The following is a 115,343-nucleotide window of genomic DNA, read 5'->3' on the forward strand; positions in this document are numbered from 1 at the left end:
TTAAAGGGCGCGTATTCTAGAGCCTTTCTATTCCCTAAGCAAGCATAAAACATCAGTAAACACGTAAAAAAGCGCAAATTGGGTGTGTGGACAAACAAACAAGAAACCCACGCCTTGTGAACAACTTATACAAAAGTTATCCACAGAAAGAATATAAAATATTTGTCTTGATTTCTTTGAAATTGAACTAAGCCTATGTTTATTATAAAAAAAATAAAAACTTTAAAAGGGTTGTGGATAAATCAGTTAAAACACATTATGATTTGCCCACAGTGATAAGAAGCATAGGTGACATATGACATTGGAACGGCGTGATGGCCGTCCCGAAGCGGGGGCAGATGTGATTCAAATACGTTGGCAAGATTGTTTGGCGAGGTTGTCCGAGCAGATACCTGACCAACAATTTAGAACGTGGATTGCGCCTCTCCAGTTAGAGCAACAAGATGCTACCTGTCATATATTGGCGCCCAATCGCTTCATAAAAGACTTCGTAAAAGAAAAGTTTAATGATCGCATCCAGGAAGTCCTTCGATCTGAGCTTGGCGATCAGCGCCTAGATTTACAGTTCGGTATTGCGAATCAAGGCTCAACACCTCGAGCGTTTGTGCGAACAACCACGTCAGTTAAGCAAGATGCCCCTAATTTGTCGGTTGTGGGGAAGACCGATGCGCCCACGACAATGACAACGCGTAATACCGGAGTACAAGTAGAGGGTGGTTTATCGCATCAAAACAACTTGGTCGAACATTACTCTTTTGAATCGTTTGTAGAGGGTAAGTCTAATCAGTTGGCGTTAGCGGCGGCGCGGCAGGTCAAAGATAATCCTGGTTTCGCATACAATCCTTTGTTTATCTATGGCGGCGTCGGTTTGGGAAAAACCCATTTGATGCATGCGGTAGGTAATGCTTTAAGACAAGACAACCCGAATGCGAATATCATTTACTTGCACAGCGAGCGTTTTGTAGCGGATATGGTTAAGGCGCTCCAATTAAATGCGATATCTGACTTTAAAAGGTACTATCGATCTGTAGATGCTTTGTTAATTGACGATATACAATTTTTTGCGGGTAAAGAACGATCGCAAGAAGAGTTTTTCCATACCTTCAATGCGTTGCTTGAAGGTGGCCACCAAATGATATTAACCTGTGACAGGTATCCAAAGGAAATAGACGGTTTAGAAGAGCGGTTGAAATCTCGTTTTGGCTGGGGTTTAACGGTTGCTGTCGAGCCACCAGAGCTAGAAACGCGCGTGGCAATATTAATGAAAAAGGCGCACCAGATAGGTGTATTCCTACCAGAGGATGCCGCTTTTTTTATCGCTCAACGTATACGGTCAAATGTCCGTGAGCTCGAGGGTGCATTAAAACGTGTGATAGCAAGTGCTCACTTTCATCAGAAGCCCATTGATATTGCGATGGTGAAGGATAGCTTAAAAGATTTGTTGGCGCTTCAAGACAAACAGGTGAGTTTAGATAATATACAAAGAATTGTGGCCGAATATTATCGAATAAAAGTTGCCGATTTGATGTCTAAACGACGTAGTCGTTCAGTGGCTCGGCCAAGACAAGTAGCAATGGCGCTAGCTAAAGAATTAACGAATCACAGTTTGCCGGAGATAGGCGATAGTTTTGGTGGTAGAGATCACACGACAGTACTGCATGCATGCCGTAAAATAGAAGAGCTAAAAGGTACAAATAACGATATCAGAGAAGATGTAAAGAACCTTCTCAGGGCCCTAACAACATAAATGAGACTACGAACAAAAGTAGAAAGAATAGTTAAGGATTTTCGATGAAGTTTTCAATTGAAAGAGAAGCTCTGGTCAAGCCCTTGAGTCTGGTGGCAGGCGTTGTAGAGCGTCGCCAAACACTGCCAATATTGGCCAATGTGCTCGTTAATGTTGAAGGGTCTCAATTATCATTGGTTGGTACCGATTTGGAAGTCGAACTCACTGGCCGAGTGACCTTGGAAGATAGTGATTCAGTAAGTGGTTCGGTGACAGTGCCGGGCCGAAAGCTGTTTGATATTTGTAAGTCGTTGCCCGATGGCAGCGTCATTGAGTTAGCCCAAGACGGGGCAAAGCTTGTGGTGAAATCGGGACGATCGCGATTTAGCTTGGCGACCTTACCAGCGACGGAATTTCCTCTGGTCGATTCGCTCAATGTTAGAGGATCTATGACCGTTGATCAGCAAGCCTTAAAAGCGTTGATTGAGCAAACAGGGTTTGCTATGGCTCAGCAAGACGTTCGTTATTATCTTAATGGGATGTTATGGGAGTTAAACGCCAATCAATTCCGCGTTGTCGCGACTGACGGGCACAGACTGGCAACCAGTCATATCGTATTAAGTGAAGGAGTAGTCCAAGGTTTATCTGGACCAGATGCCACACAAATTATTCTACCCAGGAAGGGTGTGCTGGAGTTGTCCCGTTTGTTACAGCCCGGTGACGCGCCCGCAGAGGTTGCTTTGGGCGATAATCACTTAAAAGTAGAAACGGCATCGTTTACGTTTATCAGCAAGTTGGTTGATGGCAAATTTCCTGATTATCAGCGGGTGTTGCCAAAAAACTCGACCAAGACTGTTGTTGGAGAGCGCGATGTGTTGAAGAGCGCGTTATCGCGAGCGGCGATCTTAAGTAATGAAAAGTATCGGGGTATTCGCTTACATTTATCATCAGATCAGTTGCAGGTGGTTGCTAATAACCCCGAGCAAGAAGAGGCGGAAGAGATTATATCGGTGGATTACCAAGGTGAGCCGCTCGAGATCGGTTTCAACGTCAGTTACTTGCTGGATGTGCTGGGTGTGATCCATGAAGACAGCGTCAAAGTAAGTCTGTCAGATCCGAGCGGCAGTGCACTACTTGAAGCGGCAGACGAACACGCGAACGCGATGTACGTCGTTATGCCTATGAGGTTATAAGTCGCCTTTCTGGTAGGTTTCATTCATAACGAAGGCTCTTTTCAAAGGGCCTTTTTTGTATATCAGTGTCGATGAAACAAACAGTGCAAACCCTGAAAAACGAGAACTAGGCTTTCATTATAAATGTTAACGCGCATTCAGATAGCAAATCTTCGCAATATAGCGATGCAGGAGATCGGCGACTTGTCGCCCGTGAATGTGTTTCTGGGTGACAACGGAGTAGGGAAAACCTCGGTACTAGAGGCAATACACACGTTAGGTTACGGCAGATCTTTCCGTAAGCAGGGTGGTCAAAAAGATGCTTTGGTACGTTACGGGTGCGAGCGCCTGGTGGTTTTTGGCGAAAGCGTCATGGGTGGTTCCGGAAGTGTGCGCGGCGATGGGCAAGCTCTTGGCGTGGAAAGGATGGGTTTGTCGCGAGCGGCAAATGGCGACATACAGATAAAGATTAATGGGGAGAAACTACAAAGGCTGTCAGAGATGGCGTTTCGGCTCCCAACGATTGCCGTGAATTCCGACACCTTTGATCTGTTGACAGGTGGTGCCGCTGAGCGGCGGCGCTACCTGGACTGGGCTGTGTTCCACGTGGAACATGGCTTTCGAGATGTGTCAAAACGATACGCTAATGCGCTGCAGCAGAGAAACTCCATACTGCGTCGAATCGCCAATCAGATGCGATTGGCGAACCCAAAAAACTCGAGCATCGATCATGACCCACACGAGCTTTCTACTTGGACTCAGGCCGTATCGGCCCTTGGCGCTCAAGTCGGCGAGTATCGCGAGGCTCAGTTTTTGGTTCTGAGAGACTTATTTGAGGACATGTTACGAGAGTTGGGCGGTGGAGCTCTGGGTGTGAAGTTGGGCTACCGCAGTGGTTGGGGCCAGGGTGTGGCATTGGCGGAAGCCCTAGAGCAAGGTCAGATTAGCGATATGAGCCGCGGCTTTACGCAGTTTGGTCCACATCGAGCCGACATTCAGGTTGTTGTTGGGAAAGACGTCGCCGGACAAGCCCGACTTGCGAGAGACGTTCTCTCTCGAGGGCAGCTTAAGCTCGTTGTTCTGGCAATGAAGCTCGCGCAAGTGCGGTTCTTCCTCCATGCGGGCAGTGCTGGCACGCTCGCCTCGAAAGGGGCGCGCACAGAAGCTGGCCGTGATCCGCAAGTGCAGGCACTCGCGCCCGCCGCTGGAAATACATTGTCGGTACTCTTAGATGATATTGCGGCGGAGTTTGATAGACCAAGAGTTGTCGCTTTGGGTCGACTGCTGGCAGAGATGATAATGCAAGGCGGTGTTCAGGTGTTTGCGACGTCAACGGCGATAGAGCCATTAAAGCCCCTATTGGATGCGATATCGATAGATGACTTCAAGGTGTTCCACGTGGAACACGGTCGGATCTGGGCTGCCGAATAGCACCCAATCGGGCCCACACGTGCTATAATCGCAGTTGTTTTCAACTAGGGTTATCTCTTTTATGTCGAATCAAAATTACGATTCCTCAAGTATTACCGTGTTAAAGGGCTTGGACGCTGTACGAAAGCGCCCAGGAATGTATATCGGTGACACGGATGATGGCACCGGTTTGCATCATATGGTGTTTGAGGTCGTTGACAACAGTATTGATGAGGCACTAGCCGGATTTTGTTCGACCATCGAGATTGTTGTACACCCTGATGAATCGATTACTGTCTCTGATGATGGTCGCGGAATACCGACGGAAATGCATGAAGAGGGTGTCTCAGCGGCCGAAGTGATTATGACCGTACTGCATGCGGGCGGTAAGTTTGATGATAATACCTACAAGGTTTCTGGCGGGCTTCATGGTGTTGGTGTGTCAGTCGTTAACGCACTGTCGTCTTCACTAACGCTTACCGTGCGTCGGCAAGGCAAAGTGTTTGAGCAGCACTACCAACATGGCGTGCCACAAGCACCCCTTGCAGTCGTTGGTGAAACTCAAAACACGGGAACAACCGTTCGCTTTTCACCGTCGCCGGAGACCTTCAGCAATATTGAATTCCATTTTGATATTTTAGCGAAGCGTCTTCGCGAGTTAGCGTTTTTGAACTCTGGTGTGAACATTAAATTAACGGACGAACGGTCTGGCGAGAGTGAAACATATAATTATGATGGTGGCTTAGGCGCTTTCGTTGACTACCTCAACCGCAACAAAACACCTATTAATAAGTTGTTTCATTTTGCGAACGAAGCAGATGAAGAAACAGGCGTGGCTGTTGAGGTTGCGTTGCAGTGGAATGACTCTTTTCAAGAAAATCTTTTGTGCTACACGAATAACATTCCGCAAAAAGATGGTGGCACGCATTTGGCTGGCTTTAGAGCCGCGCTAACCCGCGGACTGAACTCTTACATCGAGCGCGAAGGCTTGGGTAAAAAAGCTAAGATTGGCACAACAGGCGACGATGCGCGTGAAGGCCTAACAGCCATTATTTCAGTTAAAGTCCCAGATCCTAAGTTTTCGTCGCAGACTAAAGAAAAACTGGTGTCTTCTGAAGTCAAAACCGCCGTTGAACAAGCTATGTCGGCGCGTTTGAACGATTACCTTCTTGAGAACCCAGGTGACGCGAAAACTATTGTCGGCAAAATGCTCGATGCTGCTCGAGCACGGGAAGCAGCACGTAAGGCGCGAGAGATGACGCGTCGTAAAGGCGCATTGGATATTGCTGGTCTGCCAGGAAAGCTGGCGGATTGCCAAGAAAAAGATCCTGCATTGTCAGAGATTTATCTTGTAGAAGGGGATTCTGCTGGCGGATCCGCGAAGCAGGGCCGAAATCGTAAGTTTCAAGCCATTTTGCCACTTAAGGGTAAGATTCTTAATGTCGAGAAAGCCCGCTTCGATAAGATGCTCGGCTCCGCAGAAGTCGGAACTATCGTAACAGCCTTGGGTTGTGGGATCGGTAAAGAAGAGTTCGATGCTGAAAAGCTTAGATATCACTCCATTATCATTATGACGGACGCCGATGTCGACGGTTCGCATATTCGAACCTTGCTTCTGACGTTCTTCTTTAGGCATATGCGTGAGCTTATTGAGCGCGGCCACATTTATATTGCGCAGCCACCACTGTATAAAATCAGCAAAGGAAAGCAGTCACAATATTTAAAAGATGATGATGCACTGAATGCGTTCTTAACTCAATCTGCGTTAGAAGACGCGGCCTTGATCACGGATCCAGAAGCTCCTCCAATTGCGGGTGCAGCTCTTGAAGCGCTAGTCGAGCAGTACCGAGCTGTCGATAAAACCATTTCACGATTGGCGCGCTTGTATACCCATGACGTACTGTGGCGTTTGGTTTATAGCGAAGTACTTACTGTTGATGCTATGGCAAATGAACAAAGCGTACAAAAGTTTGGTGCAGACTTGAGCGATCGCTTACAGCGATACTCCGTAAATGGAAGTGAGTACTCCGTTTACGTCCGCAAAGACCAAGAGCGCAACCTTTATCTGCCGGTGGTGAAGTTTTACAACCATGGTGTTGAGTACGAAACGGTGTTGGGCCGAGACTTTTTTGGTTCGGCAGAATATCGGCAGCTCACGGCGTTGGGTGCAACCTTAGGCGACTTGATCGGCCCCGAGGGCGCAATTCGTAGAGGCGATAAATCGCAGCCTGTTCGCGAATTTACCGAGGCTCTTGCTTGGTTAATGACCGAAGCCGCAAAAGGCTACAGCATCCAACGTTATAAGGGTCTGGGTGAAATGAACCCTGAGCAGTTATGGGAAACCACGATGGATCCGGAAACTCGCCGTATGCTGCAGGTTACAATTGAAGATGCGATTATGGCCGACCAAATGTTCACTACATTGATGGGTGATCAAGTGGAGCCGCGTCGCGAATTCATCGAACAAAATGCCTTGAATGTGGCGAATCTGGACGTTTAACCAATCTAAGAAATAGGTTTTTGTAAACCCCGCTTCAGTAGCGGGGTTTTTTTATGGCGTCACAGAATCGTTTTCTAGTTCGCCGTGATTGCTTAGGAAATAGCCAGCTCTTTTAGATCTGCGACAGCGCCAAACAAGGCGGCTAAAGTCGCGAGCAAACCCAAGCGATTTTGTCTTAATTTGTCGTCTTCCGCATTGACCATGACTTCGTTAAAAAAGACATCAACGGGTTCCCGCAAAGACGCTAAGTGTGTCAAATACCCAGAATAATCTTTAGCGTTGATCGCTTTGTCTAGTGCTGGTTTGAGTGCCTGAAGCGCCTTGGCCAGAGCGTGTTCGGCGGTTTCAACTAGCAGTTCGTCGCTGTAGATTGGTTTGCTTGCGTCCGCCTTTGCAAGAATATTACCCACGCGTTTGTAAGCGCTCGCTAACGCCAAAGCCTCTGGCATGTCTGAAAAAACCACAAGCGCATTGAGCCGGCGTTGGAAATCAAGCGGTTCATTGACCCCCTGATTGATCACCGCACGAACAGTCGTAATGGGGATCCCTTGAGCTTCGTAACGAGCGTAATATCGTTCGTTAAGGTATGCGATCAGGCTTTCAAGACTGTTCGGTGGTACGTCAAAGGGCAATCGACGAAGTGCTTCAGAAAACAGTTCCGCTAAGTCTAGGTTGAGGTTGTTATCAATAATTAACCTCAACACCGCCAATGACGCTCGGCGGAGTGCGAAGGGGTCTTTAGAGCCTGATGGAATTTCTCCGATCGCGAATATGCCCGCCAAGGTATCACAGCGGTCTGCTATGGCGACGGCGGTGGCTTCAAGGTTATCTGGCAGGTCGTCTGTTGCGAATCGGGGGAGATAGTGCTGTTCGATGACGTCTGCAATTTCATCACCCAGACCTTCTGCTCGAGCGTAGTAAGCGCCAGCGATACCCTGCAGTTCCGGAAATTCGTTGACGAGTTCTGATGCTAGGTCTGATTTTGCTAACTCGGCACCACGGGCTGCAATGCTGGCGTCGGCGCCAATTTTTGTTGCGATGAATGACGCCAAAGAGGCTACGCGGACGACCTTATCGTATACGGACCCAAGCTTGTGCTGGAATGTCATCTTTTCTAAAACGATTCGTCTGTCGGCTAGCCGGGTTTTTAAATCGGTATCGTAAAAGAAAGCAGCATCAGCAAGTCGTGGGCGAATGACGCGTTCATTGCCGTGTACGATTCGCTCGGGCTCAGGGCTTTCGATGTTGGCAACCGTGATAAAGCGAGGTAAAAGCTCGCCCTCTGCGTCTTGCAGGTGAAAGTATTTTTGGTGCTCTTTCATTGATGCAATGAGTGCTTCTGACGGGACTCGCAAAAAGTCGCGATCAAATTCACCAGATAAGGCGACGGGCCATTCGACTAAGGCGGTGACCTCATCGAGTAAATCGTCGTCAATTTGTGCATCAGCCGAATACGTGGCGGCCAGGTTTTTTACTTGTTTTAGGATCATTGCTTTGCGTTTTTCATAATTAGCAATGACTTTCGCGGCCAGTAAATCCTCTTCATATGTTGCAGCAGAGCGGATTTTGATGGGTTCTGGCGCCATAAAGCGGTGGCCGTGTGACACCCTAGATGCGGTGAGTCCAAAAATAGTTCCAAGGTCGTCGTTGTCGCCATACAAACAGACTACCCAATGCACTGGGCGGACGAACTCTGTACGTGATGAACCCCAGCGCATGCGTTTAGCGATGGGCAGCTTGGCGAGGGCTTCATTGACGACATGGGCTGCAACAAGTTCGGTTTGTGCACCCGGCACGGTCTTCGTAAACCCAAGTCGAGGGCCTTTGTCGGAATCGATCAATTCGAGCGCGTCAGCACTAACCCCCTGTTTTTTTGCGAACCCAATCGCTGCAGGTGTCCATTCACCGGCATCGTTTTTGGCGGCGGCAGCAGGCGGCCCGAGAACGATTTCTTGTGTATCTGGGCTTCTGCTGGGGAGTTGGTTAATTCTGACGGCGAGACGGCGTGGCGTTGCAAACCACTTGCTATCCACAGGTGCAAGATTTAAGTGCGAAAAGCCGGCGACCACTTCATCATGAAACGATTGGGCTAGAGCACGAAGTGATTTTGGTGGTAACTCTTCGGTTCCAATTTCAATTAAAAACGCGTCGCTCATGCTTAAACCTCTTTGTTCCATTTTGCCAGTGCCTCATCGCGCATCTCAGCGCTGGCTTGAGGAAAGCCCAGCCTTGCTCGGGCATCGTAATAGGCGAGTGCGGCGGCTCTTGCAAGTGTCCGAACGCGAAGGATGAAGCGTTGTCGCTCCGTCACAGAGATTGCATGGCGAGCATCGAGTAGGTTAAATGTATGCGAGGCCTTCATCACCATTTCATAGGCGGGTAGTGGCAGGCCTTTATCCGCGAGACGTTTTGCCTCGGTTTCTAGGTGATCAAACTGGGTGAATAGAAAGTCAACAGGCGCTTCTTCGAAGTTGTAGGTCGACATCTCAACTTCGTTCTGGTGATATACATCACCGTAGGTAATGTCTCCATCAGGCCCTCGAGCCCAAACAAGATCGTAGCAAGAGTCAACGCCCTGAATATACATGGCAATACGCTCAAGCCCATAGGTGATTTCGCCAGTCACAGGGAAGCATTCGATGCCGCCAGCTTGCTGGAAATAGGTAAACTGGGTGACTTCCATGCCGTTGAGCCAAACTTCCCAACCCAATCCCCAGGCACCTAGGGTTGGTGACTCCCAATTATCCTCGACGAAACGCACGTCATGCACTTTGGAATCAATGCCGAGAGCCGCTAGGCTGTCGAGATATAGGTCGAGGATATTATCGGGTGAAGGCTTTAGCGCAACTTGAAACTGGTAATAGTGCTGCAAGCGATTTGGGTTTTCCCCATAGCGCCCGTCGGTAGGGCGCCGACTGGGTTGAACATAGGCCGCTCGCCAGTTTTCCGGGCCGATGGCGCGTAGAAAGGTTGCTGGGTGAAAGGTTCCTGCGCCAACTTCCATATCTAGCGGTTGAATAATGACGCAGCCGTGATCCCCCCAAAATTTTTGCAGGGTGAGAATAATTTCTTGGAAAGACATCACTGGATTGTCTGCAGACACGCCAACCTCGCTACACAAGCTGTACAAAGCGCCGTATTATACAGACTTATGGGTGGACGATATACGGGCTTGGGTCCAAGGGGCCGACTTAGTAGGGTTGAATGACAACATCTTTAATCAAAGCGGGCCTTTCTTTACTCAGAATGATGCCTTTATCTTGGGCGCGCCGCACAGGGCGTTGGCTTGGCAAATTGGTTTGGGCCTTGCACTTACGTGAAAGGCATATCGCCCAAGTGAATATTCAGCTTGCCTTTCCACACTTGAGTGAACGAGAGCAGACTGCTCTCGCGAAGCGTTCCGTAGAGGCTGCGGGTGAGTGGTTTTCTGAGCTTGGTCGGGTGTGGCAAGGCTCTCGAAGCGAACTCGATAAACTCGTGGTACAGGTGCGTGGTGCGGATTATTTGGCCCAGGCCCAAGCGGAAGGCCAAGGGGTCGTGTTTCTAGCGCCGCACATGGGCAACTGGGAATTTGTAGGGCTTTACATCAATACGCTGATACCGCTGTCTTGTCTTTACGAACCACCCGAGCAGCCTGGGCTCGAGGAATTTATTGTGAAAGCTCGTGGTCGTTTCGGTATGACAACGTTCCCGACCACGCCAAAGGGCGTTGTGGGTTTAACACGTGCCTTGAAATCGGGCAGGGCGGTTGGTGTCCTACCAGATCAAGTACCAAGGGATGTTTCGGCCGGGTGTAACGCACCTTTTATGGGTCAGATGTGTTTTACCCCCACATTGGCAGTGAAGCTTGCTCAGCGAACCGGTGCTCGGCTGTTTTATTTAATCGCGTATCGAGTAGATCAAGGTTTTGAAGTGCTTATCCAGCCCGCCGATGACGCAATATATACTGAAGACCTGACGGTAGCGATGACCGTTATGAATCGAGGTATAGCCGAATTGTTAGCACCCTATCCTGAGCAGTATCAATGGACGTATAAGCGCTTTAGAGTTCGACCACAACAGGGTCCAAATCCCTACCATCGAGGTAACTAAATGAAAAACCAGTATATGGGAAAGTTGGTAGGGGGCCTTATTGGCTTTTTAACCTTGGGCCCCTTGGGTTTGTTATTAGGGCTTTGGGTGGGTCATGCGTTTGACAAAGGTCTGGGTGGTCTAGCGCAATTTGCTTCGCCTGAGTTTCGAGCAAAAATTCAAGAAAGCTTTTTTACGACCACGTTTCGACTGCTGGGTTGCCTGGCGAAGGCCGATGGGCGGGTCAGTGAATCCGAAATAGCTCATGCCGAGGCGCTAATCTCTCAAATGGGTTTAGACACGAGAGGTCGGCAGCGGGCAATTGCGTTATTTAAAGAGGGGTCAAGTAAAGACTTTGAGTTAGAGGTGGTTGTTAATGATTTCTTAGGTCTCGCTGGTCGCCATCCGCAGTTGAAGCAAACGCTACTGCTTTTCTTAATTTCAATGGCGCTTGCCGATGGCACGATGGATCCCGCCGAGCGCAATGTTCTTGATCATATTGGCCGATTGCTCGGATTTAGTGAAGCTCAGGTCGCTCACTTATTACGAATGGCGCAAGCGCAAGGCCGTTTCCATGAAACCCCGGGGTCCCAGGGTCCTGTTAATGACATTCAAGTAGCTTACGACGCCTTAGGCGTGCAACAAACCGCCAGCGATGCTGAGGTCAAGCGCGCCTACCGGAAGCTGATGAGTGAGAATCACCCAGACAAACTGATCGCTAAAGGCGTGCCAGACTCCATGGTCAAACTCGCGACGGAGAAGTCGCAAGAAATCCAAGCGGCTTATGAGTTGATTAAAAAGCAGCGCGCAAAAGTATAGAGCGCTTAACGGCGCCAAAACATGGGTGTAAACAAGACTAACAACGTAAATACTTCCAGGCGACCTAGTAGCATAGTGAATGCCAGCACTAACTTCGTGTGGTCCGATACGGTAGAGTAGTTCGCAGACACATCACCCAAGCCTGGGCCTAGGTTGTTTAATGACGCCGCTACGGCAGAGAAAGCGCTTAAAAAATCTAAGCCCATTGCCATTAAAAGTAACAAGATCATCAAAAATGCGATGACATAAACGGCGAAAAAGCTCCACACCGCGCTTACTATCGCTGCATCTACTCGACGTCCGCCGACTCGCAGTGGAATGATGGCTTGAGGGTGGATGAGCTGGCGCATCTCGCGCAAGCCCTGTTTCACGATTAATAAAACCCGCATCACTTTTAGGCCACCCCCCGTAGAGCCCACGCAGCCGCCGATAAACGAAAACAATATCAGCATCATAGGAAGAAAGGTTGGCCAAGACGAAAAGTCTGTTGTCGTGAAGCCGGTCGTAGTTGCCATAGATACTGCTTGGAAGACGCCGTGCACCACACTTTCTTGCGGATCTAGCGTTTTTGTGGCGAGTAATATTAGGCAAGTTACAACGATACTCGCTGTAAGACAAAGCAAAAAGAAACCCGTTTCAGGATCGGAAGCATAACCTTTCAGGCTTTTGTGTTTCCAAGCAAAAAAGTGTAGACCAAAGTTAATGGCGGCAATCCCCATAAACAAGCTGCTGATCCACAAAATGCTATCGTTGTTAAAGTAGCCCATGCTTGCGTCGTGGGTGGAAAAGCCACCAATGGCAACCGTTGAAAACGCGTGTCCAATGGCATCGAAGCTATTCATACCGGCCAAGTAATAAGCCAAAGCACACGCCAAGGTGAGGGTAATATAGACGTAAAACAGGGCGAGAGCGGTGCCGCTGATACGAGGCGTCAGCTTGTTGTCCTTAGACGGGCCTGGCGTTTCGGCCCGATACAATGCCATACCTCCGACCCCGAGCATGGGCAAGATCGCCATGGCGACTACGATAATTCCGATACCGCCTAACCACTGCAGTAACTGACGATAGAGTAACAGTGATCTTGGTAGCTCATCCAGTCCGACCAGGACCGTCGCCCCCGTAGTCGTCAACCCCGAGATCGACTCAAAAATGGCCGCGGGCAAGGTCAAACCAAGGTCGGGTGCTAACCACAAAGGCGCCGCTCCAAAGGTCCCAAGAACTAACCAAAATAAAGACGTTACGAAAAAGCCATCGCGAATACGGAGTTCTGAATGCGCACCTGCGCAGGGAGCCCACAGTAAGAACCCACCCAATAGGGTAATTAAAAAACCATCAATAAACGCCGTTATCGTGTTGTCCTGATCAAGCCACGCAAGCGCAAGCGAGGGCAGCATAGCGGTCGAAAACAACATAAGCAGTATGCCAAGAATTCTAAAGGAGGTTGCTAACGACATAACCTAAAAGAAAAATCCAAAGCCCGGATTGAACAGCTTCTCGACTTCCCCTATTCGGGCTTTGTCGGTTACAAAAAGAATGACGTGATCCTCGTGTTCAACCGCGACATGTCCGTGCGCGATAATGACGTCGTTGCCGCGCACAATTGCTCCGATCGTGACGCCCGCAGGCAACTTAATCTCATCGAGTCGGCGGCCCACGACCTTGGATGATTTTTTATCACCTCTTGCGACGATTTCAAGAGATTCTGCCGCTCCTCGTCGAAGTGAGTGCACACTACTGACATCACCTTTCCGGACATGAGTGAGCAATGTGCCAATCGTGATTTGTTGGGGTGAAATTGAGATATCGATTTCATCACCAATAAGCTCGGAGTAAGCTGGATTGGTAATGAGTGTGATGACTTTTTTGGCCCCCATTCGTTTGGCTAACATCGACATCATAATGTTGGACTCGTCGTTGTTGGTCAAAGCGCAAAACACATCGGTGGTTTCAATATTTTCGTTACGCAAAAGCTGAGGATCTGCGGCACTCCCGTGCAGCACTAGCGCGGACTTCATTTTTTCCGAAAGTGTTCGGCATCGCTGGTAGTTCTGCTCGATGATTTTGACGTCATACTGGTCCTCGAGCGCCAACGCTAGAGTGCTACCAATGTTACCGCCGCCAGCGACGATCACTTTGCGATAGTCCTTATCGATTCGTCGAAGTTCTGACATAACGTTGCGAATGTGCTTTCGGTCTGCCAAGAAAAAGACCTCGTCTCCGGCCTCGACGATGGTATCGCCCTCGGGAATCAGCGGACGATCTTGGCGGAAAATAGCGGCGACACGAGTATCAACTTTTGGCATATGCTCGCGTATTTCTTTGAGCTGATGCCCAACAATAGGCCCGCCTGCCACCGCGCGGACGGCGACTAGCTGCACGCGCCCGTCTGCAAAATCCAACACCTGCAGCGCACCGGGATTGACGATAAGTTGTTTGATGTTTTGGGTAACCAATTGCTCGGGCCCAATAATGACGTCAATAGGTATGTGGGCTTCTTCGAACAGGCGGGAGTGGTAGTTCAAGTAATCTTGGTCCCGAATTCGAGCAATTTTTTTAGGGCTATTGAACACACTGTGCGCGACCTGGCAGGCAACGATGTTAATTTCGTCACTGTTGGTCACTGCAATAATGAGCTCGGCGTCTGCCGCTCCGGCGCGTTCCAGGGTCGAGGGCAAGGATGCAGGCCCTTCAACTGTGCGAATATCGAGGCGGTCCTGCAGTCCTCTCAGGATAGCGGCGTCAGTGTCTACTACGGTAATGTCGTTTTGTTCGCTGGCCAGCTGTTCGGCGAGCGTTCCGCCTACTTGACCTGCACCTAGTATGATGATTTTCATCGTGATTCGGTGCCTACTAAGGTTTTACGTACCATACTGAATCCTGCTTTAGAATCCCAGTGTTTTTGTTTGTGGCTTCAAGCTTTTTGTACGCGACAAAAGTACAACCCATCCGAGCCGTCTCTTTGGGGAATAAGCTGACGCCCAAACTCTGTGGCGTACCCCCATGATTTGTTAATTGCCTGTATTGAAGCTTGCGTTTCTTGTTGCAGAAACAGCCGGATGGTTTGATCGTTTTCTTGCTCGAAGATCGAGCAAGTGACGTACAAAAGCGTTCCACCCGGTTTGAGTTTGGGCCATAGGTTCTGCAGAATCTGAAGTTGCTGCGCGTGAAATTGTGCTAAATCTGACGCCAATCGCAAGGTCTTAATGTCGGGGTGCCGACGAACAACGCCAGAGCCCGAGCATGGCACATCGGCAAGAATATGATCAAAGCACTCCCGTTCGTTGTCCTGCGCTTGAGAGAGTTCTTGTATGTCGATATTTAACCCAAGCCGTTCGGCGCTTTCTCTCACTTTAAGTAAGCGCTCACTATTTATGTCGCGAGCTACAAAGTAGGCGTCAGGATATAACTCCGCTAAGTGGCAGGTTTTTCCTCCAGGTGCGGAGCACGCGTCTAACACTTTTTGCTTGGGTTCGATCGCGAAGAGTTGAGCGGCTACCTGGGCCGCTTCGTCTTGGATTGACACCCAACCTTTCTCAAAGCCTGGAAGTTTTTCTACGGAGCAAGCTTGATGTAAACGGATACACTCGGGTGCGAGTTCGGACAGTGTGCCATCAATATCCATAGATCGGAGTGTCTGTAGGTAGTCGCCAGCAGAGTGATGCCGAGGGTTAACTCGCAGACACAACGGCCCAGCATGATTATTGGCGTCAATAATCTCTGCTGCGCGTTCTGGCCATTGTGCGACGACCATTTGGTACATCCACTCAGAATGCGCTGCTTCCGCCGCGGTGGTTAGATTTGCGCGCAGCGTATCTTGCTCTCGGAGAAAGCGACGTAAACAACCGTTGATGAGTTTAATCGCCCATGTTTTTTTAAGTTTTTTCGCCAGATTCACGCTTTCGTTGACTGCCGCATGGTCCGGGGTCCGCATGTACTCAATTTGATATAGGCCGGTCAGCAAAATGGCATGAACTTCGGCTTCTTTGGGTTTGATGGGTTTCGATAGCAATTGGTTGAGCAACCCACTGAGTCTTGGTAGCGCATTGATGGTGCCCTGCGCTAGTTGGTGAGCAAATGCTTTTTGTTGAGGATCCAGACCCTGATCAAAATCCGAGACCCGAATCGCGTGACCTGTCAGGACTTGGCTTACAGCTCGAACCGCGCTGAGTCTGGCAATAGAGGGGTTCATGCCAGAGGTCTACCCAGTATTGCACCTACGGCGAAGGGGTTCTTATTGCTGTTGAGCACATCTTTCACTGCTAAGGCCTTACCACCGGGCAGTTGCACTTGAGTAAGGCTTAAAATGCCTGCGCCGCACTGCACCTGAATGCCTTTGCCGTCGGCTTCGAGAATAGTCCCCGCGGGGTGCTCTGATTGGCTTGTGTCATCAAGGACAGCTGCTTCAAGAATTCTTAGGCGCTCGTTATTGGCGCTGGTAAAAGCACCCGGGAATGGGTAAAAAGCCCGAATCTTGCGATCCACGGTAAGGGCTGATTGGCTAAAATCGATAAAGGCTTCAGCTTTGACAATTTTGTGGGCGTAAGTTGATTTGTCGTGATCTTGCGGTTCAGCTTGGCCTTGCAGGTTTTTTAGGTCTTGAAGCGTGGTAATAAGTGTTTTCGCCCCGAGTGTTTCGAGTTCGCTGAATAAAGACCCTGCCGTTGTCCTTGATGTTATAGGGCAGGTCTGCACCGCAAGAACAGGACCCGTGTCCAAGCCCGCCTCCATTTGCATTATGCAAACACCAGTTTCGGTATCGCCTGCTTCAACCGCTCGTTGCACCGGTGCTGCGCCGCGCCAGCGTGGGAGCAAGGATGCGTGCACATTCAAACAACCATACCTCGGAATATCTAACACCGCTTGAGGTAACAACATGCCGTAAGCAACAACAACAAGTACATCGAGGTTTTGATCCGCCAGGTTTTTTTGGATAGGGTCATCTTTTAGGCTGGTGGGTTGCCAAACCGGGATGTTGGCCGCTTCTGCCACGATTTTCGTTGGGCTTGGCATGAGCTTTTTGCCGCGCCCCGCGGGTCGGTCGGGTTGCGTGAGTACGAGAGGTACATCGAATCCATGTTGCAGTAGCGCTTGCAGGTGCTTGGCAGCAAATTCTGGCGTTCCAGCAAAGCCTACGCGAAGAGTCTGTGCCGCCATTAGGCTTTTGCTCGGTGGGCTTTTTCAAGCTTTTTGCGGATGCGATTGCGTTTTAAGGGAGACAGGTAATCGACGAACAGCTTGCCGTCCAAATGGTCAATTTCGTGTTGCAAGCAAATTGCTAATAAGCCACCCAGTTCTTCTTCGTAGGCTTCACCTTGTTCGTTGAGAGCTCGAACCTTGATTCGCTGAGGTCTGCATACGGTGTCGTAAAAGCCAGGAACGGATAAGCACCCCTCATCGTATTCTCCCAGCTCCGGGTCAAGTACCTCTACTTCGGGGTTAATAAATACACGCGGTTCTGATTTGTCTTCGCTGACGTCGATCACGAGGATGCGCTCGTGCACATTCACTTGTGTTGCTGCAAGACCAATGCCCGGCGCCTGGTACATGGTTTCGAACATGTCTTTAATAAGAGCGCGATGCTGGTCTGTGACCTCTGCCACAGGTTTGGCGATGGTGCGCAGGCGAGGATCAGGGAATTCTAGAATTTGCAGTAAAGCCATAATCGTAAAGTCGTTAAGTTCACCACGCATTATACCGCAATGGCTAAGTGCAGGTTAACGTTTCATCGAAATCGCTCAGGGGCTGTGAATTTTGCCCACAAAGAGTATCATGCTGTCATATCCAAAAGTTTGAAATAACAGGTTGCCTAGTTATGTTGTGTCGAGTCAGTCGTCTGTGGTGGGCTCTGTTCATGTCCTTAGTTATCGCAAGCACCGCTAACGCTGAAGATTTGCTTGAGGTAAATCCGGGTGCGCCGACAGAATACCGCGTCCAGTCAGGCGATACCTTGTGGGATATTGCCGATATGTACTTGTCTGAGCCCTGGCGCTGGCAGGAATTGTGGGCAGGTAATCCTCACATCGATAACCCAGACTTGATCTACCCCGGAGATGTCCTGAGTTTACGTGTGCCTAAGGGTGGTAGACCACAATTACGTATTTCACGCGGTGGCGAGGTAAAACTCAAACCTGGAATGCGTGTCACGCCTTTAGATTTAGCCATTCCATTAATCGGGCTAGACGAAATAGGTGCATTTTTGCGCCGTAATCGTGTGTTAGACAAAGAACAAGCCGAAAATGCGCCCTACATCCTGGCCTCCAACAAACAGAACCTATTAAGTGCACCTGGCGATGTTGTGGTTGCTCGGGGTGCCATTCATGCCAGAACCCAATCAAAGCAAGACACCATGTATGGAGTGTATCGCGTAGGTCAGCAGTTCAAAGATCCCGTTACTGGCGAAGCCTTGGGTCTTGAGGCGCGCTTAATTGGGTCCGCCCAAAAACTTGAGAGCTCTTCTAACAGCTCGGATTTAACCGAGTTCGAAGTTAAAACGGTAAAAGAAGAAATTCGTCAAGGGGATCGTTTACTGCCGCTGCGGGAACGAATTTTAGACGCGGCGTATCAACCCCGCGCCCCAGAATTTGAGGTGAGCGACGGCTACATGATCGCCGTTGAGGGTGGGGTCAATCAAATAGGTTCATTGAATACGGTCATACTGAATAAAGGCGCTCGCGACGGCCTAGAAGTGGGCCACATGCTGCACATTTATCAAACTGGCGCGCGCGTGCGTGATGAACTTGAGGGCGACATGGTGCGTTTGCCGGATGTGCGCGCCGGCTTGCTCATGGTCTTTGAAGTGTTCGACAAGTCCAGCTTGGCGGTCGTACTCAAAGCGAGTCGACCCTTGTCTGTCATGGATAAAGTGAAAACCCCGTAACAAACAACATTTACATCGGTCGATCAAGGATGATCTATGGACCTCTCAGAACAGGAAGTTATGGCGCTGTTGCACAGCGCCACCCGCGGCAATGATCCGTCGCTTGCAGCTGCCTTTACGCACTTTGGCAGTGTGTCTGCACTTTTGGCCGGCTCAGCTCAAGCGTGGGCTGCATTTGAATCGGACACTGGAGCGTCCTCCGTCATTTATAAAGCCGTGTTGCAGCGAATTTGCTCTGGACGATTACGCCCAGAGGAGCGGCAGGTTGTCGATTTGCTTCGTGATCTTGATGTTCAGGTTTTAATTCCCAGTGATGCCGCCTATCCGACACTGCTGCGGCAAATTCCCGACCCCCCGCCCGTATTGTATCGGCGAGGGATTTGGCAGGACTTGAATACCCCGCAGATAGCGATGGTGGGTGCGCGCAAAGCATCTCCGCAAGCGCAGAAATTGGCGCAAACCTACGCCCGCGAGCTCGCTGCTAATGGCTTAGTCGTTACCAGTGGTATGGCGATTGGAATTGATGCTTTTGCGCACATAGGCGCCTTGGAATCGGGGCACACTATTGCGGTGCTCGGTACGGGTATCGATCAGGTCTACCCGAAGCGACATCATCGATTGGCACAACAGATCCTTGAGCGCGGCTGTTTGCTGTCTGACCACCCCATTGGCACGGGCCCTACTCCTTATACCTTTCCCAAACGTAATCGGATTGTCAGCGGACTGTCTCGTATCGTCATAGTCGTTGAAGCCGCGCGTAACAGTGGCTCCTTGATAACGGCCCGCCATGCCTTGGACCAAAATAAAGAACTGATGGTTTTCCCATGGTCGGTGTTACACCATCAGGGTCTGGGGTGTTTGGATCTTGTGGTTGATGGCGCCGGTGTAATTCGAGATCTTCAAGACGTTTGGTTGGCGTTGGCAAAAACAGATTTGAGACTCGAGCTACAGTCGATGCCCGAAGATCAAACTGTTCTTACTGCAGTGTTAAGTCCCGATTGCAAGCGCCTACTCCGTTTAATGGGCGATACCCCGGTCAGCAGTGTCGATTTATCGGCGCGGGTTAAAAAGCCTGTTACTTGGGTGCAAGAACACTTGCTGGAACTGGAGTTGGCTAACTGCATCACCGTGTCGGGTTTTGGCTACGTTCGACTTTAAATTTACCTTACTGGGTTTCATTGTTAATATGCGCGCCCTATCTTTGCAATAAGCAACCAGAGGAAAGTGATTATGAGCGCACCATTTGTTGCGATCGTTATGGGTTCTGATTCCGATTTACCCGTTATGGAAGCCAGCTTCGAGGTTCTGAAAAAATTCGGCATTCCCTTTGAAGTTCGAATTACCTCAGCACATCGTACGCCAGCCGCTGCCAAGGCTTTTGTTGAGGACGCTGATAAACGCGGGTGCGCTGCTTTTATCGCAGCGGCGGGCATGGCTGCGCATTTGGCTGGCGCAGTATCGGCGACGACGGTAAAACCCGTCATCGGTGTGCCCATGAATGCGTCTCTGGACGGTTTAGACGCCTTGCTTTCTACCGTGCAAATGCCAGCGGGTATTCCGGTGGCGACAGTTGCGATTGGTAAAGCGGGCGCCAAAAATGCGGCTTATTTAGCGGCGCAAATCATTGCAGTATCCGACCCCGCATTAGCCGAGGCTTTGCGCGAAGAGCGTGCAGATAACGCTCGCGCAATCGAAGATAAAAACGCAGCATTACAGGCTCAACTCAAAGGTTAGGACGATGCGTTACCCCTTTCACTGCCTGCGAGCGCGAGCGGTGTTAGCGCGTGGCGGCGTCATTGCCTATCCCACGGAAGGTGTGTGGGGTTTGGGCTGTGATCCCCTTAACAAAAGAGCGGTCGAGCGCCTGCTGGCGTTAAAAGAACGGCCATGGCAAAAAGGGCTGATTGTTGCCTTGGCGAACGAGGGTGTGGCAGACACACTATTACGAACTCTGCCACAGGACCGCAAAAACGCCATTAAAGCGACTTGGCCCGGCCCAAATACTTGGTTAGTGCCGCATGATGATTTGTGGCCTAGCTGGGTCACTGGCGAATCAGACTTTATCGCGTGCCGTTTAAGTGCGTACGCTGTGGTTCGTGACTTGGCCCGAGCGGCTGGCGGTGCCATTATCTCCACGTCTGCTAACCCGGCAGGACAGGTTCCTGCGATGACGGCGCAGGCGGTCAGGCAATATTTTGGTCGTTCAGTGGATTTTATTATGCCCGGCCGGGTCCAAGGTTTACAGAAGCCCAGTGTAATTCGGCACGGTCTAACGGGTGAAACTCTGCGGGAGTGATAGGTCAATACTATGGATATTCGGGCGGTAAAGAACTATCTACTGGGCTTGCAAGAAGCGATTTGCCATGAATTAAGCGACCTTGATGGCGCCGAGTTCGCGTCCGATGCGTGGGAGCGTCCCGAGGGGGGAGGTGGTCGCTCGAGGGTACTCTCTGAGGGTGCGTTGATCGAAAAAGGCGGTGTTAATTTCTCGCACGTGCAAGGTGCATCAATGCCCGGATCGGCCACGGCCCATCGACCAGAACTTGCGGGTCGAAGCTTTCAGGCCATGGGTGTGTCTTTGGTTATTCATCCCAGAAACCCCTACGTACCGACCTCGCATGCCAATGTCCGAATGTTTGTGGCCGAAAAAGAGGGCGAAGAGCCTATTTGGTGGTTTGGTGGCGGTTACGATTTGACCCCTTACTACGGGTTTGAAGAAGATTGTGTTGAATGGCATCGAACCGCAAAGTCGGCGTGTGAGCCCTTTGGTGAGGCGCTGTACCCAAAATATAAGCGCTGGTGTGACGATTACTTTTACTTACCCCATAGGCAAGAGCCCCGCGGTGTCGGCGGTTTGTTTTATGATGATTTGAATGAAGGTGGGTTTGAGCGTTGTTTTGATTTTATGCGCTCGGTCGGTGATTCTTATCTGCGAGCGTATCGACCCATTGTCGAGCGTCGTCGTGACATAGCGTATGGCGAGCGCGAGCGTAATTGGCAGCTCTATCGTCGGGGGCGTTATGTTGAATTCAATCTGGTATTCGATCGCGGCACTTTGTTTGGGCTGCAATCTAATGGGCGTACAGAGTCTATTTTGATGTCTTTGCCCCCTTTGGTTCGATGGGAATACGCGTATGAGCCGGACGCGGGGTCACCGGAAGCAGATTTATTGTCCAAGTACTTGATCTCGAAAGAGTGGGTATAGCTATGAGCGATGACACGAAGATGGTGGTTGGTCAGCGAAAGTATGCGGTGTTTGGTAATCCGATCAAACAAAGCCGCTCGCCATTTATCCACGCAGAATTTGCGAAACAAACTGGCATATCACTTCAGTATCGGGCTATTCGCGTAGAACTGGACGATTTCGATCGCTCAGTGACGGATTTTTTTAAAGCGGGTGGTTCAGGGCTCAATGTCACCGTGCCGTTTAAGGAGCAGGCTTACCAGCTGGCTTCGCGTCACAGCGCCAGAGCTGTGAGAGCAAAGGCCTGTAACACATTGAAACCCGATGGTGATGGCGTTTATGGCGATAACACTGACGGCATCGGTTTAATACGAGATATGGTCGCAAATCACGGTTGGAATTTGCGAGGCGCACGGGTTTTATTGCTCGGCGCAGGTGGCGCCGCACGCGGTGTTATGGAGCCTTTACTCCGGGAGAGCCCTGAATGTTTGGTGGTGGCCAATCGAACACTTGCTAAAGCAGAGACCTTGGCGCAAGAATTTGCCGACTTAGGTAAGGTGTGGGCGAGAGGTTTAACGGATCTCAGTGCTGAGCTGGCGTTTGACGTGATCATCAACGCGACCAGCGCAGGCCTAAAAGGCGAAACGCCTGACTTGCCAGACTCGCTATTGGGCGACCGCTGTTGTTGCTACGACATGGTGTATGGTGCTGAGCCTACCGCCTTCATGCGTTGGGCCGCAGAGAACGCGGCATGGGCGGTGTCTGATGGTCTGGGCATGCTGGTCGAACAGGCGGCGGAGAGTTTTTATATATGGCACCAAGAGCGGCCCGATACTGCGAGTGTGATTAATCACCTTCGGGGCTCTTTAGCCGCAGCTTAACCGGCTACCAATCGTAACCGCAGCCGTACTCTTCGATATGCTCGTCTTTAAGCCGCACGTAATTACCCGCGCTGTAGGTGAAAAAGTCGCGTTCTTTTTGTTTTAAGGGGCGAATTTGTTTGGCGGGTGAACCCGCATACATGTAGCCGCTTTCGAGCGTTTTCCCGGGTGTCACCAATGCGCCTGCGGCCACGACGACCTCGTCTTCAACGATAGCGCCGTCCATCACGATTGCCCCCATCCCAATTAACACGCGATTACCGATCGTGCACCCATGTAAGGTGACGCTATGACCAATAGTTACATCTTCACCGATGATGAGCGGCCACCCGTCGGGATTGAAGGGGCCGGCGTGGGTGATATGTAACACGCTGTTGTCTTGTACGCTGGTCCTAGCGCCAATCCGAATTCGGTGCATATCGCCGCGAACTGATACTTGTGGCCAAACACTGACGTCATCGCCGAGCTCTACGTCTCCGAGGACCACGGCACTTTTATCGACAAACACTCGCTTACCAAGCTTTGGTGTCCACTGTTTAAATTTTCGAACGGCCGCCATATACCTCACACCTCTCAGAAACGCTACACTGTGCAAAATAGGAGGATACTATGAGTCGACGTCGTTTTATAGCGGGAGCCGTGTGCCCACGATGTGCAAAAATGGATACGATTGTGGTCGATATGGATGCGGATTTACGAGAGTGCGTCGACTGCGGTTTTCAAGAAGCGCGGCCTCAAGCCCCAGGACCCTCAGAATTGCCGACTCGTGTCAGTCGGGGTCTGTCGCGTCGAACCGAAACCCCGGCCGAACCCGTTCGCTTGATGGATCCCTCTCTTGGTGCAAAAAAAGATTCTTAACACGATTTGTACAACTTCTTGCCCATAAAAACATTGTAATGTTTTAAACAACCATATGTGGTGTTTTTTTGAGCCAGGTCTGGCTAGATGTAGGGATTTTTCGACTCAACTCGCTGCTTTTAGAAAAGTTGATTTGAATCAGGCTCTTAGTGTTTTTCGTTGAAACATCGTCTATAATCTCGCCGCTGCGCGATCGATCAGTTTCCACAGGCTATCGTCGTGTACCGTGTTTGATGTCGCGAGGCGCTTCAGGTGTCGTGTTGGGGAGCGGGGTCAACGCCAAACAAAATTAATTTACGGAGACACAGCATAATGGGTTTCATTAGTGAGCGACTGCGCGCGATAGTAGTTTACGGCGCCGCCTTGATTGCTACCGCGCTAAGCGGTGCTGCTTTGGCCTCGGGGTCAAAAGTCAATCAAATGGATATGTCACCGGGGGTGACTGCCACAGGGCAGGCAATTTACGATCTACACACCGCAATTCTTTGGATTTGTATCGTAATTGGTGTGGTGGTATTCGGGGTGATGTTCTACTCAATTATTTACCATCGCAAATCAAAAGGCTACAAAGCGTCGAATTTCCACGAGAGCACGAGCGTCGAGATCGCTTGGACCGTCGTGCCCTTCCTGATTTTGATCGGTATGGCGGTACCTGCCACATCGACGCTGATTCAGGTGTATGACACTGACGAAGCTGAGATGGATATTTTAATCACAGGGTACCAATGGAAGTGGAAGTACGAGTACCTGAATGAAAATGGTGAAAACGTATCGTTTTTCAGCAATTTACGTACCGCTCAAGACGAAATTTACAACACCGAAGACAAAGGTGAGCATTACTTGCTAGAAGTCGACGAGCCTGTTGTCATCCCTGTGGATACCAAAGTGCGCTTCCTGGTTACTGCGAATGATGTTATTCACTCTTGGTGGGTACCCGAGTTGGCAGTCAAGCGTGATGCAATTCCAGGGTTTGTGAATGAAACGTGGACTCGCGCTGACGAGGTCGGTATTTATCGCGGCCAGTGCGCTGAGTTGTGTGGCAAGGATCACGGGTTCATGCCTATCGTGGTGAATGTCGTATCGAAAGAAGATTATGCAGCATGGTTAGAGACTAAGCAGGCGGAAGCCGCTGAAATCAAAGCTTTAATGGCACAGACATTCACCATGGATGAGTTGGTTGCTCGAGGCAAGAACGTCTATCAAGGCTACTGCGCCGCATGCCACGGCATGAACGGAGAAGGCGGCTTGGGTAAAGCAATCGCAGGCAGCGCCATCGCAACCGGCGACCTAACCAAGCATCTCGATATTGGTGTTAACGGTGTTCCCGGAACAGCAATGCAGGCCTTTGGTGGCCAGATGAATGACGTTGATATGGCGGCAGTTATCACGTATCAGCGTAACGCATTCGGAAATAACATGGGCGATATGGTTCAGCCCATTGATGTTTTTAATCACAAGAAAGGCTAAGCGGAGAGGTTACTCAAATGGGAGATCATCATCACGGCCCAGCTAAAGGGCTCTCTCGGTGGCTGTTTACCACCAACCATAAAGATATCGGAACCATGTATTTGTGGTTTTCGTTTGCGATGTTCATTTTAGGTGGCGCTTTTGCCATGATCATTCGTGCTGAGCTTTTTCAGCCCGGTATGCAATTGGTGGAGCCAGCCTTTTTCAATCAGATGACGACCCTGCACGGGCTCATCATGGTGTTTGGGGCGATTATGCCCTCATTCGTAGGTTTGGCTAACTGGATGATTCCGATGATGATCGGTGCGCCAGATATGGCCCTGCCACGCATGAACAACTGGTCATTTTGGATTTTGCCGCCGGCATTCCTAATTTTGGCTAGCACCCTGTTCATGGAAGGTGGTGCGCCCGCTTTTGGCTGGACTTTCTACGCGCCCTTATCAACCACCTACGCGCCGCCATCGGTTACATACTTCATTTTCTCGATCCACGTATTGGGTCTGTCATCGATCATGGGTTCGATCAACATCATCGCGACTGTGATGAATATGCGCGCGCCCGGAATGACCTACATGAAGATGCCTCTGTTCGTGTGGACGTGGTTAATCACTGCGTTTTTGTTGGTCGCGGTAATGCCGGTACTGGCTGGTGCGGTGACCATGATGCTAATGGATATCCACTTTGGCACCAGCTTCTTCTCTGCCGCAGGCGGCGGTGATCCGGTCTTGTTCCAGCACGTTTTCTGGTTCTTTGGTCATCCAGAAGTGTACATCATTATTTTGCCAGCCTTTGGTGTGGTATCGCAGATTATTCCTGCGTTTTCTCGCAAGCCTTTGTTTGGCTATGCCTCTATGGTGTACGCAACAGCAGCCATTGCCTTCTTGTCGTTCATCGTTTGGGCACACCACATGTACACCGTGGGCATGCCAATCGCGGGTGAGCTGTTCTTCATGTACGCCACTATGCTAATTGCCGTACCTACCGGCGTAAAAGTCTTCAACTGGATCACGACCATGTGGCGCGGTTCGATGACTTTCGAAACGCCCATGCTGTTCTGTATCGGTTTCTTGATACTGTTCACTATCGGTGGATTTACAGGTTTGATGCTTTCAATTGCGCCTGCTGATTTCCAGTACCACGACAGCTACTTTGTTGTCGCTCATTTCCACTATGTGATGGTGGCTGGTGCGGTATTCAGCATGACAGCAGCGGTTTACTACTGGTTGCCCAAATGGTGTGGGCGTATGTACAACGAGACTATGGGTAAGACGCATTTCTGGATTTCGTTCGTCGGCTTCAACATTACCTTCTTCCCGCAGCATTTCGTGGGCCTTGCTGGTATGCCACGCCGAATTCCTGACTACGCGTTGCAATTCGCTGACTTCAACATGATGTCGAGTATCGGCGCGTTTATCTACGGTGCGTCACAGATCCTATTCTTATACAACGTTATTGCTACGATTGTCGCCGGTAAGCCAACCAGCGAAGAAAAAGTATGGGATGGCGCGGAAGGTCTGGAGTGGACAGTGGCAACACCCGCGCCCTACCACACCTTTGAGACACCGCCTGCAGTTCGATAAGACAGGTAGTTGATCAATGATACGAGTAAGTAACAATCCAACTATTGATACCACCGCCAAATTAGTGGCGGTGGCTATCGCAATGTTTGCGTTTGTGTTTGTCGTAATGGTGCCTCTGTATAATGTATTGTGTGACGCTCTAGGCATTAACGGTAAAACCGATGGGTCGCAATATACCTCGGTGCCGGTTGCGGTCGATGAGTCGCGCACAATTACGGTACAATTTGTTGCCACCAACAACGAAGGCATGCCATGGGAGTTTGGCCCAAGTGTTACTGCTATGAAAGTACACCCAGGTGCGGTAAATGATACGGTCTTTTTTGCTCGTAACCCTTTGCCGAAAGATATGGTGGCGCAAGCCATTCCCAGTATTTCACCTTCACGAGCGGTTAAGTATTTTCATAAAACGGAATGCTTTTGCTTTAATCAGCAACCACTGCAGGCGAACGCGAATGCTGAGATGCCCTTACAATTTATTGTTGATCAAGATTTACCCAAAGACATACAGACAATAACCTTGTCGTATACCATTTTTGATGTAACCGATGCTGTTAACGGGAGTGTGGCGGCTCGGTAGTGCGCTAGCCCGGGGGGTGGAGCGCGTTTGGTTTCAGGGAGAAACACAATGAGTGATCAGGCAACAACGCACGAAAAGTATTACGTGCCCGAGAAAAGCTCGATGGCGGTGTTAGCCACTATCGGCCTTATTACGAGCACATTCGGTGCTGCTACCGCGATGAACCAATCAACATTCGGTGATGGAGAGGCTTCTTTCACCACGATGTACGTCGGTTTATGTATTTTTGCGGCGGTGCTGTTCAGCTGGTTTAGAACAACGATCAAAGAAAACCTAGCTGGGATGAATAGCGCTCAGCTCAAAAAATCCTACGTTATCGGTATGTTCTGGTTCATCTTCTCGGAGGTGATGTTCTTCGCAGCGTTTTTTGGCGCACTGTTCTATGTGCGAACGCTTGCAGGCCCCTGGTTGGCTGGTGAAGGCGAGGGAGGTGCTTGGAACCACTTGTTATGGGAAGGTTTTCAATACAGCTGGCCCATGATGCAGACACCCCAAGAAGCGGTTGGCGGTGTATCGAATCAGGTCATGGCGAATATGGGCACCTTTACCAGCGCGCACAAATCGATGGCGTTTGCCGAAGTAGAAGCGTGGTACCAGTGGTTGCCGATGTGGAACACCATTATCCTGTTAACTTCAAGTGGCACAGTGCACATCGCCCACGAGGGTTTGTTGTCGGGTAACCGTGGTCGTTTTAACTTGTGGCTGGGCATTACCGTTGCGTTAGGCGCGATTTTCTTGGCACTGCAAGTTTTGGAATACTACGAGGCTTACGCGCACTTTGGTTTGACCTTGAACTCGGGTATTTACGGGTCGACCTTCTTCATGCTGACAGGCTTCCATGGGTTCCACGTTGCCATGGGTACGGTGATGCTAGCCATTCAGTTGATTCGCTCACTAAAAGCCGGCCACTTCACCACGGACGACCACTTCGGTTTTGAAGCGTCGTCTTGGTACTGGCACTTTGTCGATGTGGTTTGGGTTGGTTTGTTCCTGTTCGTCTACATTTTATAAGCTATTCAGTCTGGCCCGCTTGCGGGCCAGCATCCCACGGGTTTCTGTGACCCAATTGGCCGGTCGCGACTCCATAAACAATGACACAAATCAGCGCGATGGCGAGAGACAGTCGGGCGCCTAGCGAATGGAAGGTTCTTCGGCTGTTTTTGTCGCCTTGGTCCGTCATTAAAAAGTAAAATCCACTGCCAAGACTGGCCACAAGCGCTACCATTAGCACCGCGATGATTATTTTGAGCATAACGAGTACCCTTGACGAATTTGGTTACCAGTATAGCGGACTCTGTGCTTATGCGCTCAGCTTCTGAACTGCAGGGCTAAGACGATGCCTAGACTACGTTTTGACTTCGAGTGGCGACTGACCTTATTCGTGGTAGTGGCATTGCCTATTTTTTTGGCTCTAGGTTTTTGGCAGCTAGGACGTGCAGATGAGAAACGCACTCTCGCAGCTAATGCTGCAGTGAAGGATGCAGCACCTGCACTCGCGCCAGAGGAACTTACCGGCTTAGACACAGATGACCTGTCAGGTCGGAAGATCAGGGTATCAGGTTCGTATTTGCCGCGCGTATTTTTGCTGGATAACCAAATCAAAAGTGGTCGATTTGGTAATGATGTTGTTCAGTTATTTCGGGCTGAAAATAACCAAGTTTACTTCGTTAATCGAGGCTGGGTGCCGGCAGACCCTGCGCGCCAACGACCCACCCAGATACCCCAGCGCCCAACGGTGACAGCAATCGAGGGCCGTATTTATGTCCCTCCGGGCAAACCTTATCTGTTAGAGCCTGATACCCTCGATGCGAGTTCGCCTTTGGTAACCATTCAATCAGTTGATATTGAGTCGCTAAGCACTCTAGTCATCGGCGGCTCTGAGGTGTTTCCTCATCTAGTACGCTTATTGTCGGACGACCCCACTGCCTTTGATGCCTCTTGGCCAGTCGTCAATATTTCCGATGCCAAGCACCTAGGCTATGCCATACAATGGTTCAGTATGGCCTTTGTGTTGGCTCTTCTATTTATCCATCGGTCGAGTAACGTTTGGGCCTTACTTCGTGGTAACAACGAGGATTGATATGTCACAGCAGGGATTAACAGGTAACCGCATAGTATTGCTGAGTATTATTGGCTTGCCCGTCACCATGATTTTGGCGGCCACTTGGCTTTGGTATTTTGTTGCACGTGGTGACATTGATATTGTCGATATGTTGGGTACTTCAAATCACGGTACCTTATTGAACCCACCAATCCAGTTAGTCGATCAGCCATTTGAAAACCAGTTTGGTGCCAAGGCGAAGTTCTTGAGCGACAAACATCAGTGGACTCTCGTAATTCCCGTGCCGGCGCAATGCGACGCACAATGTGTGTCCACGCTATACACAACGCGACAAATTCATGTGGGCCTAGGAAAAGAGTTTGGTCGCGTCCGTCGAGTGTTCGTCAGCGCTGAGGTAGTCGATGTGGATGCTCCCGTCCCACAGATTCAGGGAGAGACTGAGTCTGCAACCGCGGCAACCTTAGGCTCCTATCTTGAAGTGCAACATAAAGGCATGCCTTTACTGGTCTTAAACACGGATTCTTTTCATACGTTGTTTGGTGATGTTCGCGCTGGGACGTGGTTTCTGGCAGATCCTGCAGGCTGGATGATGATGTCTTTCGATCTTGGCACGCACTACAAAGATGTAACCTCCGATTTAAAATTTTTGTTGAAGAACTCAGGTGATTAAAATGGCCACTAGCTCCGCCACAGTGGCGACCCGCCCAAGGTTTAAAGATTTTTACACGCTGACCAAACCGAACGTCGTGGCTCTAATGATTGTAACGTCTGTCATTGGAATGTTTATGGCGGTCGACGGCTGGGTACCTTGGCAACCCCTCGTTCTCGGTAACCTAGGTATCGCACTGTGCGCGGGCGCCGCCGCTGCCGTGAACCATGTTATTGACCACCGCATCGATACGAAGATGGCGCGCACAGCGAATCGACCCGTTGCCACGGGCGTGGTCTCGAGCACACAAGCGGTGATCTTCGCGGCCGCTCTGGGTGCCATCGGGATGGCAATCCTTTTATTGTGGGTAAATGCGCTGACGGCGTGGCTCACCTTAGCCTCGTTAGTGGGATATGCCTTCATTTACACCATGTTTTTGAAGCGGGCGACGCCACAAAACATCGTGATAGGTGGTCTAGCCGGCGCTGCGCCACCATTGCTGGGCTGGACCGCTGTTACCGGTGAGGTACATGGCCATGGCTTGTTGCTGGCCCTGATTATTTTTGCGTGGACCCCCCCCCACTTTTGGGCGTTAGCTATTCACCGCAAAGAAGAATATGCCCTAGTTGATATTCCTATGCTACCTGTGACACATGGCGATGCGTTCACTCGTTTACACATCCTTCTCTACACCATCGTCATGTTCATCATTACGGTTTTACCCTTTGTCACGCGATTGAGCGGGCCGATTTATCTGGCAGGTGCGGTTATTTTGGGTTTGGTCTTTTTGTACTGGGCTCTCGCTATGATGTTTCACTGGCGAGAAGATGCGCCCATCCAGACATTTAAATATTCGATTTTGTATTTGTTATTACTGTTTGTGGTTATGTTGGTAGACCACTATATCTACCCGACAGCGACTTTGTGAGGTTGATATGACAACGGCAGCTCAAGCATCCGGAATAAAGAGGACGGTAATCGTCGTATTGGCCTTCATCGTGCTTATTGTGGTGGGCTTTATATCGCGTATTTTCCAGCCCACCATTCTGTCTCCCGCAGAGATGCAAGCCAACGGCACGATGGTATTTCAGCAGCCGCGCCAAGTCACCGATTTTTCGCTGGTAGATCATACCGGCGCTCCATTTACGCGAGAGTCTGTGACGGGGCAATGGACCTTGGTTTTTTTCGGGTTCACGTTCTGCCCTGATATCTGCCCTACCACTATGGTTGAGTTGAACGAGTTTATGCAGCTTATCGAGGGCACTGAGGTTGAAGATCAGTTCCAGGTTGTGATGGTTACCGTCGATCCTGGTCGAGATTCGGTTGAGCAGCTCGCCTCCTATGTCCCCTTTTTTAATCCCGACTTTTTGGGCGTCACCGGCGAATTCTTAGATATTCACCGATTTGCAACGGAGCTCAATACCCCTTTTCGGCGTGTGCCGGGAGGTGGGGAAAACTATCAGATGGATCATAGCGCCAATATTGTGCTGATCAACCCTCGAGGCGACTATCACGGTTTCGTTAAAGCACCGCTTGATTTACCAAAAATGAAACTGACACTGCGCTCTATGGTCGCAGATTGGGACAGGCAGGGTTTTTAACCCTGCCGGGATTCGCGAGTTACTTTTTCTCAAGTGACTGATTGCGCTGCTCCAAGCTGGCGTCGAGTTGCGCTTGCAGTTTGCGCTCGAGCGAGGACGATACGTCGGTTGCTTTCACGGCCGTGTGTTTCTTGTTGTCTAGGCTGACTGCGCTTTTCTCGATCATGACATCCGTGCTTACCATTGCTAGCGCCGGGATATTTGCCTGTGCGCTTACGCTTAGCATCAAACCAAAAACACTGAAAACCACTTTTTTTGTTACTTTCATCTCATTTTCCTCCAATTTGTTACCTTGGGTAACACGAGGCGCATTATAGCGATAATTTGAGGGTTTAAAAGGGTTTTCTGGCTTTGTTGTCACCTTTTTTGGCGTTTTCGAATGTAATTAGTACACAATTGGCTTTTTAAGGTAACACTCGGGTTTTGGCTGGCGAGTTCCTCACGTTTGAAACGTGGCAAATTCAAAGTTGATGCGGTTTAATGAACCACTGATTTGATGAGATGAAAAGGAAGCGACCTTGCAAAATTTAGCGCCATTGGTCTTAGTGGACGGCTCCTCGTATCTGTACCGAGCGTTTCACGCGTTACCGCCTTTGACGACCACTAAGGGTCAGCCAACGGGTGCGATCAAGGGCGTGGTGAGCATGTTAAAACGCTTGCACCAAGACTATGCCTCGAGCCCCATTGTGGTGGTATTTGACGCGAAAGGGCCCACGTTTCGTGACGAGATGTTTCCTGATTACAAGGCGCAGCGACCTCCAATGCCAGACGAATTGCGCACTCAGATCGAGCCATTACACGCTATCGTAAAAGCTCTGGGTTATCCGCTCATTTGCGAGCCAGGCGTTGAAGCAGATGATGTCATAGGAACGTTAGCAAAGCAGGCCTCAGAACAGGGCATGGACGTCATTGTGTCTACTGGCGATAAGGATATGGCGCAGCTCGTGGATCAGCATGTCACGCTTGTAAACACGATGAGCGATACGCGCCTAGACCCTGCCGGAGTGATGGAGAAATACGGTTTTGGTCCCGACAAGATGATCGACTACTTGGCGCTTATGGGCGACAAAGTCGACAACATCCCGGGTGTTGCGGGTGTTGGTGAGAAAACGGCGCTCGGGTTAATACAGGGGTTGGGGGGATTGGATGATATTTACGCCAATCTAGATCGGGTTGCCGATTTGCCTATACGCGGCGCAAAATCATTAGCGGCCAAACTCGAGGCAGAGCGCGACGCTGCTTATATGTCATATACCTTAGCCACCATAAAGCTTGACGTCGAGTTAGCCTTTGCGCCCGCAGATTTACGCAACGATCAGCCCGACACGGCGGCGCTGTCTCATTGGTATCAAGAGCTCGAGTTTCGGTCATGGCTCGCTGAAATCGACGCTTCTGCAACGGTGACAAGGGCAGAGCCCGCGCCGATAGCGCCCGCACAAACTCAATACGATTGCGTGACTACCGAGCAAGCTTTAGCACAATGGATCTCGGTGCTAAAGGAGGCGGGTACATTCGCGTTTGATACCGAAACCAATAGCTTAGATTATATGGAAGCTGAACTCGTTGGGCTGAGTTTTTGTGCAGAGCCTGGGGTCGCTTGCTATGTACCGGTCGCACACGATTATCCCGGCGCGCCTGACCAGCTGTCACGCGACTATGTGTTAAATCAATTAAAAGATCTGCTTGAAGACCCGCAATACCAAAAGGTCGGACAGCACCTGAAATATGACATGCACGTATTAGCTAATTACGGGATCGCTTTGCGAGGCTTTGCCGGTGACACGATGCTGGAATCTTATGTACTTGACTCGGTCGGCGGCCGTCATGACATGGATAGTCTGGCTGAGCGATATTTGGGTCGAAGAACAATATCGTTTGAGGATGTCGCGGGTAAAGGTGCTAAGCAGTTAACCTTTAATCAAGTCAGTCTTGAGCAGGCGGTACCCTATGCGTGTGAAGACGCCGATATTACTTGGCAACTCTACGAATATCTCACTAATCAACTCACGGCCACTGAGTCTTTGCATACGGTTTACACAGATATTGAGCTCCCATTAGCGCCCGTGCTGCAGAGCATCGAGCGCAACGGCGCTTTGGTATCACGTGAGATATTGCAACAACAGAGCTCTGTTATCGGTGCCAGACTGATTGAATTGGAAGCCGAGGCCCACGATTTGGCGGGTCGCCCTTTTAATTTAGGATCGACAAAACAACTCGGCGAAATCCTGTTCGATGAGCTTAAGCTACCGATTATTAAAAAAACCCCTAAGGGGGCGCCTTCTACCGGTGAGGAGGTGTTAGTTGAGCTTGCTTTAGACTACCCACTGCCGAAGGTGTTGCTGGAATATCGGGGTTTGGCGAAGCTAAAGTCAACTTATACCGATAAGCTACCGACCTTGATTAACCCGCGTACTGGGCGGATACATACATCCTATCATCAAGCAGTTACCGCCACGGGGCGACTTTCGTCGTCAGATCCTAATCTTCAAAATATCCCTATTCGAAGCGTTGAAGGCCGAGCCATACGCAAAGCCTTTATTGCGCCAGAAAATCACGTCATTGTGGCGGCAGACTACTCTCAAATTGAGCTCCGGATTATGGCGCATTTGTCGGGTGATGCGGGCTTGTTGACTGCATTCAACGAGGGTTTGGATGTTCACGCTGCGACGGCGGCCGAGGTGTTTGGTGTTGCGCTTGACGAGGTCACAAGTGACCAGCGCCGTAGTGCAAAAGCCATCAATTTTGGTTTGATCTATGGCATGTCGGCCTTTGGGCTAGCTAAGCAGTTGCACATAGGGCGCGCCGAATCTCAGGCGTATATCGACACTTATTTTCAACGTTATCCCGGGGTGTTGGACTACATGGATCGCACGCGACAAGGTGCGCATGAAAGGGGATACGTCGAGACCATCTTCGGACGCAGACTCTACCTGCCCGAAATCAATGCGCGCAATAAAATGCGTGTGCAAGCGGCCGAGCGCACTGCCATTAACGCACCAATGCAGGGCAGCGCGGCCGATATCATCAAGAAGGCTATGCTAGCGGTTGATCGGTTTTTGCGCGATTCGAGCCTGGAGTCCAAGATGATCATGCAGGTTCACGATGAATTGGTTTTTGAAGTGCCCAAGCACGAGCTTGATGCGCTACGAGCTGGGGTCATTACTGCTATGGAATCTGCCGCGCAACTGGCCGTACCTTTACTGGTCGAAGTGGGCCTTGGTGATAACTGGGAGGAGGCGCACTAAGCCAAATCCTGGGTAAGCCATTCGTCCAGCTTTGCGATCAAGGCTTCGTGGCCTTGGTGCTTTAGTGACGAAAACGTTTGTACTGTTATTTTTCCGCCGCGGGGTTTTAGTACCTTTTCTACTTGAAGCTTGGTGGATTGCTGAGGGCCACGTTTTAGCTTGTCGGCCTTCGTCAGAAGGATATGACAGGGCATGTCTGCCGATAATGCCCAGTTAATCAACTGTTCGTCAAAAGGTTGTAACGGATGGCGAATATCCATTAACAAGATCAGTCCTTTCAGCGAGGCGCGCTCCTGTAGATAGGTCTCTAATTGCTCCGTCCACGCCTTCTTCATCGCCACGGGCACTTTCGCAAAACCGTATCCGGGTAAATCCACCAGTCGCTGCTGTTCGCTTAAGCTGAAGAAGTTCAGTAATTGCGTACGCCCTGGGGTTTTAGACGTTCGCGCAAGCTTTTTATTTTTCGTCAGACTGTTGATCGCACTCGATTTGCCAGCATTTGAGCGTCCGGCAAAAGCGACTTCCCACCCTAAATCGGCAGGGCATTGATGGAACTTGGCCGCGCTTGCCAGAAACTCCGCCTGCTCGTAGCGGGGCTTTTCAGGTGCGACTAGATCAATATTTGTGTCCATAAAGCCCTTTCAACTTTGTTGTGATAGCAGTTTTGTATATAATGCCACAGCTTTGCTTACGGGGCTCGATCTAAGCAAAAAGATTCCACAGCAGTCAGTGTTCTGCAATTAATCTACGATCTGGAGGTCGCAGTATGAAGAAGATGCTCTTGGTATTGTCGTTTTTGGCTGCCGGTTTCGCAAATGCGGAAATCGATACGGCCGCAGTAAAAGAGATTTACGGTAAAAGCTGTGTTTTTTGTCACGCCGCCAATATGCCTAACATGCCAAAAGCGGGTGATGTTGCCGCATGGGAAGCTCGCTTAGCAAACGGTATCGACGCCTTAGTTGTGTCAGTTAAGAACGGAAAAGGCGCGATGCCTCCGAAAGGCATGTGTATGACCTGCACAGATGAGCAATACGCGGCTCTAATCACCTACATGGCTTCGCCGCAATAACATTACGATAGTTGTAACGAGATCCTTATGAAAAATTTAGTTTTAGTTGCCCTTTTGTCGATCAGCGGCTTTGCCAACGCAGCAACCCTTATGCCTGAAGGCGACGCAAATCGGGGCAAAGCTCAGCTTATGATGTGCTCAGCTTGCCACGGTCCGGACGGCAACAGTGCAGCCCCTAACTTTCCCAAACTTGCAGGTCAGGGTGCCAAATATCTCTATAAGCAGTTGCTCGACGTTCGTGACGGCAATCGTAATATTGTCCAAATGACAGGAATGCTCAACGGTAAATCAGACCAAGATTTGGCCGATATAGCCGCTTTCTACGCATCGCAAGCGATAACGGGTGCAAAAGCGGATCCAGCGCTCGTCGAGCTTGGTAAAAAGATCTACAACGGTGGTAACGCCAGTACGGGTGTTGCTGCATGTATCGCGTGCCATGGGCCCAATGGTAAAGGATTGGCGCCTGCGGGATATCCTCGTTTGGCTGGTCAGCACGCCGACTACATCGCTGCACAGCTGACTATGTACCGTACGGGCTACGATGACCCCGCGGGCCGAACAAACGACGGTGACACGAAAATCATGCGCGCTACGGCTCGCGGTTTATCGGACGCTCAGATCAAAGCGGTGGCAAGCTACGCTTCGGGCTTGATCGCTGAGTAAGCAGTGCGTTAGGTGAAAAGGCGGCGTGTAAGCCGCCTTTTTTTTGCCAAAATTGTTATTATGCCGTCCAGAACGTGAAGACTTTACTAGGAGTCCATTATGAAATTGCAGAAACTCATCGGCATTGCGCTCGTCTCGATCTTATTCACCGCCTGTGCGTCAGACGACGCGCCGCCAGCCCCCGCAACAGAATCCGTGGCCGCGCAAGAACAAGCCCAGCAAGCGCCTGTTGAAACACAAGTCAAAGCGCCCCAAAACGAGTTAGCTCAGGCCGAAGCGAGTGCTGAACAAATTGCTGTGGAAGTGACAGAAATAGCGCAAGAGGTGAGCCAGAAAGTCGAGTCAACGGTGCAAGCAAAGGTTGAAGAAGTAAAAACCGAGCTAGCGAGTGCTGTGGCGTCCAACGTTAAACCGCAAGCGCCTGCCATCGACGACAACTATAAAGAGGGTGAGCATTACGATTTAGTTGTGCCTCCTTTCCGAACCGCCAACCCTGATAAAATTGAGGTTCGTGAATTTTTCTGGTACGGCTGCGGTCACTGCTACAGCTTTGAACCTTTGCTGACCGCATGGAAGAAAAACCTCGCGAACTATGTGGACTTTCAGCCTTCGCCAGCGATCTGGAATGGCACCATGAAGTTTCATGCTCAGGTGTTTTTCGCCATCGAGGCCTTAGGTCTGGGGGACACAATGCACAAAGCCATTTTTCAAGCGATGCACGTAGATCGTAACCCCTTATCCACCGAGGCGCAGGTGGTGAGGTTTTTTGAGTCACAAGGCGTGTCCGAGAGCGACTTTAATAAGGCCTTTAAATCTTTTGGCGTGGGTTCGCAGGTAACAAAAGCGGAAGCTGTCATGCGACAAGCCGCGATCAGCGGTACACCCGAGTTGGTCGTGAACGGTAAGTACCGCATTTCAACACGTAAAGCCGGCAGTCAGGCAAATATGCTCAAAATTGCAGATGCTTTGGTGGAGCGAGAGCGTCGGATCAAAGCTGGAAATTAACCTGCTGAATAGTTGAATGAAGGCGCCACAGGGCGCCCTTTATTTCTCTTACATTCCGTTGGGAAATGGCGCTAAATCACCTGCGCCACTGTCTCTAACTAACTTTAACGCGCGAGCATATTCAACGAGCTGATTAAGCGCGTACTTGCCGCGATCAACAAAGTAGTCGTGCTCTTCAGGATTGTTGGCGCTGGCGTCATCGTTGAAGACACCCATGACATTGCGAATGACCAATTGTTCTGGGATATAGCAAATGCGCGAGTTTTTATAGCTGCTCATGCGTAATTCGCACAGGGCATTAGCGCCGCCGGTTAATACCGACAGTGATACTAAAAGTCCGGGTTTGTGCGCTATCTCACCCGCATTACCTAGCACTAAGAAAAAGTTCTTAACGGCCGCAGGTGCCATACCATGCCATTCGGGGGCAATGATGATAAAGCCATCGGTGCTTGCGCATTGTTCCCGAAGCTTCGCTAAAGGCGCCCAATGCTCACCGCCGGTGAACAGTGCTTCGTCCCACATGGGTAGCGGCTCTTTACCTAAATCGTGAATCCATGTTCCGATCTTTGGATGTGTTTCACCCAGTAACTTAGCTAGGTAATTCGCGATCTTAGCGCTTTGTGAATCTTGTCGGTGACTGCCCGAAATAATGCCGATCTTCATGTTTCGTCCACTGTGATGTAAGTTAAAAGAATGTTGCGCCACTATAAAGTCAGTCGTGCTGGGTGTCATCTTGGGTATTTAGTCTTTCTGCGCATAGTTGCGAATTAGGGTCATTATTTTATCGTGGATATTGCACGCAATTTAGTGGTGACGCCCTTTTCGCACTAGCCTAATTCTTGCGAATTCCCTATACTGCACGCCTCCGCCCGTAGCTCAGCTGGATAGAGCACCAGGCTTCGAACCTGGGTGTCGGGAGTTCGAATCTCTCCGGGCGGGCCATAAACGACAAAGCCCCCTTCAAGGGGGCTTTGTCGTTTATGGTTCATGGGTAAAGAGTTCGAACGGAGGAGTTCGACAAATCGGCAGGATAGCCGATTTGGGCGCCGGCTGTGCCGGCGGGCGTAGCCTGAGCGCCATGGATGGCGCGAATCCATCTCTCCGGGCGATGAGCCCCCTTCAAGGGGGCTTTGTCGTTTATGGTTCATGGGTAAAGAGTTCGAACGGAGGAGTTCGACAAATCGGCAGGATAGCCGATTTGGGCGCCGGGCAAAGCCTGCGGCCTCCGCCTGAGCGCCATGGATGGCGCGAATCCATCTCTCCGGGCGGTATACCAGAGACATAGGTAACATCTTTCTCTAAAAAGTTATCACTGAAGCTCCCAAGGGTTGATAACCTCAATCTCAGCAGCCTTAAACGGATTGGTATCGCGCGTGGAGACCTTCATCAAGCAGCTCGGCGTCAGACCTGGGGCATGGCAGCTGCGTGGTGCGACAGTGGTTATTATCAAAGGTATGGATCTAAGAGCCTAACAATCTTTTAACTCCTCCTTCGCTGCACCTGTAGGCAAAAAAAAGCCCCATGCCTACGCACAGGGCTTTGATCGTGTCTAAGTCTTACAGAGCAAACTTGATACGCCCATAAACAATCTGACCGCGTGGGTCGTGATGCTTAGGATCGTAGCTGAAGTTTGCCGCGTCGTAGAGCTTGGGTGCGTCTTCGTCAGTCAGGTTCTTAGCACCTAAGGTTAAGATTGCCTCGGTACCACCGACTTCAAAGCTGTACGCGTATTGCAGATCAAGCGTTAACCAAGAGTCGATGCTAGAACTATAACCTGCTGGGATGCCACCACGAGTGGTTTCATAGCTTGAGGTGTAAAAGCCCATCAGTGCGACTTTGTGATTATTACGTGACCAATTGGCGGTAACGTTGACTTTGGTTTCAGGCATTGAGCGCGCAAAGTTGTCGTAGTTGAAGTAACCCACAACGTCCTGCGTGCCTGAGGTTCCAGTACAGCCACGCTGTGCTGCTGATAGCGTTGCAGTGCACGGGATCTCGTAGCTTAAAAAGCGGGTTGCCGCCAAGGACAGGCCGATTTCACCAAGTTCAGTAGAGCCAGACCAGTCAATAGAAAGGTCGATACCGTCCGTGTCTACAGTTTCTGCGTTGATATATTCAACATTTACGCCGCCAAGAGTTCCAGTCGCATCGCGAATCACATCGGGTCCATCGGGTAATGCGTCTAGTTTGCCCTGAGCATTTTCAACTGTGATTACATCCTCGTAATCGAAGCTCCAGTAGTCGAGACGAACTGTTAAATTGTCAGTGACGTCGTAAACGGCACCGATGTTAATGTTCGTCGAAGTTTCGGGCTGTAAATTAGTGTTTCCCCGCGCGTTGACACGAACGAAACTTGCCCTATTGCCAGCGACGTTAGGGTCATCGAGTCCTTGCAGTGAGGTGCCTTGGTTGTACAGTTGTACCAATGACGGCTCGCGGAAGGCCGATGACGCCGATGCGCGCAGCACTAGCTTGTCGGTCGCTTGCCAGCGCAAGGACAACTTGGGGTCTACACTGCTGTCCGACGAGAGGTTCTCGTAACGTACAGCAACACTCGCCTCTAGTGTGTCTGTTAGCGGTAAGTTGGCCTCGGCAAACAGGGCATAAGAGTCACGCGACACATCGACTGGTGTACCACCACCCAAGAAGATCAAGTCAACTGGGATCAAATCGCCAGTCACGGGATCGTTGGTTTGGGTGTAGATATCGTCGCGCTTAACCGCATAGCTCTCGTCACGCCACTGCGCCCCGGCCGCGAAACCGACAGGGCCTGCTGCCATGTCGAACAGCTCCCCGCTGACCACAAAATCTGCCACTGTCATTTCGGTTTTACGGTTGGTGTAGGTTAGGTGACTCATCCAATCGATTAACTCTTGCGAGTTGGCGCTCGGGTCAAACAGGTTGAAGGTCTCGTTACCACTGGTCCCACCGTTGCCCGCGATAGCGGCGTTCAAGCGTGAAGCGATGGTGTCAGGCTGGCGTGCTACACGATCGTTCTCGGAATAGGTCAATGCGCCCATCCAGTTCCAGCCGTTATTCAGCTCGCCGTCTAACTGTAAGCTAGCGCGAATGGCTTCGCTGTCGCGAGGTGCCAAGGGTGAAGGCGCTTCAGCGCCAAGGGGCCGCCCGTACCACTGAACTGGGCGATCGAATGGGCTGCCACCTGTCCCTGGGAAAATTAGTGGGAACGTCAAGTTAGGGTAAGAAGGCGACTGAGGGTTGTCGAGCACTTCGTGATGAGTCCAGCCTAACTCTGCCGTCATGCTCAGAGTATCGCTTAACTCGTGGGTGAGGTTGGCGTACAGTTGAGATTTCTCCTCCTCGTTAACGATGTTGAATCGGGGACCATATAAAAATCCACACGTGGCGCCCGCCCCTGCTAGCCCAGGGCTAAGTAATCCAGCGTTTGCAACGCAGTTTGGGTCTGGCACAGTCACATACGCGTCATAAACGCCTGCGTAGTCTCCGCTTCCGTTTGTTTCGTCTACATCATTGGGAATGAAAGGAAGCGCCGGTAAGGTCAAAAAGCTTCTTCCTAATCCGCTTATCGCATTCTCGGTAGTGTAAGGACGTTCCGCCGAGCTCAACGAATCCTGCTTGATCATGGTGCCAGCGACGGTGACACGCGTTGTATCGTTACCAAAGCCCGCCAAAAAGTTAACGTCATATTTACCGGCACCACCGTCTGTGATTTCTTCATAGCCGGTCGAAATTTCGATGCCTTCAACGTCTTTGCGCAGAATAAAGTTGGCCACACCCGCTACCGCGTCAGAGCCGTAGGTTGCGGTTGCGCCCTCTTTTAGAATTTCGACGCGCTCGAGCGCCGCCATTGGAATTGTGCTGGTATCGACAAACACGCTACCGTCGTTTGCTACGGCTGCGGCGATGGTTTGACGTTTGCCGTTAACCAGAACCAAGGTCGAACTTAAACCCAAGCCGCGCAGGTTGATGTTGCTAGTACCTTGCGTTTCGCCCGAAGTGAACTAGTCAGGATTGTTCTCGGTACCAGAGCTAACCGAAAGCTTGCTGGTTAATTCACCAACATCGACTGCGCCCGAGTTGACGATGTAGTCAGAGTTTAGAACTTCTACGGGTGAGGCCTCATCTTCGCCGGTAGATTTAATGTAACTACCGGTGATTACAACTTCCTCGAGTTGTGAATCTTGTTGGGCCACGGTCGCAGTCGAAATCGCGAGTACGAGAGGCGCCAGAGTGAATTTCGCCAAACGGCGTGAAGGTGTAGCTGATCGCTTTAACCATGTGCTGAACTCTCCTTTATTGGTCTTATTGCTTGAGCCTTTCCCATTTAACATTAATTATTGGTAATGGCTTACCTTGAGTCTAGGCGAGTGAATACGGCTTGTAAACTCAAAGTACGGGAATAATACTCAAAGTTTGAACATTTTTCTTATCAGCAGTTTTTGTGTCAAAAAAGCACAGTTTAAGGAAAGAGCGGATGCCGCAGCCGAGGTCGCTTAGCTCGTGTTGAACGCAGGCGTGGTTTGAGGCTTAAGATAGTCGTACAGCTCTATTTGCCGCGAGCAAAGTGGTCAAACCCAATACGGTAAAGCCAAGCATCCCGACAAGCATTGGCCAGGCTGAATCGACCAAAAACTGCCCGACAAAAGCACTTGCTAAAGCGGATGTGGTCATCTGAATGAACCCTAGTAACGATGAGCCAGTGCCGGCGATGTGGCCAAAGGGTCTGAGCGCTAGAGCCATAGCATGGGGGTGCACCAAGCCCAAGCTTGCCGAATACAGCACCATGGGGCCAGCTACCGCGCCAATGCTCATGGGGGCTAGCCAGTACCCAATGCACATCCCTAGGGTGGCCAGCACGGATAGGCAAGCGCCGACTAACATGATGTGTTTTGAGTCAAATCGGTAGCTGGCCCGAGCAGAGACCGCGTTGCCGATCATGTAGCCACTGACGGTGCCGACAAAAATAAATGCGAGGTGCTGCGGTTTTAGACCCATTAATGTGATGAAGACAAAGGGCGCAGAGGGCAAAAAGGTCATGAGCGCGCCGTAGTTTAGGGATGCGCCTCCCGAAATCCACAAAAACTGGGAGTGTTTTAGCAATTCAGCATAGTTCGCCAGAATGACTTTTGGTCTGAACGCGTGCTTAACCGGCAGTGTCTCGTTCAGCAGATAAAAAATGAGTAGGCAGTTGATAACACCGTAAACCGCCAGGGTATAAAAAATAAAGGGCCATTCCCACACAAGTAGCACGAAGCCGCCAGCCAATGGCGCGACTGCTGGCGCGACGGCCATCATCATAGCAACCAGGGATATTGCACGAGCTGCATCGACGGGCCCATAAACATCTCGCGCGATGGTTCTGGCGAGTGTCGGGCCGACACATCCGCCGATGCCTTGCAAGACTCTGAAGCCTATTAACGTTTCGATGCTCTCAGACTGCGCACAACCTAGCGAGCCTAAAACGTAGAGTCCGAAACCGGCAAGCAACAAGGTTTTTCGGCCATAACTGTCAGCGAGCGGGCCGCTGAGCAGATGAAACGAGGCGTAGCCCAACAAATAAGCGCTTAAGCTCAGATGCATTTGGGCTACCGAGGCATTCAGTGCTTCGCCCATAAGGGTCATGGCGGGCAAATACATGTCGATGCTGAGCGGTGCCACGGCCACAGAAAATGCCAGCAGCGGCAAAAACCACCAAGTCTCGGTTTGGGCTTTTGAATGTGAGGATGTCATGAGGCGCGCACTATATCACGGCGCGGCCAGCAGCATCAGGGAGTGCCCGTGTATTTTTTGTGACGTTTAAGGGTCACGAGAGGTTATTCAGCGGCAGCTGAGTGCGCTGAATGACTTGGCGCAACTGAAAGCTCGAGTGCACACCGGATACGCCGGGAATGCGAGTGAGTCGCCCGAGCAGGAATTGTTCGTAAAACTGCATGTCGGGTACGACTGCTTTGATTAGGTAATCCGCGCTTTGTCCGGTCACGACACTGCATTCAATGACTTCAGGGTAGGTCATGACCTCGGCCTCAAATTGCTCGAACCGTTCGGGGGTGTGCCGGTCCATCGTAATGCCGATGTAAGCGGTCAGTTTTAAGCCCAGCTTGTCGCGGTCCAGTAAAGCCACATAATTTTTGATTAAGCCCGCTTCTTCCAATTGCTTTACCCGTCTCGCGCACGGAGTGGGCGACAAGCCCACTTTGTCTGCAAGCTCAAGGTTCGACCATTGCGCATTGCCTTGTAATAGTTCTAAAAGTTGCTTGTCGATTCGGTCAAGTTTCATGTTCTCTACCTTTAAATGTCTAAGCAGCGATTGTAGCTAATTAAAAACGGTTTTGTAGAGATTTAATAACTCTAAAACGTAAATTAGTGCGTAATTTGAAGGAAATCACTAGCGCAAATCGCCTAGACTGTAGGCAATAGAGGTAACAGTGACCTATAAAGGTCCAGCAAGGATTAACGATGTCAGAACGATTCAATTTTAGAAAATACCCTGCGTTTAAACCGGTACAGATGGTTAATCGCACATGGCCCGACAAAACCATCACCAAAGCGCCTTTGTGGTGCAGTGTCGATCTTCGTGATGGCAACCAAGCCTTGATCGAGCCTATGACACCTCAGCAAAAGCTCGACTTGTGGGATTTGTTGATTAAGGTGGGCTTTAAAGAAATCGAGATCGGTTTTCCCTCGGCCTCTTCCTTGGATTACGATTTTTGTCGCAAGCTAATTGATGAAGGCCGTATCCCCGAAGATGTCACTATCCAAGTATTGACCCAAGCGCGCCCGGAGCTAATTGCAAAAACCTTTGAGGCTCTAGAGGGTGTGCGTCGCGCAGTGGTGCACTTGTACAACTCGACCTCTACCGTTCAGCGCGACTATGTGTTTGGTTTAGATCGCCAGGGCATCATTAAAATCGCCCAGGAAGGCGCCAAAATGGTCGCCGACGCAGCAGCTCAGTACCCAGATACAGAGTGGGTGTTTGAATACTCGCCCGAGAGCTTCACGGGTACTGAGCTTGATTTCGCGGTAGAAGTTGTGGATGCGGTTAACGCCGTTTGGCAGCCTACGCCACAATCGCCAGTTATTGTGAACTTGCCCGCTACGGTAGAGATGAGCACGCCGAACGTTTACGCTGACCAAATAGAATGGTTCTGCCAGCACGTGCAAAACCGCGACAGTATTTTGGTCTCGGTCCACACTCATAATGACCGCGGTTGCGCCGTTGCTGCGTCTGAGCTTGCCGTGCTTGCGGGCGCCGATCGGGTAGAGGGTACCTTGTTTGGCAACGGTGAGCGTACCGGTAATATGGACATCTTGACCATGGCCATGAATATGTACAGCCAAGGTGTTGATCCAATGCTCGACTTTGAGCATATGGATGAGATCATTGAAGTCTACAAAAGCGCCACGCATTTACCGGTGCATCCGCGCCACCCTTATGCCGGCGAATTAGTCTTTACAGCGTTTTCTGGCAGTCACCAAGATGCGATCAAAAAGTGTTTGTCGCGCCGTGACGAAGACTCGATCTGGGAAGTGGCCTATCTGCCCATTGATCCGGCCGATATTGGCCGCTCTTACCAAGAGGTTATTCGCATTAACAGCCAGTCCGGTAAAGGCGGCATCGCCTATGTGCTAGAGCAAGAGTACGGCTACCAGTTGCCGCGCTGGCTCCAGATCGACTTTAGCCCTGTGGTTCAAAAATTTGCTGAAGAATCTGAAAAAGAAGTCAATCCAACAACGATTAAAGAGCTGTTTGTCAGCACCTACTTCCCGCAAGAGCGTCAATATCACTTGGGTGATTACAAGGTAAACCGAACTGATGGGGCAGACAGCTTGTCGGCTGACTTAACCACCAGCACGGGTGCAGTGCACGTGGAGGGTACCGGCAACGGCGTGGTTGCGGCCTTTGTGAATGCCCTAGAGACCCTGACCGGTTCTAAAATCGTCGTGGTTGAATACAGTGAACATGCGTTGAGCCAAAGCGCAGAGGCCGAAGCGGTATGTTATATACAGCTCAATGTTGATGGCGAGCGCGTCTGTGGTGTCGGGCAAAGCGAGGACATTATACAGGCGTCGCTTGACGGCATTTTGCGCGCACTCAGTCGCAGCGCCGTTGCTACCAAAGCCGCCGCGTAGATTCGCATTACAGACATCGCCGAGGTCGGGGTATGAGCGTCAGCTTGCAAGATGTGCAAACAGCTCTGGAGCGGATCAAGCGTTATGTGCACCGAACCCCGCTCGAGCGCCATCAAAGTTTGAATGACCTTAGCGGTGCTGAGCTTTGGTTTAAATCTGAAAATAAGCAAAAATGTGGCGCCTTTAAAGCCAGAGGCGCTCATCATGCTCTGACGCAGTTGACCCCTGAACAGCTTGCGCGAGGTGTCGCCACGCACTCATCAGGTAACCATGGCGCCGCGCTGGCTTTGGCTGCGCGCCGGTTCGGGGCGCAAGCTTTTGTGGTTATGCCTTCGAATGCGCCTGTGCCAAAACGGCAGGCGACGCTGGCGTATGGTGCCACAGTGATCGACTGCGAACCCACACTTGAAGCACGAGAGGCCGCCCTTAAGGCATGTGTCGAGCGCACGGGCGCGGTATTCGTTCCGCCTTATGATCACCCCGATATCATCGCAGGCCAAGGCACCTTAGCGCTTGAGATGCTCGAGCAAAACCCCAACTTAGATGCGATTTTAGTGCCGGTCGGCGGAGGTGGCATGTTGGCGGGTGTCAGTCTGGCGGTAAAAGCCTTGCGACCCGATATCAAGGTGATAGGGGTTGAGCCGTTGGGTGCAGATGACGCGAAACGTTCGTTTCTTACGGGACAGCATGTACGGCAACATCAGCCTGATACAATCGCCGATGGCTTGCGTACAACCTTAGGAACGCTGAATTTTGCCTTGATTCGCGACCATACCGACGACATCGTCACGGTCACGGATGCGCAAATTACTGCGGCCATGAAGGTGTTTATGGTGCGCGCGAAAGCGTTGGTGGAGCCCTCGGGAATTGTTGGTTTGGCCGCCGTCATGGCGGATCCTAGCCGATTTGCCAAGCAGCAAGTTGGCATTGTCATCTCGGGGGGTAATGTCGACCTAGAACATCCTGTTTGGTTATAGCTATGCACAGAATGGTTCGCTTACTCGTTGTACTCATTATTACCGTGCTGGCAACGAGCGCCTGCAGTCGTACCTCCTTTTTTTATCATCGTATTCCGACCCTCATTAATTGGGCTATTGACGATTACCTCACCCTCGATCGACAGCAGCAAGTTGAGTTTGATGATGCTTTGGATAATCTCTTAGAGTGGCATCAAACCGAGGAGCTGCCGAAGTACGTCGATTTACTCGATCGCGTGATTGTGCGGATGGACTCATCGACCCCGCTCAGGGTGGAAGACATGGCCACCTGGCAAGCAGAAGCCGATACGTATAGTGAGGCTCTACAGCTTCAAGCGGTGCGTTCGCTGGCGGGCTTGATACCGAGTCTCTCGGCCACTCAGCATCAGGAACTCCGTCAGGCTCTCGATAAAAAGCAAGCTGAACTTGAGAGCAAGTATGTCGACCGTAGCGACGAACGCTACCGTCAGGATGCGATCGATAACTTAGAAGATAACCTGTCGGACTATTTAGGCAAGCTGACAAATACCCAAAAGGCTGACATTAACGCGGCCGCTCAAAATATTATTCGTTATGACTCGGTCTGGTTGGCGCGACGCAAAGAGTGGTTTGATGGATTTTATGCGCTTGTCACAAACCCAGGTTCAGACGCTGAGGCAGCCCTGTTGGCGTTTCTCACCCGTTCAGAGCGAGCACCAGCCGAAGAGTATGTCCACAACACCGAGGTGATTATGCAGGCTATGGTCGATGTGCTAAACGCCCGCACTGACAAGCAAAACCGTAAGCTAATCAGCAAGCTGACTAACTTACGTGATGATCTGGCGACTTTGATTGTCGATGAGCCCGAGGCCTAACCGCTGATCTTGCTTAGGTCTCGTACGGCGCCTTTGTCTGCGCTGGTCACCATCGAGGCGTAAACCTTCAATGCAGTGCTGACCATACGCGGGCGCTCTTGCGCTGGCTGCCAACCGTTGGCTTTGGCGTCCATCGCTGCGCGCCGTTCGGCGAGCGTCGCTTCGTCGACACGCAGGTTGATGGTGCGTTCCGGGATATTAATGTCGACGATGTCGCCCGGCTCGATAAGAGCAATGGCTCCACCCGAGGCAGCTTCAGGCGATACGTGGCCAATCGATAGTCCTGAAGTTCCGCCTGAAAACCGCCCATCGGTAAGCAGTGCGCATACCTTACCCAAGCCTTTCGACTTTAAGTAGCTGGTTGGATAGAGCATTTCTTGCATGCCCGGACCGCCGCGAGGTCCCTCGTAGCGAATGACGACAACATCGCCAGCTTTGACTTCGTCGTTCAAGATGGCGTCTACGGCGGCATCCTGTGACTCGCACACAAAGGCTGGACCGGAGAATACCAAGATGCTTTCATCTACGCCGGAAGTCTTAACGACACAGCCGTCTTCAGCAATATTACCTGTCAGTACGGCAAGACCGCCTTCTAATGAGAAGGCACTTTCGATGCGACGGATACAGCCGTTATCACGGTCGGCATCCAGGCTTGTCCAGCGAGTGTCTTGGCTAAATGCAGTTTGCGTGGGAATACCGGCGGGGCCTGCCTTGAAGAAGGTTTTTACTGCTTCGGAGTCTGTCTGCATGATATCCCACTCTGCTAGCGCCCGGGCTAGGCTTGGGCTGTGCACGGTGGCGCATTGATCATGCAATAAGCCTGCGCGCTGCAATTCGCCGAGGATGCCGTAAACGCCGCCGGCGCGATGCACGTCTTCCATGTGATACAGCGGCGTATTGGGCGCGACCTTACAGAGCTGGGGTACTCGTCGGGACAGTTCGTCGATGTGACCCATATTGAAATCGAGCTCGGCTTCTTGTGCCGCCGCCAATAAATGCAGGATGGTATTAGTCGACCCACCCATGGCGATATCTAGGCTCATGGCGTTTTCAAATGCGGCAAAATTGGCGATATCACGTGGTAATAAGCCAGGCTCATTGCCCTCGTAGTGGCGCTTTGTAATATCGACAATTAACCGGCCTGCGCGCAGAAACAATTGTTCTCTGTCTGCATGGGTTGCCAATAAAGAGCCGTTACCCGGCAGGCTGAGGCCTAAGGCCTCAGTCAGACAGTTCATAGAGTTGGCGGTAAACATACCCGAGCAAGAGCCGCAAGTGGGGCACGCCGAGCGCTCGTACTCGGCGACTTTTTCGTCGCTTGCCGAGCTGTCAGCGGCGATCACCATGGCATCGACTAGGTCGAGCTTGTTCTCTGACAGTTTGGTTTTGCCCGCTTCCATAGGGCCACCCGACACGAAAACTACAGGAATATTTAAACGCATGGCAGCGTTTAGCATTCCAGGCGTGATTTTATCGCAGTTGGAAATACACACCATGGCGTCTGCGCAGTGGGCATTAACCATGTATTCGACCGAGTCGGTGATCACGTCGCGAGAGGGCAAGCTGTACAGCATGCCATCGTGACCCATGGCAATACCATCGTCTACTGCGATCGTATTAAATTCTTTAGCCACACCGCCTGCGGCTTCGATCTCGCGAGCGACTAATTGCCCAAGATCTTTAAGGTGTACGTGTCCGGGTACAAACTGGGTAAAGGAGTTGACCACCGCGATAATGGGCTTCTGGAAATCTTCGTCTTTCATACCCGTGGCGCGCCAAAGTGCGCGGGCGCCGGCCATATTGCGGCCTTGGGTACTGGTGCTAGATCGGTAGACAGGCATAGTCAATCCTCATACAGCGAGTGGTTTTACAAAAACTTTGGAGTTTCTTTGCAGGTTATAAAGTGCTTGCTTGGGTTGCGGTAGGCTAAAGCGGTCTTGCTCGCGAAAGCCCTGCTCGATAAACCAATGCGCTGTCTGTGTTGTCAACACGAACACGCTATCGAGCCTTTGTCTTTGAGCTTCTTTTTCTAGGGCGTCTAACAGTCGCTGGCCGCGATCACTGCCGCGATAATCAGGGTGACACACAATGCAGGCGACTTCAGCGGTATTGGCATCAGGGTAGACGTAAAGTGCGGCACAGGCAATGACACGACCATCGCGTTCAAGCACCGTGAATTGCGCGATTTCGGTTTCGAGCAACTCACGCGACCGCTTAACCAATACGCCCTCTGCCTCGAGCGGCTGCAACAGCTCTAAGATGCCCCCAACGTCATCGATATTGGCTTGTCGGCATTGCTCGAATAAATTTCGGCTGACCAAAGTGCCCGCACCGTCATGAGTGAAAAGTTCGGCCAGCAACGCGCCCTCTTGTTCAAAGCCAATGATGTGACAGCGTTCTACACCGCCCGCGCAGGCTCGCTTTGACGCATCCAGAAGTACTCGATACTCCTTGCTGACATCGCAGTCGTCAAGTTCTGATACCGCAAGCTGACGAACGAACTGACTGTCACTATCGTGAATGGCATCGGGTGACATCAGCCAAATCAACTTATCGGCACGGCAGTCAGTCGCCACGCGAACGGCCACGTCTTCAAGCGACAAATTAAAAGATTCTCCGGTAGGCGAGTAACCCAGAGGAGGCAGTAACACCAGGTTGCTATCATTGAGCTGGCGCGTAATGCCGGCCACATCGATACGTCGGACCTTGCCGGTGTGTAAATAATCGGTGCCGTTCAGCACGCCTACGGGTTGTGCCATCACAAAGTTGCCTGAGCAGACCCGAACTTTGGCCCCTTGCATGGGAGAGTTTGGCAAGCCCATAGACAGCTTGGCTTCGAGTTCATGGCGCAAACTCCCTACGGTGTGTTTAATCAGTTCTAAATCTGGGGAATCGGTAATGCGCAAGTCTTGCTCGAACAGACTCGATCGGCCTTCCTTTTGAAGGGTTTGATTCACCTGGGGTCTGGCCCCAAAGGCAATGACAACTCGTACACCTAAGCTGTTGAGCAGCACCAGATCTTGCAAAATAGTAGTGAGGTGATCGCTTGCTAAACACTCGCCCGATAGCGCCACCACAAAGGTTTTTCCTCTGTGCGCGTTGATGTAGGGTGTGGTGTTTCTAAACCACTGAATGTGCGATTGTGTTGGCATGTGTGCATTATCGTACGAACCGTAGCGTTCGTACAGCATGCTTACAGGCAATAGTGCTTAATGGCGTTGCTCAGCAAGGTAATGCAGGGGTTAATCTGGTCGAACGCTAGGTATTCGTTGGGTTGATGAGCTAAGTCAATCGAGCCCGGGCCCATCACAATGGCTTGTGCGCCAAGCGCTTTAAAAAACCCTGCTTCGGTCGCAAATAAGGCGCTGGCGGCTTTTGCATCTGTAAGTGATTCTGCCAGGCGGACCAAGGCAGAGTCCGCGCCTTCTTCAAAAGGCGGTACGGGGTCCATCAGCGGCTCCCAAAGGACGTTCAAGCCCGAGAATTCGCTTTCTTGCTGGCATAGCGATTGAATCTTCGCCGTAATTAAATCGGTTTTTAGGCCGGGAATTATCCGCAAGTCGAACTGAAGCTCGCTGTGCGCGCAAATACGGTTGGGTGAGTCTCCGCCGTGAATATGCCCCAGGTTGAGCGTGGTGTACGGAACTTCAAAGGCCAAGTTTTGCTCGGCCTGCAGTTCCAAGCGCAAGGCCATCAGGCCGGTGATTAAACGATGCATGCCGTCGATCGCATTGTTGCCAAGTGCGGGGTTGGAGGAATGTCCAGAATGCCCGCGTACAACGATACGACTCATGAGCATGCCTTTGTGCATACGAATCGGCTTTAGGTTTGTGGGTTCTCCGATAATTACGCCGTCAGCTTGGTGTATTTGCGACTTCAGCAGAGCTTTGGCGCCGTTCATAGTGCTCTCTTCATCGGCCGTAGCAATCAGTGTGAGAGGTGCGTTCAAGCTCGAGCTGTCGAACTGTGCTGCTGCTGCGAAGGCCAGCGGGAAAAAGCCTTTCATATCGCTGGTGCCCAAGCCATAAAAGCGTTGGTCTTGCTCATGAACTTGCAGCGGGTTGGTTTGCCAGCGGCCCTCATCGAAAGGCACGGTGTCGCTGTGCCCAGCAAGCACTAAACCGCCAATGCCCGAGCCTTTGGTTGCAATTAAGTTCGCTTTGCTGGCATCGGCGTCGACTATCTGAATTTCAGTAGAAAACCCGGCCGCTTGCGCAAAGTCGGCGAGGCGTTCGATCACTGGCAGGTTGCCTTGATCCCAAGAAGGATCGGTAGAGCTGACCGAAGAAGTTGCGATCAGCTCTTTGAGTTGATGGGTAATAAGACGGTGATCAGCACACGCTTTAGCCACCAAACAGCCCTTTGAAGAAGAAAAAGAAGATTATGGATAGTCCTGCACCGGCGGGTAGAGTAACGATCCAAGAAGCGAAGATCGAGCCCACCACACGCAAATCAATGGCACCAATGCCGCGCGCCAAACCAACGCCTAGTACCGCACCCACCAACGTGTGAGTCGTCGAGATAGGAAGGCCTGTCGCTGATGCAAACACCACAGTCGTCGCTGCGCCCAATTCGGCGGCAAAACCACGACTGGGAGTGAGTTCGGTAATTTTTTTACCGATTGTCTGAATGACGCGCCAGCCATAGGTCGCAAGGCCGATCACAATACCGACTGCACCGGTTAGCAAAATCCACCAAGGCATCGCCGACTTGGTGGCGATTTCGCCGCCTGATTGAATGATACCGGCGATTGCAGCCAGTGGGCCCACTGCGTTGGCGACATCGTTTGAGCCATGAGCGAAGGCCATCGAACAGGCTGTGAAAACCATCAGAACAGCAAAGATGCGTTCGATATCTGCCGATGTTGCTTCGGCTTGGCTATTTTTGCGGTGAATGCGGTTCAACATTTGTGCTCCGATCAGAGCCACAATAATTCCAATCAATGCGGCGACCGGCAGCGCGTTAGCGAAGCTACTAGAGAACCCCATATCCACTTTGATGCCCACGTGTTTCAGGCCTTTGGTCAGGGTCACCATGGCGATCATGAAGCCCACAAGAAACATGTAAAAGGGCACGTATTTTTTGGCGCGGTGAAATGCGTCGTCACGGTCGAGTATCAATGCTCGAACGCTGGTGAACAGCAAGTACGAAATTGTGCCTGCGACGAGCGGTGAGACGACCCAGCTTGCGACAATTGTGCCGATCTTTGGCCACGCAACCGAGTCCATTGAAATGCCGACCGCAGCAAATCCAACGATAGCACCCACAATAGAGTGCGTTGTGGATACCGGCCATCCTTTAATGCTGGCAATCAGCAGCCACGTTCCGGCCGCAAGTAATGCTGACATCATCCCATAAACCAGTAGATGGCTTTGCCCCTCGAAGGCGGCGGGGTCAATGATACCCTTACGGATGGTATCCGTGACGGCACCACCCGCTAAGTAAGCACCCGCAAACTCGAAAATCATCGCGATCAGTATTGCTTGCGTCAGGGTAATGGCTTTAGAGCCCACGGAGGTGCCCATCGCATTAGCCACATCGTTCGCACCGATACCCCAGGCCATAAAGAAACCGAAGACGCACGCAATAATCAGCAGCATTGAGCCGTAATTTTGAATAATTTCCACGGAGTTTCCTCTTTTTGTTTGATTTAGGTGCTCGGCAAGTGAGCTATGACTGGTGGTTGAATTTTACCTGCTGTTATATGACATTATTGTTACAGTATGACAAGTTTACAGCGAGCTTCTTTCCGCTTTCCCAAAAATTAGCGGCAGTATAGGCAATGCCTTGCGCTGTGTCACACTCAAATAAGATTAGTTTAAAATCTGTGGCTCATTTCAGAGTCAGGGCATAGCATAGAGCTATAGCTCTTCACCGGACGTTTCGATGGACAATACGCTGCAAAACTTGCTGACACTCGTGGATCAAAGTTGCGCCGCCCGCGGCAATGCCCTGCGAGATTTTGAGCTCGAAGCGTGGCGCCAAGCCTTAGCCTGCAGTCCGTATTTGTCGACCACGGTGAGTCAGCATTGGGCGTGGGTCGAGACGGATTTTGCGCGAACTCGTTGGTCAAAACCACTCGTTTGGCAAGACTTGGAGGGGCTTTTAGAGGATCTCAAACACCAGGGATTTGACATCGATGCGCAGCTCCGCAAGTTGCGCAACCGCGTTATGATGCGACTGATTTGGCGTGACTTTTCACGCCAGTGTCGGGCTCAAGAGACGGTGCAACAAGTTTCGTTGTTAGCCGAATTCTGTATTCAGACTGCGGTCGCTTGCGCCGGGCAAGAGTTGCGCGAACGGTTTGGTCAACCGATCGGTGCCGACTCAGGCAATGTGCAGAACTTAGTGACTTTGGCCATGGGTAAGCTCGGCGCTGGCGAGCTCAATCTGTCATCAGATATTGATCTCATCTTTGTTTATCCGGAAAGCGGCCAGACTGAGGGCGGTCGCAAAAGTGTCTCTAACCAAGAGTACTTTATTAAAGTCGGGCAGCGCGTCATCACTCTGCTCGATAAGGTCACCGTCGACGGCTTTGTTTTTCGAGTCGATATGCGCCTTAGGCCTTATGGAGACAGTGGGCCTTTGGTCATGAATTTCTCGGCGTTCGAGGCGTACTATCAAGATCAGGGGCGAGATTGGGAGCGCTATGCGATGATCAAGGCGCGCGCTCTAACGGGTGATGCAGCAGATGTTGTCTACCTAGAATCTATGCTTCGTCCTTTTGTGTTTCGCCGCTACGTCGATTTTAGCGTGATTGAATCCCTGCGCGAGATGAAGCGCATGATTTCCGAACAGGTGATTCGCAAGGGTTTGCAAAACGACGTAAAACTGGGCCCCGGTGGTATTCGCGAGGTCGAGTTCATTGGCCAGTGTTTTCAGCTGATTCGCGGCGGTCGCGACGCTCCTTTGCGCTGCAGAGGTCTAATGGATGCCCTCAGCGCAAGCGAGCAACTGGGTTGCCTACCCGCTGACGCGGTCAGTGAGCTTCGCGAGGCCTATTGGTTTTTGCGTGACTCTGAGCATGCGATACAGGGTTATCAAGATCGGCAAACACAGCGTTTGCCCGAAGACCCCGACGCTCAAGCAAGTCTGAGTCGCGTCATGGGTTTTCAGACCTTTGAGGATTACCTTGTTGCACTGAATGCGCATCGATCTAGGGTGAGTCGGCATTTTGTCGACCTGATTGCATCAGCCAGTGAAGAAGATGAGAGCAGCCAGCGGACTTGGTTTTGGGATGATTTAGATCTTGAACAAATTGCTGCCTTGGGTTTCGAGGATCCGGCTGCTGTCAGCGCGGCCCTAGAGCGTCTAACGCAATCAGCCATTGTGCGCACCCTGCAGGTCGAGCCTCGTCGGCGCCTTGACCTTGCTATGCCAAAACTGTTGGAAGCGTGCGCGCGGCAGGCCAACGCATCAGATACAGTGGTGCGCCTTGTCCCAATGGTCGAGGCGGTACTGCGTCGCAGCGCTTATTTGCTGCTACTGATCGAAAACCCCGGTGCGCTCAACGAGTTGGTGCGCTTGTGCGCTGCAAGCCCATGGATTGCAAAGCAGTTGTCACTGCGTCCCGCGCTGCTCGATGAGTTGCTTGATCTAGAGCACTTGTATCAAGCACCCGATAAGCACGTATTGGAGCGCGATTTAGCCCTGCAGATGCGCGCCATACCCATGGATGATTTAGAGGCGCAAATGGACGCGCTGCGCTACTTCAAGGCTGCCCAGGTCTTGCGCGTGGCCGCTAGCGAAATCGGTGGCTTTTTACCTTTGATGAAAGTGAGCGATAAGCTGACCTTCATCGCCGAAGTCATTCTGGAATGGACCGTCAAGGTGGCGTGGACAGATTTGACCAACAAACACGGCAAGCCCTGCCATCTGACCGAAGGCACAGGCTTTTGTGTTGTCGCGTATGGCAAGCTTGGCGGTTTGGAGCTTAACTACTCGTCCGATTTGGATTTGGTGTTTTTGTACGATGCGCCCGCTCAGGGCATGACCGATGGCGACAAGCCCATCGATTGCGCGAGGTTCTATACTCGCTTGGGTCAGCGCGTTATTCATATGCTCGAAACGCGTATGAGCTTGGGGGTGCTGTACGAGGTGGATATGCGTCTGCGTCCTTCGGGTAATTCGGGTTTATTAGTATCGTCTGTTGCGGCCTTCGAACGTTATCAGTTAGAGGAGGCTTGGACTTGGGAGCATCAAGCGCTAAGCCGGGCTCGCGCTGTCGCAGGCGACGTGAGTCTTGCACGCGCCTTTCAAGCAATACGGTTGACAGTGATGGGGCAAGCGCGGGACAACCTTGCGCTTGCGGACGAAGTGCAGTCTATGCGCCAAAAAATGCGCGAAAATTTAGATACTGACATAAAAGGTGACACCTTTAATCTGAAACATGGATTTGGAGGTATCGTTGACATCGAATTTATGGTGCAATACGCGCTCTTAGCGCTGTCGGCAAAACACCCATCACTGGCGAAATACACCGATAACATTCGCCAACTTGAAGCACTGGCGAGCTCGGGTCTGATAAGCGCGGAAACAGCAAACACATTGAGCCAAGCGTACTTGGCGTATCGCTCCGCCACCCATGAGTGTGCTCTGCAAGAAGAGCCAGCCAAAGTGTCGGGTGCGCAGTGGGATAAGCATAGACAGGCAGTCGGCCTAATATGGGGCGATTGGTTTAACAGCAAACGTTGGGAGTAAACAATGGATTTCTCGGAGCGCGAGGGTGTTATCTGGTTGGACGGTGAGCTAAGACCGTGGAAAGACGCCAAAGTACACGTGCTGACTCATACTTTACATTACGGTTTGGGTGTATTCGAAGGTGTACGTGCCTACCACACGCAAGAGCGTGGAACCTGCATCTTTAAACTCAAAGAACACACCAAGCGCCTATTCAATTCGGCAAAAATTTTGATGATGGATATGCCATTCGATCAAGACGCGATCAACGAGGCGCAGCGCCTGGTGGTTCGTGAAAACGGCTTGCCCGAAGCTTACCTGCGCCCTATGTGCTTTTTGGGGTCAGAGGGCATGGGCTTACGCGCTGACAAGTTGGCGACGCACGTCATGGTCGCCGCTTGGGATTGGCCCTCTTACATGGATCCCGAAGCTCGCAACCGCGGTATCAAAGTCAGAACGTCATCGTATACGCGTCACCACGTCAACATTGCCATGTGTAAAGCCAAAGCAAACGGGCAGTACATCAACTCGATGTTAGCCTTGCGCGAGGCTATTGAAAGCGGCGCAGAGGAAGCTTTATTGCTGGACAATGAGGGCTACGTGGCAGAGGGTAGCGGCGAAAACTTCTTTATGGTGAAAAATGGCGTTTTATACACCCCGGAGTTAACCTCTTGTCTGGACGGTATTACCCGCGCCACAGTGATCGAGCTGGCGAATGAGCTTGGTATTACTGTGCGCGAGAAGCGCATCACGCGCGACGAAGTCTACATCTGTGATGAGGCCTTCTTTACAGGTACTGCGGCGGAAGTGGTGCCGATTCGTGAGCTCGACGGCCGAGCAATCGGTGAAGGCAGCCGTGGTCCGATTACTGAGCAATTACAAGGTATGTATTTCGATTCGGTGCGCGGTAAGCGCAGCCAGAATCCACAGTGGTTAACGGAAGTCGTCTAATAAGCGGAGGTGGCTATGCATGCGGGCGCACTAGAGCAGAGTTTTGAAGATGGTATTTTCTGGCGACACTGGCCTGTCGCAGAAGCTCAGCGAGTGGTGGTTCTGGTGCATGGCTTGGGTGAACACAGCGGTCGCTACGAAGAGCTGGCTGAGTTTTTTAATGCTCGTGCAACAGCGGTCGTGGCGCTGGACCATAAAGGACACGGCTTATCGCCAGGCGTGCGTTGTCATATCGATAAATTCACTGACTTCTTAGAGCCCTTGGCCCGGTTGTGCACGGAAGCCGAACAGCTTTACCCGAATGTACCCAAGGTCTTGTTGGGTCATAGTTTGGGTGGTCTGATTGCGGCTGCATTTCTGCTGGAACATCAAAACTTGTTTCAATCGGCAGTATTGTCTGGGCCGGCTCTGGGTATAGACCCTGCACCACCCATTTGGCAGCAAAAGATCACGCAGGTCATTTCCACTCTGCTACCTAAGCTTGGCGTTATGCAGCTTGATGCGGGGCAAATCTCCCGTTCAGCTGATGTGGTGGCTGCGTATCAAGCTGACCCCCTGGTACACAACGGTAAAATTAGCGCCCGCTTGGTCACAGAATTGTTCGCAACGCTTACCTTGGTCAATGAAAACGCCGCGAAAATTACGTTGCCAATAAAGATTTTTCATGGCGAGTCAGATGTCATGACTTCGCCAAAGTTATCGCAAGCGTTTGTCGGCAAAGTGGGCTCCGCGATGGCTGAATATCAAGGGTATGCGGGGCTGTACCACGAAATTTTCAACGAGCCCGAGCGTGCTCAAGTCATGCAGGACGTGCAAACGTTTATCGAGCAAGCCGCAGCGGCTTAATACTCGTATTGGCGGTACTGGAGAACACGCAACGGTGACAAAGCCGCTAAAAATTGCCCTAACCAGTTACCGCAGCCACCCTTTCAGTGGTGGACAAGGTGTTTATATCAGTGCGCTGTCAAAGGCGCTGGTTGAGCAAGGCCTGCAGGTCGATGTCATCTCGGGTCCGCCGTACCCCAATTTGGATGAGCGTGTGGGTCTTGTTAAATTGCCCAGTATGGACCTCTACGAACATGGTTTGCGCTCCTTGCGTTGGCACCACCTGCATTCTTACAGCAACGTGGTCGAGTGGTTAAGCAAACTCACGGGTGGCTTCGCTGAGCCTTATACGTTCGGCCGCCGACTACGTCGCTACTTTGCGACGCACAAACCGCATTACGATTTAATCCACGATAATCAGAGTTTGTGTCGTGGATTGCTGGATGTCGAGCGTATGGGCTATCCCGTGGTAGCTACCATTCATCACCCGATTAGCAGCGATTTACGTTTGGCGCTACAGGCGGAGCCCGTGTGGTGGCGTCGCTTGTTCTTGCGCCGCTGGCATTCATTTTTACGGATGCAAATTCCGGTGGCGCGGGCGTTAAAACGTATTTTTGCCGTGTCTGAGTCGGCGCGTGCCGATGTCGAGCGGGAGTTTGGTATTGATTCTGGGCGCATGGTGGTTACTGGCATCGGCACGGATACTGATTTATTTAAACCCCTACCGGGTCGTGTTAAAGACCTCAACCGAATCATGATCACGGCGTCTTCAGATACGGCCTTGAAGGGTGTGGTCTACGCCATACAAGCGTTTGCTGTGCTGCGCGAACAGTTTCCCAACTTGCGTTTGCGTTTGATCGGAAAGCTAAAACCCGAGGGTGAGGCACAAAAGTTGATTAATCGATTGGACTTAGCGGCGGCAATCGACAATCATTCTAGAGTGAGCCAAGAGGATCTTGTGGCGTTTTACAACGAGGCCAGTGTGTTTGTATCGCCGTCATTGTATGAAGGATTTGGTTTACCCGCCGCCGAGGCAATGGCATCGGGTACCGCAGTGGTGGTCACGAATGGAGGTGCTTTGCCCGAAGTGGTGGGCAACGATGGTGTGGTTGTCCCCTCGGGTGATAGTCAGGCTTTGGCGGCTGCTGTGGCAGACGTGCTGCGAGACCCCGAGCGTCGGATAGCCCTAGAGCAGAGGGGGCGAGACAGAATCGTTAAGGAATTTTCATGGGCGGCCTGCGCGCGCCGAACCGAACACGAATACAAGGCAGTACTCGCTAATGCAGACCGTTGATTTTCGATATTTCCCGCTTAAAGACGGTGACCGAGTCCTGGACTTGGGGTGCGGTGAGGGACGCCATCTCATCGGTGCCTTGTTAGCGGCGGATGTGCAGGCTATTGGTGTGGATCTGTCACACGACGATTTGGTGACTGGCCGAAATAAAACACACGATTGGGCTGAAAGCGTTGGTGAGCCGCGCCGTCCCGCGTTGACGCAAGCCAGCGGGTATTGTTTGCCCTTTGCCGATAACACCTTTGATGCCGTGATTTGCAGTGAAGTGCTCGAGCACGTGCCTGTCGTCGACAAGGTACTAAAAGAGATCAATCGTGTGTTGCGGCCGGGCGGCCGGCTAGTGATTTCGGTACCCAGACGCTGGCCCGAGCAGATCTGCTGGTACTTATCGGCCGATTACCATTTGCAGCTAGGCGGGCATTTACGCATATTTAGACTTGCTGATCTTAAACGTCAAATTCAAGCTTTGCCGGTTGTTTTCTATTACCAGCACGGCGCTCATGCTTTGCACGTTCCTTACTGGTGGTTACGCTGTATTTTTTGGAATAACCCTCAGGCTTGGCCCGTACGCTGGTATCACAAGCTTTTGGTGTGGGATTTAATGAAGCGACCGTGGCTTACCCGATTCATAGAATCGCTCACCAATGGTTGGATGGGGAAAAGTGTGGTCTTGTATTATCGTAAACAGGATGCAACATCGTGACTGGAGTCTATCTGAGTCCAGGTTTGTATCCTCATGAGCTGTTTCAAGACACAGTGTCCTACATTCTGTCGGTTCAGCGAAGTAGCGGCGAAATTCCCTGGTTTGAAGGAGGTCATACTGACCCGTGGGACCACGTCGAGGCAGCGATGGCGCTGTCGATTGCGGGCAAGTATCAAGAAGCCGAGCGTGCTTATGCATGGTTGGCCGACGAGCAATTGCCCGACGGCAGTTGGTGGGCACGGTATGAGCAAGGCGCGCGCGCCGAATCAACGCGGCGAGAAACGAATTTTTGCGCCTATATGGCAACAGGTGTTTGGCATCATTTTTTGATTACTCAGGATCGCGCGTTTCTCGAGCTGTACTGGCCCACGGTGCAGCAGGCAATGGCCTTTGTGCTCTCGCTGCAAACCGTGCACGGAGATATTACTTGGGCAGTAGACGACGATAACGACATCCCAGTTGACTCGTTGGTTACCGGGTGTGCTTCGATCTACAAAAGCTTGGAATGTGCTCACAATATTGCGGTGACCTTGGGTCACGACACCGTGTATTTTGATGCGCGTGAGCGGCTGGGGCGTTGTTTGCGCCAACACCCAGAGCGTTTTGATCGCACCTGGGAAAGCAAAGCGCGCTACTCGATGGATTGGTTCTATCCTGTGTTAACGGGCGTGTTTTCAGGTAAGGCGGCGCGCGAGCGGCTGCAGGCGCGTTGGAACGAATTTGTCGAGCCAGGTATGGGATGTCGTTGTGTTAGCGATGAACCCTGGGCAACGATTGCGGAGACCTGTGAATTAGTCTTGGCCCTGCAAGCTTCTGATGAGGAAGCTTTGGCGCGTGAAGTCTATTCTTGGATAGCGCAATGGCGCCACGACGATGGCTCTTACTGGACCGGCTATCAGTTTAAAGAGCAACTACTGTGGCCGAACGAGCGTCCTACATGGACTGCGGCTGCGGTGATGTTGGCTGCTGACGCCTTAACTCATCACACGCCAGCAGCGCGGTTATTTACTCACGTAAATTTATTAGACCCTGATAATTCTATACATGCCAAGGATCTTGTGAGGGCTTAAGCACCTAAGCGTTGCAGGACTTTCAAGCTATCGCAGGACTCGATTAAGTCCCATAGGCCTGACTGTAAGGCCGCATCGATAATGGCTTTGGGCGCTTGGCCGCCCGCGCTTGCCTTCGGATAGTGATCGTGTACGGCGAGCAATCCTCCCAGCGCAACGTGACCAGACCAAAGGCGATAGTCACTGACGGCGTCGTGCATACTGTGCCCGCCATCGATAAAAACCATCCCCAGCCTTTGCTGCCAGCGCAGGCCAATCGCGGTTGCGTCTCCAACCAAGGCTACAACAGAGTGGTTTAGGCCGGCTGCTGTTAAGGTTTGTCGGAAGGTGTGCAGGGTGTCGGTCCGCCCGTCTTTATCGGTTAAGTTAGGGTCGTAAAAAAACTCGCCGGGTTGGTGCTCGACGGAGCCTTGGTGGTGATCTAAAGCAAAGACCAGATTGCCGCTTTGCTCGGCCGCCGCGCCCAAAAATACGGTGGACTTGCCGCAATAGCTGCCAATTTCTAGGATGCAGCCAAGGTGTGCAACCGAGTCTGCTGCGCGGTACAGAGCCTCGCCCTCTGCTTGACTGAGAAAGCCGGGAACTTGGTTCACCAAATGTTGGCGCGACGCATTTAACATAGTCAGGATTGGTCCAAAACTGAAACTATAGCACGCCAATGCGCAATTCTACCTTGGCTTTAGTCGGTCGCGCCGTTATCCTCGCGTCATAGTATAAGTCATGACGTTTATGCGCCTTGTTTACACCTTAATCTTATTGTTGAGCCTGCCTTTTCTTATGTTAAGGCTGTATCGGCGTGGCCGGTTGTTGCCGACCTATCGGCAGCGCTGGCTAGAGCGACTGGCATTAGGTTTGCCTCAAGCGTGCGACGCAGATCGAGTGATATGGATTCATGCCGTCTCAGTGGGTGAGGTCGTCGTCGCGTCGAAATTAATTCAATGTTTACAGCGCGATTACCCCGATCATGGTTTGTTGGTGACTACCACAACGCCCACGGGTTCTGAGCGCTTGCAGCAACTTTGGGGTGATCAAGTCCAGCACTGCTACTTGCCGTGGGACTTACCATGGGCAATGGCGCAGATGTTTAGACGCTTTAATCCCCGCGCGGTGCTGTTAATTGAAACCGAGATATGGCCAAACCTAGTCGCGCAGGCCGCTGCGAGGGCTGTCCCGGTCGCCTTATTAAATGCTCGTCTATCGGCAAGGTCGGCTCGTGGCTACGGACGATTCGGAGCCCTGCTGAAACCGACATTGCGATCACTCGATTTGATTGTGGCGCAGACTAAAGCCGACGCTCGGCGTTTTATGGCCTTGGGCGTTGAACCTTCGCGCTTGGCCATCTCGGGAAACATAAAGTTTGATCAACATCTCACGCCAGAACTACACGCAGAGGCTGCACAAATTCGCGCACAGTGGGGCGGAGGTACGCGTGATGTGTGGTTGGCGGCCAGCACGCACGAAGGCGAAGAGCAGCAAGTTTTGCGCGCTTATGAATTGCTCGTTAAACAACACCCCAAAGTCTTGCTATGTATCGTGCCGAGACATCCAGATCGCTTTGATCGGGTATTCCAAATGGCGCTTGCAGCGAATCCGAAGACGATGCGTCGTTCTTCAAACCCCGCCATTGAGGCCGGTACGCAGATTGTTGTGGCAGACACTATGGGCGAGTTGGTGCCGATGCTAGGTGCTGCCGATGTCGTTTTTATGGGCGGGTCTTTAGTGCCGACCGGAGGCCACAATATGCTAGAGGTGGCGCAATGGGGTGTCCCGGTGGTGTCTGGGCCACATACATTCAATTTTGCTTATGCTAGCCGCTTGCTCATAAAAGCTCAGGCCATGTTAATTGCAAAAGACGCGGAGGAGTTGGCGCTTGTCGTTTCGGGTTTGCTTGCCAATCAAACTAACCGTCATAGGATGGGTCTGCGCGGCCAAACGGCGGTGGCAGGGGAGCGAGGCGCATTGGAGCGCCTCGTACAAGCAATAAGGCCCCTATTGGCCTGATTGGGTAACCGCTTTGGGTGCTTCGAGGTACTTGCTCAAATCCGCGACATCTTTGGGACTTAACAAGCCGGCTTGCTGTTTTAGGCGAAGTTGGTTCAGTACATAATCGTAACGTGTATTCGCGTAATCGCGCTCCGCCGCATACAGGGCGTTTTGCGCGTTGAGAACATCAACCACGTTACGCGTGCCGACGTTGTAACCCGCCTGTGTGGCTTCCAGGGCACTTTTAGACGATACAATGGCTTGAGCACGCGCTTTGACTCGCGCCGCGTCACTCAAAACGGTCATGTGTAGCGCGCGAGTCTGTGCGATGGTGTTACGCTGTAAACCAATGCGGGATTCACGCGCAGCGTTAAACTGCTCTGCCGCTCGGCGGCGATTAGCGCTGATCGCTCCACCGGCGAATAGAGGTAACTCTAAGCGCAACCGCACGACGTCTTGCTCTCGATCACTTCTAGGGGGCACGTTAAATACAGAATCTTGCCGGCTGACCCCTTCGGTTTCGAAATCTGAGGTCGAGAATGATCCGCTCAGCGTAGGCGCGTGCTCTAGGCGTTTGGCCTTGGAATTTTGTTGCGCTGCGGTTTCGCCTAAGCGCGAGGCTTTGAGTTGCAGGTTGTTTTCAAGGGCAAAATCTACCCACGCCGCGCGATCGGCCGGCTCTGGCGGCGCGATAGGAAAGTTCGCGCTGAGTGTGAACAAACGCTCGTGTTTCATGTTGGTCAGCACCGATAAGTTTTCCAGTGCGACATCGAGACGGTTTTCATCGGTTAAGCGGCCAACGCGGGCAAGGTCAAAAGCGGCTTGTGCCTCATGTACATCGGTAAGGGCGATCAGGCCGACTTCAAAACGTTGCTGCGTCTGCTCAAGTTGTCGCTCAAGTGCGCGTTCTTGCGCTTTGGAAGCCGCCAAGTTGTCTTGGGCGCGCAGTACGCCAAAGTAGGCTTGCGACACGCGCACAATTAAGTCTTGCTGTTGCGCGGCAAACGTCGCCTCGGCTTGTTCGGTGAGGGATTTGCTGGCTTGGAAGGTAAACCATGCGGGCAAATCGAATAGAGCCTGGCTAAGCGATACGGTGTAGCCTTTCGACGTCGTATCCGAGAAACTCTCGATTTCTTCAATGATACCGTTGCCATTGGCGTCTAGGCCTACCAAGCTATTGGCAACCGTGCTGGTCTCGGTCTCGTTATAGTCATAGCTGGCGCCAACTTGAGGTAACAGCGCCGACTTGGCGAGGGTTTCTTGTTCACGGTCGGCTCTGAATTGTGCCGCGTAGGCTTTGAGCTGCGCGTCGTTTTCTAAGGCCAATTCGTAGATATCTTGAAGTGATTGCGCATGGCCTACCGTGGCGGAAAATACCAGTGCCGCGAAGGTTGAAGTAAGTAACCGGAGCTTCATTATTGGGCCCTTGTTCAAAAGGTTTAGTTTAACAGCGCTACGCGCACAAAGCATGCACGTTGTGTAAGTCATATACGCAGACTGCCCCACTTTTGATTCATATCAGCGCAAAATAGGTGAGCTAGATCACTTTTCAAAGGTGCGGTACTTCCGTTTTTGTAATACCATCATTCACTATCTATGGGCTTATGACATAATCAATGAAGCAATCGACTCGCCAAAGAGCGGTATCAGCGGCCTCGCGTTACAAGTTGAGCTTGTCGTCTTTGCACGCGACTTGCGAATCGAACTACGCTCGGTTTTTGCGCCTATTCCCCGCTTACGAACAATGCAACGAGCGCGTCATTGCCCTAGACCACGCCCGCGTTGTGTTGGCGGTTACCGAGCGCTGTCGCTACACCACGACTTTCAAGATAAAGCAGCTGATCGGCGCTGCGCCCGAGTGGGCCAAAAGCTTCGAGCTCGAAGTGCGCGCTTATCACGACGCCAGAATGTTAGAAGTGCGCTCGTTTCAGGGTAGTCGACACATTCAAGGTCGTTACCAATACCCCAACAAAGCGATGCTGCAAAAAGACGAGAAAGTACAGCAGAACCAATTTGTGGCTGAGTGGTTAGAGCACATTTTGGCCAGAGGTTACAGCGTATCCCAGTTTGATATTACGTGTTCGCAGCAATCCACGTTGGGTGATCACGATGACTAGTTTACTCGACACCATCGTCATCGAGCACGACCCCGCGCAAGCAGTGGACGTGCTGCAAATAACCGATACGCATTTGGGGGTAGAGCCCAATACGCCTCTACTGTCGATGGATACCGATGATTCACTCCTGGCCGTATTAGATTCAGCGGGCAAAGTGTTACCAGCGCCTGATCTCCTGTTAGCCACGGGTGATTTGTCAGACCAAGGCGCCTTGAACGCCTATTTCCGTCTGCGTGATTACACGCGCTCGGTCTGTCAACACCAGTTTTGGCTATTGGGTAATCACGATCATGCCGAAACGTTGCGTCAAGCAACAGACGACAACAAAGATCTAATTCGCAACGATATTCGGGTGGGCGCATGGCAAATTGTGATGCTGAACTCCCAAATTCCGGGGCAGGTGGGTGGCCGCTTAGGCCCCAGACAGTTGGCTTTGCTCGAAGAAGCTCTGCAAGCAGGCGCCGATGCGGGGCTGAACACTCTCGTGTGTCTGCATCATCAGCCCGAGCCCGTAGGCAGCGCTTGGATTGATTCTCAGGCGGTCGTCGATGCCGATGAGATGTTTGCCGTGATCGAACAATACCCAAATGCGAAAGCGGTGCTGTGGGGGCATGTACATCAAGAGGTCGATTATCTGCGCAAGAGCGTACGGATGTTGGCTACGCCCTCTACCTGCATTCAGTTTGCGCGGCATAGCGACGATTTCAAAGTCGATGATTTACCTCCGGGTTTCCGTCATTTACAGCTCTTGCCCGATGGCTCGATTAACACCCAAGTCTACCGCGTCACCGATCGCAGCTTTACCGTTGATTTGGGCTCTTCAGGTTATTTATAAATCCCCTTAAACCCATACCCGCTGACAAAGCTTTGGGCTACACTAGACCCTTGTTTTAGATTATGTGGTAGGTATGAGTCAGTACACAGCACAAGATATTGAGGTCTTAACGGGGCTTGAGCCGGTGCGTAAGCGCCCGGGTATGTATACCGATACAGCGCGCCCAAATCACCTTGCGCAGGAAGTCATTGATAACAGTGTTGATGAGGCGCTAGCCGGTTTTGCGAGCGAAATCGATGTGGTTGTCTTTAAAGACGGTTCGGTTTCGGTCAGCGATAATGGGCGCGGCATGCCCGTGGATATCCACCCAGAGCAGGGCAAGCCCGGTGTGGAGGTTATTCTGTCGACCTTGCACGCCGGCGGTAAATTCTCGAATAAGAACTATCAGTTCAGTGGCGGGTTGCACGGCGTAGGGGTGTCGGTCGTTAATGCGCTGTCTCAGCGTCTGGAAATTACCATCAAGCGCGACGCGCAAGTGTACAGTATGGCGTTTGCGGGTGGCGAGAAGTCCCGCGATCTTGAGGTCATCGATACCTGCGGGCGTCGCAATACCGGTACTACCGTACATTTTTGGCCTGACCCACAGTACTTTGACTCCGTTAATATCTCGATTCCGCGCCTAAAGCATGTGCTCAGAGCCAAGGCGGTGCTGTGCCCAGGTTTGCGCGTGAACTTTTTAGACGATGCCAAGAAAGAATCCGAGAGCTGGTATTACGAAGACGGTCTAAAAGATTATTTGCAGCAAGCAACCGACGGCTACGAAGTCTTGCCCCCTACCCCTTACACGGGCAGTTTTAGTGCTCAGCACTCGGCGGTGGATTGGGCTGTACAGTGGTTGCCAGAGGGCGGCGAGTTGATCACTGAAAGTTATGTCAACTTAATTCCTACGTCTCAGGGCGGTACCCACGTTAATGGTTTAAGAACGGGTTTGCTCGATGCTTTGCGAGACTTTTGCGAGCTCAGAAGCCTGTTGCCTCGGGGTATTAAGCTTGCGCCTGAGGACATTTGGGATCGATGTGCTTTTGTGCTGTCGGTGAAACTCGAGGACCCACAGTTTTCGGGACAAACCAAAGAGCGGTTATCGTCTCGCGAAGCCGCCGCTTTTGTGTCGGGTGTTGCGAAAGACGCTTTTAGTTTGTGGTTGAATCAGGAAACTGAGTACGCCGAACAACTGGCGGAATTGTGCATCAATAATGCTCAGCGCAGAGTGCGCTCGGCCAAAAAAGTGGTGCGTAAAAAAGTGACTTCGGGCCCGGCCTTGCCCGGTAAATTGGCCGATTGTTCGGGTGAAGATCCCGCGCGTGGCGAGCTATTTTTAGTAGAGGGTGACTCCGCGGGGGGCTCGGCGAAACAGGCGCGGGACCGCGAGTTCCAGGCGATTTTGCCCTTGCGTGGTAAAATTTTAAATACCTGGGAGGTCGACTCGCAGGAGATCTTGGCCTCGCAGGAAGTGCACAACATCTCGGTGGCTCTGGGTGTGGATCCCGCGAGCGACGATTTGTCGGGTTTGCGTTACCACAAAGTGTGCATATTGGCAGACGCGGATTCCGACGGTTTGCACATCGCTACATTGATTTGTGCCTTGTTTGTGCGTCATTTCAAACCCCTGATTACCGCGGGCCATGTCTATGTTGCCATGCCGCCTTTGTACCGAATCGATGTCGGGAAAGAGGTTTACTACGCGCTGGATGATAGCGAGAAGCAGGGCATACTGGACCGTATCGAGGCCGAGAATAAACGTGCCAAAGTCAACGTGCAGCGCTTCAAGGGTTTGGGCGAGATGAATCCGCTACAATTACGTGAAACAACCATGGCGCCCGACACTCGACGCTTGGTCCAGCTGCGTTTAGACCACGGTGATGACACCATGCAGGTCTTTGATATGTTACTGGCGAAAAAACGTTCGAGCGATCGTCGTCAGTGGCTTGAAACGAAAGGTGATATCGCGGAAGTGTTGATATAAACCATGGGTCCCTTGCGACATTAGGAGTAGAAGGATGTTAAAGCAGAGCATAATGGCGGCGGCACTGATGTTGAGCAGTGCAGGCACATGGGCAGATTGGCAGCTCGATTCAAGCCAATCCACTCTGACGTTTTTGAGTGATAAAAACGCGGGTGTGGTCGAGCAGCATGCTTTTGAGGTTTTTGATGTGGCGGTCTCAGAAGCTGGAGAGATACGCGCAGACATCGAGCTTGCAAGCGTCGAAACGCGCATCGGTATTCGCAATGAGCGCATGCGCGAGATGCTGTTCAAAGTGGCAGAGTTCCCAAAGGCGACCTTGAGCGGCAACTTGGGCGAGCTCGATTTGGCCTCTTTGGGTGCGGCGCCGCAAATGGCCAGTATTCCATTGACCTTGAGTCTGCATGGTTCTGCTCAGGCGGTGGTTGCCGATGTGTGGGTCAGCCAGGCAGAGGGTGCATTGTACGTGAGCACGGTGAACCCCATTCTAGTGCGAGCTGCTGATTTTGGTTTGGCTGAGGGCGTTGAGGCATTGCGCGTGGTGGCCGGGCTCAAAACCATTGGGCAGACCGTACCTGTGAGTTTTAATCTACGTCTGACTAACGCGCAATAGCGCTTCGTTCGAGTTGCTGGCGCCAGACCTGATACTGGCGATTATTTGGCGCTAACTCGGTAAGTTGGCGCACCGCCTCGAGTGCGGTGCGCGTGTCATCCGCTTCCGCCGCGAACTGCACCAGAGCCTGCAAAGCCTCCTCGTTGTTGGGCCACTTGCGGCTAACGCCTCTGAGTGTTCTTATGGCGTCGTGCAATTTGCCCTGACCGTGCAGCGCGATGGCGTAGGTGTAGCGGTAGCGAGCGGACTCCGCTTTAGCAGCACTCGCCAGTTGCGTTAATCCTTGGCGGTAATCCTGATTGCGGATATGGGCGAGCCCCAAGGCAAACGCAAGGTCAGGGTTATCTGCGATCTGTGTCAGTCCACGTTCGAGCGTATTGATAGCCTCCTGGTTATTGCCAGAGTTTGCCTCGACATCGGCCTTGTTTATGTAGGCTGCTAACAGTTGGGGGTTCTTTGTTAAGGCAGTTTGGTAGCGACGTAATGCCGCTTCGATATTGCCCTGCCGTGTCTCGTAGTCGCCTAAACTGAGATGCTGTTCTGCTTGATCCAAGTGGCGTTCAGCAATGGCGCGATACTCGGTATCGAGAGTACGTAGTTGCTGTGCTTGTGCTGTAGAAAGGTTGACGTCGGCTATGCCTGCGAGCGCAAATGCCAGAGTCAGTCGTACGCTGAGGTCTTTATCCCCCAGTAAAGGTAGCAATAGTTCGTTCTTCAGATTGTCTGGCAGGTTACCGGCTTGGCGCACCGCACTTTGGCGAATTAAGGGATCCGAACTTGTGAGCGCCAGCTGCAGGGTCGTCAGCGCACTTTGATTATTCAATCCCAAGGCGTTGATTGCGCTAGCTCGCCAAATGGCCGGTTGTGCCTCAGACAAGGCGATTTCCTGCAGAGTTTGCTGGCCTTTGGCTTGCCCGAGGCTCGCGGCATGAAAGGCTAGAGTGCGCTCGGTCTGTTGGTCGCGTCGCAACTGACCCCACTCGCTTAAGTGCATCATTGCCCAGTCGGCAGTTTTATCCTCGTGGCATTTGTTGCAGGCGTTGGGTGTGCCGGTGTTGATGGTCAGGTCAGGCCGAGGGATTTGCATGCTATGGTCACGTCGCGCATCGACCCCCATATAGGTTGTTGTGCTCATATGGCAGTCGACACATTGTGCTCCGGCCGAGCTTGGTTGATGGTGATGGTGCTTGGCGGTGTCGAAAACCTCGGGCTGGTGACAGCTGGCGCAAAGCGCGTTGGTCTGCGTGTAGATTTTGCCGCTGTGAGGGTTGTGACAGTCAGTACAGGTGACACCGGCTTGGTACATTTTGCTTTGTATGAAAGACCCATGCACGAACACCTCATCTTGGATTTGCCCGTCGGGGTAGTAAAGGCCCGGCTCAAGTAAAGCTAGGCGATGAGTTTGCGACAGTGCTTGTCCGTGTTGGTAATCACCCAGGTGGCTGCGTCGTGAATGACAGCGCGCGCAGGTGTTAATTTGTGCATCGTTATCGTTCGCAGAGACGCGCTGCGCGATGGCCTTATCGTTAAACGCCCAATGCGCTCTTTGTTTAAGTTGACTTGGCCACGGTGGTGCGGCTTGGCTTTGATCGCCTTGCGCCCATGCCAGATGGGCTTGTCCAGGCCCATGACAGGCCTCGCAACCGACCGATACTTCGCTAAAGGTCGTGTTGTAGCTGTCATTTGCTGCGTCGTAGTTTTTGTTAACGTCGGTCGAGTGGCACTCGGCGCAGGAGTTGTTCCAGTTCTGATACAACCCGCTCCAGTGCAGAGGGTCATTGGGAGCAATGTATTCATCGGGTGTTAAATGATACCAACGCTGCCCCCCTTCGTTGTTTGGGCGCGCATCCCAAGCAACGGTAAAGCTTTGCAATCGCCCGTTATCGGTCGGAATAAGGTATTGCTGTAGGGGATAGACGCCAAAGGTGTAGGCGACTTCGAAAGTCGTTTCACCTGTCTTGGTATCGTCGGTAGTAATAAAGAACCGACCGTCCTCCTGATGAAAACGGCTCGTTTTACCGAACCATGCAAACTCCTCGCCTTCAAAGGGTGCGAGTACGGTCGTACGAGAGGGTTTCGCCATAGCGGCCTGATGGTGGGAGGCACGCCAATCCGTATACTCATTTTGGTGACATAGCGCACAGGCCTCAGACCCTAGGTATTCGTCTGAGGATGCAGGTGCGCTTAGGCTCAGCACATAAAAAACAAAAAGCAGTAAAGGCATGGTTATTAGGCTTTGGGATCAGCCGCAACCCTACCTTAAATAGGCAAATGATGGAATCACCTTACGCGGCAACGGCCTTGGATGTCTGCTGCTGCGGCGCATTAAGCGCAGAGATGCGGACACCTCGCCATAGATCTGCCGCTAGTGATGTGGGAGAGTCGGTTGCACCGGCGCGAATCCAGCGCGCCAAGGTCGCGGCAACATTCGGAAAGTTAATCGATGACTGTTGCCTCAGGTTTTGTAAAAACGCGCTCAAGGCCTCGGGGTCAAGGGTGTCACACACGTTGGCAAGCCCGAGTTGATCTAGCGCTAGGGCGTTACTGCTCTGTTCCATCTGGCCGCGCATTGGGAACGTCAGTACGGGTTTGCCCCATTGCAAACACTCACTGATCAGCTCGAAACCCGAGTTGCAGATGACGCCTTTACAGTTGGCTAGATCGTACTTAAAGCCCTGGTAGTCGGTCGGACAGGTCGTGACATTCGTGAGTGTTTCGCTTTGTACCTCGGGTGAATACTGGCGAAACTCTACTTCAGGATGTGTTTGCAGCCACTGTGTTACGGTTTTTTGATTTTCAAAGGGTAAGTAAACCAGTACATGGTTACCCGTTGTGGGTACGGTCTCTGGTAGGTCAATGATGGGGGGGCAGATGCTCTGACTAAAGGGGTACCAATGCAGACCGACAGATCGGGTTGTAGGAGCGAATAAGCGCATGATGGTTTTTGATAACCCGTTGGCTTTTGCCACAGGTGAGGAGCCATCGAAAGCGTATTGATGCCCAATGCCGATGCACTCGCGCCCTCGCAGCTTGGCGGCCCACGCCGTCACGGGCTCGTAGTCGCTGATTATTAAATCGTAACTACTAAGGTCGAGCTGTATCACATCTCGAATAAAAGCAGGTATGTTGTTGGTGCGTAACGTGTCGAGGTAGTGCAACTTCCCCTCGCGCGAGGCAAAGGTAAGACCGCTGCGCCACTCGAAGTCGCCGAAACACTCCATGTCAAACAGCCGACTTTTGGATCGGCCGGTAAATAGCCAGGTCACATCAAGTTCTGGGTATCGAGCCAGTTCTTTTGCCATTGCTCGCGCGCGGCTAATATGCCCTTGTCCCGTGCCTTGAACGCCATACAAAATTCGCATTAGATAAGCCCCCAATAGGCTGCATTAGTAAAAGCGACGGCTGTACCAAGCAATGCCCCGGCGATGATGTCGCCAGGGAAATGCACGCCTAATACGACGCGTGATAGAGCCACGCAACTTGCCCAAATCAGTAGTACGGGCATAAACCCGCCCACAGCAAGGCTTAACAGAATGGCAAGCGCAAACGCCGCAGAGCTGTGACCGCTTGGAAAGGAAAATCGGTCAGACGCTACAACGATACTGTGAAATCCGTTCAGTTTTTCAGGTGGTCGCAAGCGTTTTAATGAGTTTTTTAGTGGCCAGTACAGTGCGCGTTCGAGTAGCATCGTGGAGGCCAAGGCTAGCACCACTAGCTGGGGCATTGGATGTAGCATCATTAGTACAATAGCGACCAGAATATGTAGCAACCCGTCGCCGGTTTTGGAGAATATCCGCGCCATGGGTACGCAAAAGGTACAACGCGTAAGCCCAGTGATTTTTGCAAACAAGGCGTGGTCGACATTTTGTAGGCTAGATAAAATATTCATAGTGCCAAGAATGCGAGGCGCTGATGGCATTTATGTGACCGTTTTTTGGAGCTTTTATGAAATCTCTCGCGATTTTAAAAACCGATTCGGTGCGACCCGAATGGGCTGAGCGGTTCGGCGAGTACCCGGATATGTTCCAGACGGTGTTAAAGTGGGCTAACCCCAATTTACAGTTTTCGGTGTATGACGTGCAGTTGGGTGAGTACCCCGACCGTAAAGACCAACATGGTGCGTACCTGGTAACCGGCTCGAAAGCGGGTGTGTACGAGGACCATGAGTGGCTGCCGCCATTAGAAAATTTTGTGCGTGACCTGGTGCAGGCTGAGATCCCGCTGATCGGAATTTGCTTTGGTCATCAGTTAGTCGCGCAGGCACTGGGTGGACATGTCGGCAAATCCGATAGGGGATGGGGTGTGGGTGTACATCGTCACCAATGGCGGTCTAAACCCGACTGGCTGCCTATGCCCGCCGACGATTTTAAGGTGTTGGTGAGCCACCAAGATCAGGTGCAGCAAGCGCCGACTGGACTCGAGGTGTTGGCGAGTAGCGACTTTTGCCCCATCGCGGCTTTATACAAGCGCGGTTCTGTACTGACGTTTCAGGGGCATCCAGAGTTTGTGCCAGAGTACTCCCGGGCCCTCATGGTCTCTCGCGAAGACCGGATAGGCGATGACGCTTTGCCCAAAGCCTTGGCCAGTTTAAGCCAAGGCCATGATGGCGACGCCTTGGCCAGCGTCATTGTCGCGTTTTTACAAGACGCTAAATCACCACTCGCCGGTATTGGGCATTGATGCCCAGGGTTCGGCCGGGGGCAGAGATTCGCCAGCTTGCAGCAGTTCGATGGAAATGCCGTCGGGCGATCGCACAAAGGCCATGTGGCCATCACGGGGAGGGCGATTAATGGTGACGCCACCGGCTTGTAAGCGCTCACACAGCTCGTAAATGTTAGCCACTCTGTACGCGAGGTGTCCGAAGTTGCGGCCGCCGGTGTACGCTTCTGGGTCCCAGTTATAGGTGATTTCTACCAAGGGTGCTTTGCGCTCTTTGGCCAGGTCGATATCGTCGGGCGCTGCTAAAAATACCAAAGTAAAGCGGCCCTGCTCGCTGTCGTAGCGATTGACCTCGACAAGACCTAACAAATCGCAAAAGAAATGCAGCGTAGCGTCTAGGTCACTGGCGCGAATCATGGTGTGTAGATATTGCATGGGTTTATCCTAATGGGTCGATAAAAACTGTTTAATCACGTCACGGTAGCTGCGGCTGACCTTGAGCCTAGTGCCATTGCTAAGCGTGAGCGTGTACTCGCCGTTGGTCAACGCTTGAGCGCCCGTTATCAGATTGACGTTGACGATGGTAGAACGGTGCACGCGTAAAAAAACGTCTGGATTGAGCTTTTCGCTGAGCTGGCGCATCGTAATGCGCATAATATGAGTGTTGCCCTGCGCATGCACACACATGTAATCACCGGCAGCATCCACCCACTCGATGTCGGCGACTCGAATTAGGGTGATATCGCTACCGTCTTTAATCGCTATTTTTTCAGGCCAAGTATCGCCTTTCTTTGTATTTTCGGTGTCGGTCGCGCTGATCTCTTTGGGGTGTTTGGTGGTTGCGCTCATCATTAAGTCGAGTAATGCTTGTTTCGAACTGTCACTCTTCTCGAAGCTTAGGCGTTCAGCAGCTCTTGTTACGGCATCGGTTAAGCGGTCAATTTCAACGGGTTTGAGCAGGTAATCGATGGCGTGCACCTTGAAGGCATCGACGGCGTACTCGTCGTATGCTGTGGTAAACACAATTAATGGCAGAGTGTCACTTTGCAGCTTTGCAATGACATCAAAGCCATTCATGCCCGGCATTTGTATATCTAAAAACACGACGTCGGGGTTTAGCTCACCGATCATTTCCACGGCTTCAAAACCATTACTTGCCTGCCCAATGACTTCGACATTGGGCAGTGTCTCTAGACGACGCAGCAAGCCACGGCGGGCCAGCTCTTCATCATCAACTATCAGTGCACGTAGGCTCATGGTTATGCCTCTTGGCTAAAAGGGATGTTAATGGTTACTGTTAATCCGTGTGGAAGCGTAGGCCCTAGTTTTAAACTTTGGCTTCTACCGTAAAGCGCTTTTAGTCGCTCTCGGCAGTTTTCTAGACCAACGCCACTGCCTTTGGGTGTGATGCCCTGACTAAAATCTAAACCGGGCCCGTTGTCAGAAATAATCAACTGCAAATCATCGCCGTCTTTGTGGGCGCTAATGCCAATAGCGCCGCCTTTTACCGACTGGCTAATACCATATTTAATGGCATTTTCGACCAAGGGTTGCAGTATCAAAGAGGGGACCAAGGCATGTTTGACCTCGGGGTTAATAGAGAAAAGGACTTCAAGGCGACTACCAAAGCGCACCTGCTCGATATCTAAATAAAGTTTTAGTGCCGCTACTTCTTGATCGACCGTAATTTGGGTCATGGGGTCGGTTTCTAGCGAGTGGCGCAGAAACCTCGACAGCTTGTTGATCATGTCAGAGGCTAAGTTGGTGTCCTTATCAAGTACCAGGGTCGAAATGGCATTCAAGGTATTGAACAAAAAATGCGGATTAAGCTGGTAGCGCAACATTTTCAATTGCGCTTCGTTGGCCACCGATGCCGCCGTCAGCGCCCGGGCTTTGGCGTCTTGCAGCAAAATATAGTACTTGATTCCGAAGTACAGGGCACTCCAGCCAAACATCACCCAGGCAGCAGAAATCGCGCCTTCTAAATAGCTGTAAAATTCCGCGCTGGATTCAATGCCAAAAGCGGCTTTTTGCTCGGGGAATAGTGAAAAAAAGATGAACGTACGAGCGACCATCCAAAGCACACCCGCAAAATAAGAGCCCAGCAAAAAGGGTAGGACCCTGGCGACAAAACGCATATCCCAGGTCAGACGATAAGCCCAGCGTAAACCCAAGGTCAGGGCCATGCCGACAGCGGCGATGATTGGGACATAGAATCCATAGTTGTCGGGTGGATCACCCCAAACCGTCGCGCCTAAGTAAAACGATAGAGCCCAACCAGCCCAGCCGCCGGCTTGCAGCAACCAAAATAGGCGGTGTTTTTGATCGGGGTCGAGTAGATTCATTGCCAGAGTATAACGGATCGCGTCTGTCTTGCGCGGTTATCTGTCGCAGCGCAGTTTCGATTAATCGTATTTATGAAGCGGCGAATTCGGTTAAGGCGGTACCGCTCAAGCGATACCCAATCCATTCGCTCATGGCAACCGCTCCCACGCTCTCGTAAAACTCGATCGAGGGTGTATTCCAATCCAGCACATTCCATTCAAAGCGCTCACATCCCTCGCTTACCGCTTTTTTGGCCAGATACTTTAGTAAGGCCAGGCCGGCGCCTTTACCGCGGTGTTCGGGCTCTACAAACAAGTCCTCGAGGAAAATGCCGTGTTTGCCACGCCAGGTACTGAAGTTGTAAAAGTACAGTGCAAAGCCTACGTTAGTGTCGCCGATGTCACACAGCACGGCATGAACTCGTGCCTTATCGCCAAACAGGGCGGTGTGTAAATCGTGTTCTGTAGCGACCACCGCATCGGGTTCTTTTTCGTAGATCGCCAGCGCGGTTATAAGCTCAAGAATACGAGGCACGTCTGCAGGCGTGGCCGCGCGAATATCAATCTGATTCATGGTGGAACGTACCTCACTGCATATCCCAGTCTTTGCGCATTTCTAAGTACAAGAACGACGCCGTCCAAGTAATCAAAACCAAACCGGTCAGCGATTCGATGCCCGCTAAAAAACGCAAATGCCCTGTGGGCTCAATGTCGCCGTAACCGAGTGTGGTATAGGTCGTAAAAGAAAAATAGGCGGCGTCAGTGAGAGAACCGTTGAATGCACCACCAAGTTGCCCCCAATTCTCGCCGCGATGCATGTAGTAATACGCGAGTGCAAAAATCCATACCTGCAGCGCATGGGCGATAAGTGATGCAATCACGCCAATGACGATGCGGAAGCGGTGTCGAATCCGCAGCCGCGGTAAGAATTTTGTTAGCCGATACAAGAATTCGTAGTGCAAACCAACGGCTACCGCGACGACTAAACTGTTTGCTATCCAAATATGAATCACGGGGCTCTCCTGTGCGCGTCAGTATACTCGGTATGCTGAAAATTACCTGTTTTAATCCGTTTGGAAATATTGTTTTTTTACACATTGGGAGTAATCTGCGAAGCGTCCACCCAGCCGCTGTCACAGCACCTATCTGGCGCTAGAGCATCTCTTCTTGGTGGTTCTTAGACTCTTATCTGGAGCGCAATTGCGTGCTAAAAACTCTTGTCGTTGTCGACGCCCCTACCGCTGATTTAGTCATGGATGCGGCTGAAATAATTTCGTTCGATACTTATCTGAGCGATTATCCAAAATTAGGCCAGGCCAAGCGTCGAGTATTGAATTTATGCGACACCGAGCACTATTTATCCAAAGGTTACTATTGCTCGCTATTAGCGGAAGCACGACAGCACAAGGTGCTGCCTTCGGTACAGACCATTAACGAATTACGTCAAACCAGCCAAGATGCCGATTGGTGGATTGAACTGCCGACCGCCATCGTCAGCTCGATTGAGGTGACTGCCGAGCCGATTGAGTTTTCGGTATTCGTCGGACGCTGCTTAGAAGCCAAATGGGCGCGCTTAGCCAGGCACCTATTCGAACGATTTCCAGCACCGCTACTGCGCGTGAATTTGGCGTTTGGTCCCAATTTGCGAGTCCGCGTCGCACGAATGGGTTTAAACGAGGTGTCAGTCGAAGAGCGAACGTTTTTCGAAGATGCCCTGTCGCGGTACGTCAGCGAGGGTTGGCGCAAGCCTGTCTCTGCTCGCAAGTTCCGCTGGGATTTAGCGATTCTGGTCGACCCCAATGAACCCTTGCCACCCAGTGATAAAGAGGCGATTAGACGTTTTGGGAAAGCGGCCAGTAAGCTGGGGATCAACACCGAGTTAATTACCCATCAAGACGTGACGCGACTGACGCAGTTTGATGCTTTGTTTATTCGCGAGACCACGGCCATTGACCACCCCACCTATCGCATGGCCAGTTTGGCCGAGCGCGAGGGTTTGGTGGTTATGGATGACCCAAAGTCGATTTTGCGATGCTGCAATAAGGTGTTTTTACACGACGCCTTTGCTTATAGCCAGGTGCCCAGTTTAAAAACTAAGGTGGTCGCTGACGCCAGCGAAGCGACATTGGACATGCTTGAAGGTCTTTTTACTTACCCGATGGTTATTAAGCTGCCAGAGAGCTCGTTCTCGTTAGGTGTATTTAAAGTCGATAATCGAGAGGCACTGATACAACGGTTACAAGATCTGTTAACCAATACCGCCTTGGTCTTAGTACAAGAATTTTGCTTTACCGAATTTGATTGGCGCATCGGCGTGCTAAACGGCAAACCGATTTATGCTTGTCGTTACCACATGGCGCGCAAGCATTGGCAGATCTACAATCATGGCGCCGCACGCTCTAAATCGGGTGGGTTTGACGCTATGCCGACGTTTGAGGTGCCCACGAAAGTGCTTGCGGCAGCCGTTAAAGCTTGTGCTGTGGTCGGTAACGGTTTGTACGGTGTGGACTTAAAGCAACGTGGAGAATCGGTGTATGTGATCGAGGTCAACGACAATCCGAGTATCGATCACGGTGTCGAAAACCGCTATCTTGGCGACGAACTTTATATGATTGTAATGTCTGAATTTGCCGCCAGGCTTGAGACGCGAGGCCGCTAAGCCTCGCCTTTCTGGTATGACTTAGGCCCTAGCCGTCACGAGCCAGGCACGTCCCGGTAAGCTTAAGCCTGATTCTGTCATATGAGCCTCGAAGGCGGCGCGAGCTGCTGCGATGGCGGCCTCTTGCTGCTCGCCCTGCAGTTCTTTAACGACGCGCGCAACGGGACCCACAAAGCGTTGGTAGTTCATGACCTCATCAAGATCTGCACCCAAATACATACCGGCCTCGATGCTTTGATGCTCGATACTGTGAAAACCTGCCTGTGTCAGAATATCGGTACAGTAGTTAGGGTTGGCCAGCGCGAACGGACCTGGGTCGGTAGGTTGTGGCGCAGGATCTAAGGGCGGTAAAAAGGGCGCTACCGCTCGCCCTGGCAATGACATCCAGGGATTTTGGTCAGGCGCTTGCCAACAGATAAATACAAGGCGACCGTTGGGTTTAAGCTGCGCGTGCAGATGCCCAAAAGCCTCGTAGGGGTCGGCAAAAAACATGACCCCAAACCGCGAAAATATCAGATCAAACTGATGCATAGTGTCGTAGACGCATGCGTCTTTCACGATCAGCTCAATGTTGTCATAACCCGCTGCGCGTTCCTTTGCCCGGTTGATCATGGGCTCTGATAAATCAACCCCCGTGACCTGTGCCCCCGATTGAGCCAGTGCGAGAGTCGTTGCCCCGCAACCACAGCCGACATCCAATACGCGCTCTTCGGATTGCGCTGCGGCTTTGGCAATCGCCTGTGCCGACAGAGGTTCTAGCATGGCGTCTAGATTGGCTTGCGCGGCCACCCAGCTTGGGCCAGCAGTATCATTCCAGTACACCTTTTGAGCTGAGTTGTCTTGGGACATAAGCGGCTACCTTAAAACGAATACGATAATTTAGCCCACCATGTTCGGCCAGGCTCGCTGACCTTGTCAATTGCTGGGTAGCCTTCAACTGCGCTGCCCGCACGTGACAAATGCTCGGCGTAGTCGGTATCGGCAATGTTATCCAGACCTAAAGCTAAAACCACATCCCTCGCCAGTTGGGTTGAGGTGTGCACAGATAAGATCGTGGCGTCGCCTGTGGCGCTAATATCTTGGCCGACGATGGTGCCATAGCCGCGATCAATACGGTCTTGTTCGCTGATATAGCGCGCTACAACACCACTCGTCCAAGCCTTCCCTTTATGTTCTAGGCTCACGGTTAGGTCGAGCGGGGGTGTTTGTGCCAGCGCACGATCGTGCGTGTCGTTATAGGCGCGAACCCAAGCTACGTTGGCCTTCACACTGAGTTTGCTGCTGAGTTGACCCTGCACGTCGGCTTCAAACCCGTAGCGTTCTGCGTCGATATTGCCGCTGCAGGTTACGCTCATCATGCCACTGGCGCACTGATGTAAACGAGGGCTGGGCATCATGCCCGAGTAAATCAAAATGTAGTCGTCCACGAGTCCGTAAAATGCCGAGACGGAGCCATTCCACTGCCCTTGGCGCCACAAAAATCCTAGGTCAACTTGGGTGGTTGCTTCGGGTTTAAGCTGTGCAGTGGCGGTAAGTCCCCCGGCGCTGACGGCCTCCCAGTAATCCATCGGGCGCTCGGTGTAGCCGATACCAAAGTAGGTGGTTGCCGATTCATCGGCAAAGTCATATTCAAACCGAGTAAATGCCGCACTGAGAGTCTCAGATGCGCTCACTGGCGTCGCAAGCCCTAAACGGTCGGCATCCCAGTCGTCGACGCGCAAGCCGCTAATCCAGCGGGTTTGATCGTCTAATTGTTGCTCTAACTCTGCAAACACACCCACAGACTCTGTGCTTAAATCGACCAGGCGAGGTTTGCTTGTGTAGGTGTCTGCCATGGCTTTCGTCATGCCCATCATCGATCGGTTACTACGCTCATCGCTTTGCCAAACTAAGCCTGTCGTTAAACTGCGAGCGTCGGTCAAATGCCATTCCAGAGTCACATTAATGCCGTCAGTTGACCGGTCAGGATTACTGACCATATAGCCCATCATCGGGGCCTTATCACGCAGGCTGTAGTTGTCCATCACGTGGTCAATGTAGGTGTGGTAGGCTCTGATTTCGGCGCTGCTAAGATGTTCGCTGATGCCGTTATGGCGAGCGGTGATGCCATAGCTCTCGCGGTCGAATACAACGCCGTCCATGCCGCGATCTGCGTAAGCCGCTTCGGCCTCGCTTTGGGTGAAGTCAATAGACAGTTCGGTGAGTGGCGTGGGCGTGTACCCTACACGAATGCTGCCACTGCGACGTTGGTAAGCACTGTGGACTTCTTTGCCAGCACCATCTTCATAGTCGTCTGATTCGGCGTGGCTAGCACTCAAGTCGACAAAACCTTGGGCGTTGGCCCAATGGACATCGGCCAGAGCGTCGGTGCGGTTCCATGCGCTGCTCAACAGACTCAGGTCGCCGGAAAACCCGTCTGCTGGCTTAGCGGTGTTTTCGAATAAAACCACGCCCGCAGAGTGCCCAGCGCCATGCGCAACGGTTTGCGGGCCTTTAATAATCGTCACGGTGTCGTAACTTTCCGGGAAAATGTAGGCCGTGGGCGGGTCCATGCGGCTGCCACAACCGCCGCCAAAGGCCATACCATCCATGACTAAATTTAGGCGCGACGCCGCCTGTCCTCGAAATACCGGATCGCCGCTCGTGCCACCTTTGCGAATCACAGTAAAGCCCGGCGTCGTTTTCAAAAATGCGGCCCCATCGTTAGCCGGCATGGGCTGTTGCGGAGCCTTGGCATCAATGGTTACCGTGAGTGGTGCAGCCATCGCGGGCGCGGTCACGATAATCTCCTCTTGATTTTGGGTATCACCTAGGGTTTGAGCGCTTAAGCAGGCAAAGCTTAAAGCCAAGTAAATTCTAGAGCGTTGCATTGATCGTTCCTGCATCAAAAACGCGTATTTTAAAGCCCGATACAGAGCAAGGCGTGCGACAAAAGCGCACACTTCAACAGTGGTTGGCCTCTAGGTTCAGCAGCGATTGTTTTGCCTTTAAACCGCCACCAAATCCAGTAAGCGAGCCGTTGCGGCCTATGACTCGATGGCACGGAATAATGATAGCGATAGGGTTGCGGCCATTGGCAGCTCCCACTGCGCGCACCGCTTTGGGGCGCCCGATGTGCGTGGCAATATCGCTGTACGCACGCGTTTCGCCATACGGTATTTGCTGCAGTGCCTTAAGCACATCGCGCTGGAACGGGGTTCCGCTTGGTGCTAGATCTAACTCAAAATGTTTTAGCTTGCCGCCAAAGTAGGCGTCGAGCTGTTGTCGCACTGCGGTAAACGGCTCCTCTTGATAGGTCCAGTCGTCGGGAGCCTCGCCTACCGCAAAAGCGTTCGGGAAGAATAATTGGTGCAGTGCTTGATCGGTACCCGCCAAGCGCAGGGTGCCTAAGGGTGAGCTGTGGTAGCAGAAATACATGATCGTGATTCCCCGTGAATGTTGCTACAGTATGCCATGGGCCAGGTGTGTGCCTTACATCAAAACGACTCAAATCACATCGTAGCGGAGCAAATCAAAACATGCCTTTATCTTACCCTGACGTGTGTTTAGCTCTAGATACGCTCGCCGATCGTTGCCAGTACGTTGCACAAGCACTCCAGCAAGTAGGCTACCCGCCAGAGCGCGTGGGCAAATCCGACGATATGGCACTCGTGCGCATCATCGTCGGACAGCAATTAAGCACTAAGGCGGCCGCGACCATTAATCAGCGCCTATCGGATTTATTGGGTGACGGGGGATACAGTAACATTCCCAGTTTCAGCGACGACGAATTGCGAGCAGTCGGCATGTCGCGACCTAAAATACGCTATTTGCGTGCGCTGACGGACGCCTTGCTCACAGGAGAGTTGGTGCTAGCTGACTTTCCCAGCATGGACGATGAATCCGTGGTTAAGGCTTTGACTGCGCTGCCGGGATTTGGCCGCTGGTCCGCCCATATGTATTTGCTTTTCAACCTGCAGCGCACTGACGTTTGGCCCACGGGTGATTTAGCCGTTAGGGTAGGTATCAGTCGCATGGTGGGTGCCTCGGGGCGCTTGACCGAAGCTGAGCTAGAGCAGTGGGGCGAGCGCTGGCGTCCGCATCGCAGTGCGTTATCGCTGTTGGCCTGGCACTACTACGGGGCGACGACCGACGTGTAGTGCTAGCTTAGGCTTGGCGTAAATGGTCCCAATGGAAGCGGATATGGTCCTCAATAAAGGTGCTGATAAAGAAGTACGAGTGATCATAACCCGGGTGTTTACGAATGATGGCGTTGTAACCGGTGTCTTCGCACACCGCTTCCAGCTCATCTAAGAGCAGTTGTTCTTCTAAAAACGAATCGGCCAAGCCCTGATCGATAAGTGTGGGTAGCTCGGGAGCGCCGGCCTCGATGAGCGCGCAGGTGTCGTATTTAGCCCAATCCTCTTCATTGTCGCCGAGGTAGTTAGAAAATGCTTTTTCGCCCCAAGCGCAATCCATGGGGGCACAAATGGGGGCAAAGGCTGATACCGACTGAAAGCGCGAGGGATTCTTTAATGCAATGGTTAGCGCGCCATGGCCGCCCATTGAGTGGCCCGAGATCGACATGTTGTCGGTATCGACCGGGAAGTGCTCGTCTAATACGTCGGGTAATTCTGACACGATGTAATCGTACATCTGATAGTTTTCATCCCAGGGTGCCTGTGTGGCATTAAGATAAAACCCTGCGCCCAAGCCAAAGTCGTAGGCACCCTCGGGGTCGTCAGGCACATGCTCGCCGCGCGGCGAGGTGTCGGGTGCCACAATCGCTAGGCCCAGTTCGGCGGCTGCCCGAAAAGCGCCCGCTTTGGTCATAAAATTCTCGTCATTGCAGGTCAGGCCCGACAGCCAGATCAACAAAGGGGCTTGAGATTCACGAATTTGCGGCGGCAGAAACACGGCCGCCGTCATGGTGCAGTTATTGACCTGGGATTCGTGCGAGAAGCGAATGTGCTCGCCGCCAAAGACCTTGGTGCGCGAAAGAATGTTAATCATACAAAACGACCGAGCGGATACTTTTACCGGCATGCATCAAGTCAAAAGCGGTGTTTATCTCACTTAACGGCATGGTGTGGGTGATCAGGTCATCGATGTTGATTTTACCTTCCATGTACCAATCCACAATTTTTGGCACATCGGTGCGGCCTCTGGCGCCGCCAAAGGCGGTGCCGCGCCATGATCGCCCTGTGACTAACTGGAAGGGTCGGGTCGAAATTTCTTGTCCCGCGCCGGCGACGCCAATAATACAACTTTGCCCCCAGCCTTTGTGGCAGCACTCGAGTGCGTCACGCATAACGTTCACATTGCCGATACACTCGAAGCTGTAGTCGACGCCACCACCGGTCATTTGTACGATATGGTCTACCAAATTTTCACAGTCTGCAGGGTTCACGAAGTCGGTCATACCAAAGTGGCGCCCCAGGGCTTCGCGCTCGGGATTTAAGTCCACGCCAATAATACGGGTTGCGCCAACCATTTTGGCGCCCTGAATCACGTTAAGACCAATGCCTCCGAGACCAAAAACCGCAACGGTTGAGCCGGGCTCGACTTTCATGGTGAAAGCGACGGCACCAATACCCGTAGTGACGCCGCAGCCGATGTAGCAGATTTTGTCGAACGGTGCGTCTTCGCGCACTTTTGCTAAGGCAATTTCAGGTAGTACGGTGTAATTTGAAAAGGTCGAGCAACCCATGTAGTGCAGAATGGGGGTGCCATCTAAGCTAAAGCGGCTGGTGCCATCTGGCATAACGCCCTGGCCTTGCGTGGTGCGAATGGCTTGGCACAGGTTGGTTTTGGGGTGAAGGCAAAAATCGCACTCTCGGCACTCGGGGGTGTACAAGGGTATAACATGATCACCTGGTTTTAACGAGGTCACACCCGCGCCCACCTCGCGCACAATGCCTGCGCCTTCGTGACCTAATATGGCTGGGAAAGCCCCCTCCGGGTCGTCACCCGACAGTGTAAAGGCATCGGTGTGGCATACCCCGGTGGCTTTGATCTCGACCAAGACTTCGCCCGCTTTAGGGCCTGTGAGGTCGACCTCGCAAATTTCAAGCGGGGCTCCGGCTTTGAAGGCGACGGCGGCTTGGGTTTTCATGCTTTCAAAACTCCTGTGTTATTGAACATCAATCTTAGGGTAAACTTAAATTGTGCAAAATTACCACCGATCTAGGGTTTATTCGAGTATCAATTTATTCCAATATGGAAAGTGGCGTGTTCTGGGAAGCGCTGCGCGCTTGAGCATAAGCCTTAACAAAAATGGAGCAAAGTGAAATATGAACTTATTTAAATTGACGCCAATGTCTTTGGCAGTGGCGGCGGTAGTGAGCCTACCATTCGTATCGTATGCCCAGGATGAAGAGCAGGCGAAAGACGGCATAGAAGAAGTCTTGGTCACAGGATCGCGCATTAAGAGGCCAGATAATGCTGATTCGTCGATGCCGATGGTTTCGTTGGGTGAAGAGCAAATTGAACTTACAGGTTCGATAAACGTTTACGACATTTTGAATGAAATTCCCCAGGCAGGCGCCGCGGGTAGCACCCGAGGCAATAGTAATTTCACCGTTGGTAGCTCCGGCATAAACACCGTCAATTTACGTGGCTTGGGTGATTCCCGTACGCTTACACTTGTAAATGGTAGACGATGGGTTCCGGGTATCCCTGGGACATCTATAGTCGATTTAAACTCAATTCCGGCAGATCTTATTGAAAGATTAGAGATTATCACCGGCGGAGCATCGAGCGTCTATGGCTCTGATGCCGTCGCTGGGGTCGTAAACGTGATATTGCGCGACGACTACGAGGGTGTCACAGTCGAGGCTATGTCTGGTGCCTATAACAAGGGTGATGGAGATACGAGTTCATTTTCAATCACTGCTGGTTCCAACTTTTCCGACGGCAAAGGTAATGCGATTGTCAACCTAAGGGTTGATGAGCAAGGAAGCGTCTTTGCGAGAGATCGTAAACCCTACACAGGAAATGATGTTTTTTACTATGGTTATTATTATGGAGCTGATTACGGTGCTCCGTATGATTCGCTTGTCGAGGATCCTGCATATTCCTCTTATATCCCGCAAGGCAGGTTTTTCCCGTCCGGTAATATCGCTGATGGCACTGGACTGCTCACATTTGATTGCTCTGAACGTAATGAGTATCGTGTATTGAGCTCTGACACGGTGGTTGACTACTCAGCAGCCGGAGGCGGTGCAGCATGTGGTTTTAACAGAACCTACTTCCGTCAACTTGAGGTGCCAATTGATCGTAAGAGCCTTTATTCAAAGCTTACATACGACTTCTCTGATAATCACAAAGGGTTCACTGAAATTAGTTTTACCTCTGTACAGAGTGTTTCGGCACTTGAGCCTTTCCCAATGTCTTCGGAAGACGTCTACGGTGGGCTTGGAACATTTGGCTATCATTACGAAAATCCATATGTACCTCAGGAAATAGCTGATGCAGCCGTGGCGGCCAACGCAGGAAACCCGGATTGGAATGGCCATATTCCGTTTATTCGGCGCCTAGAGGAGGTTGGTGCCAGAGGAGCAAGCAATACTAGAGAGACGCTCCGAGTTGCCTTCGGTTCGCAGGGGTCACTGTTTGGTCTAGACTACGATTGGTACTATCAATACGGTAAAGCTTCACGAGATCAGTTGAGTGGTGGACAATTCAATGCTTTAGCTTTCAGAGATGCTCTTGATGCGGAGGTGGATAGCAGTGGTAATATTGTGTGTGCAGACCCTGTGGCCAGAGCTGCAGGCTGTGTGCCCATCAATCTTTTCGGTATCGGCTCCATAACGCCGGAGATGGCTGATTGGGTTAGATATCGCCCCAGCACGACTTCTGAGCTAGAGCAGCGAGTGTTTGCAATGAATTTCACCGGATCATTTGATCTTTTGGACAGGGAAATCTCGTACGCGTTTGGTTTTGAGCGGCGTGACGAGCGTTCTGAGGACGTCCCAGATGACCTTCAGCAAAAAGGGCTGCATGGCGGTAACCGCATTCCCGCGACATACGGCTCATTTGATGTTGATGGTGTCTACCTAGAAGCCCTGATCCCTTTGTTGAGTGAAATTCCACTTGTGGAGGCTCTAAACCTTGAGATGGCGTACCGGCAAGATGATTATTCAACTACCGGCACGGTTGATGCGACGAAGCTTGGGCTAAACTGGATGATTAACGATCAGTTCAGGTTCCGTGCGGTCTGGGCAGAGTCGGTGCGAGCCCCCAGTATCGATGATCTTTTCGCAGGTCAAGCACAGACTTATACGTCGATAAGTGACCCATGCTCGGGTGTAGGTACCGCGACCGAGGTCAACATGGATCCAACTGTAGTTGCGAACTGTCTGAGCATACCAGACGTCGCTGCTACTGCTGCTGCTGGAACCTATAATCCGGATAGTGGTCAGATTGAGCCAGGGTTTTTCTATACACAGCCAGATATCCAAGGCATATCCGGTTTTGTTGGCGGAAATCCTGACTTGGAGGAAGAGACCGCCGATACTGAAACGTTTGGCTTAGTATGGACTCCATCCTATATTGATGGTTTGGTTGTTTCGTTAGATTATTACAAAATCGAAATCGAAAACGTTATAAGCTCGATAAGCGCAACAAGATTGATTAATACTTGCTTCGAGTCTCTAAATTTTTCAACCGAAGCAGCTTGTAACGGCCATGAACGCTTCCCTGGAACTGGTAAGCTCCGTTATTGGTATTCTTACGGGATCAACCAGTCTGCTTACGAGACCGAGGGGTATGACCTATCCGCTCGATATCGCTTTGACTCCTTAGGGATTGTCCCCGGTCAGCTGGATATCAGTGCAATATATACTCGGCTGGATACCAATAAGTATGATGCTAGCCCCGGTGCGAATGATGAGTTCGATTACGCGGGTGAGGTTGGATACAACGAAGATAAACTAAAGTTGTCTCTGGTTTGGTCGTACGATGAGTGGCTATTGTCAGTTGATACTACCTATTATGGTGAAGCACTCGATGATGTTGGGCAGAGTGCGTCAGACTACAGCTTGAACGCAATTGATGCGATCACTTATGTAGATCTGCAGGCTCGGTATAGCGTTGACGACAAATGGTCTGTTTATTTGGGTGTCGATAACGTGACTAATGAGCAGCCACCATTTTGTCCGACGTGCAAGAATGAAACCACACCTGGCTCCAATTATACGGGATCTCAATATCGTGTATGGGACAGCAGGTATACATACGGCGGTGTTAAGTATCGCTTTTAGGGTTCTTCCTTATTAGCTCAACATTGTCACTTTTGAATGGCCGTAGAGTGGCAAAAGGAAGCCTCGCGAAGCGAGGCTTCCTACTATAAGATTAAATCTGATCATTCCTACTTGGGACAAGCTGAGTAGATATCTTCACGAGGGAAGCTCGTATACAAAGTTCCTTCTCCCCCAAAAGCGCTTGCACATTCAAAATCAGATGTTATTGAAAGCGCACGTCTGACGCGCAACACACACCTGTAATGCGACTTCAAACGGCCGATTCTGGAAATCTGGTTGAATAGAATTGCATTACTAATTGTCGAAAGTTCTCGCTATTGCAGTCGATAGAGTTAAAAATGTTGCGAATCCTAACAATGTCGTGTCATGGGGTAAGGAGCAATCCGTAATCATTTTTTTTAACTTGATGGCTGTTTATTACAAATTAAAGTTATCGACAAATATCGATCTGCATCCTGAGCGGTCGAGAAGCTGATGCCGTGCACGCTCTAATCCGCCTATCACGGCCCAGTAGACAAAAACTCGCCGCTAGACGGGGTCTACACTATTTTCGTACGAAGGCCTTCAGTGACTCCACTGTTTCTTCAGAATATCCATATGGCAATTTGAGGCTCTATCCAGCGCTTTAATATGATCGCCAAGGTCCGCAACGGACTCTCTTTAAGTTGTCTAACAAGCTCTAAACAATGACGTAAATGTCCGTACTCGTTTTCTAGCGAGTGTCTCAAGTAGCAAATAGTGATGGAGTTTCTGTGCAACCGCATGACGCCCTTTTAGCACTGGATAATGTGATAACTAGCGTATAAGATTTTTTCGCAGGAGAGGGTGCATGTGTTACTGTCAACGCCGGTTTAAATTTGACCCACTTCCCGGCGGGATCGCAGAAGTAAAATTGATCCGCCCCTAATTAGTACTGTGTGGTTGCCAACGTTTCGAGAGCAGTTGGTACGACACTAATCTCTTTGCGACTCTTTAGCCTGTAACTTTCACCACTGATCTGTACGATATGAGCATGGCGCGGTAGTCTATCGAGAAGTGCCGCGGTTAGCGTTGTATCGTCAGCGAACGCATTTGACCATTGAGAGAATGGTAGATTACTCGTGACGATAATGCTGCCTTGTTCATGGCGCCGGGCGATGACATTGAAGAAGAGATAGGCCTTTTTCACGACCGATTGGCAGGTACGATCTCATCTACGATCAGCAGTTTCGGCGCCAGCACACTTCGTCTCAGATAGGCTTACGGTCGTCCTTGAGCCAGAGTTCAAGCATAAGGTCCGCGGCAGTTGCGAAGCGTGTTTTCAAGCCCCGCAGCACCGCAAGCTGACTAAAGCTGACTGCCAAGTTGAGTCTCCACTAATTTGCTAGACACCTTTCAGTCGCACACAATAGCGATTAGCGAGGTGATTTATGAGCAGAAAGAGATACCCTGAAGAGTTTCACGATTGAAGCGGTTAAGCAAGTTACGGAAGCCGGCTATAGCGCTTATGATGTGGCGGAGCGGCTCGGAACCACCACAAATAGTCTCTATAGTTGGATCAGGAGATATGGGCCCGAATCCAGCAATTTTAAGAGAGCGTCGCAGGAATCGGACGAGATTCGTCGGTTAAAGAAGGAGCTGAAGCGGGTAACCGACGAACGTGACCTTTTAAAAAAAGCCGCAGCGTACTTCGTGAGCCACCCCGAGTGAGATACGCCTTTATCAAAGACCATGCGGGTGACTTCACGATTAGGTCGTTGTGTAGGCTATTCAATCTTCATCCGAGCGATTATTACGCTTGGCTGCGCGCACCCAAACCTGCTCGTCAGCATAAGGATGACACTTTGTTAGGAATGATTAAACAAGCATGGCTCGAATCGGGCTGCGTCCACGGCTATCGCAAGATACATCAGGATCTTCATGATCTGGGGGGACGCTGCGGTATTAATCGTGTTCACAATCTCATGCGGAACGACGGCATTAAGGCGCAGGTCGGCTATCGCAAGCCCCGTGAGCGATCAGGTGAAGTGCATGTCGTTACTCCCAATACATTGGCTCGTGAGTTCAACCCTTCTAAACCGAATCACTCGTGGGTAACCGACATAACGTATATTCGCACGCATGAGGGCTGGCTCTACCTGGGCGTTGTTATCGATCTTTACTCGCGAAAGATCATCGGCTGGTCAATGGATTCTCGAATGGTCAAAGAACTTGTACTAGATGCTCAGCTCATGGCCGCATGGAGACGCAAGCCTGAAAGCAGAGTCATAGTCCACTCTGATCAAGGTAGTCAATACACGAGCTATAAGTGGCAGGAGTTCCCAGAAGTACATGGTCTTGCACGCAGCATAAGCCGACGAGGAAATTGCCATGATAATGCAGTAGCTGAGAGCTTCTTCCAATTGTTGAAACGAGAGCGCATAAAGAAGCGGGTGTACTTAACTCGAGAAATGGCGAAGCGCGATATCTTCAATTATGTAGAAATGTTCTACAATCCTGTTCGCAGGCACACAGCGAACAACTTATTGTCGCCCCAGGAGTTCGAGCGACGGTATAAGAATGAGGCTGAGAAGTGTTTACTGAACTTGTCGCGATTCATTGCTCATACCCGCGCATTAAGCAGAGTAATTCGCGATTCCAAAGCCCCTCTGGATTATGCAACGGCTATTGCCTTGCGAAGTGCCTAACAACTAATCGCGCGACATGAAAACGATCTGCAGCGATTTGGCATTTGGGAAGTACTGTTTGGTAATGTCTCGGGAGAGGACGGGTAAATTCATAACAACAACCTTTACCCTCTTTCTGCAATTCAAGCGCAACAACTGGGTGCGTTTTGGCACCTTAGAGCGCTCTAGTTTGACATCAAATATTTTGCGATGTCATGAATCCATGAAGGTCGTTGCAGACCACTTTATGTGATCAGTCGCGCTCGTCGATATCGAGAACCGGTCGGAAGTTTGGGGTCTTCATTGCGGATTGACCAAGGGTCAGGTGACGGTAAGGCCAACGCGAAATGGTTGCTGTCTCGACCCAAAATGTCAGGATCTTTGCGTTGTGTTACGCTGCCATCTGCTCCTTCAAACACCTCTGGCTTAACTCCTTCAGTGGTGCAATCACGCGGCAATTTCGCATTGAGTCGATGCCTGAAATAACGACGACATCTCCGATAACGACACTACGAGACACGCAGATACCAAGCAAAACTTGATTCACCTGGCGTGTGTGCTTAATGGCTCGTTTGCATGTCGCGTTGATTCTCAGTTTGGTTACGTCGCGATGTATGCAGCGCGGACAGCGCTTGGGATGCGCCGATGTCCATACGTCTTATCTGAAAACATGATCGATTTCTACATCCGGAAATCTTATAGTCTTACATGTAAGAATCTTCGGTGTTCCCCATTAAATTGATGGCGCCAATTTATTCCAATTAGTGGCCTTCCGTGTTAGGGACTAAAAGCATATTTACCTTTGTTCGAGCGACTCGAGTTAATTTACGATCATGATATCGAGAGGCGCTTCAAGCGCCAACTACCTAGCTGATCTCAGAATCCCATCTCTTTTCAAGAAGGTCTCCGGTCCATCTTGGGTTAAGCAGCAAGTCTATTAAGAGTTTGACGCTCGGCCCGAGGTCACTGAGAGGTGTCCCGCATACTCTAGTCGCCTCAGTCACACTAGGGACCTCACTTTCGGGCTCAGTTTGTCTTTAAGGCTATAGAATAACATTCCAGCCACCAAACTTGGCCATCTAAGCAGTGGCCCTCCCGGGAAGCTCTTTATTGGAATGCGACCAAATTGCTCGAACTCTTGGGTCTGCCCCGCAATGGCTTTCGCCATTAATTTGCCCGCCAGCGTGCCAATGGATATACCGTGACCCGAAAAACCTTGGGCGTAATAGATTTGCTGTTTGATGTGACCCAGGTGCGGTAAGCGATTGCGGGTAATGGCCAGCGAGCCACCCCAACCGTGCGTAATCTGCGTTTGGGTCAGCTGTGGGTACCGATTGAGCAGATGAGGTCTGACAAAAGCTTTAATGTTGTCGGGGAAGCGTCTCGAATAGGTCTCACCTCCGCCAAACAAAAGACGTTTATCCGCCGAAAGCTTCCAATAGTTGACGACAAACTGTGAATCGGCAATGGCTAAGTCCGAGCGAGTGATTGAGCGAGCCAGCTCTTCGGATAGGGGTTCCGTGGCGATCATGTAGTTGTTAATGGGCATGATCTTGCTGGTAAGGCGGGGCTCTAATTGGTCGATATAGGCGTTGCACGCGAGCACGACTTTATTTGCACAAACAGCGCCATGCTGGGTGTAAATCTTGACGGTATCGGAATCCTGTTGGATGCGATTGACCTGCGCGTACTCATAGATCTCACAGCCTAGTGTCTCGGCGGCTGTAGCCAAGCCGTGCACGTACTTGAGTGGGTGCAGGTGCTTGGCGTTGTAGTCGAGCACGCCGTCAATTAGGCCTTGTGCTTCGGTCTCTTGCTGAAGCTCCTGAGGGCTGAGATAGCGGGCGCCGCTGTAGTCGTAGACGCTGTGTAAATGGTCGACTTCGCGCTGTAAGTCGGCAGTCAGCTTGGGGTTCGCAGACGCGAACAAATTACCGGTTTTAAGCTCGCATTCGATCTCAAATCGACAAATTAACTCGCTGACCAAATTTACCGCCTCTAAGCCAAGCTGCCACAGCGCTTTTGCATGCTCTAAACCCAGCCAGCGCTCTAAAATCAGCTGACCGCGCCGTTGTCCTATACCCACATGGCCACCATTGCGGCCGGAGGCGCCATAACCTATGGTTTTCGCTTCTAGCACCACCACGTTTAACCCAAGGTCTCGCAGTGCGATCGCGGCCGATAGGCCGGTAAGTCCAGCGCCTATGACGCAGACATCGGTGTGGTGGTCGCCACTTAAGCGGGGGCGCTCTGTTTGCTTTGGGCTTGAGGCTTGATACCAAGACTGTGGATCGAAAGAATTCAAGAGACAGTAATTTTTCGCAATTTTGGTCAGTGTACCCTAGGGTGGTCCAGCTAGGTAGTTATCCGTTTTTTCTGTAGACAAAACACACGTTGCTATTATCGGCCGCGGTGACTTCGTGATTCGCGAGGAGGGCATGAAAACCCTTGCTATTTCACTAAAGCAGGTCAAAATCCGCCTATGGATACCGAGTTATTGCGCACCTTTTTAGAAGTCAAAGCCACTCGACATTTTGGTCGAGCGGCCGATAACCTATTCATTACTCAGGCGGCAGTCAGTGCACGTATTAAGCAGCTAGAATCCTACTTCGGCGCCCCCTTATTTCATCGCGATCGTAACAATATTCAGTTAACCCCCGAAGGTGAGCGTTTGGTGCCACACGCGGAATCGATATTGGTTTCTTTACTGCGAGCCAGACAGGATTTTGCGCTGCGGGAGGGCGGCGATTTGCGTTTGAGCGTCGGTATTCGCCAAGGGCTCTGGTGCGATACCCTGCAGTCGTGCTTTGACCAACTTCACGATGAAATAGGGGATTTGAAACTGCACGTCGAGACCCTGTCGCAAGAAATGATCGCTAAAAAGTTGCGAGAGGGTGCGCTCGATACGGCTCTGGTGTTTGATACGCCGGCGGCCCCCGAGCTCGAGTCCCATCGCGTCGGCGCTTTGCATTTGCGGCTATTTGCCCATCACAGCATCAAGAATTTGGCTGAAGCAGTGAGCACGCGTTACATATACTTGCAGTGGGGCACAGCTTTTTCACGCTTTCATGTTCGCCAAGTTGCTAAAGAGCCCTTTCCTTATTTACAGACCAATATGGTTGATGCGGCAATCGCCCAGGTTAAGCGCCAGCAAGGCGCCTGTTTCTTTCCTCAAGCCTTGCAATCGACCCTGCACGAGCAAGGCATCTGTCGGGTGCCAGAGGCGCCAGAATTTGATACGCCGCTGAATTTATTGGTGCACCCCTATATGCGTACCAGCCCCGTGGTGCATCGCCTTAAACATCAGCTTAGTAATTTGAGTCTGTAGGGTTCGACGAGTCAGAAGCGTCGTGAATGTAATGTCGGTGGGATAAAGGAGTAGAACCCGCCCAAGGGGGAGGTGTATGGGCGGGTCACGCTATGTCTTTTAACTTGCCTTAAAGATCGTCGAAGCTTAAGTCGTAGTAGCCAATCTCTTCGCGTAAGCGACGCTCTTCCATGCGCAGTTCGGCACGGCGTCGCTTTTCGGCAAGCTGCTGTTTTTCCGACAAATTGTTCAATGGCATGTCTATGTCATCGTCCATGCCCAGACTTTCGTCGTCAAAATCGTCGAGATCGTCGGTATCGTTGCTGTCGTCATGTTTTGCCATCTGTCACACTCCAACATTTGGTGGGCCAATTTCGCGCAATATCACTTACACCTCGACCCCTGTAAAACAAAAAATAATTCATTTTTTGATTAAATATTTTTATCGAAAGCGGCGGCTTGTGTGGCTCCCAGCCCCTGTATTCACCGTAAAATACTCATCGTCCGTGATGTGGCACAAGCCGCTGCTTGCTTGTAAAGCAAGCAGGTGCCGTGCCAAGTTTTGGTCTCTTGGGGCTGAAATCTATAAGCCTATATTTTTAATGGACTTTTTGGGTTATTGATGCCGTCGATTAATACCGGCGTGGTTCTTTTTTGCGACCCAATCCGGCGTGCAAATGTGTTTGGACACGTCCGCGGACATGTCCCGCTAGCGGCGCAATAACTTTACGATAGTGTCTGCTATGGTCTCGGGTTTGGCTGAATCACCGCAATCGATGGTGATATCTGCCCACGCGCAATACAGCGGGTGCCGCTGCTGATAAAGCTCTTCGTAGCTCGTATTCTGACTTTTCGCCATACCGCGGGGTGCGTCTTGCGCGACCCGATCTTGCAAAGTTAAAAGCGGGACGTCGAGAAACACTAGAGGTCCCAGCGCTTTCAGCTTTGTCATCAGTGGCTGGCTATAAATAACACTACCACCCGTTGCAATCACTTCGCCTTGGAAATCGATGTCTAATAACAGCGATTCTTCCAGCGCTCTGAAGTAATCTAGACCTTTGGTGTCCATGATGGTTTGGAGAGTGGCGTTCTCGCGGCGTTCAAGGTCATCATCGGTATCGTGAAATCTGAGTTTGAGAGCTTTCGCCAAATAACGGCCTACACTCGATTTGCCAGCTCCGGGCATGCCGATCAAAGTGACGCAGTTCGCTTCTGTATTTGTGACGTTGCTCATTGACTTAAATGCCCTACAATAAGCCCCATATTGTAAGGCGTATATCGCCAACCGATAAGTCCTTCACCTTGCTCTCTGGCTTGTGGCTGATTAGTCTGCCTGGGCCACAACTTCAGGAACTTACCATGAGCTTAAAAAGCGTCCCTCTAGAATCATTACATCAAACCTTAGGTGCCAAACTTGTGCCTTTTGCTGGCTACAATATGCCTGTTCAGTACCCAACTGGAATTATCAAAGAACATTTGCATACGCGCACAGCCGCTGGCTTGTTTGACGTGTCGCATATGGGGCAGGTTGTCGTCAGTGGGGAAGGTGTTGTGTCTGCGCTTGAAGCCTTAATGCCGGCTGATCTGGAGGGTCTGGCTGTGAACGCCCAAACCTATTCGCTGCTGACCAACGAAGCGGGCGGAGTCATTGATGATTTGATTGTGACACGCTGGGCTGCGGATCAATTCATGCTGGTGATTAATGCCGGCTGCAAAGACAAAGATCTTGAGCATTTGCGCTCGCATTTGGCGAGTGTGAATTTAGAGGTGCTTAGCCAGCATTCGCTTTTAGCCTTGCAGGGCCCCAAAGCGCGAGCGGTCATGAATGACTTGCTGCCAGAAACCCAGAACTTGGTATTCATGACAGGCACGTGGGCACAATTTGAGGGCGAGCAAGTGTATGTCACGTGCTCGGGCTACACTGGCGAAGACGGCTTTGAAATATCGGTCCCAAACTCGCATGTCGAGGCCTTAGCGCAAAAACTTTTGGCGCACGCAGATGTGCTGCCCATTGGCCTTGGGGCTCGTGATTCGTTGCGTTTAGAGGCGGGCTTGTGTCTTTATGGGCACGAACTCGAAGAAGACATATCACCCATCCAAGCTGGTTTAAAATGGGCTATCGCTAAAGCTCGCAGACACGAGGGTGCGCGTGCTGGCGGTTACTTGGGCAGTGCTATTATCGAGGCGCAGTGGGCCGAGGGTACTGACACAGTCAGAGTGGGTCTGAAAGTATTGGGTAAACGCCCAGTGCGTGAAGGCGCAGTCGTCTTTGATGCACAACAACAGCAGGTCGGCACGGTGTGTTCCGGTGGCTTCGGTGCGACTCTGGAGCAGCCCGTGGCTATGGCTTATGTGAACGCTGATCAGGCGGCGCTCGGTACCCATTTGTTCGCGGATGTTCGGGGCAAACTGGTGGAAGTCGAAGTCGCCAAAACACCGTTTGTCGCACAGCGCTATTTCCGCGGTTGAGCGCATATAAAACAACAATAAGGAAACACCATGACACAGATACTTTACCGCAGCGCATTTGAGCTCGCCAAAGACATCAAGGCCGGTACTCTGTCGTCAGAGCGCGTGCTTGATTTTTATCTCGATAGAATCCAGCGCTTTAATCCTGCTTTGAATGCAGTGGTTGCGATGGATATCGATGCCGCTCGAGCGCGCGCTAAAGCCGCGGATCTAGCCGCCGGGCACGGTGAAGATTGGGGGCCCCTGCATGGTGTGCCTATTACGGTGAAAGATGCGCTGGCCACTCAGGGTTTAGTCACAGTGGGTGGCATACCCGCGCGCGCTGGCCAAGTGCCCGAGACCGACGCGGTCAGCGTTGCGAGATATCGTGCCGCAGGCGCCATCATTGTGGGTAAAACCAATGTGCCCTTTATGAGTGCCGACTTGCAAAGCTATAACGAGGTGTACGGTGTGACCAACAACCCGTGGAACGTCGAACGCACGTGTGGAGGTTCCTCGGGCGGCGCCGCGGCGGCGCTGGCGGCGGGGCTGTCGGCTCTAGAGGTCGGCAGTGACATCGGCGGTTCTATTCGAACGCCCGCGCACTTTAACGGCATCTTTGGTCACAAGCCCTCGTATGGCATCGTGTCACAGCAGGGCCATATCCCACCGGGTCAAACAGTGATTACCGAGTCTGATTTGTCGGTAGTGGGCCCACTGGGCGTGTGTGCAGCGGACGTGGCCCAAGCTCTTGATGTGTTGTTGGGCCCTGGCTCTTTAGATAGTAAAGCTTGGCGTGTGGATCTCCCGCCACCGCGTTTTCAATCGATTGGTGACCTGCGTGTCGCGGTCTGGGCAGACGACGAGTTTTGCCCGGTGGATGCGGACATTCGTGACGCAATTGTAGCCGCGGGCCGCTCACTAGAAGCCGCGGGCGCCAGTGTCGATTTTGAAGCACGCCCTAAATTTGATCTGGCCGAGAATCATCGCACCTACCTGCGCTTGATGATGTCGGTCATGGGGGCCGGTATGCCGCAGTCAGTATTTGATATGGCACAAAAAGTGGCTGCCTCGGCCGATCCAAACGATCACTCCGATAGCGTAGAGCAAATGCGTGGCATTGCTATGAGTCATCGCGATTGGGCCAAGGCCTCAGAGCAGCGCCTGAAAAATCGCGCCGCGTGGGAGCGATTCTTCGAGCAATACGACGTTGTATTGTGCCCCTGTGCTCCTGCGACAGCGTTCGCGCATGATCACACGCCCGACATGTCGGCTCGTCGCCTTACCATTAACGGCGAGCAGCGGCCCTACACCGATATGATGCGTTGGGCCGGCGTGACCTTGAATGCAGGCTTGCCAGCCTCGGTAGCGCCGGTCGGTATGAGCCGCGACGGCTTACCCATTGGTGTGCAAATTGCGGGCGCCTATCTAGAAGATAAAACCACGCTGGCGGTGGCTGCATTGCTGGAGCAGCACCACCAAGGTTTTGTTCCGCCCCCGGGTTACGCCCACTAAACTGCGACCCATGTGTGGCTAACGAGTACTTGGTCGCCGTTGTAAACGGTGGCGTTGTACTCACTGCCCGCTTCCACTGGGCCAACGCCTGCTGGCGTCCCGGTCATTATGATGTCCTGGTCGCACAGCGTCATAAAATGATTAAGCTCCTCCAATATGACCTGTGGTGGATACAGCATCATGCTGACGTGCCCTTGTTGCCTAAGTTCGCCGTTGACGTGCAGGGTCAAGTGTAGATCGTCCAAACTATCAGGTGCCGTTACGAAATCACTGATCACGGCAGCCCCATCAAACGCCTTAGCCCGCTCCCATGGTAGCCCCTGTTTCTTAAGACCGTTTTGCGTTTCCCGTTTGGTTAAGTCAAAGCCTACAGCGAGCCCCTGTACCTGACCGGCGTGCATTAGCAAGCAAATTTCAGTTTCGTAGTGCAGTGTCTCACCTAAGGTCGCGTGTAGGGTATCGCTTAATGCGGTTGGTGGTTTGAGGAACACCGTCATGTCGTCGGGCTTTAATCCGCCCATTTCTTCTATGTGGGCGGCGTAGTTTTTGCCAATGCAAACAATTTTCGTGGGGTGTATTCGATTGCTATTAAACGATGGCATAAGTCGTCCGGCTGCGAATTTAACGAGTCGTGAATGATACTCTCATGCAAGGTCGTAATCACCATTGCTCGGGGTCTGCTAAACAATAGAAAGAGATTTTCTTGTCATGCAACGGTTATAAATTCGTCAATAAACTGCAGAAAAAACGCAATGATTTGCTTCTAAGCTTCTTCGGGGTCCACAGCCCCACTGACTATTAAGGAGCAACTATGAAACTGATTAACACCAGTGTTAAAGCACTGTCTATTGCGGTTTTGACCGCATCACAGGTGTCGTTTGCTGACACCGGCGCGATGGAAGAAATTATTGTAACTGCGCAAAAGCGTGACCAATCGGTGCTTGATGTGGCGGCGACGATGGATGTTATTTCGGCAGAATTTCTTGAGCGCACTAACACCACAGAGCTAGACGATTTATCGCGAGTGCTACCCAACGTGGTCATTCAAGAGCAAGCTGTGAGTTTGCCCTCGTTCAACATTCGAGGCATTACCGACGATACCGCATCAGTATCTGCAACGCCTCGTATCTCGGTGTATCAAGATGGCTTTGATATCTCGAAAAAAACGGTATCGAGCGCAGCATTGTACGACATCGCTCGGGTCGAAGTATTAAAAGGCCCTCAACCCACTTTATTCGGAGTCGCCGCTGCTAACGGCGCGGTCAGTATCATTACGAACACACCTGACTCTGAATTTGACGCCGATGCACGTTTTGCTTTGAACACGGAGGCGGGCGTTGAAACACAAGCTATGATCAACTTACCTGTTAACGACCATAACGCATTTCGTATCGCAGGCATTTATCGTGAGATGGATGGTGTGATCAAAAATACGGCGTGTTCGGCGAACTCATACAACCCGAGTGGCCAAATTACCGATCACACGGGTGCTGTAAAAAGCTGTCAGGGTGGCGATTTAAACGGTGTATCGGTTCAAGCCTTACGCGCAACCTTTAAAACCACTTACGATAACTGGGATTTCGTGTTGCGCGCAGGGTATGAGTACAATGACCAGCCCGGCATTGCCTTTAAGTCCGGCTCGATAGCACCAAAAAATGGCGACTCAAGTCCATTTACCTCGGCCGAGCTGGGCTTTGGTTCAGAGCTTGGTATCGAACGTGAGCTGATGACAGGTGACTTTACGTTAAATTACCGATTCTCTGAGACGTTGTCTGCTGTCGTTGATGGTTATTACAAGGACGTCGAGTTAAACGAAGCGTTCGATGCAGATGGTACCGGCCTGCGTATTCAGGACGCTTACTTCGACAACGACGCGATCTTATACGGGGCTTCAGCGCGACTCGTATTTGATGATGGTGAGCGGTTCGCAGGATTCGTGGGCATCTCGAATTCGCAAGATCAATCTAAATTACCTTACTACGTCATGGTTGACCCTTATGTACGTGGGACTTTCGATGCGGTGAAGGCAGCCTTAGAAGCGGCGAATCCCGATATTCCCTTGAACCAAAATATCTCGACTAACGCGTCTTTGGCTCAAATCGAAGCCCTGCGCGCAACGTTGGTTTCAAGCTTGTTCAACGCCGATGGTACGGTAATCTCAGATCCGAATTTGCCGTCTTCGTTTGTGCAAGGTCCGTACACCTTTGAGGCCGAGTTGGATATTAACTCGATCGTAGCTGAGGGTTCGTATCAGCTAACAGACAAAATCAACGCGACGGCGGGTGTTCGTTATATCGATGAAACACGCTTAACGCGAAACTTTGTGGTCTTCGAAGCCGAAAAAGACTTCACAGCGACTCTGCCTCGCTTAGCCTTGAACTATGCCTACAGCGACGATTTGTCGTTCTACTTTAACTACGCGCAAGGCCGCCGTTCGCCTGTGGTAGATCCTAACTTCGGTGCAACCGTGATCACCAAAGCGGAAACGGTAGACTCTTACGATGTCGGCTTTAAGTATATGGGTGATCGCTGGTCGTTGTTCGCGGCCCTGTTTACGTATCAGTATCAGGACTATCAGCAGAGCTACACTGACGCTACCACGCTCCAAAGCATTACGGTGACCGTAGGCGACTCGACCATGTCGGGTTTTGAAGCTACTGCGCGATTTATTCCAAGCGATACCCTAATGATTAGCGCAAGTTTAGGCTTACTGGATGCGACCTTTGCGAGTAAAACGGCCGATGGTCAGGTATTTGACTACGCCGGTAATAACTTTCGTTTAGCGCCAGAGGTGTCAGGTTCTTTAAACATTAACAAGCGTGTGGATTGGTCAGATTGGACACTGGATATGGATTTGTTGATGTCCTACCAATCTGAAGTGTTTTTCGAAAGTTCAAACTACCCAGGCTTGTCGCAGGACGCGTACTGGATTACCGATGCTTCAGTCATGCTGAACCGCAAAGGCTCGTCTATCAAGTATGAGTTATACGCTGACAACTTGTTTGACGAAGAGTATTTGATTGACGCCGGTAATACCGGTGGTGGCATTGGTATCCCGACTTACGTACCTGGCATGCCCATGATCGCCGGCGTTCGCGTTTACGTGGATTTCTAGACTGCAAACCCAATGAAACCCGGTCAGTGTGAGCTGGCCGGGTTTTTTATTGCGTGTTGTTTGGATGGGTAAGCGCTTTGTTCCGCGATAGGCCGCTCAACCGATGTTCTTTGGTGAGCGACTCATGATTCTAGGCGTCGTTGTAACGACGCTTGCCGGCAGACGCTCGCAGCGGTGCACTGCTGGTTACCGAGTACTCACGCGAAAGTACCGTAGATACGTAGCGGAACTGTGTTTCGGCACCGTTGGGTGTCAGCGTCAGCAAGGCCCAGCCTCGTTGCGAGGTGTCGGCCTCGACCAGTTCAGGACTGGACGCCAAAAACGATGCCTGGGTCGTGTCTATTGGCAGAGGCAGAAAGCTCTCAAGTCCTGGGCTGGATATCCCCGGGGTGCCCAGCTCAATACCGACGGCATTACCCTGGGCGTTGCGCAGGTTAAAGGCCCATGCATTGTGTGTATCCCCGGCCAATGAAATAGGGTTCACACCGTACTCTAGTAAGTCGTCATACAGGCGTTCCCGCGCTGCTGGGTAGCCATCCCACGCATCTAGGTTCAGTGGTAACCCTAGCTTGGCTAAGTTGAGCATGCCCTTCATTCGCTGTTTGTAGCTGTCGGGAATGGGCGCCTCGTCGACAATGGCGGGGTCAATTGTGGGTATTAAAACTTTGCCCATGAGTACCTGCTGTCCCAGCACCTGCCAAGTGGCTCCGCGGGTTTTACTCTTTTGCAGTTCATTGCGGAGCCAATCGGCTTGGGGTTTGCCCAGCAGTTCTCGTTCGGGCTTGTTCAGTTTGGTATCAGCAAAGGTGCTGGGGTCTTTGCCCAGATCTTTGCTGTACTCAAGCTGCTCATCGCGGCCAACAAACCGCGTATCCAGCATAATTAAGTCCGCTAGATTGCCAATCTCGAAGCTGCGATAAATATTTTCTTGGTCTGACTCGCGGGTGCGAATAGGCATCCACTCGTGGTAGGCCTTTTTTGCTGCCGCAATACGCGTGGCGAAATCACCTTCGCCTTCGTTATGGTTTTCAGCGCCCGAGTGCCAGGTGTTATTCATGAGTTCGTGATCGTCCCACACGGCGATCATTGGGTGATTTCGATGCAGAGCTTGAAGGTCGGCATCGGTGCGGTACAAGCCGTAACGCATGCGGTAGTCCTCGAGCGCAATAATTTCGGTGCTAGGTTGTACTCGACGACCGAGCTGCTCGACCGCAATGGGGTTGGAATAAACGCCGTCGGCGTATTCATAGATGTAGTCACCCAAATGCAGCACCACATCTAAATCAGCGTGTGCCATGTCTTGATAGGCGTTGAAATAGCCCTGAGGATAATTCGAGCAGGATGCCACACCCATTTTAAACTCTCGGACCTTGCCCTTTGGCAGAGTTTTGGTCTTGCCAACAATCGAGCTAACGCCTTCACAAGTAAAGCGATAATAGTATTGTTTGCCGGCTTTCAAGCCCGTAGCATCCACTTTCACGGTGTAGTCTCGGCCGCCGTCGGTTTCGGTCGTACCTTCAGCCACCATTTTTCTGAACTTGGCGTCGCTCGCGATTTGCCACTCGACCTTAAGCTGTTGGTGTGCGCCGTGACCGGGAATGACGCGGGTCCAAAGAATGACGCGATCGTGCAATGGGTCACCACTGGCAATGCCGTGGGTGAAGTGAACAGGGTTTTCTGCATTGACGCTAAAGCCGCGCAGGGCGAGCAAGCCAAGCGTCGCGCTCAGTCCTTTGACGAGGGTTCTGCGCTTTAGTGATTCTAATGGCATACCAAGACTCCTAATCAGATGGTTGTCTCAGCTTACCCCTAAATCGCTACAGTTTCATGGCAAGATTGCGGGCTGATCGCTCAGCCCGTCTCGTAAGGGTTTAGTAGCGCTCTTTGTGCTTTTCGCGCTTCTCTTTCCATTTCTCCATTTTTTCTTCGCGGCGCTCGTCACGCTCTTCACGCATGTTGTCGAGCTTCTGCATTTGCTCAGCGGTTAAAACTCCGCTGAGTTGGCTGCGCATATCGGCTTGCATCGCGTCGCGCTGTGCTTTGTGGGCCTGCATCATGGCTTTACGTTTTTCCGCTTGTGCCTTCATGATCTGCGCAACTTGAGATTTTTGCTGGTCGCTAAGGTCCAAGTGTTGTGCCATTTTCTCAAGACGCTTGCTGTCACCAGGGCCGCGCTCGCCATCTTCATGATGCATGGCAAATGCGCCCGCGCTCATAGTCAATGCAAGAGCGATACTACCTATTACGGATTTTGTGTTCATAACAACTCTCCTGTGGGTTGAAGGGCAGCCTTGCGTTACTGCCACGGTTTCATAGTACGACTGCATTGTGCACAAATTATGGAATAATTAAGGTAATTTTGTGCAAGGCTTAAAGCGGTAGCCGGCGCCATAGACCGCCTCTATGACCTCGCCCTGGTCGATGCGACTTAGTTTTTGTCTGAGCTTCTTAATGTGGCTATCAATCGTTCTGTCGCTGACCACGCGACCGTCGCTGTAGATGCGATCGATTAACTCATCGCGGTTGAATAGCTTGTTAGGAGCGGCTGTCAGCGCGGCGAGTAATGCACACTCTATGGCTGTTAAATCGGTGGTTCGGTGACCAAACTGAGCGGTCAAGGTGTCTTGGTCAAGTTGCAGAGTGCTCGTTGGTGACTGACCAGAATCCAGGGCGAGACGGCGCAAATTGGCCTTAACACGAGCGACGACCTCGCGGGGGCTAAAGGGTTTGACGATGTAGTCGTCGCCGCCAAGTTCCAAGCCCAGCAGGCGATCTTCTTCGGCAATGCGTGCGGTTAAAAATAAAATGGGCGCTGAGCTAAACAACCGCAATTGTTTGCACACACTAAAACCATCGCCATCGGGCAGCATGACATCCAACAAAAACAAATCAAAGTGCTGACTTGTTGCAAGCGAGAGGGCTTCTTGCCCGCTGTGTGCCGTTGCGGTATCAAAGCCCGCCTGCGTGAGATAATCGGCCAATAGTCTGGCGATCTTTGGGTCGTCTTCAATAATGGCGATAGAGCTCATAACGACACCTTAGCGACAGGCCATGAAAATGCGACTTTCAATCCCCCCAACGGGGATGCGTCGCCGTGAATTTGACCGCCATGAGCAAGCACCAGCGAACGCACGATAGCCAAGCCCAAACCGGCGCCGCCACTCACCCTTTGGCGTGAACTGTCGGCGCGATAAAGCCGTTCAAACAGCTGCTCATAGTTGCCGCTAAAACCCGGGCCTGCGTCTTCGATGCACCATTCAATTGTGTCGCCTGCTAGCTTCGCCGAGAAACGAATAGTCGCCTCTGACTGGCAGTAGCGAATGCAGTTGCTCAACAGGTTGTCTAGAATCTGGGCTAATCTTTGAGGGTCAGCCAGTAAGGTAAACGCTTTCTTGTCGATTGCGAGTTCAATACCGTGCCCCTTTGCCTGCAAAGCACTCGCATGCCGCTGTATAGCGGCATCGATGGCTTCGGCTAAGCTGCACGCCTGAACGTTTAGAACTATTGCGTTGATATCAGCTTGGGCTAAATCGTTGAGATCGTTCACCAAAAAATGAAGGTGATTGATTTCTTCTAACAGCGAGCTAATGGCACGTTGGTCGAGTGGTCGAATACCGTCTTGCAGCGCCTCGGCTTCACCTTGGAGTACCGTTAAAGGGGTGCGTAGTTCATGAGCGATATCGGCAAGCCACTGCTGTTGCGCTTGCTCGTGCTCTTTTAGCGTAGTCGCTAGCTGCGCAATATCTTTCGCCAAGCTTTTGAGTTCCCGAGTATTCGTTATGGGGAGTGTTACATCGCGCTCGCCCTGATTCAGGCGGTTGATGTTGCGCGACAAAGCTCGGATGGGCGCTGTGAAATACCCCGAAAACCACCACGCAAAGCCAAAAGCGGCGACACTGGCAAAGGCGGCTGTGATAGCAAAACTGCGTTTTTGCTGGGCGGCAAATAATTGTTCTAAGCCCGCGGGGATGGCCTGAATGCGAGGTATGGCTAAATAACCGATGGTTTGGTTGTTTACCGCGATGGGCTGCGTAATGAGATTGTTGGGGTTGCGTTTCGGGCCCAGCAATATGCGTTGCTCGGCGTCGAGTAGCAGTAAGCGCCGAGTGCGCCTGCGTTCGTGTCCACTAACGTCGCCCGCTATGGCTCGCCTCAGGATCTCGCTGTGCGCGGGGGGCCAGGCGTTTTCTTGCTGATACAGGTTGAGGAGACGCTGTTCGACTTCGCTGGCATTTCGCAATTGCTGTTTGCCCACGAATTCTAAGAAGTCTCGGTCAAAGCCTCGCTGCGTTAGCGCATATACCATACCCAGCAAACACAAATTTGCTAGGGTAAAGGCGAGCGCAAGTTTTGATCGCAGAGATATCGGCATGGCTTACTCCTAATATGACAGCGAGTATAGCGCAGGATTGTGCAACAACTATGGATTTTGACCCGAGGGCTCGTCGCTCAGTAACGCGTTGGGGGGCCCAGTATTTTAACCGCCTTACTTAAAAATCACGGTTTTGTTGCCATCTAAAAATACACGGTGCTCCGAGTGCAGTTTTACGGCGCGTGCCAAGGCCATGGTTTCAGTGTCGCGTCCGACAGCAACCAATTGTTCCGGCGTGTAGGTATGGTCTACGGGTTGCACCGATTGTTCGATGATTGGGCCTTCGTCCAGATCCGCGGTGACGTAGTGCGCAGTAGCGCCAATCAGCTTTACGCCACGCTCGTAGGCTTGATGATAGGGCTTGGCGCCTTTAAAACCCGGCAAGAACGAATGGTGAATGTTGATGGCTCGGCCCTTGAGCGATTGGCACAGATCGTCGCTTAAGATCTGCATGTAGCGGGCGAGGACCACGAGCTCGGTTTGAGTCTCGCTCACAATGTCCAACAGGGCTTGCTCTTGTTGTGCTTTATTGTCGGGCGTGACAGGTAGATGAACGAAGCGAATGCCTTCGCGTTCGGCGAGCGCGCGGCAGTCTTTGTGGTTGGACACGACCGCAGTGATGTCGATTGTTAGCTCTTTCTTGCGAACACGGTACAGCAAATCTTCTAAACAATGGTCAAACTTACTGACCATAATCAAGGTCTTCATCGGAGCCAGGGTATCGTGAAAGGCCCATTCCATGCTCAGCGTTTTCGCTACTGGTGCAAAGCCTGTGCGCAGTGTGTCCAGCGAGATCGTGTTGACCTCGAAACGACCCACCGTACGCAAGAAAAAGCGACCGGTATCTTCATCGTCGAATTGGTGGAGTTCCGATAAATAACAACCTTGGTCGGATAGGTAAGAGGTTACCGCTGCGACAATTCCGCTACTCGCAGGGCAGGTGGCTGTGAGCGTAAAGCTTGTATTGCTGGTCATGGCTCTTTATCCGGTCGTTTTTACAGGGCGCAAGGATACCGCAGCTACCCGAATAATCGAACCGCTTTGTACCCCGATGGGTCCGTTCAGCCGATTACCAGTAGTAAACCAGCACGTAAGCGCTTAGCAGCGTTGATATCCACAGAGCTGTGGTGCCAATGGACCAGGCGGGTACTGAGTCCTTACTTGTGTCGCTCGAGGGGAGTATAGGTTTCAGAGCGGCGCTAATTCCCGCACTGACAGAGTGCGAAGCTCTGCTGTAGCCGCGTGAAATCGCGTCAGTAGTTCGCTCCGAAATCTTCGCGCCCAGTGTTCGCCAGAACCAATCGGTATCCAAGGTTAATGTGTTAGTGCGCTTCATAAGCGGTAGCAGTAAAAAGAACGCGAGCCCCGAGAACAACAATAACTGTAGGTAGAATACAACTTTCCCGGGCTTGTAAGCTGAAAACTCCGTTGGATAGGGCAGAAGTTGGTAGAAAGGTTCTGGGTAAATACCGATACCAAAACATAAGCCTACGAATATCAGCATGGCGGCGGCCATATTCCAGGGCGCGTCTTTGGGTCTAAGGCCCGAATCTTTCTGAAAGAAAACATACCAAGGGAACTTGATGCCAGCATGCAAAAATACGCCTGCTGAGGCGGCAGCAAGAACGTACCAAACCCAGACCAGGTTCTGCATCGCGGCGGCTTCCGATATCATCGTCTTGGTGGTAAAGCCCGAGGTGAGAGGGAAGCTTGAAATCGCCAGGGCGCCAACGATGCCGCAAAAAGCGGTCAGCGGCATGGTTCTGTACAAACCGCCGAGTTCGTTACATTTTTCTTTACCGGTATGGTAAATGACAACGCCTGCGCTCATAAACAGCAGCGCTTTGTAAATAATGTGGGCGAAGGCATGCGCGGTTGCGCCATTCAAGGCCATTGGCGTGCCGATGCCCACGGCGACCACCATAAAACCCACTTGGTTTACGATTGAAAAAGCCAAGATACGGCGCACATTGTTCTCTAATAAGGCCCAAATAATGCCGTACATAATCATGAAGACGCCGAGATAAATGAGGAGCGGCGTTCCCGGAAAGAGCAGTATCAGCGCGAGTACAGCGGTTTTTGTCGTGAAAGCCGATAGAAACAGCGAGCCGCTTGGACTGGCTTCTGGGTAAGCGTCAGACAACCAGGCTGAAACGGGCGGCGCTGCCGCATTGATGAGTATCCCCGCAAGCATCATGTAAGTATCGAAATTGTTGGCCTGAAGCGCTTGAATGTCGATTGAGCCCGTGTGGACCACAACCCCTTCGATACCAACTTTTAATATAACGCCACCCAATAAGTGCACAATCGCGTAGCGGATGCCGGCCGCTCGCGCGCCTGCCGTTCCGCCAAACCACACCACTAAGGTTGAAAACAGAGCCATGAGCTCCCAAAACAAGAACAGCGTGATTAAATCGCCCGCAAAACTGACACCAATTGCCCCAGAGGCGTAGGCGAAGCCGCAAGCAAGCTCCAGTCGTCGCGCGTGTTTAAAAGCGTATAAAGCGCCCACGCCCGCCATCGTTGCGAAGATAGTCGCGAACAGGCGCCGCTCTGGGCTGGCCTCGATGAGTTGGAGTTCGTAGTCTAAAAACGGCGCGGTAAGAGATACACCGTCCGGTACAGACCAAATCGCCATTAAGGTCAGCACCGGGCCCACAAACAAGCCCAGGCGGTGCCAATGGTTGGGTACGACAGCAACCCACAGCGCTGCGCACAGCAGAATCAATCCGGGTGGGATAAACTCAATCATTGCTATCCTCGTAATACGATTCCGGGCGTTTTAAGAGGGTGCCCAGCAGCTTCGCGACGACGACCATCGCGGCGCATGCAAAAAAACCAAAGACTGCGCCAAAACCCCACCACTGCGATGATTCAAAGGGTGTTTTCGCTTTTATGGCGAATTCGACCAGTAGCGTCAGTGCGAGTAGCACAGAAAAAATGATCCACGCTTTGCGCACATTGATCTCGTTATCTTGCGTCACTGCAGGCCTCCTACGAGCTGTCTTTCGATCTCAATAACTGGGCCATTGAAAAAGAAAAATCCCAGGGTCAAGAGTGCGGTAAGCGCCAGAGCGACGACCATGGGCCACGGTGCTTCTCCGTGCGGTTTCTTGGGGGCTTGGTCCTCTGCTAAGAACCATGCCGCATAAATAATTGGCAAGAAATAGGCTGCATTCAGGGCGGTACTGGCAATAATCGTGAAAATGGCTAAAAAGTTGTCGGCTTCAAATGCGCCACCCAATATGTACCATTTAGATACAAAGCCGCCGGTTGGTGGGACGCCGATCATGCTCAGCGCACCGACGGTAAAGGCTGCCATGGTGACGGGCATGCGTCGGCCAATACCAGCGAGCTGGGTGATATCAATTTTTTTGCTCGCGACGTAAATTGCCCCGGCTGCAAAAAACAGCGTAATTTTTCCGAAGGCGTGCGCGACCATGTGAAGTGCTGCTCCGATTTCTGCCATGGGCTTCAGAATGGCACTCGCCATAACGACATAAGACAGTTGCCCAATGGTGGAGTAGGCAAGCAAGCGCTTTAAGTTAGTCTGACGCAGAGCAATCAAGCTTGCCACGATGATGGTGAACGACGTAATCCAAACAAGCCACTGGGTGGTGCTTAACGAAAACAGCCAATCGACGCCAAAAATATAGATGATAATCTTAGTGATGCTGAACACACCGGCCTTTACCACGGCGACAGCGTGCAGCAGAGCGCTCACCGGAGTTGGTGCGACCATTGCAGCGGGGAGCCAGCGGTGAATCGGCATAACCGCCGCTTTACCGATGCCAAAAACGAACATCGCCAGTAATAACCCCGCAGTAGGGGCATCAACTTTTCCTTGGAGTGAGCCGCCCAAGGTGAAGTCTCCGCCTGTTAGGCTTGTGACCCATATAACGGCGGGTAAAAAGAGCGTGATGGAGGTGCCCATCAAGATTGCCAGATAGACGCGCGCCGAGCGAATGGTAGCCTCATCACCTTTGTGGGTGACCAGCGGATAAGTTGCCAGTGTCAGGATCTCGTAAAATAAAAACAAGGTGAACAGGTTGCCCGCCAGCGCGACGCCCATGGCGGCTGCGATCGAGATCGCGAAAAATACGTAGAATCGCGTTTGATGCGACTCGTTATTGCCCCGCATGTACCCGACAGAATACAAAGAGTTGATAATCCACAGGGATGCCGCCAGAGTGGCGAATAGTGCACCTAATGGCTCGGTGTGCAGAGTGATATTTAACGAGTCGGTCAGCGTTGCGAGTGTGATGCTCGATCGCCCACCATGGGCAACATCGATTGCCATTGGCCACACGGTAATGGCCAGCAAACCGGCCGTGACAAAAGTAAATGCTTCGCGTAGGTTCTGGTTAACGCGGCCCGCGAAGGTAATGCCTATCGCACCAATGCTTGGAATCAGTAGCATTAAAACCAAAGGGTGCATCAGGCTCATAGGGTGTGCCCCACAAGCAAGGTTGCAGCTTTATTAGACAGTTCCAGTGGCAGTCCGGGCGCTAAGCCAAAAACGATGTTGGCCGCGCTTGCAATTAGTAGTACCAGTACCGCAAGTTTAGGTAGAGCGTCGGATGTTGAATTTGTTGGCATTCTAAAAAACAGGGCTTCGCAGACTTTGGCGACATACACAACCGCCATTAAAGAACTTGCAAGGACCACTATTAACAGGGCAACAGACCAGCGGTGATATTCTAAAATAGCCTCAATGAGTAGCCATTTGCTGACAAAACCGGCGGTGCCTGGGATGCCGATTAAGCTTAGCCCAGCAATAACGAAAGCAATGCCGATTATTGGGTGCTTGCGACCAAGACCTTCGAGCGCAGTTGAGTCGAGTTTTGCGCACTTTGAGGCCAGCACGACAATTCCAATAAAGATCGCGCCTTTAGCCAAGGCATGGTTGAACATGTGCAGGATGGCGGCACTAAGTCCCGCGTGTGACACTAAAGACGCACCCAGCACGATGTACCCGATTTGAGCAACAGATGACCATGCAAAAAGGCGTTTTGTTAGTGGCTCACGGATAGCCATGGCCGAACCATACAAAATCCCAAGAACCGCTAGAGGAAGTAAGTAAATAGAAAATTGAGCTGCGTGCTCACTGAGAGTCCGTTGGAAGACAAAAAAATCGATGCGCAAAAAAACATATAGAGCGACTTTGGTGGAACAGGCCGCAAGAAAGGCCGTCACCGCGTGCGGTGCATAGGCGTACGTGTTTGGAAGCCAAGCGTGGAGCGGAAATACAGCGGCTTTCAGCGCAAGGCCAACGGAAATAAAGCCGGCAGCCATTAAGATGGGCGTTTGGTCCTCTACGCCCAAAATTCGCACTTCAAGATCGGCAAGGTTCAAAGTGCCGGTCATGATGTACAGCAACCCTACACCGATGAGATAAAAAGTTGCGCCAATCGTACCCATGATCAGGTATTTGAACACTGCGGGTAGTGCTCGACGATCACTGGAGCCTGCGATCAGTATGTAGCTGGCAAGCGAAGCGATTTCCATAAATACAAAAATATTGAAGGCATCGGCTGCAACCACAATACCCGATAGGCCAGCTAAGGCCAGTAACCATGCTGCATAAAACAAATGAGCTCGCTCTTCCTCAATGTCGTTAGCAAGACTCTGGTATCCCGCTAACAAGGCCGCGGTCGAGGCCCCCGACACAATAATCAGAACGATGGCGCTAAAGCTATCAACGCGCAATTCGATGCCGAATGGCGCAGGCCAACCACCCAGGGGGTAGGGATCACTTGCCACATTTAGCACCATTTGGGCAATATTGATTGCTAGAGCAAAGGCGCAGATACTGGTGGCGCTGGCAAGGTACCAAGCCAACTTTCGATGTTGAATCAGCAGCGCAAGAGGTGCCGCCAAGAGGGGAATAATGACTTGTAAAACTGGGTAGTGGAGGGCTAAGTTCATACCAACTCGTCCTCGTCTTGAATTTGATCCTCTTCAATCGAACCGTAGGTTTCCTTAATTCGAACGACTATTGCAAGGCCCAACGCACTGGTCGAAATGCCTACGACAATCGCTGTCAGTATTAATACTTGAGGTAAAGGGTTAGAAAATATATCGGTCGCAATAGAAGGGTGTAAAATCGGTGTTGTGCCACCATCGACCTTACCAATACCGATGAATAGTAAAAACACAGCCGATTGGAAAAGAGATAGCCCAAGCAGTTTTTTAATTAGGTTCTGTTTGGCGATGACGGTGTAAAAGCCCATCATCAAAATAGCGATAAATACCCAATAATGGAACAGGTCGAGCACAATCATGCTGGTTTACCTCGGGCCACAAAAGCGTGGTAAACGCTGAGCAAAACCCCTGTAACAGTCATGCCGACGCCCGCTTCGATCAAAATAATACCTAATTGTTGTGCGGTAACCGGGTTCGTGGCTAAAACAGAGTAGTCCAAAAAGTAGCTGCCTTTAAGAATGCCAACCACGCCAACACTCGCGTAAAGCAGAGCGCCAGACGCCATCAGTAGGCGTAAAAATTTAAGAGGCAGTACTGCTAATGCGCGGTTTTGGCCTTCGAGTAAGCTATACAAAATAACGGCAGCCGCAATAAGGGCGCCTGCCTGAAATCCACCGCCCGGGCCGTACTCTCCGTGGAATTGAACGTACAAACCGAATAACAAAATAAAGGGGATAAGTAAGCGCCCGATCATGCGTGGTATGAGATAGTGCTTAAGCCCTTCAGAGCGGCGTTCGGGGAGCGATGCAGGCCTTGGACTGTTAAGTAAAAATAGAACGCCTATGCCGGCCACCAAGACAACAAATACTTCTCCTAGCGTATCGTAGCCTCGAAAGCTCCCCAAAATAGCGGTGATTACATTAGGGATATCGATCCGTTCGGCTGTAGTTTGCATAAACCAGGGCGTTAATTGTTGATGCGCCGGTGCAGACGGGTCGCCGAAGTCGGGCTTATAGAGGGTAGCGTACGCGATCAATATGCCAGTGATGGATACGGAAATTAGCGCCGCTATTCGTCCACTAGTTTGTTTGCGCTCTTCTTCGGTGAGTGCGGCAAGGGCACTCAAGAACAGTACGGTAGATATACCGGCGCCCACTGCGGCCTCGGTTAGTGCTACATCAGCGGCGTCGAGCAAAAAAAAGCTTACTGCGATAAGTAAACTGAAAATGCTCATAAGCATTACGGCAACAAACAGATTAGTAGCGCGAATAACGGCGCCAGCAGTAATGACCAAGAGACTGAGCAGGAAAATACTGAATACCGCTGTCATGTCGAATCCTCAGGCGCTTTATAGCTTGCGCTATGCCCGGACAGTAAAGCGGCACTGGCCAGGGCGTTAGAAGCGGCCGGTCCGGATAACAACAGGAATAGTAATATTGCCCCGAGCTTGAGCACGTATAAGGCAAAGTCTGCTTGTAGCATTAAGCCACTCAAAATCAAGATGGGGGCTAGGCTGTCAGTGACGCTGGCGGCGTGCATCCGCGTGTATAAATCAGGCATACGTAACGCGCCGATTCCGCCGACAATAACGAACGCACCTCCGGTCAGGAGTAATATCCAACTTAAAGCATCCAGTGCAAGGCTCACCATTAGTCGGCTCCCCCTGCTTTAATTTTGAAGAATTCGAGTACCGCGAGTACGCCAATAAAATTGACGAGCGCATACGCCAGCGCCAAATCCAGAAAATCGGGTCGCCCGATGAGGAAAGCCAAGACGGCCAACAACAGCACCGTTTTTGTGCCAAACATATTCACAGCGAGTATGCGGTCGTACTGCGTGGGTCCTTTGATGGCACGAATCAAGGCTAGTGCCATGGTGATTGCGATAGCCACTGAAGTTACTGCGAACATGCATTAGCCCCCGTAACATAGTTGACCTTGGCGGCCATCTCACCAGATAACAAGGCCTTAGCCCCCGCATCTGTCAGGGTGTGAACGGTAAGTTTCCCTTCGTGCACGTCTAAGGTTAACGTTCCCGGCGTAAGGGTAATCGAATTGCCCAATAACAATTGCGTAAAGTTGTCGTCTGCACTGGTGTGAATTTCTACCGTGCGGGGACTGATAGGGCACTTAGGATGGAGTACGATTTTTGCAACTTCAATGCTTGAAAGCCAAATCTCCTTGCCCAACCAACCCCAGAAACCGACTAAACGCCAACTAAAATGTAATGAGTAGAGCTCTTCATCAAAGAATTTCATGCGCCGAATAATGAACACGGTGATCACAGAGGAAACGAGCCCTAAACTCAATAGCAAAGGTTTGTATAAGCCCGACCATAGGAGCCAAGCAGTGGCAAGAAGCAGGCTCAAGACTACCGTCCGACCAAGCGTCGGTTGCGTTACATTTGTCATTAGAATTAATGCGGGTTATGGTCTGAGTAATAACAACCAAAGCACGTCGCGCGCGTGTTTCGGATCATGGCGGCACACAAAATGCCTTCACATACTGTGATTTGTCTAATTGAAGAATTGACCATTCACCCTGCCCTTGCCACCACTAAGTGCGTTGAGTAACTCGTCTTTAAATACGCTGTTATTGAAAGCGTGGATTACAAAACTCTAGCGCTCAGTATAGGCGACTGGGCGCAAAGTTAAAGTATTTTCGGTTTGAGCTATCCCTGTCTGAAAAGTCGACGGTTTGGCTAGATCGGACTTTCGCTAATACCGCCATCAACGCTCACTGCTGAACCCGTCATGTACCTTCCAGCTTTGTTACTGGCGAGCATGAGCAAGGGTACGTTTAAATCGCTGTACTCGCCCAGCTGTCGCATAGGAATGCCTTTGACGTAGCGTTCGCCCGACTCGGTGGCAAAATACGCTTGGTTAATCTCGGTGAGAAACCATCCGGGGCACAGCGAGTTTACCCTGATATTGTTGCGGCAAAGTTCAATCGACATCGATTTGGTCAGCTGCATGACACCGGCCTTAGAGACATTGTAAGCGACTTTCATGGCGCCTGTGTTATGGCCATAAATAGAGGCGATGTTGATAATGGCGCCTGCGGTTTCGGTACGGACCATCAAACGAGAGGCTTCGCGCGCGACGCGCCAGGCGCCATCTAAATTGGTCTGCATCTGCCACGCCCAATCCGCCTCGTCGGTATTCAAAAACTTTTTGGGGTCGTCGCCCACACCGGCATTATTGACCAAAATATCCAATCGGCCCTCGGTGTGAGCGATCGACTGAAACGCTTCTAAGACACTGTCGTTGTCCGTTACGTCCATGGCTATGGCTCGTGCTGATCCGCCCTGAGACTTAATCCGCTCTAGCTGTTCGGCCAAACGATCAGTACGTCGCGCCGCGATAATGACGTGCACGCCTTCGCTTGCCAGCAGGCCTGAAAAATGGGCGCCGAGTCCGCTTGACGCGCCCGTAATCAGTGCCGTCTTACCCTTCAGTTCAAAATAATCCTGAGACATAGCGTTTCTTCTGTGTTTTTCATTACGACGAGACTATTCAGGGCTTGCAAGGTGGTCAAGTCGCATTAGCAGGTTTGCCAATTGGTCTCGTGCTTTAAGCGGCGCCATCATTTGTTAACCAGATTTTGCATTAGACATTAACAATAGCTGAGGGTAGACTCCGCAACCTCGTTGGCATCGCAATGAATACGGAGTTTTTGTGCACTTTAGTAAACCACTGTCTTTTAGTCTGGCACTCGCGTCGTTATCTGTGACTCATGCTCTCCAGGCCGACTCCATTCCGGCATTAGAAGAGGTCGCTGTTGTTGCCAACCGCGTTGCCAATGACAATTCGGCGTCGAGTGCTGCGACCCTTGCTACCGCTCTGCGCTACGACCCAGTCCTTGATGTTCAGTCGCGGGGTTTGGCAGAAGGGCAGGCCGACTTGGTGATTCGGGGTGCAAGCTTTGAAAGTGCGGCGATCAGTGTCGGTGCGGTAAATATTCGCGACCCGCAAACGGGGCATTACCTACTGGAGTTGCCCATTGAGCCGACCTTTTTAAGCTCGCCCTCAGTAGCTTTGGGTAGTGATGGCGTGCTCGCTGCGCAAAACGCGACTATTGGTGCAGTGTCTTATTCACTAAAGCCGGTTGAACCGCAAGCTCAACTGCAGGGGGCTTGGGGCGATGATCAGTCAAGCTATCAAAGCCTGCGCTTGGCTTCGGTGCTCGCGATGAACGATTCGGATATTGGCATTCGACTTGCTGCGACACGCTCATCGAGTGACGGCAGTGTGGCGAATGGCGATCATGATTTTGAGCGACTTAATGTTGCGCTGCAGCGTCGCACAGACTCCGCGCAATCGGATCTGATACTGGCACATCAAGATAAATTTTTCGGTTGGCCTGGAGCTTATACGGGCTTTGCGTCATTGCCCGAAACGGATCACACAAAAACGTCTTTGGTACTGTTGAATCATCGTCAAGCGACAAAGGCGGGTTGGTATGCTGTTAGTGCGTATCGTCGTAGTTTGGACGACGATTATGACTTCGACCGGCGCACTCAGGAGGTGGGCGTGCCTGGCTCGTTTGATCATAAAACGCGCAACTGGGGTTTGGGTTTACGCGGTAAAACGGATCTAGGGAATGTTGATTACGAGTACGCCGTGCAATATCAAGCCGATAAGTTGGTGCGTTCTACGGATTTGACCGAGGGCGACTTTCGTTCTCGGCAGTATATCAGTGCAGTGCTGGCACCGACTTGGCTAGTCTCTGGCGACGCTGCGGA

102 protein-coding genes, 1 tRNA gene and 4 pseudogenes (1 of these 107 running past the window's edge) are annotated in these 115,343 nt (G+C 51.6%); 50 read left to right on the plus strand and 57 right to left on the minus strand.

Annotation, left to right across the window (positions count from 1 at the left end):
- Nucleotides 1–295 precede the first annotated feature (295 nt).
- From dnaA to gyrB, 4 genes and pseudogenes are all read left to right on the plus strand, one after another.
- Nucleotides 296–1,747 carry a chromosomal replication initiator protein DnaA gene (gene dnaA, locus EYZ66_RS00005; protein WP_009575332.1) on the plus strand — a complete coding sequence of 484 codons (1,452 nt, stop codon included), beginning with the start codon at nt 296–298 and terminating at the stop codon, nt 1,745–1,747.
- Nucleotides 1,748–1,791: 44 nt separating this feature from the next.
- The gene (gene dnaN, locus EYZ66_RS00010; protein ID WP_009575333.1) at nt 1,792–2,919 is read left to right on the plus strand and encodes a DNA polymerase III subunit beta; all 1,128 of its coding nucleotides are present in this window, start codon (nt 1,792–1,794) and stop codon (nt 2,917–2,919) included.
- Nucleotides 2,920–3,051: 132 nt separating this feature from the next.
- Nucleotides 3,052–4,329: pseudogene (gene recF / locus EYZ66_RS00015) on the plus strand (DNA replication/repair protein RecF); the annotation flags it as partial.
- A 61-nt stretch (nt 4,330–4,390) separates the two neighbouring features.
- Complete coding sequence (gene gyrB / locus EYZ66_RS00020; protein WP_009575335.1) at nt 4,391–6,808, plus strand: DNA topoisomerase (ATP-hydrolyzing) subunit B; 2,418 nt, start codon at nt 4,391–4,393, stop codon at nt 6,806–6,808.
- Nucleotides 6,809–6,900: 92 nt separating this feature from the next.
- On the opposite strand, the gene glyS is transcribed toward gyrB, so the two are convergent.
- Nucleotides 6,901–8,964, minus strand: a complete 2,064-nt coding sequence (gene glyS / locus EYZ66_RS00025; RefSeq protein ID WP_040816336.1) for a glycine--tRNA ligase subunit beta — start codon at nt 8,962–8,964, stop codon at nt 6,901–6,903.
- Between the two features lie 2 nt (nt 8,965–8,966).
- Nucleotides 8,967–9,890, minus strand: a complete 924-nt coding sequence (glyQ, locus tag EYZ66_RS00030; RefSeq protein WP_050793393.1) for a glycine--tRNA ligase subunit alpha — start codon at nt 9,888–9,890, stop codon at nt 8,967–8,969.
- A 122-nt stretch (nt 9,891–10,012) separates the two neighbouring features.
- Here glyQ and EYZ66_RS00035 point away from each other — a divergent pair, with 122 nt between their 5' ends.
- Nucleotides 10,013–10,900, plus strand: a complete 888-nt coding sequence (locus EYZ66_RS00035) for a lysophospholipid acyltransferase family protein (protein WP_009575338.1) — start codon at nt 10,013–10,015, stop codon at nt 10,898–10,900.
- Complete coding sequence (gene djlA / locus EYZ66_RS00040) at nt 10,901–11,698, plus strand: co-chaperone DjlA (RefSeq protein ID WP_009575339.1); 798 nt, start codon at nt 10,901–10,903, stop codon at nt 11,696–11,698.
- Nucleotides 11,699–11,703: 5 nt separating this feature from the next.
- Here the strand turns inward: djlA and EYZ66_RS00045 are convergent, their stop codons facing one another.
- The 5 genes from EYZ66_RS00045 to def form a co-directional block, all read right to left on the minus strand.
- Nucleotides 11,704–13,152: a TrkH family potassium uptake protein gene (locus tag EYZ66_RS00045; RefSeq protein WP_040816339.1), complete on the minus strand. Its 1,449-nt coding sequence runs from the start codon at nt 13,150–13,152 to the stop codon at nt 11,704–11,706.
- Nucleotides 13,153–13,155: 3 nt separating this feature from the next.
- Complete coding sequence (gene trkA, locus EYZ66_RS00050; protein WP_009575341.1) at nt 13,156–14,532, minus strand: Trk system potassium transporter TrkA; 1,377 nt, start codon at nt 14,530–14,532, stop codon at nt 13,156–13,158.
- Nucleotides 14,533–14,609: 77 nt separating this feature from the next.
- Nucleotides 14,610–15,887, minus strand: coding sequence for a 16S rRNA (cytosine(967)-C(5))-methyltransferase RsmB (gene rsmB, locus EYZ66_RS00055; RefSeq protein ID WP_009575342.1), 1,278 nt, complete (start codon nt 15,885–15,887; stop codon nt 14,610–14,612).
- Nucleotides 15,884–16,852, minus strand: coding sequence for a methionyl-tRNA formyltransferase (gene fmt, locus EYZ66_RS00060; protein WP_009575343.1), 969 nt, complete (start codon nt 16,850–16,852; stop codon nt 15,884–15,886). Before fmt ends, rsmB begins: the two co-directional genes overlap by 4 nt.
- On the minus strand, nt 16,852–17,358 hold the full coding sequence (gene def / locus EYZ66_RS00065; RefSeq protein ID WP_040816363.1) for a peptide deformylase: 507 nt from the start codon (nt 17,356–17,358) through the stop codon (nt 16,852–16,854). The genes fmt and def overlap by 1 nt, the downstream gene beginning before the upstream one ends.
- A 152-nt stretch (nt 17,359–17,510) precedes the next feature.
- On the opposite strand from def, the gene EYZ66_RS00070 reads away from it, so the two are divergent.
- From EYZ66_RS00070 to aroE, 6 genes are all read left to right on the plus strand, one after another.
- A complete protein-coding gene (locus EYZ66_RS00070; RefSeq protein ID WP_009575345.1) occupies nt 17,511–18,575 on the plus strand; it encodes a LysM peptidoglycan-binding domain-containing protein in 1,065 nt (354 codons plus the stop codon).
- A gap of 36 nt (nt 18,576–18,611) precedes the next feature.
- Nucleotides 18,612–19,733, plus strand: a complete 1,122-nt coding sequence (dprA, locus tag EYZ66_RS00075) for a DNA-processing protein DprA (RefSeq protein ID WP_009575346.1) — start codon at nt 18,612–18,614, stop codon at nt 19,731–19,733.
- Between the two features lie 72 nt (nt 19,734–19,805).
- On the plus strand, nt 19,806–20,309 hold the full coding sequence (gene purE / locus EYZ66_RS00080; RefSeq protein WP_009575347.1) for a 5-(carboxyamino)imidazole ribonucleotide mutase: 504 nt from the start codon (nt 19,806–19,808) through the stop codon (nt 20,307–20,309).
- Nucleotides 20,310–20,313: 4 nt separating this feature from the next.
- Nucleotides 20,314–20,871, plus strand: coding sequence for an L-threonylcarbamoyladenylate synthase type 1 TsaC (gene tsaC, locus EYZ66_RS00085; protein WP_040816341.1), 558 nt, complete (start codon nt 20,314–20,316; stop codon nt 20,869–20,871).
- A 12-nt stretch (nt 20,872–20,883) separates the two neighbouring features.
- Nucleotides 20,884–21,780: an oxygen-dependent coproporphyrinogen oxidase gene (hemF, locus tag EYZ66_RS00090; protein ID WP_009575349.1), complete on the plus strand. Its 897-nt coding sequence runs from the start codon at nt 20,884–20,886 to the stop codon at nt 21,778–21,780.
- A 2-nt stretch (nt 21,781–21,782) separates the two neighbouring features.
- On the plus strand, nt 21,783–22,640 hold the full coding sequence (aroE, locus tag EYZ66_RS00095; protein ID WP_009575350.1) for a shikimate dehydrogenase: 858 nt from the start codon (nt 21,783–21,785) through the stop codon (nt 22,638–22,640).
- A 4-nt stretch (nt 22,641–22,644) separates the two neighbouring features.
- Here aroE and EYZ66_RS00100 read toward each other — a convergent pair whose 3' ends face one another.
- On the minus strand, nt 22,645–23,199 hold the full coding sequence (locus tag EYZ66_RS00100) for a gamma carbonic anhydrase family protein (protein ID WP_009575351.1): 555 nt from the start codon (nt 23,197–23,199) through the stop codon (nt 22,645–22,647).
- Between the two features lie 50 nt (nt 23,200–23,249).
- Between EYZ66_RS00100 and EYZ66_RS00105 the strand changes: the two genes are divergently transcribed.
- The 5 genes from EYZ66_RS00105 (at nt 23,250) to EYZ66_RS00125 (ending at nt 28,133) form a co-directional block, all read left to right on the plus strand.
- Entirely contained in the window at nt 23,250–23,498 is a 249-nt protein-coding gene (locus tag EYZ66_RS00105) for a YheV family putative zinc ribbon protein (protein ID WP_040816343.1), read from the plus strand.
- 312 nt (nt 23,499–23,810) lie between these two features.
- Nucleotides 23,811–24,965: a cytochrome c oxidase subunit II gene (coxB, locus tag EYZ66_RS00110; protein WP_009575354.1), complete on the plus strand. Its 1,155-nt coding sequence runs from the start codon at nt 23,811–23,813 to the stop codon at nt 24,963–24,965.
- Nucleotides 24,966–24,982: 17 nt separating this feature from the next.
- A complete protein-coding gene (gene ctaD / locus EYZ66_RS00115; protein WP_040816345.1) occupies nt 24,983–26,545 on the plus strand; it encodes a cytochrome c oxidase subunit I in 1,563 nt (520 codons plus the stop codon).
- Between the two features lie 16 nt (nt 26,546–26,561).
- A complete protein-coding gene (locus EYZ66_RS00120) occupies nt 26,562–27,122 on the plus strand; it encodes a cytochrome c oxidase assembly protein (protein ID WP_160195541.1) in 561 nt (186 codons plus the stop codon).
- Nucleotides 27,123–27,170: 48 nt separating this feature from the next.
- Entirely contained in the window at nt 27,171–28,133 is a 963-nt protein-coding gene (locus EYZ66_RS00125) for a cytochrome c oxidase subunit 3 (RefSeq protein WP_009576674.1), read from the plus strand.
- A 1-nt stretch (nt 28,134) separates the two neighbouring features.
- Here the strand turns inward: EYZ66_RS00125 and EYZ66_RS00130 are convergent, their stop codons facing one another.
- A complete protein-coding gene (locus EYZ66_RS00130; protein ID WP_009576675.1) occupies nt 28,135–28,374 on the minus strand; it encodes a DUF2909 domain-containing protein in 240 nt (79 codons plus the stop codon).
- An 84-nt stretch (nt 28,375–28,458) separates the two neighbouring features.
- Here EYZ66_RS00130 and EYZ66_RS00135 point away from each other — a divergent pair, with 84 nt between their 5' ends.
- From EYZ66_RS00135 to EYZ66_RS00150, 4 genes are read left to right on the plus strand one after another with little or no spacing between them, the layout of a single operon-like run.
- Nucleotides 28,459–29,202, plus strand: a complete 744-nt coding sequence (locus tag EYZ66_RS00135) for an SURF1 family protein (RefSeq protein WP_009576676.1) — start codon at nt 28,459–28,461, stop codon at nt 29,200–29,202.
- Nucleotide 29,203: 1 nt separating this feature from the next.
- Nucleotides 29,204–29,854: a hypothetical protein gene (locus EYZ66_RS00140; protein WP_040817184.1), complete on the plus strand. Its 651-nt coding sequence runs from the start codon at nt 29,204–29,206 to the stop codon at nt 29,852–29,854.
- A 1-nt stretch (nt 29,855) separates the two neighbouring features.
- Nucleotides 29,856–30,761 (plus strand): heme o synthase, encoded by a 906-nt coding sequence (cyoE, locus tag EYZ66_RS00145; protein ID WP_009576678.1) that lies wholly within the window; start codon nt 29,856–29,858, stop codon nt 30,759–30,761.
- 7 nt (nt 30,762–30,768) lie between these two features.
- Complete coding sequence (locus tag EYZ66_RS00150; protein WP_009576679.1) at nt 30,769–31,434, plus strand: SCO family protein; 666 nt, start codon at nt 30,769–30,771, stop codon at nt 31,432–31,434.
- 19 nt (nt 31,435–31,453) lie between these two features.
- On the opposite strand, the gene EYZ66_RS00155 is transcribed toward EYZ66_RS00150, so the two are convergent.
- Nucleotides 31,454–31,702 (minus strand): hypothetical protein, encoded by a 249-nt coding sequence (locus EYZ66_RS00155; RefSeq protein ID WP_009576680.1) that lies wholly within the window; start codon nt 31,700–31,702, stop codon nt 31,454–31,456.
- A 250-nt stretch (nt 31,703–31,952) separates the two neighbouring features.
- Here EYZ66_RS00155 and polA point away from each other — a divergent pair, with 250 nt between their 5' ends.
- Entirely contained in the window at nt 31,953–34,679 is a 2,727-nt protein-coding gene (polA, locus tag EYZ66_RS00160) for a DNA polymerase I (RefSeq protein WP_009576681.1), read from the plus strand.
- On the opposite strand, the gene yihA is transcribed toward polA, so the two are convergent.
- The gene (gene yihA, locus EYZ66_RS00165; protein ID WP_009576682.1) at nt 34,676–35,311 is read right to left on the minus strand and encodes a ribosome biogenesis GTP-binding protein YihA/YsxC; all 636 of its coding nucleotides are present in this window, start codon (nt 35,309–35,311) and stop codon (nt 34,676–34,678) included. The two genes, polA and yihA, sit on opposite strands and share 4 nt — an antisense overlap.
- Before the next feature lie 134 nt (nt 35,312–35,445).
- Between yihA and EYZ66_RS00170 the strand changes: the two genes are divergently transcribed.
- From EYZ66_RS00170 to EYZ66_RS00180, 3 genes are all read left to right on the plus strand, one after another.
- Nucleotides 35,446–35,748 carry a c-type cytochrome gene (locus EYZ66_RS00170; protein WP_009576683.1) on the plus strand — a complete coding sequence of 101 codons (303 nt, stop codon included), beginning with the start codon at nt 35,446–35,448 and terminating at the stop codon, nt 35,746–35,748.
- 27 nt (nt 35,749–35,775) lie between these two features.
- Nucleotides 35,776–36,411, plus strand: a complete 636-nt coding sequence (locus EYZ66_RS00175) for a c-type cytochrome (protein WP_009576684.1) — start codon at nt 35,776–35,778, stop codon at nt 36,409–36,411.
- A gap of 99 nt (nt 36,412–36,510) precedes the next feature.
- Nucleotides 36,511–37,416 (plus strand): thiol:disulfide interchange protein DsbA/DsbL, encoded by a 906-nt coding sequence (locus tag EYZ66_RS00180; RefSeq protein ID WP_009576685.1) that lies wholly within the window; start codon nt 36,511–36,513, stop codon nt 37,414–37,416.
- A gap of 48 nt (nt 37,417–37,464) precedes the next feature.
- Here EYZ66_RS00180 and EYZ66_RS00185 read toward each other — a convergent pair whose 3' ends face one another.
- Nucleotides 37,465–38,079, minus strand: a complete 615-nt coding sequence (locus EYZ66_RS00185) for an NADPH-dependent FMN reductase (protein WP_009576686.1) — start codon at nt 38,077–38,079, stop codon at nt 37,465–37,467.
- A 202-nt stretch (nt 38,080–38,281) separates the two neighbouring features.
- Between EYZ66_RS00185 and EYZ66_RS00190 the strand changes: the two genes are divergently transcribed.
- A tRNA-Arg gene (locus EYZ66_RS00190) sits at nt 38,282–38,358 on the plus strand.
- 614 nt (nt 38,359–38,972) lie between these two features.
- On the opposite strand, the gene EYZ66_RS00195 is transcribed toward EYZ66_RS00190, so the two are convergent.
- From EYZ66_RS00195 to EYZ66_RS00205, 5 genes and pseudogenes are all read right to left on the minus strand, one after another.
- Complete coding sequence (locus EYZ66_RS00195; protein WP_342353805.1) at nt 38,973–41,021, minus strand: TonB-dependent receptor; 2,049 nt, start codon at nt 41,019–41,021, stop codon at nt 38,973–38,975.
- Nucleotides 41,022–41,180: 159 nt separating this feature from the next.
- Nucleotides 41,181–41,381: pseudogene (locus EYZ66_RS14325) on the minus strand (TonB-dependent receptor plug domain-containing protein); the annotation flags it as partial.
- A gap of 18 nt (nt 41,382–41,399) precedes the next feature.
- The gene (locus tag EYZ66_RS14245; protein WP_083814313.1) at nt 41,400–41,729 is read right to left on the minus strand and encodes a hypothetical protein; all 330 of its coding nucleotides are present in this window, start codon (nt 41,727–41,729) and stop codon (nt 41,400–41,402) included.
- A gap of 196 nt (nt 41,730–41,925) precedes the next feature.
- A complete protein-coding gene (locus EYZ66_RS00200; protein ID WP_009574584.1) occupies nt 41,926–43,128 on the minus strand; it encodes a multidrug effflux MFS transporter in 1,203 nt (400 codons plus the stop codon).
- Between the two features lie 73 nt (nt 43,129–43,201).
- Nucleotides 43,202–43,675 carry an Lrp/AsnC family transcriptional regulator gene (locus EYZ66_RS00205; RefSeq protein ID WP_009574583.1) on the minus strand — a complete coding sequence of 158 codons (474 nt, stop codon included), beginning with the start codon at nt 43,673–43,675 and terminating at the stop codon, nt 43,202–43,204.
- 179 nt (nt 43,676–43,854) lie between these two features.
- On the opposite strand from EYZ66_RS00205, the gene leuA reads away from it, so the two are divergent.
- From leuA to EYZ66_RS00220, 3 genes are read left to right on the plus strand one after another with little or no spacing between them, the layout of a single operon-like run.
- Nucleotides 43,855–45,528, plus strand: a complete 1,674-nt coding sequence (leuA, locus tag EYZ66_RS00210) for a 2-isopropylmalate synthase (protein ID WP_009574582.1) — start codon at nt 43,855–43,857, stop codon at nt 45,526–45,528.
- 32 nt (nt 45,529–45,560) lie between these two features.
- Nucleotides 45,561–46,505: a threonine ammonia-lyase gene (locus EYZ66_RS00215; protein ID WP_009574580.1), complete on the plus strand. Its 945-nt coding sequence runs from the start codon at nt 45,561–45,563 to the stop codon at nt 46,503–46,505.
- 2 nt (nt 46,506–46,507) lie between these two features.
- Entirely contained in the window at nt 46,508–47,359 is an 852-nt protein-coding gene (locus EYZ66_RS00220; protein ID WP_040815834.1) for a DUF6279 family lipoprotein, read from the plus strand.
- Here the strand turns inward: EYZ66_RS00220 and ilvD are convergent.
- Genes ilvD through EYZ66_RS00240 form a run of 4 tightly spaced genes read right to left on the minus strand, consistent with a single transcriptional unit; the run spans nt 47,356 to nt 52,986 of the window.
- The gene (gene ilvD / locus EYZ66_RS00225) at nt 47,356–49,200 is read right to left on the minus strand and encodes a dihydroxy-acid dehydratase (RefSeq protein ID WP_009574578.1); all 1,845 of its coding nucleotides are present in this window, start codon (nt 49,198–49,200) and stop codon (nt 47,356–47,358) included. The two genes, EYZ66_RS00220 and ilvD, sit on opposite strands and share 4 nt — an antisense overlap.
- Before the next feature lie 9 nt (nt 49,201–49,209).
- The gene (gene argA / locus EYZ66_RS00230; RefSeq protein ID WP_040815853.1) at nt 49,210–50,511 is read right to left on the minus strand and encodes an amino-acid N-acetyltransferase; all 1,302 of its coding nucleotides are present in this window, start codon (nt 50,509–50,511) and stop codon (nt 49,210–49,212) included.
- A 41-nt stretch (nt 50,512–50,552) separates the two neighbouring features.
- Nucleotides 50,553–51,710 (minus strand): acetylornithine deacetylase, encoded by a 1,158-nt coding sequence (gene argE, locus EYZ66_RS00235; protein ID WP_009574576.1) that lies wholly within the window; start codon nt 51,708–51,710, stop codon nt 50,553–50,555.
- Nucleotides 51,703–52,986 (minus strand): inorganic phosphate transporter, encoded by a 1,284-nt coding sequence (locus EYZ66_RS00240; RefSeq protein WP_009574575.1) that lies wholly within the window; start codon nt 52,984–52,986, stop codon nt 51,703–51,705. Before EYZ66_RS00240 ends, argE begins: the two co-directional genes overlap by 8 nt.
- 259 nt (nt 52,987–53,245) lie before the next feature.
- Here EYZ66_RS00240 and glnE point away from each other — a divergent pair, with 259 nt between their 5' ends.
- The 6 genes from glnE to EYZ66_RS00270 are packed head-to-tail and all read left to right on the plus strand — an operon-like array spanning nt 53,246 to nt 60,881.
- Nucleotides 53,246–56,059, plus strand: coding sequence for a bifunctional [glutamate--ammonia ligase]-adenylyl-L-tyrosine phosphorylase/[glutamate--ammonia-ligase] adenylyltransferase (gene glnE / locus EYZ66_RS00245; protein ID WP_009574573.1), 2,814 nt, complete (start codon nt 53,246–53,248; stop codon nt 56,057–56,059).
- A gap of 3 nt (nt 56,060–56,062) precedes the next feature.
- Nucleotides 56,063–56,989, plus strand: a complete 927-nt coding sequence (locus tag EYZ66_RS00250; RefSeq protein WP_009574572.1) for a branched-chain amino acid transaminase — start codon at nt 56,063–56,065, stop codon at nt 56,987–56,989.
- A gap of 15 nt (nt 56,990–57,004) precedes the next feature.
- On the plus strand, nt 57,005–57,835 hold the full coding sequence (locus tag EYZ66_RS00255; protein WP_009574571.1) for an alpha/beta hydrolase: 831 nt from the start codon (nt 57,005–57,007) through the stop codon (nt 57,833–57,835).
- Between the two features lie 34 nt (nt 57,836–57,869).
- A complete protein-coding gene (locus EYZ66_RS00260) occupies nt 57,870–59,108 on the plus strand; it encodes a glycosyltransferase family 4 protein (protein ID WP_009574570.1) in 1,239 nt (412 codons plus the stop codon).
- Complete coding sequence (locus EYZ66_RS00265) at nt 59,095–59,811, plus strand: class I SAM-dependent methyltransferase (protein WP_009574569.1); 717 nt, start codon at nt 59,095–59,097, stop codon at nt 59,809–59,811. Before EYZ66_RS00260 ends, EYZ66_RS00265 begins: the two co-directional genes overlap by 14 nt.
- Nucleotides 59,808–60,881 carry a prenyltransferase/squalene oxidase repeat-containing protein gene (locus EYZ66_RS00270; RefSeq protein WP_009574568.1) on the plus strand — a complete coding sequence of 358 codons (1,074 nt, stop codon included), beginning with the start codon at nt 59,808–59,810 and terminating at the stop codon, nt 60,879–60,881. The genes EYZ66_RS00265 and EYZ66_RS00270 overlap by 4 nt, the downstream gene beginning before the upstream one ends.
- Here the strand turns inward: EYZ66_RS00270 and EYZ66_RS00275 are convergent.
- Nucleotides 60,878–61,501 (minus strand): class I SAM-dependent methyltransferase, encoded by a 624-nt coding sequence (locus EYZ66_RS00275; protein ID WP_009574567.1) that lies wholly within the window; start codon nt 61,499–61,501, stop codon nt 60,878–60,880. The two genes, EYZ66_RS00270 and EYZ66_RS00275, sit on opposite strands and share 4 nt — an antisense overlap.
- Before the next feature lie 100 nt (nt 61,502–61,601).
- Between EYZ66_RS00275 and waaA the strand changes: the two genes are divergently transcribed.
- A complete protein-coding gene (gene waaA / locus EYZ66_RS00280; protein WP_009574566.1) occupies nt 61,602–62,882 on the plus strand; it encodes a lipid IV(A) 3-deoxy-D-manno-octulosonic acid transferase in 1,281 nt (426 codons plus the stop codon).
- On the opposite strand, the gene EYZ66_RS00285 is transcribed toward waaA, so the two are convergent.
- Entirely contained in the window at nt 62,871–64,280 is a 1,410-nt protein-coding gene (locus EYZ66_RS00285) for a TolC family outer membrane protein (RefSeq protein WP_009574565.1), read from the minus strand. The two genes, waaA and EYZ66_RS00285, sit on opposite strands and share 12 nt — an antisense overlap.
- Nucleotides 64,281–64,480: 200 nt before the next feature.
- Between EYZ66_RS00285 and EYZ66_RS00290 the strand changes: the two genes are divergently transcribed.
- From EYZ66_RS00290 to EYZ66_RS00305, 4 genes are all read left to right on the plus strand, one after another.
- Nucleotides 64,481–64,981 carry a DUF1249 domain-containing protein gene (locus tag EYZ66_RS00290; RefSeq protein ID WP_009574564.1) on the plus strand — a complete coding sequence of 167 codons (501 nt, stop codon included), beginning with the start codon at nt 64,481–64,483 and terminating at the stop codon, nt 64,979–64,981.
- The gene (gene cpdA, locus EYZ66_RS00295; protein ID WP_009574563.1) at nt 64,974–65,816 is read left to right on the plus strand and encodes a 3',5'-cyclic-AMP phosphodiesterase; all 843 of its coding nucleotides are present in this window, start codon (nt 64,974–64,976) and stop codon (nt 65,814–65,816) included. The genes EYZ66_RS00290 and cpdA overlap by 8 nt, the downstream gene beginning before the upstream one ends.
- A gap of 73 nt (nt 65,817–65,889) precedes the next feature.
- Entirely contained in the window at nt 65,890–67,779 is a 1,890-nt protein-coding gene (gene parE / locus EYZ66_RS00300; RefSeq protein WP_009574562.1) for a DNA topoisomerase IV subunit B, read from the plus strand.
- Between the two features lie 34 nt (nt 67,780–67,813).
- Nucleotides 67,814–68,389 carry a YceI family protein gene (locus tag EYZ66_RS00305; protein ID WP_009574561.1) on the plus strand — a complete coding sequence of 192 codons (576 nt, stop codon included), beginning with the start codon at nt 67,814–67,816 and terminating at the stop codon, nt 68,387–68,389.
- Here EYZ66_RS00305 and EYZ66_RS00310 read toward each other — a convergent pair.
- From EYZ66_RS00310 to EYZ66_RS00320, 3 genes are all read right to left on the minus strand, one after another.
- A complete protein-coding gene (locus EYZ66_RS00310) occupies nt 68,376–70,613 on the minus strand; it encodes a tetratricopeptide repeat protein (RefSeq protein ID WP_050793351.1) in 2,238 nt (745 codons plus the stop codon). The genes EYZ66_RS00305 and EYZ66_RS00310 overlap by 14 nt on opposite strands.
- A 61-nt stretch (nt 70,614–70,674) precedes the next feature.
- Nucleotides 70,675–71,751, minus strand: coding sequence for an MJ1255/VC2487 family glycosyltransferase (locus EYZ66_RS00315; protein WP_009574559.1), 1,077 nt, complete (start codon nt 71,749–71,751; stop codon nt 70,675–70,677).
- Nucleotides 71,751–72,308 (minus strand): phosphatase PAP2 family protein, encoded by a 558-nt coding sequence (locus EYZ66_RS00320; RefSeq protein WP_050793350.1) that lies wholly within the window; start codon nt 72,306–72,308, stop codon nt 71,751–71,753. Before EYZ66_RS00320 ends, EYZ66_RS00315 begins: the two co-directional genes overlap by 1 nt.
- A 26-nt stretch (nt 72,309–72,334) precedes the next feature.
- On the opposite strand from EYZ66_RS00320, the gene EYZ66_RS00325 reads away from it, so the two are divergent.
- The gene (locus tag EYZ66_RS00325; RefSeq protein WP_009574557.1) at nt 72,335–73,069 is read left to right on the plus strand and encodes a GMP synthase; all 735 of its coding nucleotides are present in this window, start codon (nt 72,335–72,337) and stop codon (nt 73,067–73,069) included.
- Here the strand turns inward: EYZ66_RS00325 and EYZ66_RS00330 are convergent.
- From EYZ66_RS00330 to EYZ66_RS00350, 5 genes are all read right to left on the minus strand, one after another.
- Complete coding sequence (locus tag EYZ66_RS00330) at nt 73,043–73,483, minus strand: VOC family protein (protein WP_009574556.1); 441 nt, start codon at nt 73,481–73,483, stop codon at nt 73,043–73,045. The two genes, EYZ66_RS00325 and EYZ66_RS00330, sit on opposite strands and share 27 nt — an antisense overlap.
- A 9-nt stretch (nt 73,484–73,492) precedes the next feature.
- Nucleotides 73,493–74,305, minus strand: coding sequence for a LytR/AlgR family response regulator transcription factor (locus tag EYZ66_RS00335; RefSeq protein WP_009574555.1), 813 nt, complete (start codon nt 74,303–74,305; stop codon nt 73,493–73,495).
- 2 nt (nt 74,306–74,307) lie between these two features.
- Entirely contained in the window at nt 74,308–75,393 is a 1,086-nt protein-coding gene (locus tag EYZ66_RS00340) for a sensor histidine kinase (protein ID WP_009574554.1), read from the minus strand.
- Between the two features lie 70 nt (nt 75,394–75,463).
- Complete coding sequence (locus tag EYZ66_RS00345; protein WP_009574553.1) at nt 75,464–75,946, minus strand: GNAT family N-acetyltransferase; 483 nt, start codon at nt 75,944–75,946, stop codon at nt 75,464–75,466.
- A gap of 13 nt (nt 75,947–75,959) precedes the next feature.
- A complete protein-coding gene (locus EYZ66_RS00350; RefSeq protein WP_009574552.1) occupies nt 75,960–76,385 on the minus strand; it encodes a potassium channel family protein in 426 nt (141 codons plus the stop codon).
- Between the two features lie 191 nt (nt 76,386–76,576).
- Here EYZ66_RS00350 and EYZ66_RS00355 point away from each other — a divergent pair, with 191 nt between their 5' ends.
- Nucleotides 76,577–78,031 (plus strand): RimK family protein, encoded by a 1,455-nt coding sequence (locus EYZ66_RS00355; RefSeq protein WP_009574551.1) that lies wholly within the window; start codon nt 76,577–76,579, stop codon nt 78,029–78,031.
- Between the two features lie 21 nt (nt 78,032–78,052).
- On the opposite strand, the gene EYZ66_RS00360 is transcribed toward EYZ66_RS00355, so the two are convergent.
- The 3 genes from EYZ66_RS00360 to EYZ66_RS14330 form a co-directional block, all read right to left on the minus strand.
- Complete coding sequence (locus EYZ66_RS00360) at nt 78,053–78,880, minus strand: class I SAM-dependent methyltransferase (protein ID WP_009574550.1); 828 nt, start codon at nt 78,878–78,880, stop codon at nt 78,053–78,055.
- A gap of 11 nt (nt 78,881–78,891) precedes the next feature.
- On the minus strand, nt 78,892–80,901 hold the full coding sequence (locus tag EYZ66_RS00365; RefSeq protein ID WP_160195542.1) for a TonB-dependent copper receptor: 2,010 nt from the start codon (nt 80,899–80,901) through the stop codon (nt 78,892–78,894).
- 73 nt (nt 80,902–80,974) lie between these two features.
- Nucleotides 80,975–81,448, minus strand: a complete 474-nt coding sequence (locus EYZ66_RS14330; RefSeq protein ID WP_009576310.1) for a methylated-DNA--[protein]-cysteine S-methyltransferase — start codon at nt 81,446–81,448, stop codon at nt 80,975–80,977.
- Nucleotides 81,449–81,549: 101 nt separating this feature from the next.
- Here EYZ66_RS14330 and EYZ66_RS00375 point away from each other — a divergent pair, with 101 nt between their 5' ends.
- Complete coding sequence (locus tag EYZ66_RS00375) at nt 81,550–82,170, plus strand: DNA-3-methyladenine glycosylase family protein (protein WP_009576311.1); 621 nt, start codon at nt 81,550–81,552, stop codon at nt 82,168–82,170.
- A 7-nt stretch (nt 82,171–82,177) separates the two neighbouring features.
- On the opposite strand, the gene fghA is transcribed toward EYZ66_RS00375, so the two are convergent.
- Entirely contained in the window at nt 82,178–83,023 is an 846-nt protein-coding gene (fghA, locus tag EYZ66_RS00380; RefSeq protein WP_009576312.1) for an S-formylglutathione hydrolase, read from the minus strand.
- Entirely contained in the window at nt 83,016–84,125 is a 1,110-nt protein-coding gene (locus EYZ66_RS00385; RefSeq protein WP_009576313.1) for an S-(hydroxymethyl)glutathione dehydrogenase/class III alcohol dehydrogenase, read from the minus strand. Before EYZ66_RS00385 ends, fghA begins: the two co-directional genes overlap by 8 nt.
- A 178-nt stretch (nt 84,126–84,303) precedes the next feature.
- Between EYZ66_RS00385 and EYZ66_RS00390 the strand changes: the two genes are divergently transcribed.
- Entirely contained in the window at nt 84,304–87,273 is a 2,970-nt protein-coding gene (locus tag EYZ66_RS00390; protein ID WP_160195543.1) for a TonB-dependent receptor plug domain-containing protein, read from the plus strand.
- Nucleotides 87,274–88,180: 907 nt separating this feature from the next.
- On the opposite strand, the pseudogene EYZ66_RS00395 reads toward EYZ66_RS00390, so the two are convergent.
- A pseudogene (locus EYZ66_RS00395) lies at nt 88,181–88,625 on the minus strand (ATP-binding protein); the annotation flags it as partial.
- A gap of 57 nt (nt 88,626–88,682) precedes the next feature.
- Here EYZ66_RS00395 and EYZ66_RS00400 point away from each other — a divergent pair.
- Nucleotides 88,683–89,816: pseudogene (locus EYZ66_RS00400) on the plus strand (IS3 family transposase); the annotation flags it as partial.
- 347 nt (nt 89,817–90,163) lie between these two features.
- Here the strand turns inward: EYZ66_RS00400 and EYZ66_RS00405 are convergent.
- Together EYZ66_RS00405 and EYZ66_RS00410 are read right to left on the minus strand one after the other, a co-directional pair.
- Nucleotides 90,164–90,337, minus strand: a complete 174-nt coding sequence (locus EYZ66_RS00405; RefSeq protein WP_009576319.1) for a hypothetical protein — start codon at nt 90,335–90,337, stop codon at nt 90,164–90,166.
- Between the two features lie 581 nt (nt 90,338–90,918).
- Nucleotides 90,919–92,223 carry an NAD(P)/FAD-dependent oxidoreductase gene (locus tag EYZ66_RS00410; RefSeq protein ID WP_009576320.1) on the minus strand — a complete coding sequence of 435 codons (1,305 nt, stop codon included), beginning with the start codon at nt 92,221–92,223 and terminating at the stop codon, nt 90,919–90,921.
- Between the two features lie 177 nt (nt 92,224–92,400).
- Between EYZ66_RS00410 and EYZ66_RS00415 the strand changes: the two genes are divergently transcribed.
- On the plus strand, nt 92,401–93,246 hold the full coding sequence (locus tag EYZ66_RS00415; RefSeq protein WP_009576321.1) for a LysR family transcriptional regulator: 846 nt from the start codon (nt 92,401–92,403) through the stop codon (nt 93,244–93,246).
- 109 nt (nt 93,247–93,355) lie between these two features.
- Here EYZ66_RS00415 and EYZ66_RS00420 read toward each other — a convergent pair whose 3' ends face one another.
- A complete protein-coding gene (locus tag EYZ66_RS00420; protein WP_009576322.1) occupies nt 93,356–93,568 on the minus strand; it encodes a PA3496 family putative envelope integrity protein in 213 nt (70 codons plus the stop codon).
- A gap of 366 nt (nt 93,569–93,934) precedes the next feature.
- Entirely contained in the window at nt 93,935–94,459 is a 525-nt protein-coding gene (locus EYZ66_RS00425; RefSeq protein ID WP_009576323.1) for a shikimate kinase, read from the minus strand.
- Nucleotides 94,460–94,584: 125 nt separating this feature from the next.
- Between EYZ66_RS00425 and gcvT the strand changes: the two genes are divergently transcribed.
- Together gcvT and EYZ66_RS00435 are read left to right on the plus strand one after the other, a co-directional pair.
- Nucleotides 94,585–95,694 carry a glycine cleavage system aminomethyltransferase GcvT gene (gene gcvT / locus EYZ66_RS00430; RefSeq protein WP_009576324.1) on the plus strand — a complete coding sequence of 370 codons (1,110 nt, stop codon included), beginning with the start codon at nt 94,585–94,587 and terminating at the stop codon, nt 95,692–95,694.
- A 30-nt stretch (nt 95,695–95,724) separates the two neighbouring features.
- The gene (locus tag EYZ66_RS00435) at nt 95,725–97,188 is read left to right on the plus strand and encodes an amidase (protein ID WP_009576325.1); all 1,464 of its coding nucleotides are present in this window, start codon (nt 95,725–95,727) and stop codon (nt 97,186–97,188) included.
- On the opposite strand, the gene EYZ66_RS00440 is transcribed toward EYZ66_RS00435, so the two are convergent.
- Nucleotides 97,185–97,790 carry a fumarylacetoacetate hydrolase family protein gene (locus EYZ66_RS00440; protein WP_009576326.1) on the minus strand — a complete coding sequence of 202 codons (606 nt, stop codon included), beginning with the start codon at nt 97,788–97,790 and terminating at the stop codon, nt 97,185–97,187. The genes EYZ66_RS00435 and EYZ66_RS00440 overlap by 4 nt on opposite strands.
- Nucleotides 97,791–97,999: 209 nt before the next feature.
- On the opposite strand from EYZ66_RS00440, the gene EYZ66_RS00445 reads away from it, so the two are divergent.
- On the plus strand, nt 98,000–100,303 hold the full coding sequence (locus EYZ66_RS00445; protein ID WP_009576327.1) for a TonB-dependent receptor: 2,304 nt from the start codon (nt 98,000–98,002) through the stop codon (nt 100,301–100,303).
- 130 nt (nt 100,304–100,433) lie between these two features.
- Here the strand turns inward: EYZ66_RS00445 and EYZ66_RS00450 are convergent, their stop codons facing one another.
- The 15 genes from EYZ66_RS00450 to EYZ66_RS00520 form a co-directional block, all read right to left on the minus strand.
- Nucleotides 100,434–102,074: an alkaline phosphatase D family protein gene (locus EYZ66_RS00450; protein ID WP_160195544.1), complete on the minus strand. Its 1,641-nt coding sequence runs from the start codon at nt 102,072–102,074 to the stop codon at nt 100,434–100,436.
- Nucleotides 102,075–102,174: 100 nt separating this feature from the next.
- On the minus strand, nt 102,175–102,564 hold the full coding sequence (locus EYZ66_RS00455; protein WP_009576329.1) for a hypothetical protein: 390 nt from the start codon (nt 102,562–102,564) through the stop codon (nt 102,175–102,177).
- An 87-nt stretch (nt 102,565–102,651) separates the two neighbouring features.
- Nucleotides 102,652–103,332 carry a response regulator gene (locus EYZ66_RS00460; protein ID WP_009576330.1) on the minus strand — a complete coding sequence of 227 codons (681 nt, stop codon included), beginning with the start codon at nt 103,330–103,332 and terminating at the stop codon, nt 102,652–102,654.
- Nucleotides 103,329–104,675, minus strand: coding sequence for an ATP-binding protein (locus EYZ66_RS00465; RefSeq protein ID WP_160195545.1), 1,347 nt, complete (start codon nt 104,673–104,675; stop codon nt 103,329–103,331). Before EYZ66_RS00465 ends, EYZ66_RS00460 begins: the two co-directional genes overlap by 4 nt.
- A gap of 114 nt (nt 104,676–104,789) precedes the next feature.
- Nucleotides 104,790–105,650 (minus strand): formyltetrahydrofolate deformylase, encoded by an 861-nt coding sequence (purU, locus tag EYZ66_RS00470; protein WP_009576219.1) that lies wholly within the window; start codon nt 105,648–105,650, stop codon nt 104,790–104,792.
- 94 nt (nt 105,651–105,744) lie between these two features.
- Entirely contained in the window at nt 105,745–107,427 is a 1,683-nt protein-coding gene (locus EYZ66_RS00475) for a Na(+)/H(+) antiporter subunit D (RefSeq protein ID WP_009576218.1), read from the minus strand.
- Nucleotides 107,420–107,659 carry a hypothetical protein gene (locus EYZ66_RS00480; RefSeq protein ID WP_009576217.1) on the minus strand — a complete coding sequence of 80 codons (240 nt, stop codon included), beginning with the start codon at nt 107,657–107,659 and terminating at the stop codon, nt 107,420–107,422. The genes EYZ66_RS00475 and EYZ66_RS00480 overlap by 8 nt, the downstream gene beginning before the upstream one ends.
- Nucleotides 107,656–109,122 carry a monovalent cation/H+ antiporter subunit D family protein gene (locus tag EYZ66_RS00485; protein ID WP_040816830.1) on the minus strand — a complete coding sequence of 489 codons (1,467 nt, stop codon included), beginning with the start codon at nt 109,120–109,122 and terminating at the stop codon, nt 107,656–107,658. The genes EYZ66_RS00480 and EYZ66_RS00485 overlap by 4 nt, the downstream gene beginning before the upstream one ends.
- Nucleotides 109,119–110,603 carry a proton-conducting transporter transmembrane domain-containing protein gene (locus tag EYZ66_RS00490; RefSeq protein WP_009576216.1) on the minus strand — a complete coding sequence of 495 codons (1,485 nt, stop codon included), beginning with the start codon at nt 110,601–110,603 and terminating at the stop codon, nt 109,119–109,121. Before EYZ66_RS00490 ends, EYZ66_RS00485 begins: the two co-directional genes overlap by 4 nt.
- Nucleotides 110,600–110,959, minus strand: a complete 360-nt coding sequence (locus EYZ66_RS00495) for a cation:proton antiporter subunit C (RefSeq protein ID WP_009576215.1) — start codon at nt 110,957–110,959, stop codon at nt 110,600–110,602. Before EYZ66_RS00495 ends, EYZ66_RS00490 begins: the two co-directional genes overlap by 4 nt.
- Nucleotides 110,956–111,930: a DUF4040 domain-containing protein gene (locus EYZ66_RS00500; RefSeq protein ID WP_009576214.1), complete on the minus strand. Its 975-nt coding sequence runs from the start codon at nt 111,928–111,930 to the stop codon at nt 110,956–110,958. The genes EYZ66_RS00495 and EYZ66_RS00500 overlap by 4 nt, the downstream gene beginning before the upstream one ends.
- On the minus strand, nt 111,927–112,250 hold the full coding sequence (gene mnhG / locus EYZ66_RS00505; RefSeq protein ID WP_009576213.1) for a monovalent cation/H(+) antiporter subunit G: 324 nt from the start codon (nt 112,248–112,250) through the stop codon (nt 111,927–111,929). The genes EYZ66_RS00500 and mnhG overlap by 4 nt, the downstream gene beginning before the upstream one ends.
- Nucleotides 112,250–112,510, minus strand: a complete 261-nt coding sequence (locus EYZ66_RS00510) for an MrpF/PhaF family protein (RefSeq protein WP_216088973.1) — start codon at nt 112,508–112,510, stop codon at nt 112,250–112,252. The genes mnhG and EYZ66_RS00510 overlap by 1 nt, the downstream gene beginning before the upstream one ends.
- Nucleotides 112,498–112,968, minus strand: a complete 471-nt coding sequence (locus EYZ66_RS00515) for a Na+/H+ antiporter subunit E (protein ID WP_158027008.1) — start codon at nt 112,966–112,968, stop codon at nt 112,498–112,500. Before EYZ66_RS00515 ends, EYZ66_RS00510 begins: the two co-directional genes overlap by 13 nt.
- A 332-nt stretch (nt 112,969–113,300) precedes the next feature.
- Nucleotides 113,301–114,077, minus strand: coding sequence for an SDR family NAD(P)-dependent oxidoreductase (locus EYZ66_RS00520; RefSeq protein ID WP_009576210.1), 777 nt, complete (start codon nt 114,075–114,077; stop codon nt 113,301–113,303).
- A gap of 199 nt (nt 114,078–114,276) precedes the next feature.
- Between EYZ66_RS00520 and EYZ66_RS00525 the strand changes: the two genes are divergently transcribed.
- A protein-coding gene (locus tag EYZ66_RS00525) for a TonB-dependent receptor (RefSeq protein ID WP_160195546.1) crosses the window boundary here: on the plus strand, nt 114,277–115,343 show its 5' portion. It continues 772 nt past the right edge of the window; 1,067 of the gene's 1,839 nt are visible here — the first part of the coding sequence; it begins with the start codon at nt 114,277–114,279; its stop codon lies beyond the right edge, outside the window.

This window comes from Aequoribacter fuscus, from assembly GCF_009910365.1.
Taxonomy (GTDB): Bacteria; Pseudomonadota; Gammaproteobacteria; order Pseudomonadales; family Halieaceae; genus Aequoribacter; species Aequoribacter fuscus.

What these genes read in the sequence shown, in the direction of transcription:
- ctaD (WP_040816345.1), top strand. Translation starts at nt 24,983, where the DNA reads ATGGGAGATCATCATCACGGCCCAGCTAAAGGGCTCTCTCGGTGGCTG.
- fmt (WP_009575343.1), bottom strand. Translation starts at nt 16,852, where the DNA reads ATGGCGGCACAGACTCTTCGCGTAGGCTTTGCTGGAACGCCAGAATTT.
- aroE (WP_009575350.1), top strand. Translation starts at nt 21,783, where the DNA reads ATGAGCGATGACACGAAGATGGTGGTTGGTCAGCGAAAGTATGCGGTG.
- EYZ66_RS00340 (WP_009574554.1), bottom strand. Translation starts at nt 75,393, where the DNA reads ATGAATCTACTCGACCCCGATCAAAAACACCGCCTATTTTGGTTGCTG.
- EYZ66_RS00485 (WP_040816830.1), bottom strand. Translation starts at nt 109,122, where the DNA reads ATGAGCCTGATGCACCCTTTGGTTTTAATGCTACTGATTCCAAGCATT.
- EYZ66_RS00100 (WP_009575351.1), bottom strand. Translation starts at nt 23,199, where the DNA reads ATGGCGGCCGTTCGAAAATTTAAACAGTGGACACCAAAGCTTGGTAAG.
- parE (WP_009574562.1), top strand. Translation starts at nt 65,890, where the DNA reads ATGAGTCAGTACACAGCACAAGATATTGAGGTCTTAACGGGGCTTGAG.
- fghA (WP_009576312.1), bottom strand. Translation starts at nt 83,023, where the DNA reads ATGATTAACATTCTTTCGCGCACCAAGGTCTTTGGCGGCGAGCACATT.
- EYZ66_RS14330 (WP_009576310.1), bottom strand. Translation starts at nt 81,448, where the DNA reads ATGTATTTCTGCTACCACAGCTCACCCTTAGGCACCCTGCGCTTGGCG.
- yihA (WP_009576682.1), bottom strand. Translation starts at nt 35,311, where the DNA reads ATGGACACAAATATTGATCTAGTCGCACCTGAAAAGCCCCGCTACGAG.
- hemF (WP_009575349.1), top strand. Translation starts at nt 20,884, where the DNA reads ATGGATATTCGGGCGGTAAAGAACTATCTACTGGGCTTGCAAGAAGCG.
- tsaC (WP_040816341.1), top strand. Translation starts at nt 20,314, where the DNA reads ATGCGTTACCCCTTTCACTGCCTGCGAGCGCGAGCGGTGTTAGCGCGT.
- waaA (WP_009574566.1), top strand. Translation starts at nt 61,602, where the DNA reads ATGACGTTTATGCGCCTTGTTTACACCTTAATCTTATTGTTGAGCCTG.
- EYZ66_RS00425 (WP_009576323.1), bottom strand. Translation starts at nt 94,459, where the DNA reads ATGAGCAACGTCACAAATACAGAAGCGAACTGCGTCACTTTGATCGGC.
- EYZ66_RS00325 (WP_009574557.1), top strand. Translation starts at nt 72,335, where the DNA reads ATGAAATCTCTCGCGATTTTAAAAACCGATTCGGTGCGACCCGAATGG.
- EYZ66_RS00195 (WP_342353805.1), bottom strand. Translation starts at nt 41,021, where the DNA reads ATGATCAAGCAGGATTCGTTGAGCTCGGCGGAACGTCCTTACACTACC.
- EYZ66_RS00345 (WP_009574553.1), bottom strand. Translation starts at nt 75,946, where the DNA reads ATGAATCAGATTGATATTCGCGCGGCCACGCCTGCAGACGTGCCTCGT.
- EYZ66_RS00385 (WP_009576313.1), bottom strand. Translation starts at nt 84,125, where the DNA reads ATGAAAACCCAAGCCGCCGTCGCCTTCAAAGCCGGAGCCCCGCTTGAA.
- dnaN (WP_009575333.1), top strand. Translation starts at nt 1,792, where the DNA reads ATGAAGTTTTCAATTGAAAGAGAAGCTCTGGTCAAGCCCTTGAGTCTG.
- EYZ66_RS00200 (WP_009574584.1), bottom strand. Translation starts at nt 43,128, where the DNA reads ATGACATCCTCACATTCAAAAGCCCAAACCGAGACTTGGTGGTTTTTG.
- leuA (WP_009574582.1), top strand. Translation starts at nt 43,855, where the DNA reads ATGTCAGAACGATTCAATTTTAGAAAATACCCTGCGTTTAAACCGGTA.
- EYZ66_RS14245 (WP_083814313.1), bottom strand. Translation starts at nt 41,729, where the DNA reads ATGTTAAATGGGAAAGGCTCAAGCAATAAGACCAATAAAGGAGAGTTC.
- EYZ66_RS00305 (WP_009574561.1), top strand. Translation starts at nt 67,814, where the DNA reads ATGTTAAAGCAGAGCATAATGGCGGCGGCACTGATGTTGAGCAGTGCA.
- purE (WP_009575347.1), top strand. Translation starts at nt 19,806, where the DNA reads ATGAGCGCACCATTTGTTGCGATCGTTATGGGTTCTGATTCCGATTTA.
- EYZ66_RS00335 (WP_009574555.1), bottom strand. Translation starts at nt 74,305, where the DNA reads ATGAGCCTACGTGCACTGATAGTTGATGATGAAGAGCTGGCCCGCCGT.
- EYZ66_RS00205 (WP_009574583.1), bottom strand. Translation starts at nt 43,675, where the DNA reads ATGAAACTTGACCGAATCGACAAGCAACTTTTAGAACTATTACAAGGC.
- EYZ66_RS00220 (WP_040815834.1), top strand. Translation starts at nt 46,508, where the DNA reads ATGCACAGAATGGTTCGCTTACTCGTTGTACTCATTATTACCGTGCTG.
- EYZ66_RS00155 (WP_009576680.1), bottom strand. Translation starts at nt 31,702, where the DNA reads ATGAAAGTAACAAAAAAAGTGGTTTTCAGTGTTTTTGGTTTGATGCTA.
- EYZ66_RS00120 (WP_160195541.1), top strand. Translation starts at nt 26,562, where the DNA reads ATGATACGAGTAAGTAACAATCCAACTATTGATACCACCGCCAAATTA.
- gcvT (WP_009576324.1), top strand. Translation starts at nt 94,585, where the DNA reads ATGAGCTTAAAAAGCGTCCCTCTAGAATCATTACATCAAACCTTAGGT.
- EYZ66_RS00445 (WP_009576327.1), top strand. Translation starts at nt 98,000, where the DNA reads ATGAAACTGATTAACACCAGTGTTAAAGCACTGTCTATTGCGGTTTTG.
- glnE (WP_009574573.1), top strand. Translation starts at nt 53,246, where the DNA reads ATGGACAATACGCTGCAAAACTTGCTGACACTCGTGGATCAAAGTTGC.
- EYZ66_RS00180 (WP_009576685.1), top strand. Translation starts at nt 36,511, where the DNA reads ATGAAATTGCAGAAACTCATCGGCATTGCGCTCGTCTCGATCTTATTC.
- EYZ66_RS00465 (WP_160195545.1), bottom strand. Translation starts at nt 104,675, where the DNA reads ATGCCGATATCTCTGCGATCAAAACTTGCGCTCGCCTTTACCCTAGCA.
- EYZ66_RS00135 (WP_009576676.1), top strand. Translation starts at nt 28,459, where the DNA reads ATGCCTAGACTACGTTTTGACTTCGAGTGGCGACTGACCTTATTCGTG.
- EYZ66_RS00310 (WP_050793351.1), bottom strand. Translation starts at nt 70,613, where the DNA reads ATGCCTTTACTGCTTTTTGTTTTTTATGTGCTGAGCCTAAGCGCACCT.
- EYZ66_RS00420 (WP_009576322.1), bottom strand. Translation starts at nt 93,568, where the DNA reads ATGGCAAAACATGACGACAGCAACGATACCGACGATCTCGACGATTTT.
- purU (WP_009576219.1), bottom strand. Translation starts at nt 105,650, where the DNA reads ATGACCAGCAATACAAGCTTTACGCTCACAGCCACCTGCCCTGCGAGT.
- def (WP_040816363.1), bottom strand. Translation starts at nt 17,358, where the DNA reads ATGGCTTTACTGCAAATTCTAGAATTCCCTGATCCTCGCCTGCGCACC.
- ilvD (WP_009574578.1), bottom strand. Translation starts at nt 49,200, where the DNA reads ATGCCTGTCTACCGATCTAGCACCAGTACCCAAGGCCGCAATATGGCC.
- EYZ66_RS00475 (WP_009576218.1), bottom strand. Translation starts at nt 107,427, where the DNA reads ATGATTGAGTTTATCCCACCCGGATTGATTCTGCTGTGCGCAGCGCTG.
- EYZ66_RS00285 (WP_009574565.1), bottom strand. Translation starts at nt 64,280, where the DNA reads ATGAAGCTCCGGTTACTTACTTCAACCTTCGCGGCACTGGTATTTTCC.
- dnaA (WP_009575332.1), top strand. Translation starts at nt 296, where the DNA reads ATGACATTGGAACGGCGTGATGGCCGTCCCGAAGCGGGGGCAGATGTG.
- rsmB (WP_009575342.1), bottom strand. Translation starts at nt 15,887, where the DNA reads ATGAACCCCTCTATTGCCAGACTCAGCGCGGTTCGAGCTGTAAGCCAA.
- EYZ66_RS00105 (WP_040816343.1), top strand. Translation starts at nt 23,250, where the DNA reads ATGAGTCGACGTCGTTTTATAGCGGGAGCCGTGTGCCCACGATGTGCA.
- dprA (WP_009575346.1), top strand. Translation starts at nt 18,612, where the DNA reads ATGGACCTCTCAGAACAGGAAGTTATGGCGCTGTTGCACAGCGCCACC.
- EYZ66_RS00290 (WP_009574564.1), top strand. Translation starts at nt 64,481, where the DNA reads ATGAAGCAATCGACTCGCCAAAGAGCGGTATCAGCGGCCTCGCGTTAC.
- EYZ66_RS00320 (WP_050793350.1), bottom strand. Translation starts at nt 72,308, where the DNA reads ATGCCATCAGCGCCTCGCATTCTTGGCACTATGAATATTTTATCTAGC.
- EYZ66_RS00375 (WP_009576311.1), top strand. Translation starts at nt 81,550, where the DNA reads ATGCCTTTATCTTACCCTGACGTGTGTTTAGCTCTAGATACGCTCGCC.
- EYZ66_RS00170 (WP_009576683.1), top strand. Translation starts at nt 35,446, where the DNA reads ATGAAGAAGATGCTCTTGGTATTGTCGTTTTTGGCTGCCGGTTTCGCA.
- EYZ66_RS00390 (WP_160195543.1), top strand. Translation starts at nt 84,304, where the DNA reads ATGAACTTATTTAAATTGACGCCAATGTCTTTGGCAGTGGCGGCGGTA.
- EYZ66_RS00255 (WP_009574571.1), top strand. Translation starts at nt 57,005, where the DNA reads ATGCATGCGGGCGCACTAGAGCAGAGTTTTGAAGATGGTATTTTCTGG.
- EYZ66_RS00035 (WP_009575338.1), top strand. Translation starts at nt 10,013, where the DNA reads ATGACAACATCTTTAATCAAAGCGGGCCTTTCTTTACTCAGAATGATG.
- mnhG (WP_009576213.1), bottom strand. Translation starts at nt 112,250, where the DNA reads ATGGTGAGCCTTGCACTGGATGCTTTAAGTTGGATATTACTCCTGACC.
- EYZ66_RS00125 (WP_009576674.1), top strand. Translation starts at nt 27,171, where the DNA reads ATGAGTGATCAGGCAACAACGCACGAAAAGTATTACGTGCCCGAGAAA.
- EYZ66_RS00275 (WP_009574567.1), bottom strand. Translation starts at nt 61,501, where the DNA reads ATGTTAAATGCGTCGCGCCAACATTTGGTGAACCAAGTTCCCGGCTTT.
- EYZ66_RS00495 (WP_009576215.1), bottom strand. Translation starts at nt 110,959, where the DNA reads ATGATTGTGCTCGACCTGTTCCATTATTGGGTATTTATCGCTATTTTG.
- EYZ66_RS00365 (WP_160195542.1), bottom strand. Translation starts at nt 80,901, where the DNA reads ATGCAACGCTCTAGAATTTACTTGGCTTTAAGCTTTGCCTGCTTAAGC.
- EYZ66_RS00450 (WP_160195544.1), bottom strand. Translation starts at nt 102,074, where the DNA reads ATGCCATTAGAATCACTAAAGCGCAGAACCCTCGTCAAAGGACTGAGC.
- EYZ66_RS00140 (WP_040817184.1), top strand. Translation starts at nt 29,204, where the DNA reads ATGTCACAGCAGGGATTAACAGGTAACCGCATAGTATTGCTGAGTATT.
- EYZ66_RS00440 (WP_009576326.1), bottom strand. Translation starts at nt 97,790, where the DNA reads ATGCCATCGTTTAATAGCAATCGAATACACCCCACGAAAATTGTTTGC.
- EYZ66_RS00250 (WP_009574572.1), top strand. Translation starts at nt 56,063, where the DNA reads ATGGATTTCTCGGAGCGCGAGGGTGTTATCTGGTTGGACGGTGAGCTA.
- gyrB (WP_009575335.1), top strand. Translation starts at nt 4,391, where the DNA reads ATGTCGAATCAAAATTACGATTCCTCAAGTATTACCGTGTTAAAGGGC.
- EYZ66_RS00460 (WP_009576330.1), bottom strand. Translation starts at nt 103,332, where the DNA reads ATGAGCTCTATCGCCATTATTGAAGACGACCCAAAGATCGCCAGACTA.
- EYZ66_RS00130 (WP_009576675.1), bottom strand. Translation starts at nt 28,374, where the DNA reads ATGCTCAAAATAATCATCGCGGTGCTAATGGTAGCGCTTGTGGCCAGT.
- EYZ66_RS00265 (WP_009574569.1), top strand. Translation starts at nt 59,095, where the DNA reads ATGCAGACCGTTGATTTTCGATATTTCCCGCTTAAAGACGGTGACCGA.
- EYZ66_RS00215 (WP_009574580.1), top strand. Translation starts at nt 45,561, where the DNA reads ATGAGCGTCAGCTTGCAAGATGTGCAAACAGCTCTGGAGCGGATCAAG.
- EYZ66_RS00435 (WP_009576325.1), top strand. Translation starts at nt 95,725, where the DNA reads ATGACACAGATACTTTACCGCAGCGCATTTGAGCTCGCCAAAGACATC.
- coxB (WP_009575354.1), top strand. Translation starts at nt 23,811, where the DNA reads ATGGGTTTCATTAGTGAGCGACTGCGCGCGATAGTAGTTTACGGCGCC.
- djlA (WP_009575339.1), top strand. Translation starts at nt 10,901, where the DNA reads ATGAAAAACCAGTATATGGGAAAGTTGGTAGGGGGCCTTATTGGCTTT.
- argA (WP_040815853.1), bottom strand. Translation starts at nt 50,511, where the DNA reads ATGCCAACACAATCGCACATTCAGTGGTTTAGAAACACCACACCCTAC.
- EYZ66_RS00185 (WP_009576686.1), bottom strand. Translation starts at nt 38,079, where the DNA reads ATGAAGATCGGCATTATTTCGGGCAGTCACCGACAAGATTCACAAAGC.
- EYZ66_RS00045 (WP_040816339.1), bottom strand. Translation starts at nt 13,152, where the DNA reads ATGTCGTTAGCAACCTCCTTTAGAATTCTTGGCATACTGCTTATGTTG.
- EYZ66_RS00150 (WP_009576679.1), top strand. Translation starts at nt 30,769, where the DNA reads ATGACAACGGCAGCTCAAGCATCCGGAATAAAGAGGACGGTAATCGTC.
- EYZ66_RS00415 (WP_009576321.1), top strand. Translation starts at nt 92,401, where the DNA reads ATGGATACCGAGTTATTGCGCACCTTTTTAGAAGTCAAAGCCACTCGA.
- EYZ66_RS00455 (WP_009576329.1), bottom strand. Translation starts at nt 102,564, where the DNA reads ATGAACACAAAATCCGTAATAGGTAGTATCGCTCTTGCATTGACTATG.
- trkA (WP_009575341.1), bottom strand. Translation starts at nt 14,532, where the DNA reads ATGAAAATCATCATACTAGGTGCAGGTCAAGTAGGCGGAACGCTCGCC.
- EYZ66_RS00500 (WP_009576214.1), bottom strand. Translation starts at nt 111,930, where the DNA reads ATGACAGCGGTATTCAGTATTTTCCTGCTCAGTCTCTTGGTCATTACT.
- EYZ66_RS00360 (WP_009574550.1), bottom strand. Translation starts at nt 78,880, where the DNA reads ATGTCCCAAGACAACTCAGCTCAAAAGGTGTACTGGAATGATACTGCT.
- cyoE (WP_009576678.1), top strand. Translation starts at nt 29,856, where the DNA reads ATGGCCACTAGCTCCGCCACAGTGGCGACCCGCCCAAGGTTTAAAGAT.
- EYZ66_RS00070 (WP_009575345.1), top strand. Translation starts at nt 17,511, where the DNA reads ATGTTGTGTCGAGTCAGTCGTCTGTGGTGGGCTCTGTTCATGTCCTTA.
- cpdA (WP_009574563.1), top strand. Translation starts at nt 64,974, where the DNA reads ATGACTAGTTTACTCGACACCATCGTCATCGAGCACGACCCCGCGCAA.
- glyQ (WP_050793393.1), bottom strand. Translation starts at nt 9,890, where the DNA reads ATGTCTTTCCAAGAAATTATTCTCACCCTGCAAAAATTTTGGGGGGAT.
- glyS (WP_040816336.1), bottom strand. Translation starts at nt 8,964, where the DNA reads ATGAGCGACGCGTTTTTAATTGAAATTGGAACCGAAGAGTTACCACCA.
- EYZ66_RS00315 (WP_009574559.1), bottom strand. Translation starts at nt 71,751, where the DNA reads ATGCGAATTTTGTATGGCGTTCAAGGCACGGGACAAGGGCATATTAGC.
- EYZ66_RS00175 (WP_009576684.1), top strand. Translation starts at nt 35,776, where the DNA reads ATGAAAAATTTAGTTTTAGTTGCCCTTTTGTCGATCAGCGGCTTTGCC.
- EYZ66_RS00330 (WP_009574556.1), bottom strand. Translation starts at nt 73,483, where the DNA reads ATGCAATATCTACACACCATGATTCGCGCCAGTGACCTAGACGCTACG.
- EYZ66_RS00520 (WP_009576210.1), bottom strand. Translation starts at nt 114,077, where the DNA reads ATGTCTCAGGATTATTTTGAACTGAAGGGTAAGACGGCACTGATTACG.
- EYZ66_RS00490 (WP_009576216.1), bottom strand. Translation starts at nt 110,603, where the DNA reads ATGAACTTAGCCCTCCACTACCCAGTTTTACAAGTCATTATTCCCCTC.
- EYZ66_RS00510 (WP_216088973.1), bottom strand. Translation starts at nt 112,510, where the DNA reads ATGTTCGCAGTAACTTCAGTGGCTATCGCAATCACCATGGCACTAGCC.